Below are 113,927 nucleotides of genomic sequence, written 5' to 3'. Positions count from 1 at the left end.
GGGACTTTTTCAGTGCCCTCGCTTGACGCAGGCTTCTTTTTTTTACTTTTTCTTTTGCTTTTGCTTTGTAGCCGGCTGTTGTTTACCGCTCTCCTTTTGTTGAATAAGCGACCGAACTCTTTTGCTTAAAACCACACGCAGATAGATCAATACGACCAAAAAGGCGATAGACAATCCTGTTACCAGCATGTTGCCGGCCTTATACCCTTCAAAACCACTGTAGATTAAAAATACAATGGCTAAACTTAAAACTATATTTAGAAAAAAATACTTTAACATATTATTTTTTTATTACTCCTAATACCCGTTCTCTCCATCCACCAAAGAAATAGAATGCCCCACCAACAACATTCAATAAAACAATCGTCAAAGCCATAACCATCCTTTCAGTATTGGAGATCGTTCTTGAAAGCATGATTTCCCGTAGAACCAAAATTACCCATAACAGCGATAATAAGATCGAAAGGCTCCCTAGCATAGGGAAAATACCAAGGTTAAATATTCGCGCCAACATAGCGACGATATAAAAAGCAAGACTAAACAGGAAAGCTTGTTTAGTCTGATGCTCTAAATTCTTCATCTTAATAAACGTCTAACTCGGGATCGATCTCTTCTTTCCAAGCCAGTATACCGCCTTTTAGATTTGCCAGGTTGTCAAAACCCTGTTGTTCCAATAACATGATTGCCTGCGCAGAACGTTTTCCTGAACGGCATTGTACGATAACTGGCTTATCCTTTGCGATCTTATCCGCCTCGATCAATATGCCCGAAAGGGGTATATTCAATCCATTGAGATTTGATACTTCATATTCAAACGGTTCGCGAACATCAATCAATTGAAAATCCTCGTTGTTATCGATTTTATTCTTTAATTCTTCTACAGATACTTCTTTCATTTTCAAACAATTTAATAGTCAAATATACTACATTTTTTCCGCCCTCTGTCCACTTATAGAATTTTCCTTATCTTCATGCAGATATTACTAAGCTTTATATGAATTCAATACCTAAAATTATTTTGTCCTTATCTTTGCTGGCAATTTCGGCAATTACCTATGGCCAACAGGTTATTTCCAACCAGGAACGCCAAGATGTTAGCCGTATACTCACTACCTTGGCTGCTGACGACATGCGTGGTAGGTCTGCGCTCACCAAAGACATTGAAAAAGCAGCAGATTTTATTGCCGGCGAGATGAAAAGAATAGGTCTCACACCCTATGCGGAACAAAGCTATAGACAATCTTTTGAACTAGATAAAATCTCTCCAGTGAGCAAATCTGCAACGGTAAATAACCAGATTATTCCTGTAGATCATATTATTTCACTTGGCCACCAGATGGATTTGGAATGGGATAATAAAAGCGATATAACTATTGTGAAAATAAAATCGGGTGATGATTTTTCGAAAGTATTTAGAGAACATTCTTTGTCCAAAGAAAATACACTTGTATTGGTAGATCCCTCTTTTGAAAACTATTTTGTCCGTTTTGGTCAAATGCTTAACACTCCTAAATTTCTCGAAGATCCTACTGTACAGAAACCTTCAATTGTATATCTCCTGACAAAGGAAATCCCGACAACCTATAAAATTCAAATTAAAAGGGCACTTCAAAAATTTCCACTGTTCAACGTGGCGGGCATTATTCCTGGAAAAAGTAAGCCCAACGAATACGTCATCTTTTCGGGGCATTACGACCATATTGGTATTCTTCCGGCTGTTGGTCAAGATTCGATTGCCAATGGAGCAGATGATGATGCCTCCGGCGTGACAGCAATGCTGACCCTAGCAGATTATTACAAAAAGCAGAATAAGAATGAAAGAACTCTTATTTTCGTTGCCTTTACCGCAGAAGAACTGGGCATGTATGGCTCAAAATATTTTTCCAACCACATTGATGCCGATCAAGTAGTTGCCATGATCAATATGGAAATGATTGGAAAAGATTCGAAATTCGGTCCTAATACAGTGTACATTACCGGATACGATCAGTCCAATCTGGGCGAATTGATGCAGGAGAATCTGAAAAATACGACCTTTAAATTCTACCCCGATCCTTATACTAAACAGAATCTGTTTTACCGAAGTGACAATGCAGTGCTAGCGGCCAAAGGGGTCCCGGCACATTCGTTCTCAACCTCCCAAATGGACAAGGATGAATACTATCACACCGTAAAAGATGAAGTATCTACGCTAAATGTTCAAAATATCATTTCCAGTATAGAGGCTATCGCGATAGGTGCCTCAGGAATTGTAGAAGGCAGGCAAACTCCTTCCCGAGTCGAAAAACTAAAGGATTAAGAAACAGCCGTCGCTTTGACTTCCTTTTGCATAACATAGTCGTTTAGTACATAGTCATAATAAGGAATATCGACAGTTTGAACCACTTTAAAGCCCTGCTTCAAATAAAAATGATAAGCAGGGTTATTCCTGTTGACATTCAGTTCAAGAATACCTCTGCCTTTTAAGACTGTTTTTTCTGAAGCGAAGTCTATCAGTGCTTTTCCGAACCCTTTACCCTGTACAGCGGGCATCAAGTAGAGTTTTTCGATACGGACGCGATCTTCGTGCGTCCTCAACGCAATAAATCCTTGCCCAATACCATCTTCCTTCAATACATAAAAAAACTGACCAACGACCATACTTTCCGCAAGTGCTTCTACCGTATAATTTTTTTCCAGCATAAAGTCTATTTGATCTTGCGAAAGTACTTCACCATAAGTAAGCGGCCAAATGATAAAAGCCATATTGGAAATGCTTCTGATATCACTTTGCTCCGCCAGTTCGATTGTTATCATGTGATCTTCTCTCCTATTAAAATGTATTTTACATGGGAAAATTCAAGAATAAATAAGCCATCATTTTCCATTTCGTATTCCTTTTCGTTTATCTTAGTTAATCCCGTGCGCTTAATATCTTCGTCCTTATCAGCGCTAACTATCAAAATTCGCTCGCCTTCTGCCTTCCATTTGGTAAACCCTGTTTTCACAAAATAATAACGAAAGCCTTTGGAAAAAAGGACAATATTTATCTGCTCAAGATAGGCCCGATAATAACCTAAATCCAACTGATCCGAAACGATATTTACCGCTTTATATTGATGTGCTATAAGGTGTTCGATCGCAGCTTTTAGAAAAGCAACATCATAAGAAATCACCTTCAGGTTTTCCTGAGACGCGTTAATGGCATTTTGTGTAAAAACAATATCGAACTTATACCCTCGTGCATCCAGTAAATCCATTGTCCCTTCTTCGATTATAATGGTTGGGCTCCATTCCAACAGCTGGCCCAGATCCTCTCCATCAATAAGGAAAAGATCTTCGATCAGCAATGCCGGTTCCTGATTTTCTCTGACAATATGGTGCGATGACATGGGATGAATTTAATATCCGAGCCGACGCAAGGTGATGTAAGCCATCAATCCGGTACTAATCTCCAAAGAAGCCTCATCCACGTCAAAGGTCGGCGTATGTACAGCAGAGGATATCCCTCGTGCCGCATTACCTGTACCCAAACGATAAAAACAAGCATTGATTTCCTGCGAATAATAAGAAAAATCTTCCGCTGCCGGCCATAGATCTAAGTCAACAACGTTTTCTTTTCCAAGATATTCTTCTGCAAAAGCACGCGCACTTTTAGTGAGTTCAGGCTCATTGATTAGAAAGGGATATCCTTTACGAACTTCAAATTCACAAGTCGCCCCCATGCTTTCGGCGATTCCAACAGCAATTTTCACCATTCTTTCGTGGGCTTCAGCCCGCCATTTCTCGTCAAATGTGCGAAATGTACCTTCCAAATAAACCTGATCGGGGATAATATTTGTAGCCCCATTAGCCATTATCTTTCCAAAAGATAATACCGTTGGTGTACGCGGGTCTGCAAAGCGACTGGCTACCTGTTGCAAAGCGGTAATAATCTGGGCAGTGATCACAATAGGATCGATATTCTGATGTGGGTGAGCGCCGTGTCCGCCTCTTCCTTTTACAGTCATAAATAGTTCGTCGCATGAAGCCATATATTTACCTTCACGGAATCCAACTTTTCCCACTTCTATAAAAGGCATTACATGCTGTCCTATAATTGCCGATGGAGCAGGGTGTTGTAATGCCCCTTCTTTTATCATCAAAGATGCACCCCCTGGTAAGCGCTCCTCGCCGGGTTGGAAGATCAATTTGATTGTTCCTCCAAATTCAGCTTTCAGGCTATGCAATATTTTAGCTGTCCCCAAAAGAGAAGAAGTATGTACATCATGGCCACAGGCATGCATCACTCCTGGGTTCTTGGATCCATATGAACGCCCCTCCACTTCTTGAATGGGTAAAGCATCCATATCTGCACGCAATGCAATTACTTCATTGGAAGATAGGTCACCCGTGATTAAAGCGACAATTCCTGTATCTGCTTTAGTCTCATAAGGAATTCCCAATTGATCCAGTTGCGATTTTACAAAGGCCGAGGTATTGTATTCTTCGAAGGAAAGTTCAGGATTCTGATGAAGATGTCTACGATTGGAAACCGTATCTTCAAAATATTGATGAGCTAAGGCCAGGACTTTTTCTTTCGTACTTGCCATAAGGTTGATTGATTTATTGATAGACAAAAACGTTCTCCGAAAATACAAAGACGTTGCTAAAATACTGACGTAATTCGCGCATGAAGGCGTTTGCCTCCGATCGACTTCTAAAATCGCCTACCTTGACGCGATAATTGGGTTCATCATAGGTGATATAAGTATCAATATCTTTATACATGTTTCGGAAACGTGTCTGCTCCGAAAACGCTTGATTCCTGCTCGATCCAGCAAATATCTGGACGCGGAAGCCTCTTACTTTGACCCGCGATGCCGCAGATCGGACAATGGGCTTAGAAGGCACTGCTGTCGCTTTGCTTTCGACAGGATTGATTCCCATAGCTGCCCTGAAATTTTGAAGCTGTGTAATCAACGTATCTTTGGTTACAATTACTCCACCTTTTTCCTGCGCGTTCACTTGAACAACAGAAAACAACACAAGTACATGTACGAAAATCAATCCTCTCTTCAGCATAGTTTAACCTTTCTTATCGATTAGTTATTTGCGCCGTGGCAATTTTTATATTTTTTTCCCGAACCACAAGGACATTCGTCATTGCGTCCAACCGTATTTTCATTGCGAACAGGTTCTTTTGGTCCATCGTTCACATCTTCTTCACTGACACCTGTAGGTGAAGTCAACTCCGCTTTTGTTTCAATAGTTTTCACTGGAGCCTGCTGTACCTGTCTCGCTTGCATTGAAGTCGGCTCTTGACCCGGAATCTCCCCTTTGAAAATAAAGCTTACCACATCTTTATTCATGGAAGCCAACATTGCTTTAAACAAATCAAATGCCTCCATTTTATAAATGATAATCGGATCTTTCTGTTCGTAAACAGCGTTCTGAACGGATTGTTTCAAATCATCCATTTCACGCAAGTGCTCTTTCCAAGCCTCGTCGATTAAGGCCAAAACAATCCCTTTTTCAAAAGACTTAAAAACTTCTTTACCGTTGCTTTCGATCGCTTTTTTCAAATTGGCCGAAACCTGAATGCCACGGATACCATCGGTAAATGGAATGACAACGTTTTCGACAATTTGACCTCTTTCTGCATATACATTATTCAGAACAGGCACTGTCAAAGCACCAACGGCTTCAATCTTATGATGATAAGCATCGAGTGCATGCTCGAAAAGACGTTCGGTCAAGGCTTCAATTTTACCTTGAGCAAATTCTTCTGCGGTAATTTCTGGTGTGATTGCAAAAATACGGATTACTTCAATTTGAAAATCTTCGTAGTTACCCTGCTCTTTCGCTTCAACGACAATTTCTTCAGCAACGTCAAAAATCATATTATTCAAATCCACATCTAAACGCTCTCCAAACAGGGCGTTTTTCCGTTTTGAATAGATGACGGTACGTTGTGAATTCATGACATCGTCATACTCCAATAGGCGTTTACGGATCCCGAAGTTATTCTCTTCCACTTTACGTTGCGCACGCTCGATGGATTTGGTCAACATACTATGTTGCATCACTTCGCCCTCTTCGACGCCCATTTTCACCATGATGTTAGAAATCCGCTCGGAAGCAAACAAACGCATCAAGTTGTCTTCAAGTGAAACAAAGAATTGCGATGAACCCGGATCTCCTTGACGACCCGCACGACCACGTAACTGACGGTCAACACGACGAGATTCGTGTCTTTCAGTACCGATAATCGCAAGACCACCAGCCTTTTTAACTTCCTCTGTTAATTTAATATCCGTACCACGACCAGCCATATTTGTAGCGATAGTCACCTGTCCAGGACGTCCTGCTTCAGCAACGATATCAGCTTCTTTTTGGTGTAACTTCGCATTCAAAACATTATGTTTGATCTTACGCAGTTGTAGCATACGACTTAACAACTCCGAAATCTCCACAGATGTCGTACCGACCAATACTGGACGTCCTGCATCTGTCAATCGTTGAATTTCTTCGGCTACTGCATTGTATTTTTCACGTGCTGTACGATAAATCAAATCTTGACGGTCATCGCGTTGAGCCACACGATTGGTTGGAATTTCTACTACATCAAGTTTGTAAATTTCCCAAAGCTCACCGGCCTCCGTTGATGCCGTACCAGTCATACCCGAAAGCTTGTGGTACATGCGGAAATAGTTTTGCAATGTAATCGTAGCGTAAGTTTGTGTAGCATCTTCTACTTTCACATTTTCCTTCGCTTCGATCGCCTGGTGCAAACCATCCGAGTAACGACGGCCATCCATAATACGACCTGTTTGCTCATCAACAATTTTTACTTTACCTTCATCAACGATATATTCAACGTCATTTTCAAACAAGGTATATGCCTTTAACAGCTGGTTGATCGAGTGAATACGCTCTGCTTTAATTGAATAATCGCGCAGCATGTCTTCTTTCTGAGCTGCCTTTTCTTCCAAAGTCAAAGCAGACTTTTCAATTTCGGCAATCTCAGTACCAACATCTGGTAAAATAAAGAATGAAGGATCTTCACCTGTTGCTGTAATCAACTCGATACCTTTTTCTGTCAATTCTACTTGATTATTCTTTTCATCAATCACAAAATAAAGTTCTGCATCTACCTTAGGCATATTTTTATTTTGCTCTTGCATATAGTAGTTTTCTACCTTTTGCAAGATAGAACGATTAGCACCTTCACTTAAAAATTTGATTAATGCTTTATTTTTAGGTAAACCTCTATAAGCTCTTAACAAGGCCAAACCACCACCTTCAACATCAGAATCTCCCGCCGCTAAAGCTTTTTTAGCATCATTTAAAACGGTATTGATGTAAGCTTTCTGTACATGTACCAAACGCTCAATACGTGGTTTCAATTGGTAAAATTCATGTTGATCGCCACGAGGAATTGGACCTGAGATAATCAATGGTGTCCGCGCATCATCAATCAAAACAGAGTCAACCTCATCGACCATGGCAAAATGTAATTTTCCTTGTACCAGTGCATCTGGCGTCTGCACCATATTATCACGCAGATAATCAAAACCAAACTCGTTATTCGTACCGTATACGATATCCGATTGGTAAGCTTTACGGCGTTGTGGCGAATTTGGCTGATGTTTATCAATACAGTCAACAGATAACCCGTGGAATTCAAATAATGGTGCATTCCATTCAGAGTCACGTCGAGCAAGGTAATCGTTCACCGTTACGATGTGCACTCCTTGACCAGAAAGAGCATTTAGATAAGTTGGTAATGTTCCTACCAAAGTTTTACCCTCTCCCGTAGCCATCTCAGCGATTTTTCCGCTATGTAACACAATACCACCAATCAATTGGACATCGTAATGAACCATGTTCCAAGTGACTTCAGTACCAGCTGCCATCCATTTATTTTTCCAAATCGCTTTATCACCATTGATGATAACATTTGGTTTGTAAACAGCCAGTTCTCTATCAAAATCGTTGGCAGTAACTTCTAATTCTTCGTTTTCCGTCAAACGTCTGGAAGTTTCTTTAACCACGGCAAATGCCTCTGGCAAAATATCCTTCAATACCTCTTCCAACTTCTTATCACGGTCTTTGGACAGCTTGTCCACCTGCTCGTAAATAGAAGTTTTCTTTGCCATATCGTCCTCATCTTGTTCCGCTTCCTTCTTTAGCGAATCAATTTCTTGGTCAATATCTGCTAGGTAATTCTTAATTCTTTCTTTGAAATCAACGGTCTTGGCACGTAACTCGTCATTGGTTAGATTTGAAAGCTTCTCATATTCAGCTTTGATTTGGTCTACCACAGGCTGAATTCCCTTGATATCTCTCTCGGATTTACTTCCAAATAATTTACTTAAAAACTTTAACATAATTTTTTTTCTATCTCAACTTAAGATTTTGTACAATAATGACTCCAAAGTAAAATTGCAGACAATTTGACACTAATCGGGCAAATTTAGTTATTAGATATGATATCTAACAGCTTAGACCCATTTTTTTTACGTTATTTTTATTGAAAATGTCAGTTCCCTAAATCTAACAGTAGTCCAACATATATTTGTGTTCGTTTCGTGCTTTTTACATGCTTTTTTGAACACAATATACCTACCATTGGTAGCAGCTAACTTATGACAAAAATAATTTCTTCTCCGAATGCGGTATAAAACCGAGCTCCTGAGCCTTTTCAAACATTTTCGTAATAGCGTTACGTCCTTCAATACCTAACGCTACTGAATATTTATTGACATAAAGTTCGATATGCTTGTACATCACCTCTTCACTCATTTCCTGTGCATGCGCGCGAATAAACTCAAGACCAGACTTCGGGTTGGCAAATGCAAACTCCACACTTTCTTTCAAGATTGCATTCAATGTATCTTTTACTTCTTCCGGTAGACTACGTTTGACGACGATTCCGCCAAGAGGAATCGGAAATTTTGTCGTTTTCTCCCAATAGTCCCCGAGATCGACAACTTTATGCAATCCTCTTTCCGCATAGGTGAATCTATTTTCGTGAATAATCAATCCTAAATCAATAGAACCATCCAATAAGGCGCCTTCAATATCAGAAAAAACCAGTTCTACTTTATTTTTCAACTCGGGGAAAGCCAAGCTCAATAAAAAATTAGCCGTTGTATATTTTCCTGGATAGCCAACTTTCAATTGATCGAATGCTTCCATGCTTTCTGCCCGTTCCAATTTTTGTTGAAGTGATTTCGCCATCATTGGATCTTTCGTAATTAGCATCGGCCCCACACCAAAGCCCAGAGCACTCCCTGCATCGAGCAATTCATAGTCCTCAACAGCATAGGCAAAAGCATGATAACTTAGTTTGGTAATATCAAGCTCGCCTTGAAAAGCTTTTAAGTTTAAGGTCTCCACATCGTGATATTCCACTTCAAAATCCAATCCCTTAGTATCTATCTTATGATGAATCAATGCATCAAAAATAAATGTATCATTGGGGCATGGAGAAAATCCTAATGTTAATTTCATGTTGTACAAATTTTTCCCATCAATCCGATGAGTTTTACAAATTTAATCAAACCGTTATTTTATGCGTTATCAGATAGATAATCATCGCCAAGAAAGTACTTGCAATAATTCCCTTTCCAAGATGATCGCTTCCCGACCGATAAGCAAAACGTAATAGCACTAAATTTATCAGTACGGCTATGGTATAGATAGCCATAGGCTTCTCGGGTAAAAAGTGAAGTGCAAGATCCGTGAAACGTACCGATATATGAGCCAATACTGGAAATACAGCACCGATACCCAAACCTATCCAGAAATTATTTTTCACGTTTCCGACTGCTACTCTTTTCTTCAAGATGGTCAAAACTCCACGAATTCAATTCAGGAATGGCATGATGCGCCGTCATATCAAACTGTGTAGGAACAACAGATACATAGCCATTGGCTAAAGCAAAACAATCGGTATCTTCTCCCCTGTCCTGCAACACAAATTTACCCGTTGTCCAGTAATAATCGCGATTATGTGGATCAATACGTTCATCAAACTCCTCGACCCAATGCCCTCCAGCCTGCCTACAAATTTTAATACCTTTAAAACTTGAAGTTTGTGGAAAATTGACATTCAACAGGGTATTTTTAGGAAGGCCGTTTGCCAGTACCTGTTCAGTAATAGATATCACATAAGGCCTACAAGGGCTAAAATCAGCATCACGGGAAAAATTATCCAGCGAGAAGCCAATGGAAGGAATCCCTTCGATCGCTCCTTCTACCGCAGCAGACATGGTGCCGGAATATAAAACATTAATGGAATTATTGAGACCATGATTAATGCCCGATACACAGATATCCGGCTTTTGACCTTTGAAAACTTTATTGACAGCCAGCTTAACACAATCTACCGGCGTCCCTGAACACTGATACATTTCAACCCCTTCATATAAATTGATTTTATCTAAACGTAACGGCCTGCCAAGTGTGATGGCGTGCCCCATACCAGATTGTGCAGAATCTGGAGCAACGACGACAACATTTCCTATTTTCTGCATTTCCTCCAACAACACCTTGATACCTGGGGCTGTGATACCATCGTCATTAACAACTAAAATATTGGGCTTCATATGTAAATTATTTTTATTCTTCTGTTCATAGCGCATATCGACATTATTCCGATAGTTCTTCTTTCCCATTTACGAAGTTAGTAAATCTGAAACCGAGATGTAAATAATATTCATACAACCATCAATTATTCTTTTTAACTATACGATTACGACCAACATCCTATCAAATTAACACCAAATTCGATATTAACACCCCTATGACATCCACATTACAGGGTTTTAGCAGGGGGTTAACAGGGGTATACCCCTACTAACCCCCTGTTAACCCCCTGTAATCCCCCTGTTATTTCCTTGTTAGTATAGGAATTGGTATTAAGTTGCTAGACAGACATCCGGTAGTTAAATAGGAACATGCTGAGCAAAATTGAAACCTAACGGTGCTACGACATCGTTTGCGTAACATTGTATCGTTATTGATAAATATTAGCCTTAAATTTAGCATTCAAACAAAGAAAATAATTCAGTTATGAGCGTTAATTTTGAATCCCGCTATGCAATAGGGCCCAAAGAATACAAAACTTTAGACACACAAGGATTAAGAGAAAATTTTCTAATTGAAAAAGTTTTTGAAGCAGATAAAATTAATTTTGTCTATACCCACTATGACCGCTATATGGCTGGGGGAGCGATGCCTGTCAGTTCAAAAATCAAATTAGAGACCATCTCGGCATTATTAAAAGAACCTTACTTCCTTTCGAGAAGAGAATTGGGCATTATCAATGTCGGAGGAAACGGCCAGGTCGAAGTTGACGGCGTTACCTACGATCTGAATACCAAAGAAGCACTCTATGTTGGTCAGGGAGCTCAGGAAGTATATTTTTCAAGCAAAGATGCGGCGCAGCCCGCAAAGTTCTATTTAAACTCGACACCTGCACATTGCAGTTACCCCACTAAAAAAGTAACGAAAGAAGATGCAAATAAAATAGAATTGGGATCATTAGAAACATCCAACCACCGTACAATTAATCAGATGTTATTAAACAAAGTGGTACAAACTTGTCAGTTGCAGATGGGGATGACCGAGTTGAAGCCTGGGTCCGTATGGAATACCATGCCATCGCATACACATGATCGTCGTATGGAAGTTTATTTCTATTTTGAATTACCCGAAGGACAAGCTGTATCGCATTTCATGGGGCCTATTGATGAAACAAGACATATTTGGATGCAAAACGATCAAGCTGTCATTTCACCGCCATGGTCTATTCACTCAGGAGCGGGCACTTCAAATTACACCTTCATATGGGGCATGGCCGGCGAAAATCTAGATTATGATGATATGGACAAATGTGCTATTACAGAATTGAAGTGATATGAAAAAATTATTCGTATTAAGTTTAGCGCTTGGGCTTTCAACGGTTGCCTTATCGCAGAATAACAAAACAATTACTGTAAGCAACCCCAGTGCTAGCACTAGAACGGAGCTGATCAGTATTCCCTATACAACCTTCGAAAAACATTTCGATCTAAAAGGTGGTGTGTTTACAATTGTCGATAAGGATCAAAAAGAATTCGCTTATCAGCTTGAAAAATTAGGAAAGACCACTGTACAAAACGTCTTGATCCAGGTGGTCATCGCACCCAAAAGTTCCTTGACATTTGGCGTGAATGGCAGAAAGCCCACAGCATTCGCCTCCAAAACCTACGCGAGATATATCCCCGAGCGGAAGGATGATTTTGCTTGGGAAAATGACATTGCAGCATTCAGAGCCTATGGAAAGGCACTAGAGGGTACCTCCGAAGATGCACAAGGTTTTGACTTTTGGGCAAAACGGACCAATGATCTTGTTATTGATGAATGGTATAAAACCGGCGATTATCATGCTGATCACGGAAAAGGCCTAGACTATTATTCCGTCGGACAAACTTTAGGAGTTGGCGACGCAACGCCATTCTTTGGCGAAGAGGTCGTGTACCATAAACATTATCGCCAGTACGAGGTATTAGATAATGGTCCATTACGCACTACATTCAAACTTATTCATGAGCCTGAGCGTGTAAAAGGCCAGCAATTACAAGTTGAAAAAACGATTTCTTTAGATGCTGGCAGCCAGTTGAATAAAATAAGCTATTCGGTCAAAAACACAACGTCGGGTTCGACTCCAGTTGTTGTGGGAATCGCTAAAAGAAAAGAGGAAAAACCTCAGGTTTTAAACGATGAAAAAAATGGCATTTTAGCCTATTGGGAACCTGCCGAAGGAGACAAGATTACAGGCACTGCAGTTATTCTTCCAGGTGTAAAGTATGTTTTTAAGGATAGCCCAAAACAATTTTTACTAGCGACAACGGTCAAAAACAATAAACCTCTTATTTATTTTGCAGGTGCTGCCTTCAACAAAGCTGGTAAAATAACAAGTTTTGACCAGTGGCAGTCCTATGTCAAAACATTCAGAAATAATTTAGATCAACCCTTAACAATAAAATATTCAAAATAATGTCCATACTGCAATCTTTTGACTTGAGTGGAAAAGTAGCCTTGGTGACTGGCTGCAAAAGAGGAATTGGCAAGGCAATCGCCGAGGCATTGGCTGAAGCCGGAGCAGATATTATTGGGGTCTCAGCGACCTTAGAAATTGAAGGCTCTGCAGTAGAAAAATCCGTAAAAGCATTGGGAAAAAATTTCTATGCCTATCAGTGCGATTTTTCTAAGCGGACAGCCCTTTACAGCTTTATTGAAAAAGTAAAATCAGACCATCCAACGATCGATATTCTGTGTAACAATGCTGGAAATATACTCCGAAAACCAGCCGCTGAACATCCGGATGAATACTGGGATGAAATCATCGAAATCAATCAAAATGCGCAATTTATATTGACCCGTGAAATTGGAAAGGATATGATTTCACGTGGAACTGGAAAGATCATATTTACAGCGTCTTTATTAACTTTCCAAGGGGGCATCAATGTTCCAGGATATGCTGCCTCGAAAGGAGCCATAGGATCTATGGTCAAGGCTTTTGCTAATGAGTGGGCATCCAAAGGTGTCAATGTAAACGGATTCGCCCCAGGCTATATTGCTACGGACAATACCGAGGCCCTTAGAGAAGATCCCGAACGTTCGAAGTCCATTTTGAGTCGTATCCCTGCTGGCCGCTGGGGAACACCGGAAGATTTCAAAGGACCGGCGGTATTCCTTGCTTCCAGAGCTTCAGACTATGTTCATGGAACCATTCTTACCGTAGATGGTGGCTGGATGGGGAGATAAATGATCAATCGATATTAGATTAGTTTGTTTTAAAAGTCTTTATCTCTCGGGATAAAGGCTTTTTTTCTGAAAGTGTCTGTATTTAAAGGCCATCACGAACTTTCATGCCCGTTTTTGATCCAAAGGAATCATGAAAGTTTTTAACGGTTCTAAATCCCAGGTTGCTAAAAGATGCATTTGGATTTACAGAACCTATATAAACGGTATTGAAAGCTGCACAGCTATTTTTACTACACCACCAAGAGCCTCCACGGGCGTGGGAAACAGAACGGTCACCATCTCTTTCAAGTCTTCCAGTGCAAAACTCAAAGACATTTCCGAAGATATCATAAAGTCCCAACGGATTGGGTTTGAATTTTCCAACAGGTGAAGTATAGAGATAACCATCGGAATAATCGGCCTTCAAATGATCTTTTCCATGCCAAACATTTGCATAATCGCCCATATTTTCCTTAGTGAAACCGTCGAAATAGCGTCCTTCGCTTCCTGCCCTAGCCGCCACCTCCCATTCGTCAAACGAGGGCAATCTGCAATCTGCCCATGTACAATAGGCCAGCACATCTTTATAGGAGATACAGGTAACAGGGTGATCCATTTTGGTTTCGATTCCGCCGCGACTTATACCGTTAGGAAAGCGCCAATAAGCCGTACTATCCTGTAGCCAACGAAACTCCCCTAAGCCAGGCTCAAAGACCATGGCATTGTGATAACGTTCTGCTAAGGTCTTATAGCCTGTAGCCAGAATAAATTTCTCAAATTCGGCGTTTGTCAGCTCAAACTTCGAGATCCAAAACGATTCAATATGTACAACCCTTTTGGGATTCTCTATACTGCTTACTTCACCCAAATGATAATTTCCTGCTGGAATTTGGATATATTTTCCAGCTTGAGCAACACAGTGGAGATATAAAAACATCAAACCGATCACATAGAACAGCTTTTTCATACTCCTTAGCATTTGTTATAACATACTTTCACGGCTTCTATACTATATCTCTTATTTGACCCTATTAATCTTACTGCGGTTCTTAAAACCGAATTGCTTATTTACCTTTTCTATCTTTGTAATAATTCAGGGCCCGTTTAAAGATCAAAGCCTCATTCTCTTTATTATAGTTTAGATAAGCGTAATAATTACTATTATCACCATATAGCTTTTTAAAAGAGGTAGACGTTGTAAATTCCTGATATTCGCCACGCTTCATGAGTAACATCAGCAACGTCAATGCATCTTTATCTTTTGGTGTTTTCTTGGCATAATCAATAATAAAAGGAATCATTTCCCAAGCATTGATCTCCACTAGTGCATGTTTGTAATTTACTCCCATTCTTTTGCTCCGGAGCACAGATTCCTGGATAAGCTTCATTACAGAATCCCTATTTTCATTTAAAAAATCGATCTGCCTTTGTGACCAGGAAGTTTCATTAAAACCGTCCAATAATGTTCCAAATATTTTTTTGTCAACTTGAGTCTGATATTCAGGTATAGCACAATTCTGCGCATATAGCTCTGCATGAATCATGGTATAGGTAAACTTTTCGCGCAGTGATAACCTGCTGAAATCCGTTGCTGGAATTGCATTTATACTGGCATCGGTTGTTTCGTTATCTTCCTCAGGGATAATCTTGGCAATTAATGCCTTTACTTTGGTCAGACCATAGGGTGGTATGGTCATTTTACTACGCATCTCAATCGCAGCAGGATCCATATAAAGGCCATTTTCATCCTCTTGAGCCGTTTGCGCAGAAACATTCATCCAACACAGGAAAGAAATAAAAAATAAAAGTCCCCTTCTCATAACGTATGATTTCTTATACTTTAAAAATAAAGAAATTATTGCTACAAAAACTATTCCTTTTATATGCTATTATTCGTTAGGTTCTGATTCTGCCTACCGTTTTTACAATGATCACATTCCGGATGAAAAAAGCCCCGGATTTCATGAAACCCGGGGACAGTATATTTTATGTATACCTTTCTATATTAAGAATATAAACCTTTTTTATCGATAAACTCAATCACCTTTTGAGGTGTAAAAAATTGAATATTTTTATTTTCTTTAATGGCTCTTCGCAAAAAAGTAGATGACAACTCCATTAATGGCGTGTCTGTCAGTGTGATAGCGGGGTGGTCTCTAAATTTTTCAGTGTCGTACCCAGGCCTTGGGTAAACATAAATCTGATAATCACGCAAGATAATATCTGCATTTTTCCACTTCGCTAAAGAATCCAAATTATCTTGTCCCATGAGCAGTACAAATTCCCTGTTTGGATATTTTTCTTTAAGATGTGTTAATGTATCAATTGTATAGGACGGTATTGGTAAATGGAACTCAACATCACAGACCCGCAGATGATCACAGTCTTCCAATGCTAGATTTAACATTTCTAATCGGTCGTAGGGATCTGCCAAGGTGGATTTCTTTTTAAATGGATTCTGTGGAGAGACCACAAACCAAACTTCATCCAACCCAGTAAAATTGGCCATATAATTGGCTATAATCAAATGCCCTATGTGCACTGGATTAAAAGATCCGAAGAACAAACCAATCTTTCGCATGAATTTATTTATTGATAAATTCCATTACAATATCTTCAGCTTCGGCACAGGCTGTAGCTAAATCAAAATTCTTCAAGATAACATCAAATTTATTGGCATAGGTAAGTTCCAATTCGGCCTTAGCAAAGCGTTCTTTTAATTTATCCTCAGAATCCGTTCCTCGTCCTGTTAAACGTTCTTTAAGAACCTCCAGTGACGGCGGTTGGACAAAAATAGAAATCGCCTGTTCAGGAAATTTTGATTTTAAACGTAAACCACCGACAACATCGATATCAAAAATAACATGTTTACCTTCTTTCCAGATACGTTCTATTTCCGAACGCAAAGTTCCATAAAATGTTCCTGAATATACTTCTTCAAATTCTATGAATTCTTGTTTCGCTACTTTATGTAAAAATTCTTCTTTGGACATAAAATAGTAATCTTTTCCATTCACTTCCTGTCCTCTTGGGTCACGTGTACTTGCTGAAATGGAAAATTCAATCTTATCACCATGTTTACTTAAAAGATCTCTTACTATTGTTGTTTTTCCAGCTCCCGATGGTGCTGAGAAAATAATTAATTTACCGCTCATTCTTACAATACGTTGAGCAATTGCTCTTTTATTTTTTCCAATTCTTCTTTCATTCTGACCACAATCTGCTGAATGCCGGCATGATTGGCTTTAGAACCAAGGGTATTGATTTCCCGACCCATTTCTTGTGAAATAAAACCTAATTTTTTTCCGTTTGAATCGGCTGAATCAAACGCTTTTAAAAAGTAGTTGCAATGGGAACGTAGTCTAACTTTTTCTTCGGTCACATCCAATTTGTCGATGTAGTACACCAGTTCCTGTTCGAATCTATTTTGATCAACATTTTCTTTGCCAATGGTATCATTCAAAAATTGCTCGATACGCTGTCTGATCAAAGGTATACGCTCAACTTCTAACAATTCTACTTCTTCAAGATAAGTTAAGATTAGTTCTGCGCGCTTTTTTAGGTCTCCGGCTAGTACATTTCCCTCATCCTCACGGAAGGTATTGAAACGTTTGACGGCGTCATAAAAAGCATCCATCAATACTTTAGCCTCTTCATCATCGACCGAATCATCATTGTTGGTAATTACCTCCGGCATATTTAATGCAAGTTCAAACAGATTGACATTCGTATCATTGAGTTCTACAGCAATTTGCTGCAACTGACTATAGTATTTTTTGAGTAAATCAGCATTAATGGAAGAAGCTTTAGCGGTTTGATCCGTGTATTCAACCATCACAGTCAGGTTCACTTTACCACGCTCAATAAGTTTACTACATTCAGTACGCAGGGTCAATTCCTTGTCCGAAACGATTTTGGGCAAGCGAAGATTTAATTCAAGAAATTTTGAATTTAAGGACTTTATTTCGACACTATATTTGACTTTACCGTTATCGGCAGACGCAGTGCCATATCCTGTCATGGATTTTATCATATGCAAAGGTATGACTTTTCAGTAAAAATTGAATACCCTACAGGGATTAATTGCTGATACTCCTTAAATTAGGGCTCGTCTTATTTACCAATCGTGTTTAGCAATGATAACGACTAAGTAACTTTCATAGGGCTTTGCCCCTTTGCATTCGACATAACCAATTCCAATATCATATAAAGAAGCATTCCACTGATCCATACCCAATAAATGGGTACGGTGGTGATAGCCCGGAGATTCTTTCCCTATAATCAAAGCTTTAACGGCAGCTATAGCGCTCGCTCGATTGGCAGCAATCGATTCAAAATTGTTTGCGCTTCGTTTTGACAACCATTCGGGATTAAGTTTATAACCGGCCTCTTCTATGAAATAATTAGGTCCGTAGCCCTCCGGTGATACGTGGTCAAAATAGGAGCGCTTGGCCATATCTTTTGCGCGATAAACGGCAACCTCTGCCAACTGTTTATTCCAATTGAGCTTAGTTCGTTTTATCTTCTGCAAATTAAAAAGGTTCAGTTCTTTCGTATACTTCTCTGGATTTGTACGAATATTGTTCAATAGTTCATAGGCCTCCCGGGCTTGACGATGATCGACAACGACACGCTGTGCTAAAGCGAACTGTGTAAAAAACAAGGTAAATGCGAAAACCAAATAATTCATGCCTAAATAGTTATTTTCATAAGTGCGTGATGCACAACTTTCTTGTATAAAGCAAGATCTAGGTCGTTCACATCGCCCTATTTAGATGCGAACATGGACCAACCATACCGAAAAAAGTGCCCTTTCAATGGTAGATACGAATATACTGGCAATTTTATTTGCTTCGTTTACTTGAAAGCTTTTTAGAACAATGGCTCGTCCATCAACCTGAGTACTTCTCAAGTAAGAATAATTCGTCCTTACCCTTTAACCTTAAAAGACGATATTTAGTATCCAACGTTTAATCTTTTTTTGAATTTTTAGCCGATAAAAACTGTACAAGCATGGGTATTAAGCTCATAAAAATAACGACCAAAATAACTAGCGAAAAATTATGCTTAAAAAATGGGATCTGACCAAAATAATAACCTGAAAGCGTAAAAACTAAAACCCATAATGCGCCGCCTAAAATATTGTATTTACCAAAGGTTTTGTAGGACATTCTGCCAATACCTGCTACAAATGGTGCAAAAGTCCTGACAACGGGAACAAATCGCGCATAAATAATGGTCCTCGTTCCGTGCTTCGCATAGAAATTTTGTGTTTTTTGAAGATAAGAAGGTCTGAATATCTTCGATCCTGATTTAAAGACCCTCATTCCAACATATTTACCAATTTCATAATTTACGAAATCTCCGGAAATAGCCGCAAGAATTAGGATCAAAACAATCAACAACAAAGAGATATGACAATCCGGACGAGCGACTATAGCTCCCAGAGCAAATAAAACAGAATCTCCGGGTAGAAATGGGGTAACCACCAATCCTGTCTCTGCAAAGACGATTAAAAATAAAATCAGGTAGGTCCAGTTTTCATAACTATTAATCAGCTGCAAAAGATGCTGATCAATATGCAATATGAAATCAATGAATTGTGAAACGATTTCCATTTTCCATGTATAAAAAAAGGAGTCTTATAAGACTCCTTTTTTTGATTTGATTTTTTCTTTTATTAGCTCAAAGATTATGGGCAATACAGATAAAAAAATAATGATCAACACCACCTTCGAGAAGTTTTCGCGGATAATGGGAATATTCCCCAAGAAATATCCAGCAAGGGTTATACCACCTACCCACAATACAGCTCCTACAACATTATAGGTGATGAAGGTACCATAATTCATCTTTCCAATACCACCAACGAAAGGAGCCAGCGTGCGAACAATTGGTACAAAGCGCGCTATAACGATAGTTTTACTACCGTATTTCTCATAAAAAGAGTGCGTTTTGGCAATCTGCTCGTCTTTGACAACTTGCTTCCCGAAGAGTTTAAATTTTGTTAGGCGCATACCAAAATGCTTTCCGATAGAATAATTCAGGGAATCACCTGAAACTGCAGCTACTAACAAGATAAAAATCATCAGCCATACGTTGAGATCATTTGGCTGTGCGGCTAGCATACCCGCTGCAAATAATAAAGAATCTCCTGGCAAAAAAGGCATCACAACCACACCCGTTTCCACGAAAATAATAAGAAACAGAATAAGGTAGGTCCACGTCTGATAATCATTGACTATTTCCACCAAATGTTTGTCAATATGGAGAATAAAATCAATGAGATGTGTAATTAGTTCCAAACCGTGATAAAGATTAAGCGTTGTTTAACATAACGGGCATCACCAACATCAAAATATCTTCATGATCTTCTGATACTGCTGGAATCAATAAACCGGCACGATTTGGCGTACTCATTTCCAAAACAACTTCTTCACTCTCCAGGTTATTTAACATCTCGACGAGGAACTTGGCATTAAAACCAATTTCCATATCATCACCTTCAAATTGACACGACAAACGTTCATGCGCTTCGTTAGAAAAATCTAAATCTTCTGCTGAGATATGCAATTCACTTCCCGAGATCTTTAAGCGCACCTGATGTGTGGTTTTATTAGCGAAAATCACCACGCGTCTCAAGGTATTTAAAAACAATAATCGATCTACGGTCAATTTGTTAGGATTGACTTGAGGAATCACAGCGGCATAATCTGGATAACGTTCATCAATTAAACGACAGATCAAATTAATATTGCCAAAGCTAAAGAACGCGTTAGTTTGATTATATTCTATAGATACTGTAACATCGTCAGATGGTAGCGACGATTTAAGCAATGAGAGTGCCTTTTTCGGTAAGATAAGGGATGCTGGCTTTTCTGCACCAATATCAGTTCTCGAATAGCGCACCAATTTATGCGCATCAGTAGAAACAAAAGTCACATTTTTTTCTGCTAATTGCACCAATACACCAGACATAGCCGGTCTTAATTCATCGTTACTGACGGCAAAGATTGTTTTACTGATAGCTTCTGACAAGATAGGTGCTGGCATCTGAATAACCGAACCATTATCGATGGAAGGAATTTTAGGAAAATCGTCAGCATTTTCTCCACTCAATTTATATTTTCCATCCCCCGCACTGATTTCAATAGCCAAGGTATTCATGTCTACTGAAAATGCCACAGGTTGGTCCGGCAAGGTTTTTAATGTCTCAATCAATATCTTCGAAGGCATGGCTACTCTTCCTTCTTCTTTTGCTTCGATCTGTAAAGAAGTAACCATACTTGTTTGCAGATCTGTAGCAGAAATAGTCAAGTTATTGTCTTTTATTTCAAAAAGAAAGTTTTCCAAGATAGGCAAAACAGTACTTGTACTGGATGCGCCATTGATAGCTTGTAACTGCTTTAATAAAATTGATGTTGATACAATGAATCTCATTTCCTGAATACTAATTATTATGTGCAATAATACACAAATTAATCAATATTTTTCAGTTTTATAGGCTGCTTTCTTTCCACATAAACAGATTTCAGTGGCTCAAATAAGCATTTGTATTTCAATCAATAAGCACAGCGCCACAAGTATAGAAAGCAAATTCGGCCGGATAAATCACAATATTTATTACATTTGTATAATAGCGGTATTGTATGCAGTTTAAAGAGATCATTGGGCATAAAGACATCAAAGAACATTTAGTTCGCACGGTTCAGGAAAATCGTGTGAGTCATGCGCAATTATTTCTTGGTCCTGAAGGTTCGGGCAGTCTTGCTTTAGCCTATGCGTATGCGCAGTTTTTAAATTGCGAAAATCGACAGGAAACCGATAGTTGTGGCGAGTGCCCCTCCTGTAGAAAATATAATAAGCTGATCCATCCAGATCTACACATGTCGTACCCTTTTATAGCCAAACATAAGGAAGATACAGCAACAGATTATGCAGACAATTGGAGAAAATCCTTTTTATCCAATCCATACATGGGATTGGAGTATTGGCGCAGCCGATTGGATGCAGACAATAAACAAGTCAATATCAATATTGCCGAAGCCCATGCTATCATCAAGAAGCTAAGTCTCAAATCTTTCGAAGCTGATTATAAGGTTCTAATTATGTGGCTTCCTGAATACCTCGATACACAAGGCAATGCCTTATTGAAGTTGATAGAAGAACCACCTGAAAAGACGCTCTTTATCCTCGTTGCAGAAAATCAGGACAAAATATTAAATACAATCATATCGCGTACGCAATTAGTCAAAATTAAAAAATTAGATCATAGTGAGGTCACGCTGCATCTAAAGAAAGCACATCAGCTTTCAGATCAAGAGGCAGCAGAAATTGCTTTTATTGCAGATGGAAATCTTCAGGAAGCAATGAATCTATTGCACGCGCAGACTAATAATCATTTTGGGATTTTGGTAAACTGGCTTCGTTTTATCGTCTCGGATGCTGGCACTAATATGATTTCCTTGGTAGAAGAAGAGCTATCAAAAATTGGTAGAGAAAACCAAAAAAGCTTTCTTTTTTATGCAATCAATATGATGCGTCAAATCATATTGATCAAAGAGGGACTTTCCAATCTCGTATTCTTACCGGCAAAAGAACTGGATTTTGTTCAGAAATTTGCAGTACATTATACCCTTGAACAAATTGAAGCAACCATAAATCTATTGGAGGAAACACATTATTTTGTAGAAAGAAATGCAAATCCCAAAATATTATTTTTAGATTTATCTTTGCAGTTAACATTAATATACAAGTACAAAACGTTTCCGAAAGGAACTCAATATATAATATAGAAAACTATGGGATGTGGCAGTTGCTCATCCGGCGGAGGTTGCGGTACTACCACGGCAAATGGTACACCGGCAGGATGTCAGAACAATGGCTCTTGCATGACTAGCGGATGTAATAAATTAGATGTATATGACTGGCTTTCCGATATGGATATGCCATCAAACTATAAACCATTTAATATCGTCGAAGTACGATTTAAGGGATCGCGAAAAGATTTCTTTATTAATGTAGACAATATCTACCTTGAAATGGGTGAGATGGTTGTTGTTGAGCCCTCTACAGGGGGCTATGATGTCGGCCATGTATCCCTAACAGGTGAATTGGTTAGACTACAACTCAAAAAGAATAATGTTACCCCTGAGATGGTGACAAAAAAAATCTATCGGAAGCCTAATGAGGTTGATGTCGAGAAGTATAACGCAGCAAAAGATCTCGAATGGGAAACAATGCACAAGGCGCGCAAACTCGCCCTGGATTTGGGTTTATCGATGAAAATCTCCGATGTCGATTACCAGGGGGATAAAACGAAGGCTACCTTCTATTATACCGCTGAGGGTCGTGTCGATTTCCGGGAGCTCATTAAAAAAATGGCTGAAGCGTTTAGAATACGCATTGAAATGCGCCAGATCGGTATGCGACAAGAAGCCAGTCGTCTTGGTGGGATTGGTTCATGCGGACGTGAACTCTGCTGTTCAACCTGGCTAACAGATTTCAAAACGGTATCCACATCGGCTGCACGTTATCAAAACCTATCCCTGAATACATTGAAGCTAGCAGGACAATGCGGAAAATTAAAATGTTGCCTCAATTATGAATTGGATAGCTATATGGATGCACTTAAGGATATTCCTAATAACATAGACCGCATCGAAACGCTAAAAGGAGTCGCCTATCTTCAAAAAACTGATATCTTCAAAAAACTGATGTGGTTCTCTTTTCCTGGAGCAGAAAATTGGATTGCATTACCCGTTCAACAAGTCAGAGAATTTGTAGAAATGAATAAGCAGGGCATTAAACCGGAAGCAATTTCAAGTGTAATGGATACTGATGAAATCAAAGAAGAAAAAAATATCAAGCACGATTACGAGAATGTAGTCGGACAGGATAGCTTAACTCGACTTGATGACCGCAATAAAAGAAAGAAAAAGAGAAAATCCAAAAGCAATACTGGTAAACCTGAAAATAAGACTGGACAAAAAGCTGAAAAACCTGAACAGAGTACATCAAAACAAAGTGGTAAACCTCAGCTAGCGACCGATGCCGTTAGCCCAATCGCGAATAAAGACAGCAAAGAAGGATCTAATAATAGGCCAAAAAAGCGTTTCAATCGTCATCGGAATAAAAACAAAGGCAGTAATAACAATAATACACCGAAAGCAGAATAAAAGAATATGCCTAATTTTAACCCATTAGGCATATTCTTTTATATAAATAGACATGAAACTCAAACGCTCTCCTCTTCTCCTTGGTTTGTTATGTATTGGCATAGGGTATTCTTGTGACCAACCGTTTGTTATAAATGAAAATAAACCTATTGGTAATAAAGCTTGGCTAAATACATCATTGCCCAGTTTTCAATTTCATATCGCCGACAAAAACAAACGATATGATGTATTGATGGATGTCCGTCATACGCCAGAATATGCTTTTTCCAACCTTTTTGTACTTATTTATCAACTCGGTCCAGATAAAAAGCAATACACTTTTCGTAAAGAAATAAAAATGGCCAGAGCTGATGGAAAATGGATAGGAAAATCTTCCGGCAGCTTGTACAATAATCAATCCGTAATCCATAAAGATTACCTATTTCCGGATACAGGAACTTATACTATTGCTATCGAACAGCACATGAAAGAAAATCCGTTGAAAGAAATTACAGACGTAGGGCTAACCGTTGTTCCAAAATGATAGCCTTGTTACGATATCTATTATTTCCTTTTACTATGATCTATACCGTGGTAGTCTGGATAAGAAATAGATTATATGATCATAAGCTGCTTGCGTCGCGCTCTTTCAATATTCCAACCGTTGTTATAGGAAATCTCGCCGTAGGGGGAACGGGGAAAAGCCCAATGACTGAATTTGTGGTTTCTATCCTTAAGAGTCGCTATAAAACAGCTATACTCAGCCGAGGGTATGGACGCCGTACAAAAGGTTTTTATCTAGTAGAGACGGATTCAGTGGCCATGGATGTCGGCGATGAGCCCTTACAATTCAAAAATAAATTTCCAGATGTCACAGTTGCGGTTTGTGAAGATCGTTGCACTGGAATTGAAAAACTTGAGTCCGCTCATCAACTCATTATTTTGGACGATGCTTATCAACATCGAAAATTATCACCGCTTTTCAATATATTATTATTTGATTTTCTATCGTTTTCACATCCCATGCTCGTATTTCCTACAGGAAATTTTAGAGATCTCCTTATTGAGGCTAAGCGTGCTCAGATCATAGCCATTACGAAATGTCCAATTGAACTTCCAACCGAAGACAAAAGACAAATAGAAAACAAAATCAGGTATTATAACAAAGAAGCATTAATCGTATTTAGTTATATTGACTATCTCGAACCCATTGATAGTAAGGGAAGTGTAGTTGATATCAAAGGCAAAGACATTATTTTGGTCACTGGTATTGCGAAACCTGAACCGATGGTAGATTATCTCCAAGACAAAACGAATTCAATTACACATATCTCCTTTGGAGATCACCATTCTTTTAATGAATCTGATATTAATCATATTGTAAAATCTTACCACAGTTCGACGAGTAGCAACAAAATAGTATTGACAACTGAAAAAGACTTTCAACGTTTAAAACCTTTTAGAAAATACTTTGCTGCTATCAATTTGGTATACTTACCGATCGGACTTCGATTTCACGATGCGCTCCAGCAGGACTTATTCTGTAAAAGAATGCATGATACAGTGAATCAAAGTGTTAATCAACCTTAAATTTTGTTAAGAGCAGATGCTATACTAAACCTTTTCATCAAATTTATATTCTATATGAAAGCGGAGAAGCTCAAAAGTTCTTCTCGGTCTTTAATGAACAAATGATTGTGCCACAACAAGCACTCATGATATAAACTATACAAACGATGAAAAAGAAAATTTTAATGGCAGTAGCGTGTTTATTTTTAAGCGCTACAGGTGTTGTTTCCGCTCAACAGCGTCAGCAACGTAGTCCGGAAGAACAAGCTAAAATGCGTGTAGAGCATTTAGACAAATTATTAAGCCTCAATCAAACACAAAAAGATTCAATCTATAATCTTACGCTAAGTCAGGCTCAACAACGGGCTGCACTAAGAAATGATGGTGGGGATCGAAAAGCGAACATGGAGAAATTTAAGCAACTTCAAGAGATGCAATCTGCCAAAATCAAATCGTGGCTAACTCCTGAACAAGTTAAGTTATTTGATGAACAACAAGAAAAAATGAAAGAGAGAATGTCTAAACGCTAGCGTTTTTAATGTAATAGAGAGCTTTTAGGTAAAAAAGCAGAAAGGGCTATCCTAAATGGATAGCCCTTTCTGCTTTCTACTTAAAGTAATCGACATTAAGATTTTAACTTTTTCATAATGTCACTCACGTAAGTTTTAAATTTCTTGTCAGTTTCAATTAAATCCTCTACGGTTTGACAGGCATAAATAACAGTTGAGTGATCTCTTCCTCCGAAGAATGCTCCGATCGATTTGAGTGAAGATTTGGTATGTGCCTTTGCTAAATACATCGAAATTTGCCTGGCCTGCACGATTTCTCGCTTTCTAACTTTCGACTTTACCATATCCACAGGAACTTCGAAATACTCACAAACTAATTTTTGAATAAAATCCATTGAAATTTCTTTGTGTGTATTCTTTACAAAATTCTTCAACATCGATTTTGCTAACCCCAAATCGATCTCTTTCTTGTTCAATGTAGACTGAGCCAAAAGTGAAACCATTGCCCCCTCTAATTCACGAACACTGTTATCGATCTGTGTTGCGACGTATTCAACGACATTTTCTGGTAAGTCAATACCATCGGAATACATCTTCTTCTTCAAAATTGCCATCCTTGTCTCAAGATCCGGAATCTGAATATCTGCAGACAATCCCCATTTAAAACGACTAAGCAGACGCTCCTCCAAACCAGCTAAATCTTTAGGTGCTTTGTCTGAAGTCAAAATAATCTGCTTACCAGATTGATGCAAATGATTAAAAATATGGAAAAAGATATCCTGTGTTTTTTCTTTACCAGCAAAGTTGTGTACGTCATCCATAATAATGACATCCATTGCCTGATAAAAGTTAACGAAATCATTGATCGTATTATTTTTCAATGAATCCACAAACTGTTGACAGAATTTCTCACACGACACATAAATGACCAGTTTATCGGGAAGATTTCTTTTGATCTCATTTCCGATTGCTTGGGCAAGGTGTGTCTTTCCCAAACCAACATCTCCATAAATCATCAACGGATTGAATGAAGTGCCGCCAGGCTTATTAGCGACAGCATATCCTGCTGATCGAGCAAGACGGTTACATTCACCTTCGATAAAATTTTCGAATGTATAGTTTTGATTCAATTGCGGATCAACCTGCAATTTTTTCAATCCAGGAATAACAAATGGATTTTTGATATCTCTATTTAAAGATACCGGTACAGGGATCGATTGCCTTTTCCCCTCCGCTCCATTGCCATTCGATGGAAGATTAGTCGTATAAGGATGAGAAGCTGAAGACTTCTCTACTACAATATTGTATTCCAATCTACCTTGTTCTCCTAAAAATTTCTTTACGGTCTTGCGAAGAATTCCCACATAGTGTTCTTCTAGCCACTCATAAAAAAATAAGCTAGGCACTTGAATAGTCAAAACGTCACCCTCCAAACGGACTGCTTTCACAGGTTCAAACCAGGTCTTGAAACTTTGTGCTGGTATATTATCTTTGATAATCGAAAGACAATTATTCCAGACACTTGAATACGTTTTTTCCATTCTAAAATTGTTAATAAGTTGATTTACAATACGCGACAAAAAATATGTTGATAACTTTCTCTGAGAACGAAGATGACAAAAAAATATCAGCTAAAAAACTAAAATATAAAATAATTAATAAACTATTATATGTCAGCAATTTACAGTGTAAAATTGTGGAAAACTAGCGCTAAAATTGATCTCTAAAAATAATTATTAACATTCCAAATTTATTTAAAAAAAAGAACCAAAAGACGTGTAAACTTACTACTTCTCGCTTCCTAAGGTGCTGATCTAAATTAACCAAAATAATAGCTATTTACAATCTTTGGTTCATATATTTTTAATAATAAATTCATAAGAATTTAAAGCCAACTTAACATCATTGCTAATGTACATTTCACCAAATTAATACATACTTGTAAAATAAAAATCCGTATAAATTACCTGAATGAAAAAACACATTGTAACATGTGATGTTCCTGATGAACTTAAAACTTGAAAAATAAAAAAAGGAGATCCATCTGGATCTCCTTTTTATTTTTCAAGTGCATAGGTTTTATCCGACCATTGAACTGGTCAATTTTCCGTCGCAAAGTTTCTTAGCTTCTACGATGATTGCAGTTGCATCATAGCGTGCGTTCTTCCACTGAGCATTTTGTTCAGCATGTTCAATGATCTTATCTGGAATACCTAAACGAACTACTTGGCTGTGATAACCATGATCAGCCATAAATTCTAATATAGCCGAGCCTATGCCCCCCTGTAAACTTCCGTCTTCCACTGTAATAATCTTATTAAACTTCTTAAAGACTTGATGGAGTAAGGATTCATCTAATGGTTTGGCAAACCGAAGATCATAATGTGCTGGATGTATACCTAATTCATTCAAATGCTGTACAGCTTTAACAGCTTCGTTTCCTATAGCTCCAAAACTTAAGATAGCAAGTTCTTCTCCCTCCGTTATAAGACGTCCTTTTCCAATTTCGATTTCCATAAATGGGCGGCGCCAATCTGGCATAACACCATTTCCTCTAGGATATCTGATGACAAAGGGTCCTTTGTCCGGCAATTGAGCTGTGTACATCAAATTACGTAATTCTTCCTCGTTCATCGGAGCAGAGACAGTCATATTAGGCACACAGCGCATAAATGCGATGTCATAAGCCCCATGGTGTGTGGCACCATCTGCGCCTACAACGCCCGCACGGTCCAAACAGAAAACGACGTTCAGATTCTGCAATGCAACATCATGGATCACCTGATCATATGCTCGTTGCATAAACGACGAATAGATATTACAGAATGGCAATAGTCCCTGAGTTGCGAGTCCCGCACTGAATGTGACAGCGTGCTGTTCAGCAATACCCACATCAAAAGCACGTTCGGGCATGGCTTTCATCATGATATTCATAGAAGATCCTGATGGCATTGCCGGCGTTATCCCCACGATCTTATCATTTTGTTCTGCGAGCTCCACCAAGGTATGTCCAAAGACATCCTGAAACTTGGGAGCTACAGGTTTATCACTGAGCGATTTTTTGATCTCACCTGTAATTTTATCAAATAAACCAGGAGCATGCCACTTTGTCTGATCTTTTTCAGCCAGCGCAAAGCCCTTTCCTTTAACAGTAACAGCATGTAATAATTTGGGGCCTGGTATATGCTTAAGGTCTTCAAGCGTTTTTGCTAATTTCTTAACATCGTGCCCATCAACTGGGCCAAAATATCTAAAATTTAGAGATTCAAAGAGATTAGCATTCTTCAGTAAAGTTCCTTTTATACTTTTTTCCAATTTCTTGGCAATCCCCAAAGCATTAGGACCAACTTCGGAAATCTTAGTTAATACTGCTGCTATATCGTCTCTAAATCTATTGTATCGTTTTGAGGTGGTAATACTTGTCAAATACTCCTTTAAGGCACCAACATTGGGATCTATCGACATGCAATTATCATTCAAAATTACTAAAAGATTGGATTTAGAAATTCCTGCATGATTCAATGCTTCAAATGCCATTCCTCCTGTTAACGCGCCATCACCGATCACGGCGATATGCTGGCGGTCTTTTTCACCTTTTATCTGAGATGCAACTGCCATACCCAACGCAGCGGAAATAGAAGTCGATGAGTGACCAACTCCGAATGCATCGTACTGGGATTCAAAACGGTTGGGAAAACCCGAGATTCCGTTCTCAATTCGATTGGTATGAAATATATCGCGACGACCCGTTAGAATTTTATGCCCATAAGCCTGATGACCGACATCCCAAATTAATTGATCATAGGGGGTATTCATTACGTAATGTAATGCTACCGTTAATTCGACAACTCCTAAACTTGCTGCAAAGTGACCACCATTAACCGAAACTTGATCAATAATAAATTGACGTAATTCCTGACTTAATTGTTCTAATTGGTCTTCCTTTAGCTTTTTAAGATCAGAGGGATCGTTTATTTTACTTAATAGTTCTCCAGTCTCAAACTGCATAGTATGCTATTTACATGATGTATACTCACAAAGTAACGACAAATTTATTTAATCTTTAAAATAAATCGCATTTACATATTGAGGTACAACAAATAAAATAACGAATAGTTTGCATAAGCGTTACTGCAAAAGATTTTATATGTAAATTTGTATAAGATATGCAAGTAGAAGAAGGCTACGAAATCAAGCTTCCTCAATTTGAGGGACCTTTTGATTTACTATTATTTTTTATCGAACGGGATGAACTAAACATCCACGATATACCAATTTCAAAGATTACAGATGATTTTTTGTCTTATGTGAGCCAAATGCAAGCGCTCAATATGGAAATGGCAAGTGAATTTATCTTCGTTGCCTCAACGCTGATGCGTATTAAAGCTAAAATGCTATTGCCTCGTCCAGATTTGGACGATAATGAGAATGAAATTGATCTTAGGGAAGATCTTGTTCAAAAACTTATTCTCTATAAACAATTTAAAGAAACCTGCGAAGATCTTAGAATATTGGAAGAGAATCGTCTAAAATGCTATAGCCGAGGCAATATACGTTTCGATATCCAGCAAAGACTTAAGCTAGATTCTAGCGGCGAAAATTTGGATAACTTCGACCTTTATGGCCTAATGATGATCTACGAGCAAATGATGTATCAATTCCGTAATCGTCCGCCAGAAGTAACCCATACGGTTGTCAAATACCCTTACACAATTGAACAACAAAAGAAAGCAATAGCCGAACTTATTGAGATTAACAAAAAATTGGATTTTCAGGAAATTCTTAAAAACTCAGAAAATAAAATTCAGTTCGTCTATAACTTTTTGGCCATTCTTGAAATGCTTCAGCAGCGATTGTTACAGATTGAAGTAGGCTTGGGCTACAACAATTTCAACGTTGGTGGAAGAGATCCAAATGAAGAGGAAGAATTTATCTTAGAAACTGAAGAAGCATAAAAAAGACCCGTCTAAGACAGGTCTTTTTTTTTTTAATCTTTCTTCTTAAAAGCATTCCATCCTTGCGCTGTAATCGGATAAAGATTTCCAGATTTAGAAATCATCTCGCAACCTTCGGATCTGGGAGTCATATAACCAATAATACTGATGTCTGGCAGATTCTTAATTTTATCGTGATCGGCTTGCGCGATTGTAAACAATAATTCGTAGTCTTCACCGCCATTCAACGCCGCTACAGTCGGATCAATTCCAAATTCCCGTCCAGTATCGTAAGTCATCTGATCAAGCGGAATTTTTTCTTCATATAGACGACAGCCTTTGTCCGATTGTCGGCAGATGTGAAGAATCTCTGAAGCAAGCCCATCTGAAACATCCATCATCGCTGTAGGCTTAATTCCCAGATCAGCAAATAAAGCTATAATATCTTTACGGGCTTCAGGTTTTAATTGCCGCTCAACGATGTAATCTTTTCCTTCCAGATCAGGTTGTACATTTGGATTTTCTAGATAAATATCCTTCTCACGCTCAAGCAGCTGTAAGCCCATGTAAGCTGCCCCCAGGTCGCCAGAGACACATAATAAATCGCCTTCCTGAGCGCCACTACGATAAACGATTTGATCTGCATCAGCGTAACCTATACTCGTGACAGAAATTACTAATCCTTGTGCTGAAGCAGACGTGTCTCCTCCTATTAAATCAACGTTATATTTCTTGCACGCAATTAAAGCTCCCTGATAAATCTCCTCGACGGCTTCCAATGGAAATTTTGAGGACAAGCCTATTGAAAAGGTAATCTGAGACGCTATTCCATTCATTGCGTAGATATCGCTCAAATTGACCTGAACAGCTTTGTAACCTAGATGCTTTAAAGGAACATAACGAAGATCAAAATGAATTCCCTCCAAAAGTAAGTCAGTAGAAATCAAAGTTTTCTTACCCTCAAAATCCAAAACGGCGGCGTCATCACCTATACCTTTAATGGTAGACTTCTCTGTTAATTCCACAGCTTTGCTTATATAATCAATCAGTCCGAACTCACCCATTTCTTCTAAATTGGTTCGCTCGGTATTGTCAAAATCAAACATGTTAAAAAGTTTAAAAGTTTATTATCGATAATGCCAAACAATCATCTCAAAGATTGATCGTACTGACATTACAAAACAGTTTTCGCAATAAAATCCAACAGTTTTCCGCACTTGTCGAGTCGTAATTCTCGTTTCTGCTATGAAAAAAAGAAAAGCTCATGCTCGCTATCGAAAACCAGTCTTTTCTTCTATCGCTAATACCCAAATTATGCTAATCGCTATAGTCCCAAGCTCGCCGATATTTCCAGCATGCGTTCAATCGGACGCTGGGCGCGAAAAATAACATCTTCAGGAAGAAGAATTTCAGGCGATTCAAACTTAAGGCAATTGTAGAGCTTCTCAAGCGTATTCAGCTTCATGTGTGGACAATCATTACATGCACAAGCATTGTTGGGTGGCGCTGGTATAAAAGTCTTATGAGGACTCGCTTTCTGCATCTGATGGAGAATGCCTGATTCTGTAGCAACGATATAGGAATGAGCTGCATCATTTTGAGTAAATTTCAGCATTCCAGCTGTAGATCCGACATAATCTGCGTTCGCTAGAATATGATCTTCACACTCTGGATGGGCAATAAATTTCGCATCCGGATATTCGGCTCTCAAACGTTCAATTTTTTCCTGGGAAAAAATCTCATGCACCATACAAGCGCCGTTCCAAAGGACTAGATCCCGGCCAGTTTTCTTTTTAACGTATGTCCCTAGATTACGATCGGGACCAAAGATGATTTTTTGGTCCTCAGGCAAGCTCTCCACTATTTGAACAGCATTACTTGATGTACATACAATATCTGAAAGCGCTTTCAATTCAGCGGTACAGTTCACATAAGTGATGACCAGATGATCTGGATATTGTTCTTTAAACTTCGCAAAAAGATGTGGTGGACAGGAATCCGACAACGAACAACCAGCTTTGGCATCAGGTAAAATAACCTTTTTTGTAGGCGAAAGTATCTTGGCTGTTTCCGCCATGAAATGCACGCCAGCAAAAACAATTAAATCCGCATCCGTCTTGGCTGCCTCTTGTGATAGTCCTAGGCTATCTCCAATATAATCGGCTATATCCTGAATTTCAGACTCTTGATAATAATGAGCCAATATTACAGCATTTTTTTCTTTCTTCAATCGTTGGATTTCTTCAACCAAATCCAATGAAGGATCGATCGGAGCATCGATATAACCTTTGGCCTGAAGCTCATAATTTACAATTTCCATGCGGGTAGTTTCAACTTTTGTGAATGACAAAAATAAGCATTGTTGCATATATAAAAGTCAATTAAAAGCAAATTAATCTAATGATCGCAATTTACCCTTCACATCAACAGGAAATAGTATCTAGCATTCGGATATTAATGGTTGATAATGAAAATATCAATTATTCTTTCGGCTACAACTGATTTGTATTAATTATCCGGGTTACTGGATGGTACCAATTCCGAAATCTGATCCGATAATCGCTCCCAGTTATGATCTGGATTAGCAAACAAGAAAGAAAACCGAATGTTTCTTCAACTATAAAGCTTTTATATTTAAAATTAATAGTTAAATTATTATCTCTAAAAAACAATAAAAAAAGATCATTTCAAACTAAACCCTTCTAGAATCGAATATAAAGCATGTAATTAAGACATATATCCTTTATCAAAAGCTCAGCGGGTTTATTGTAAACTATTTCTATGTTAGAAAATCAGTTTCGCTAATATTCCTCTTTCGGAGCCTAAGGAACGTTCTTCGCCACATTACAAAACAATGAAAAATATGCCACAAAACGAAGCTTTATTTATTAACATTTAATACACTTGCGGATTTAAAGTCATTATAAAACTGATTTATGGTCTAGGACTTGATCAATAAATTTTTATTGAATTCTCAGGGGGTTAAATCAGCCAATACGCTATGAATTTGAAACGGTGAAAAGAAAGAATACTGAATATGTGTAGCAAAATGGAGAATAAAGCGCTTGACAATCGTCTGTAGCTCTATTTTTCATTCTAACTTCCATTTACCGCAAGCTGCCTATTAAGCGCTGCAGATTTATTAGTGCTTTGTAATTCGAACTAATTCCAGATAATATTAAACACAGCGCTAACAACTGTTGAACTGCAAATACACATTCAACTAGCTGCATACTATACAATCAAAATTTACGCAATAAAGTAAGGTCGCTAGAAGAGCATATTTTGAAAAAAAACTCGAGGTGTGGTAAATAGTATAATCTTATAAGGACAAATCAATTGCAACCAGTTAGGAACTGGATCTAGGAAATGTATATTTATAATAAACTCGATAAGAATTGAATATTTCTATATATATAAAACGAATTCAATTATAAACTAATCTCAAAGCCTATTTATCAAAAATAATAGTCTACTATCGAATTCTACCCAAAATCGATCTTGTGTGTTTTCTAAACAAACCCTCTGAGAATCGAATATTAACGATATAATCCAATAAATGGGTATTTACTCAATTGTAAAGAGGTTTAATATAAAAATGAGCTAAATCAATCCAAAATCTGTAGATCAATGGCTTATTTTGGCACTCGAATTACAAAATCATACTAAAAGGCGCAGCCTGTTATTTCTAAAACTGTTAGACATAAATATAAAATCGCTATTAAAAGGAATTAAATATTATAGTGCACCAATTACTTACCAAAATCTATAAATAAACCAGCTTTAAAATAATAACCTAAAAAAATAATATACAGTTAAATACATAAATTTTAGATTTAAAATAAATAGCAATTCGAAAACACTTTTTTAAATTCTAAAATACACTTAATCGCTTAGGATTGAATAGGGGATAAAATTATCATTTAACATTAATCTATTCGATCTGTAAAGCGTTTATTTAAAAAATAAACCCCTTTAGAATTCTTTATAATAAAACTTCTAAATCATCATTCAGAATACTCAAATCTCACAAGCCAACATCCACTAATTCCAAATACAAATTGACGTCGGGCAACAAATATAACAAGATTGTTTGTACTACAATACATTATTCGAACAAATTATTTTATCTAAAAAATCTCAATCCCTTTAATTATCTACTTCAGCGTTTAAAATCAAATTTTCAAATAAAGTCGTCTACAATCTTACAGAAAGTATTTGAATCTGATTATAATTGAATACTCAATTGTAAAAGCGTTTATATTAAAATTTGACGCCTATAGATTTGAATATAAAATCTACATCGTAGAAAACAGTTAAATATCTTAACTAAAAAGTGCTTAAAGCTGAAAAATTTATATCAATACACCTCAAATCTATCAATCTGGAAGAATTTCAATGATTTGATTGCTTGAATAATCAATGCCAAAAAATCCAATAGCTCAGAATGAGTTATTAAATTTCCATTTTTATAAAAACACAAATAGACAAATCTAAAGCACACTAAAATTAGTTTTCTAAAGCAAAAAGTCAACAGATAAACTATTTGGAACAGGTCCAGGCACTTTACAATCCAATAAAATGCACTATTTTCTTTAAAATAGCGAATATTGAAACCTCACAGCATCTAAGCTAAATTTACAAATAGCATTTTTTAACAATTTGAGCAGCTTAGAATTCCATAAAATCCATAATAAAAATTAAAAACTTAAAATATCGAACTATATAAGCTTTCGATTGCAAAAAGTGCAACAGATTTTGAAATTAAGCCTCTTAAAATCACATTAAATCCATATCAAAAAAAAATTAAATAAATATTGCTTTCTAAACCACTTTAGAAAGCGAATAGAATGAATAAAAACTAAACAAACTCAATCAGATTCGAATATTTCGATGGGATCTTTTACAAGTTCCAAATATCGAAACGTAGAAGCGTCTGATTGAACTTTACAAAACTAAACAAAGATTTTCGAACGTATTCCACAATCTTTTTTTTCAATAAATACTAATTATTTTAAATAGAAGATCTCTTATTGTTTATTATGGTGTGGAAAAGTGGTATAAATAGCTTTGCTTTCATTTTGATTTTAGGTTTTTATAGAGTTTTCAACAATTTTTCAACAGTATTTTTAGATTAAATAGCTGATTTTTAAAATGCTAATTTTATTCATTTTTTATTTTCCATATTTTTTTGTTGAATAGTTTGTGTTTAAAAATTGTGGAAATCTCAAGAGTTTTATGCGGAAAAGTTTCAAAAATTTAGCTGGAAAGTAGGGGACTTGGAAATTGTTAAATACTTTTCATTTTTATTTAACCTTTTATTTACACGTTTTCCACATTTTTCGTTAATTTGAATCGTCACTTTTGGGGATAGTTTGTGAATTTAAAATATATGGCAGATAGAAAGGTCGATTTTTTGGTCATTGGATCAGGTATAGCTGGATTAAGCTTCGCATTAAAAGCTTCTAAATTCGGTAAAGTGTTGATAGTCACGAAGTCTAATGAGGATGAGTCAAATACAAAATATGCGCAAGGGGGGGTAGCTGCTGTTGTGGATAAGTCCGATAGCTTTGAAAAGCATATTGTTGATACTCAGATAGCTGGGGACGGATTATGTGATGTTGAAATTGTGGAAAACGTCGTTCGCGAGGCTCCTGATCGTATTGCAGAGCTGATTTCCTACGGAACATCCTTTGATAAGGAAGAATCTGGACTTTATGACTTAGCAAAGGAGGGGGGGCATTCGGCGCATCGCATATTACATTACAAGGATATCACCGGTTACGAAATAGAACGGGCACTATTAGAGCAGGCACATGTCGATCCAAATATTGAAATTGTAACACATTACTTTGCCATTGATTTAATCACACAACACCATTTGGGTGAATATGTAGATAAGAATAAAACGGATATCACGTGTTATGGTATCTATGCTTTCAACACATTTTCTCATCACGTAGATAAAATTTTGAGTAAGGTTACGGTAATGGCTTCCGGTGGAGCTGGGCATGTATATTCAAGCACAACTAATCCGACCATTGCCACTGGCGATGGTATTGCGATGGTGTATAGAGCCAAAGGGAAGGTGCGTAATATGGAGTTTATGCAATTTCATCCCACGTCACTATATAACCCTAAGGACTCACCTGCGTTTCTCGTATCCGAAGCAGTGAGAGGATTTGGAGGTATTTTAAGAAGAGTCAATGGAGAGTCTTTTATGGAGGACTATGATGAGCGAGCTTCGTTGGCTCCGAGAGATATCGTGGCTAGAGCTATTGATGCGGAGATGAAGAAATCTGGTATTGATTATGTATATCTCGATATCACGCATAGGGATAAGGACGATATTATCAAACACTTTCCGAATATATATGAGAAATGTCTTTCTATTGGACTTGACATGTCCAAAGACTTTATACCGGTGACACCTGCAGCGCATTATCTTTGCGGTGGAATTTATGTGGATGATTTTGGGCGTAGCAGTATTCTCAATCTTTATGCCTGCGGAGAGTGTTCTTCTACAGGCTTGCATGGCGCAAATAGACTGGCTTCCAACTCGCTGCTTGAAGCACTTGTATATGCCCATCGTATATTCTTAGATGCGACGCAATTGGTTGAAACAATCAGTCATATAAGTGATGTTCCTGAATGGGATGATTCTGAGACCTCGCGTTCTAATGAAGATATTTTGGTGACTCACAATTTGCGCGAATGCCAAAAGATCATGAGCGATTATGTTGGTATCGTCCGTTCTGATTTTAGGCTTGAAAGAGCGCTTAAGCGGCTCCATCTATTATATGAGGAGACAGAGGAGTTTTATAGAAATACCAGGCTTTCTGTCAAACTTTGTGAATTACGAAATGTGATTCAAGTAGCTTACATTGTTACGAAATCGGCGATGTTGCGAAAGGAAAGTCGAGGATTGCATTATACAACTGACCATCCCGAGCATTCCGAAATATTACAGGATACAATTTTCTAAGAGATATGGCACTTATTTTACCCGTTTTGGATAAGTCACCGCTAATTGCTGAAGAGTGCTTCTTAGCGCCCAATTCGACGATTGTAGGTGATGTTGAGATTGGACATCATTGTTCGGTCTGGTTTAATGCTGTCATACGTGGCGACGTCAATTATATTCGAATAGGGAACTATACAAATATCCAAGATGGAGCTGTTGTACATTGCACTTATAAGAAATGTGGTACTTCAATTGGCAGTTATGTAAACATAGGACACCAAGCTATGGTACATGGTTGCGTTGTTGAAGATCACGTACTTATCGGTATGGGCGCTATTGTAATGGATAATGCTGTGATCGAATCGAATGTAATTATTGCTGCTGGGGCTGTCGTTTTAGAAAATACGCGCTGTGAGTCCGGATTCCTATATGCCGGTGTGCCAGCAAAAAAAATAAAAGCGCTAACTGAAGAACAGAAAGATTTGTTACTACAGTTACCGCATAATTATGTTCTATACAGTTCTTGGTTTTAGCTTAAACGACTTAGGAATGTGTAAAAGGCTTTTTTAGTGGCCTCGATTATTCTTTCTTGAGGCCACTTAATGAAAAACTGTCTTTTTGCTCCCAGTTTGCTCGTATCGTGAATACTTTGTTTAAGTATACAACGGGTTCTGGAAAAGTCTTTTTTTCTACATCTCCGGTATCCCAGATACCGTTATCATTATCGTCTCGGATTACACGCAAACTGTATTTACCGCCTGGATATTGTTTATACACTACTGCCGGTTTATCTATGCTTATTTTGTCTAAGCGATAGACTTTGTCTTTTTTCTCATTGATCAATTCGACTAAGTATGTTGTATTGCTATCGAGGTCCGTGAAATCAAAGGTAAGATCCCCATAGTTTTCACTATCATCATAAGTAAGATCCAGTTTTTTTTCTTTGTTTTGTTCTCCAAAATAGCCCGTAATAGCGCCTTCTGCAAATTCAATTTGGTACTTTTTATCCTTCCTCCAATTATATCGAATGTGGTAGATGTTTGAATTCGCTGTATCCACAGCCAGCTGATAATTGGTCCGCACCAAAGAATCTTCCTTGAATTTTAATTTTGTCTTGTCTATATTTTTTATTGGTGTGAAAGCGGACACTTGAAGGTGAGTGATGCGATCGACCCTCCCGTTATTTGGTGTAAAAATAGGGTCTATTGTTTGTTCTATTTTTACGTTTCCTTTTCTAACCAGGATGGTATCCAGTGGCTTCTCATTTTCCGTTAAGGCCAACTTTAAAGAGTCTATTTTTAAATTTGGAATAAACAAGGTCGCAGAATCAGAAGTTTTTGCAAAGCGTATGATTTTATCTTTATTATTTACTTCATCATCAAGAATATTTAAGTTGGGTTTTTCTACTCTTCTATTAAAAATAAGGAGTACACTTCCATTTTTTTCAAATTTCTTTTCTAACGTTCTAAACTTCTTTGGAGTGGCCTTGAATATTTCAAGATTAATGTTGCTCAGATCTCGCTCTAGTACGATAGAATCTTTTAAGAAACCTATTTCTTCGTCGGCACCGTTATAGATTCTGTCATTATTTTTTTCCTGGAGTGCGTAAATGCGGTATGTTCCCTCCCTTAGATTATTTAGTTTGTAATTGCCTGCAGTATCTGTTGTCGTAAATATATTTGCCTTCTTTTTACCAAAAATAGAATCTTGGCTAATGGGGATCAATAAGACTTTAACTTCTTTCTGTACCTCTTTAGTTATTGCACTTTTTACATTACCAGATATGCTGAGCGAGTCGATTTTGTCTCCGGTAGCAAACACGTAAGCATAATTGACCAATGCATTTCCTGCATTATAATCGACAAGTCCTTTACCAAAGTAGATGCTATATGTGGTATTCTTTTCAAGAGAATCTGGAAGGGTGATTTCAAGATTTTTTTTCTTGACTTTAAATTCGGGATTGCTCCCCATATCGGGCGTCACACTAAATTCTTTTTGTTGATTGGCGAGTTTAATGTATTCATCAAAAGTGATGACTATTTTTTTTTCTGTAAAATTCTTCGAGAAATTCGGCGGATTTTCCAATAGAATCTTAGGCGGAATAGAATCTTTTGGCCCTCCAGTTGGTTGCTGTATACTCGCACACTGTATTGATAAGGCAATAAGCATGATAAACAAGCTTAAAATAAGTAATCTTGGCGTAAAGCTATTTTTTAGCCTTTCTGAGCTACTTTTATTTTCTTTTGAAGAAGTTGTCATAAAAAATAGAATATTGTCTTAAATCGCTTATTTTAAGCTTATATATGTATTTAGATTAAAAATCTGTAAATCAGTTATTTAACTCATGTGAACCATCAATACGCTGATATCCGAAGGTGAAACGCCCGAGATTCGTGAAGCTTGACCAAGTGTACGTGGTTTAACCTTCGATAATTTTTGCCTTGCTTCGATGGACAGTGAATTTAACAAACTATAATCGAAGTCCGGATTTATTTCTCTATCTTCCATCTTTTTCATGCGATTTACAATCTCTATTTCTTTTTCGAAATAGCTTTCATATTTAAGATTGATCTCTGCTTGTTCTATGGTATCGTTATCGAATTGTGCTACAAATTGCGCAAAACTTTCATCCCCTTTGATGATATCTTTAATACTAACCTGAGGTCTTGCCAATACATTACTTAATCTGGTTTTTTGAGCAAGTGCACTTGAACCTACATCAGCCAGTACGGTATTCATCTTTTCAAGATTAGTGGAATTTTGTTTTAAGTAGGCGATTATATTTGTAGAGTTATCTATTTTATCCTGTACTTTCTTTACTCTTTTTTCACCTACCAGTCCCAATTTATAAGCTAATGGAGTAAGGCGAATATCCGCGTTATCCTGGCGGAGTAACAATCGATGTTCTGCTCTTGATGTAAACATCCGGTAAGGTTCTTCTGTTCCCTTTGTTACGAGGTCATCAACCAATACACCTATATATGATTCGGATCTTTTTAAGATAAGTTCTTTATCATCATTGATACGTTGATGTGCATTAATACCCGCTAGGAAACCTTGAGCAGCCGCCTCTTCATATCCTGTTGTACCATTGATTTGGCCGGCAAAGAATAGATGTTTTACCAATTGCGTTTCGAGTGTAAGATCCAATTGCATTGGCGGAAAATAGTCATATTCTATGGCGTAACCTGGGCGGTACATCTTAGCATTTTCAAAGCCCGGGATGAATTGTAGTGCTTTTAGTTGAACATCTTCTGGTAGTGATGTGGAAAATCCATTTACATAAATCTCTACTGTTTTGAAACCTTCAGGTTCTACAAATATCTGGTGGCGGTCACGTTCTGCAAAACGGTTAATTTTGTCTTCTATCGAAGGACAATAGCGAGGCCCCAAACCTTTAATACGTCCGGTAAACATGGGTGATTTTTCGAAACCAGTCCGTAGCATTTCATGTACTTTATCGTTGGTATAGGTGATCCAACAGCAACGTTGTTCTGTGGGTATATCTACATCTGTATAAGAAAATCTACCTCTTTTTTCGTCACCCCATTGTTCTTCCATCAGCGCATAGTTGAGGCTTCTTCCATCTATCCTTGGTGGAGTTCCGGTCTTCATTCTACCTGATTCGAAGCCGAGTGAAACAAGCTGTTCGGTCAAACCTGTGGCGGCCTTCTCTCCTGTTCTACCGCCTCCAAATTTCTTATCGCCGATATGGATAACGCCATTTAAAAATGTTCCGTTGGTTAATACGACAGCATCGGATTCTATTTCAATTCCCATTGAAGTGATGACGCCACAGGCTCTACCATTTTTTACGATGACCTCTTTGACCGTGTCTTGCCACATATCTAAATTAGGTAGAGACTCTAATTGTAACCTCCATTCTTCTGCGAATCGCATCCGGTCATTTTGCGTACGTGGGCTCCACATAGCTGGTCCTTTAGATAGATTAAGCATGCGGAACTGGATTGTTGATTTATCCGCAATGATACCTGTGTATCCACCCATCGCATCAATCTCCCGTACAATTTGACCTTTCGCAACTCCACCTATAGCGGGATTACAGCTCATTTGGGCTATTACCCCCATATTCATTGTGATGAGTAATGTTGACGAACCTAAGTTCGCAGCAGCGGCTGCAGCTTCACAGCCAGCATGACCTGCACCAACTACTATTACATTATATTTTTTAAACATATTTCTATTCTTGTTCCACGTGAAACGTGGTTTTTATTTGTTTACAAATTTAAGCTTTATCTTCGTTCCACGTGAAACGCTTTATGAAATTTTACATAAAATCAGCAAGATATAACCACCTCTCTGATTTCTCATCTATCTTCTTTTGTATCGATTCAATTTCCTCCGCAAGTGTCGAAAGCTTTAGATGATCTGTTAATTGATTAAGCTCTTCCGTTTTCAATTTTATATTTTGCTCGAGATTTTCTATCTCTTGTTCGAGTTTATTATACTCCAGCTGCTCTTTGTAAGAAAGCTTTTTCTTCTCTTCCTTTGCAACTGGCTTTACCTGTTCTTGAATATTTTTTTTCTGTCTTTCTTTCTCTGCCTTTTGGATCTCATCTTGTTCGAGTTTGAAGTCAGCATAGTTTCCATTGTAGATTTGGACTCTCCCCCTTCCTTCGAAAATAAAAAGTTGATCCGTTAGTTTATCTAATAAATATCTATCATGTGATACCAGGATGAGTACACCCTTGTAGTTATCGAGAAAATCTTCCAATACATTTAAGGTGTCGATATCTAAGTCATTTGAAGGCTCATCGAGTATAAGAAAATTTGGATTCCGCATTAACACACGCATGAGCTGTAGCCGTTTTCTTTCTCCTCCACTCAACTTGTTTACAAAACCAAACTGTTTTTCAGGAGGAAATAGAAAGTGAGTTAATAACTGGGAAGCTGTAATTACCTCTCCGTTTGCCATCTCAATATAATCTGCTACATTCTTCACAACATCCAATACACGGTCATTTTCATTTGCTTCCAATCCGCCTTGTTTATAATATCCGTATACTGTTGTTTCTCCAACAGCGATAACTCCAGCGTCAGGATATTCTTCACCAGTGATCAAGTTTAAAAAGGTAGATTTTCCCGTTCCATTTTTTCCAGCTAGACCAATACGATCTAGTTTTTTGAACGTATAGGAAAAATCCTGTATGATTTCTTTTGTGCCATAACGTTTAGAAACTTTATCTAGTTCCAATATTTTCGATCCCTGTCGACTCACTTTTACACTAAGTTGTACCGAGTCGTTTCCTTTAATAGCTTTAGATTTTTCTTCCAATTCATAATATGCATCGATACGCGATTTGGATTTTGTACCGCGTGCTTGAGGTTGACGCCGCATCCATTCCAATTCGCGACGAAGAAGATTTCTGCTCTTCTCTACCATCACTGCATCGATCGCTTCTCTTTCAGATTTTTTCTCTAGAAAATAGGAATAGTTTCCTTTATAATTATAGAGATTACCCCTATCCAGTTCGCGTATCTCCGTACAGATATTGTCTAAAAAATAACGATCGTGAGTGACCAAAAGAACGGTTTTGCTTCCTGTCGTTAACAGCTTTTCTAGCCACTCAATGGTTTCTATATCCAAGTGGTTGGTAGGCTCATCGAGGATATAGATATCAGGTTCATCGATTAAAAGTTTGGCTAATGCCAGCCGTTTTCGTTGACCTCCTGAAAGACTTTTAATATCCTGATGAAAATCCATAATATTTAGCCGATTGAGAATCGTCTTTATATTATGTTCATATTCCCACGCATTCAAAGAGCTTATTCTCTCTGTCAGATCTTCTAGCTTCTTTTCATCGATATTACTTTCCGAAAGAAGTTCTTCGTATTCGCGGATAAGACGTTGCTGGTCATTGTCTGCACTATAAATAAAATCATTGATAGATTTTAATCCTGTGAAATCAGGATCCTGTTCTAAGAAGCCAATTTTTATGCCTTTTTCTTTTACAACCTTTCCAGAAGTCGGTAGAATTCGTTCTGCTAAAATGGCAAGTAAGGTTGACTTACCTGTTCCATTGATTCCGACCAAGGCTACTCGATCTCCTTTTTGGAGTCCGAAATGTAAATCTTTAAAAAGCCATCGATCGTGGAAAGAATGGCTGACTTGTTCTGTAGCTAAAATACTCACGTTATATCACCCTAAATTATATTCATTAAATTACACAACACGGTACCTTCCAGGAGATCTCTATCCCCGGTAGTAGGTATTATGTTGATAATCATTTTTTTTTATTAAATTTCTGATTATCAGTTATTTATATATTAAATCAATAATCTTTTTGATTGCTGACTAATTTAATGCATTGGGTGGCGTTCTGTATTCGGTTTACCTTTTCCATCACATGAAGCGTGAATTCAAAAGGAATAGGTATAACCCGCTAATTTGGAACGCTCGCAAAAATAAAGAAATAGTTTCTTATTCGATGCGAAAAAAGCTTCGTTGGATGATTAATTGGCAATAATGATACTGCCTTGATAAAATTAATTCAACGCGTAATCTGCAATCAGATTGAACCGTGGTATTTCAACATGAAAGCTGCTGTTGTCTAGTGTTCGGATCATATTATAATATCCTTCCATAAATCCGAATTCGCTATTGAGATTGCAACCTGAAGTATATTGATGGGTTTGTCCAGGCTCAATAACGGGTTGTTCTCCTACTACACCATCACCTGATACTTCTCTATAGTCTCCTTTTGCATCAAAAATTTTCCAATAGCGGCTTATCAATTGAACAGTGTAATCGCTGAGATTTTCTATGCTAATATGATAAGCAAACATAAAATGTTCACGGTCCGGATTCGAATACTCAGATTGATAGATGGTTTCAACCGAGATTTTTACGCCTTCTGTAATTTGTGTGATCATTTGAATGATGTTTATTGTTGCACTAAATATTTATGCTAAAATACTAATAATGAGTTTAAAATTCGAAATTTTAATGATTTAAAAAGGTTAAATAATGCTAAGTTTAAAATTAGTATAGTCAAATCGAGCTTAATTAGTACGTTTGTATTATGGCAAATGGCATATTATATTTAATTCCTGTTCCTTTGAGTGAAGATGCAGCTTTCCAGTCGTTTACTCCTTATTTGGTGGAAACGATAAATTCATTGGACGAGTATATTGTGGAAAACGAAAAGACAGCACGTAAATTTCTAAAACTTGCGGGTTTAAAGATTCCGCAGAGCGCGCTCAAAATTCATGACTATGGGAAACATGCGCGCGATAAAGGAAATATGAATGATTTTTTTGATGGCCTAACGCAGGGTAAGAATGTGGGTTTGATGTCGGAAGCAGGATGCCCCGGTGTGGCTGACCCGGGCGCTTCAATTGTTGCCCGTGCTCATCAGCTGGGAATCAAAGTTGTTCCACTTGTTGGTCCAAGCTCAATTCTGCTTGCTCTTATGGCATCGGGGTTCAGTGGTCAGAAATTTGCTTTTCATGGATATCTGCCAATCGATAAAATAGAACGAGCCAAAGAAATTAAAAGTCTGGAGCTCCAGTCAGGACGTGAAAAACAAACGCAGATTTTTATTGAAACCCCGTTTAGGAATAATCAGCTTTTAGCAGAATTGTTGAAAACCTGTAAACCGTCGACCTTACTCTGTATAGCATCCAATATGACAGCCCCAGATGAATCCATACAGAGCTTTACAATTGCTGAATGGCGAAAACGAAAGGATGATTTTCATAAAAGACCGACTATATTCCTTTTGTATGTTTGATGGTTCTCCCCTACCCTATTTATTTGGTACTATATAATAAAGCTGTAAAATTGCTAGAAATAGATTTTAAGTTGTCTTTACGAGTTGAGTGAGTGCTTACATTTTGTCTTTTATCCTTCAATTTTATGTGAGAATAAGATGAATAGAATAATTCGCTGTAAAACAAAAATAAATTGATATAAATTACTCAAAAATATAACGATATGAAATACTGTAGATTATTTGGTTTAATGTTCTGTTTTTCATTAACTATTTTAGGCAAATGTCTTTATGCACAGTCTTCTACCTATGTAATAGTTCATGGGGCATGGGGCGGTGCCTGGCAGTTTAAAAATACGGCTACCGAATTGGAGAAAAAAGGAAATAAAATTTACCGTCCCACACTAACTGGTTTAGGAGAGCGTTATCATCTAGCAGATTCATCTATTGGACTGCAAACTCATGTAAATGATGTGGTGAATACAATTTTGTTTGAGGATCTTCATGATATCATTTTGGTTGGACATAGTTATGGTGGTATGGTTATAACGGCTGTAGCAGACAGCCTTCCGGATCGAATCAAAAAAATGGTTTATTTGGATGCTATCCTTCCTTCAGACCAGGAGTCAGTGATAAATTTGATGCAGAAGCCGGGTAAGGATAATGGACTCTTGAAATTTGAAAAGGATGGCTATATTCTTCCTTTTTGGGTAAAAGATGATACTAAGTTTCCGAGAGACGTCCCCCACCCTATAAAAACACTTACAGATAGAATTCATTTGATAAATCCGAAACGAAATGGGATTCCAACAACCTACATCTTAACGTATGAAGATGGGACCGCGTGGGAGAAGGATGATTTTTATCCATTTTATAAAAAAGCTAAAAGTCTTGGTTTTAAAACAATCGAATTTGTTGCTGATCACAATCCGCAAATAAAAAAGCTGAAAGAATTAGTAGATTTGTTAGAAAGGGAAAATAAATAAGCAATAGATATTTCAATGACGCAAGAGGAACTAGTAAGAGAATTGAGTAAGCCGGAGGTAATTTATACAGCCTTGGCTATCGTCGCTATACGTATTATCGTGTGGCTTTTATTTGCAAATACGATCCGGAAAACTTTAAAATTGGTTGCCCCAGAAAATCGATTAATGACACTTAACCAATCGTGGTTGGTCGCAATCCCTTTGGTGAATATTTATTGGAATTTTCAGGTTGCTGCACGTTTGCGGGATTCTTTGATTAACGAATTCTATGATCGGAAAATCGCCGTTGAGGAAAATCCTACCTTTAGAAAAGGATCCTTATATGCCTGGATTTATTTAGCAACAAATATTCCATTACCATTATCTATTTCAGGCGTGCTAATTGTTATGCATTTTGTGACTTTAGCAAATTACTGGTTTGAAATTAATGCAAATAAGCGGATTTTAGAAGAACATAATAAATTTAGAGAAAAGGAGGTAATTGTAAACCATGAGAATTAAAGATGTCATTGACTATTTGGAGCGGCTTGCTCCTTTAGATTTACAAGAATCTTATGATAATGCTGGACTTATTGTGGGAGATGCGAATAAGGAGGTTACAAAAGTGCTCATTTCGTTGGATTGTACAGAATCGGTCGTCCAGGAAGCTATTGATAAAGGCTGTAATTTAATTATTTCACATCATCCAATTGTATTTAAAGGATTGAAGAAATTCAATGGAAAGAATTATGTGGAGCGTACGGTTATTAAGGCAATCGAACATAAAATAGCATTGTATGCGATTCATACGAACCTGGATAATGTTACGGGTGGCGTGAATACAAAGATTGCGACCAAGCTAGGTTTGGAGAATCAGGCGATTTTGGAATCTAAAACAAATATTTTACGAAAAATGGTTGTTTTTGTTCCGAGAAGTCACGTTGAAGATGTTCGGCAGGCCTTATTCGATGCGGGAGCCGGAAAAGTCGGAAAGTATTACGATCAATGTAGCTTTAATACGGCTGGTTATGGTAGTTTTAGGCCGTTGGCTGGTGCGGACCCTGCAATTGGAGAGGTTGGCATGCAAGAACGTGTTGAAGAAACCCGGATAGAAGTGATTTATCAGAAAGGCATAGAACGTAAGCTGCTTTTGGCACTTTATGACGCCCATCCCTATGAGGAGGTAGCTTACGATCTGATTGATATTGCTAATAATGTCAGTGAGATTGGGGCTGGAATGATCGGAAATTTAGCAGAACCAATGGATGAACTGGATTTTTTAGCTTATCTTAAAGAAAAACTTGGACTTAATGTTATTCGTCATACAGCACTTTTGGGTAAAAAGGTTGGACGAGTAGCTGTCTGTGGTGGCTCAGGTGGATTTTTACTCGGAGCTGCTAAACGTTCGGGTGCTGATTTTTTTGTGACGGCCGATTACAAATATCATGAATTCTTTGATGCTGAAGGTGAAATCGTCATTGCTGATACAGGACATTTTGAGAGCGAACAATTTACGCAAGAATTATTGTACGACATTATTACGAAAAAATTTCCTAACTTTGCAACCTTAACAACAGAAATAGATACAAACCCTATAAAATACTACAGTTGATGGAACAAACCGTAGAACAAAAATTGAAAGCATTATGGCTTTTGCAAGCCATTCATACTAAAATAGATAAAATTCGCCAAGTTCGTGGTGAGTTACCTATGGAAGTTGCAGATCTTGAAGATGAGATTGCGGGTTTAGAAACTCGTATTGAGAAGATCAGAATAGACTTAGACGATTTAGAAGATTCGATCGTTAAGCGTAAGAACATGATTAAGGATGCCCAAGCCGCTATCAAGAAATATGAGTCGCAGCTAAATGAGGTAAAGAATAATCGCGAGTATGACGCTATTTCAAAAGAAATTGAAATTCAAGGTCTTGAGATTCAGGTTTGTGAAAAGAGAATTAAAGAAGCAGAATTCGAGATTCGCAATAAAACAGAAAACTACGATACTACTGTAGGGAATCTTGAGTATAGCAAAGGCGAACTTGAAGGAAAAAAGAAAGAATTGGAAACCATTACTTCTGAAACTCAAAAGGAAGAAGATGGATTGTTGGCGAAAGCTACTGAAGCTGAGGCTAATATAGAAGATCGGTTGAACAAAGTATACTACCGTCTTCGTAATTCATTCAAAAATGGACTTGCTGTGGTTTCAATTGACCGCGATAGCTGTTCAGGATGTCACAATAAAATTCCTGCTCAGATGCAGTCGGAAATCCGCCAGCGCAAAAAAATTATTATTTGCGAACACTGTGGACGTGTTTTGGTTGACGAAGGTATTGTATTGGAAATCGAACAAGAGTACGGTTTTTAATCGTTGATAAAGAAAAGCCCTGCTAAAAATAGCAGGGCTTTTTTTTTAATCATTTTTTTATGCAACTTTGTTGATATACTAACTAGGTCCACTATGCAAAATCGTAGTTTTGTATGTGGTAAATTTTAACCTTAACATGTTTATGAATAGAACTCACTTCAAGCTAATTGCAGCATTTTTGGTCGGAACAACTTTTCTGTCAGCAAAAGCGCAAGAAACCTTATTGCTTCGAAATCCAAGTATAAGCGCTAATAATATCGCTTTTGTGTATGGTGGAGATATTTGGATTGCTGACAAAAATGGCAGTAATCCGAGACGACTAACAACCAATCCTGGTGTAGAACAGAATCCGATGTTTTCTCCTGATGGTAAGAAAGTGGCATTTACAGGCAACTATGACGGAAATACCGACGTCTATGTAATACCTGTAGCAGGAGGTGAACCCAAGCGTATCACTTATCATCCCTCTTCGGATGTATTACGTGGATGGCTCAACAATGATGAAGTATACTATACAACATCGCGAGATTTTACCTATGCTTTAAGTCCGCGATTATATAGTTCCAATATACAAATGTCAGGAATGGACAAGGCATTGATGATGCCTGAAGCCACGCAAGGCAGCCCTTCTGCAGATGGTCGTTATTGGGCCTATATCAAGAATACCGATCCTACAGAAAGAGACCGGGTAGCCTTTAAACGTTATCGGGGTGGCGGTATGCCGACTATTTGGATCTTCGATACGAAAACCAAAGAAATAGAAGCAATTCCACAAGTTAAAAGCAATGACGTTAAGCCATTATGGTTGGGTACTAAGGTTTATTTCCTATCTGACCGCGATAAAATCGTTAATATCTTCAGTTATGATACCAAGACCAAGAAGGTAGATAAATTAACAGATTTCAAAGACTATGATGTGCGTTCGCTGAATGGGAATGGCACAGATTTGATTTTTGAATATGCTGGAGCACTAAATACGTTGAGTTTAAGCAATAATAAAGTAACTCCGCTGCATATTAGTGTAAACACGGATGTGATGTATAAAAGGCCGTATTATAAAGATATCAAGGATGATATACGCTATGCTACACTATCACCAACCGGTCAGCGCGCACTATTTGAGGCGAGAGGAGAAATATTTACAGTGCCTAAAGAAAAGGGCGAGGCTAGAAATTTATCAAATTCACCGGGTTCTCATGAGCGTTTTCCAGATTGGTCTCCAAACGGTAAATGGGTATCTTATATTTCAGACAAAAATGGATCTTATCAGTTGGTGCTGACAGATCAGTTCGGAAAAGATAAACCATTATATTTTAATTTGGGTGAAACTAATTTCTATTTTGAGCCGACTTGGTCGCCCGATTCAAAGAAATTATTTTACAATGATTCGCATCTCAATCTGTATTATATTGATATCGCTTCTAAAGCAGTTGTCAAAGTTGCTGATGATAAATTGAGTGGCCAAACAGGGCGGGTATCCAATCATTTCCAGCCAAGCTGGTCTCCAGATTCTAAATGGATATCCTTTATTCGTACGCTGGAAAATGGCGTACCTGCTGTATTCATGTACAATTTGGACACAAAGAAAACCCAGCAGATCACCGATGGTATGAGCTCTGCTCGTAGTACGGCATTCTCTCAAGACGGTAAATATTTATTTTTTACGGCAAGTACCAATACAGGTTTAACGAATTCTGGTTTACATATGTCCGCTGTACAGCGAAATGTAGACTATGCAGTTTATGCTTTTATTCTTTCGAGCAAAACGCCATCTTTCTTTAAAAATGATAGTGATGAGGAGCAAATCCGTGAAGAAAACGCAGATAAAAAGGAAGAAGGAGAAACTAATAAAAAGGAGCGCTTAAAAGAGAACGATAAGAAATCTCCTAAAAAAGATAAAAAGGAAGCCGCAATGACAAGCAAGCCAATCGACAAATCTATTCAGGTTGATTTCGATCGTATAGAAAATAGAATTGTTGCGCTTCCTCTACCGGCAGGACCTTATTGGAACTTGAATGGTTTAGTACCTAATCAATTGACCTATCAACGCGGTGGAACGATTGGTGCCTATGATTTTAAGGAACTTGAAAACAAAACCTTAGTGGAAAATGCACGTAGTTATGTTATTAGTGCTGATGGTAAGAAAATGTTGTTCCAAACGGGAAATGGATTTAATATCGTAAATGCTGGACAAAAAGTTGCCTCACCTACTGCTGGAGAAATTAAATTAGCTGGAATCCAGCAACTGGTGGATCCTGCAGCGGAATGGAAGCAAGTGTTCAATGAAGTTTGGTCAATGCAAAAGGATTATTTTTACGTGGAAAATATGCATGGCGCCGACTGGAAAGCAATGAAAGCTAAATATGAAAAATTCCTACCTTTTGTCAACCATCGTTCTGATCTCGGTTATTTATTGAATGAAATGATGGGAGAAATGGTCGTAGGACATAATTATATTTATCCCGGAGATCAGCCTTCTACACCTTCAGTTTCTGTAGGTGTGCTTGGAGCTGATTATACGCTAAAGAATGGATACTATCAGATCGCTAAATTATTTACGCGTCTAGAATGGAATCCGTCTTTCAAAGCACCATTGGCTGAACCTGGATTGAACATCAAGGAAGGAGATTATATTGTTGCTGTGAATGGTACAGAATTGACTGAAGATAAAGATATCTATAGCCTATTTGACAATACTGTCGGGAAGCAAGTGATGCTCAAAATCAATTCAAAACCTTCATTGGTTGGCGCACGTGAAGTCATCGTTAAACCGATTTCTTTTGGTGATGAAATGAACTTGCGTAGCATGGAATGGGTAGAGCGAAACCGTAAGAGGGTGAATGATTTGAGTAATGGCCAAATAGCTTACGTGTACATGCCGAACACCGGTCCTGAGGGGTATACTTATTTCAATCGTTATTACTTCGCTCAGATGGATAAAAAGGCTCTTCTGATGGACGAAAGGAACAATGGTGGTGGATGGGTTGCTGATTATGTGATCGACCTCTTGTCCCGCGAGTTAATTGCCGGCTGGGGCATTCGTGATGGAAAAGGATTCACGACACCCGGTAACGGTATTTATGGACCGAAGGCTATGATCATCAATGAAAATGCCGGTTCTGGCGGTGATATGATGCCTTATATGTTCCGTTTTAAAGGCTTGGGCAAATTGGTGGGGCGCACCACAATGGGAATCTTAGTGGGTATCAGTGGTTATCCTCCATTGCTGGATGGAGGGCGGATAACATCTCCAAACTTCGGTGTGTATGACCTCAAAGGAAATTGGATCATCGAAAATGAAGGCGTTGCTCCGGATGTTTTTATCGAACAATTGCCGAAAGATCTTTTGGAAGGTCGTGATCCTCAACTGGAGAAAACAGTGAAAATACTGTTGGATGAAATGAAAACTTATCCATACAAAAATCTTCAGAAGCCAGCAGACCCAGTTCGGGTAAATTAATGAGATACGCATCAAAAAGGGCTTTGAAAATTTTCAAAGCCCTTTTTGATGCGATTAGATCATATACAATAGCAACTTTTGATGATTTTGAATGGATCAGCATTCGGCTATTTATTGGCTTTACCTGCTTTTATTGTTATCTTTAGCGTATATTTAATACATATGTTTCCAGCGCAAACTACCCACCCTTTTCAATCGTTGTTGCGGTTGATTTTAATGGTTATCGGTTTTACTTTCATATCACAAGTAGTCTATTTTATCGCGTTGTTTTTTTATTATAAAATGACGGGACAGGTTTTTTCATTAGCGGCGGTCATGAATGGATCGGCCAATGAAATGCGCCTTTTATTGTTAATGAGTAGTTTAGGATCATTTGTGATCCCTGCTTATTTGATGGATACTCGGGAGGGCTATGGAATTAAGTATTTCCGTCTTGATGATAAACCTAACGCAATACAGTTTGCCTATATCTTTCTGGCTATGCTTGCTTTTATGCCGGTGATGAATTTGATCGGTCACTGGAATGAGTCGTTAAAACTTCCAGAGAATATGAAATCGGTACAGCTTTGGATGGAACAGAGTGAAAAGGATTCGGGAGATCTTATTCGGGGTATTATTATGGAATCGAGCATTCTTGGTTTTCTGTTCAATATCATTGTGTTGGCGCTGATACCTGCCATCGGAGAGGAATTGTTATTTCGAGGTGTTTTACAAAATATAGTGGGAAGATGGTTGCATAATCCCCAGGTTGTTATCTGGATTGTAGCGGTTATTTTTAGTGCAATACATCTGCAGTTTTTTGGTTTTGTACCCCGCTTGCTCTTGGGTGCTTTTTTTGGTTATCTCTATCTATGGAGCAAAAACATCCTATTGCCCATCTTCGGGCATTTTGTTAACAATGCGGGAGCTACGGTTATCTCATTCTATTATGCTAGGCAAGGAAAAAGCTATGATGAGCTCAATGCATTTGAGTTACAATCTTGGTGGATATATCTTGTAGCCTTCATTTTTACTCTTATTTTTGTACTCTTATTTTATCGAACCACCCAAAAAGAAAACGATGGAGAACGATTGGAAAAAAATTAAAACATATACAAATGCTATTCAGGCAGAGATAGTCAAACAAATGTTGGAAGAGCATGGAATTCCTGCTGTTGTTTTGAATAAGCAAGATTCTTCTTATCTATTTGGAAAAATTGAACTTTATGTCAACGAAGGATCTATCGAAATGGCTGAACGACTAATTGAAGAAGCAGAAGGGGATATTAATTTATGAAAACAAGAGCAATAACAGGAGTAATTTTTGTAGCTGTCATGATAGCAGCCACTCTTTTTGGGGCATACGTTTACTCCATCTTTTTTACATTGCTCAGTACATGGTGCCTTTATGAATTTTATGGGATCGTTTCGTCGGATGAACGCGCTCCAAATAAATGGTTAGGCATACTATTGGCTTTGCTGCTATTTATTTTAGGTTCATTGATTTCATTGGACCTATTAAATGTTAAGTTTTTGGCGCTGATGATTCCTATTGTAAGCGTGACTTATATTGTTTCACTTTTTCAGAAACGAAAGTTCCCTTTTAACGACATCGCCTATACTTTTTTGGGTATAGCTTATGTTACACTGCCTTTTTTCCTATTTTCCAAACTAGGGTTTATGCAGGGTAGTTTTAATTATGTGCTTCCCTTAGGTTTTTTAATTTTATTGTGGACAAATGATACTGGCGCATATTTGGCTGGACGAAGCTTTGGAAAGCGTAAATTATTTGAAAGAATTTCCCCTAAAAAGACATGGGAAGGTTTTTTCGGGGGATTGATTTTGGCTATTGTTGCCGCGGTGAATCTGGAAAAGTATTTCAGTTATTTACCGCTTTGGCAATGGATAACTGTTGCGGTAATTATTAGCGTTGTGGGTACTTTGGGGGATTTGGTCGAGTCTATGTTAAAGCGTAGCCTACAGGTCAAAGACTCGGGTAATATATTACCTGGGCATGGAGGGTTTTTGGATAGATTTGACGGATTGTTATTGGCTGCGCCAATGGTCTATGTTTTCTTAATTTTAATTAATTGATCGTAATATGAGTCACATTCAAAAATCTACTTTTGATTTTTTGACGGAATTGAAAGCTAATAATTCTCGGGAATGGTTTGCTGATAACAGGGCAAAGTATGAAGCCGCATTAGTTGATGTAAGAAGCTTTTTAACGGATTTAATTGCGGCTTTAAGTGAGTTTGATCCTAAAATTAATACCACCATACAGGCCAGCAAATGTCTATTTCGGATTTACCGCGATACGCGTTTTTCAACGGATAAAACACCTTACAAAAGCTGGTTTGGTGCAGGGATATCTGTAGATGGGAGAAAGCTACAAGGACCAGAGTACTATATCCATATCGGTGCAGAAAATTCATTTATAGCATGTGGCTACTGGCGACCTGAAAAGCAACATTTAGAAGCAATTAGGCAAGAAATCGATTATAATGGTGGTAAGCTAGATGATATTTTGAAAGAGGTGTTGTCCGAAAATAAAATTGCGCTATTTAAAGAGGATCTGTTAAAACGTGCTCCTGCGGGTTATAACGAAGATAATCCTTTTATTGACCTGATCAAATTAAAGAGCTTTGTGTTGGACAGATCGTTAACTGTAAAAGAGCTATCTGCGAAAAATGCACTGGATAATATCGTGGCGTCTTATAAAAGTATGCTTCCTTTCAAGGAGTTTTTACAAGAAGCCATCGATACAGAATAACTATTCGGGTAAGCTAATTTTACCCATACATACAGCGGGAGAATCTTTGATATACGCTACATTGGATTTGTTGCCCGCTAGGGTTTCGTTTGCCAATAGCGCAAAGAGAACGGCTTCTTTTGCATCAGGATCTATACCTAATGTTGCAAAACTTTGCACCTTACACGCTGGTAAACTTGTTTTGATATAATCAAACAGCAAAGGATTATGTAGCCCTCCGCCGCTGATATAAACGGCTATATCGGTTAGACCTTCAGTCTGGCTGCGAATTCCATTAACCATCGCTTGAGCAGCGAAACGATTAAGGGTAGCCATGACATCTTTGTGAGGCAGATCCGTTGTCTTAGAGCTATGCTGTGCTCGTTGGAGATAGGTCAGATTAAATAGTTCTGGGCCAGTAGTTTTTGGAAAGGGTAGTGTTAGAAACTCTTCCGCCAAAAGCTGATTCAATAAATCTTCATTTACACAGCCAGTTTTTGCCATCTGAGCATCCTTGTCCATTTCTGTATCAAAGTGCGTCTTCATGTATTGATTCATCATGGTATTTCCCGGGCCTAGGTCAGTAGCATATGCTTTCAACTTGGTTTGGTGGCTTGGGATAAATGTGAAATTAGAAATCCCTCCAATATTCAGTAAGAAACGATTTTCTGTCGGATGTGAAAAAAGTAGGTAGTCGCCATAAGCTGCTAAAGGTGCCCCCTCTCCCCCTGCAGCGATATGCTTCTGTCTAAAGTCTGATAGGGTTATGATACCTGTATGCACTGCAATATGATCCCCATCTCCGATCTGTAAGGTACTATTTGGCCAATTTTGATCTTTTGTCAACGATTTGGGAGCATGGTAAACTGTCTGTCCATGACTGGCTATACAATCAATCTCACTGTTCGCAATATTCCATTGTTTTAAGGCTGCATTGATTAAATTTGCATGGGTTATTCCAATGTAGGCATTGAGTCCGGAAAAGAGCTGCTGATCGATATGGCGTTTTGCAAAAACTTCTCGAACTCGTGTCCTAAATTCGTCGTCGTACTCCATGGTAGAAAATTTCTCCAGCTGTATTTTTGTTATTTTTCCTGCATGCTCTATGCGGCATAGTGCAATGTCTAACCCATCTAGTGAAGTGCCGGACATCAGGCCAATAATGAGTCGCGCTTTCTTTCGTGAAATTTGGTAAAGTCTTTCGATTTGAAGATTCATAGCTTAAAATTAAGCACAAAAATGTTATGATGAATATCATTTTTGACAATTGAAGATATTTTGTAACTTCACGGCATTAAAAATCAAAAAATTAAATACAATGAATTTTCCAGCAGAATTGAAATACACCAAAGATCACGAATGGATTCGTGTTGAAGGTGATGAAGCAGTTGTAGGGATTACTGATTTCGCTCAACGTGAATTGGGAGACATCGTTTTTGTTGACATTAACACTGTAGGTGATGAAATTGCCGCAAATGAAGTTTTCGGAACAATTGAAGCGGTAAAAACTGTTTCTGATTTGTTTTTGCCTGTATCAGCTACAATTTTATCTGTTAATGAGGCTATTGATGCATCTCCTGAGTTGGTCAATTCTGATCCGTATGGAGAAGGTTGGATTGTTCGTATTAAATTGAACAACGCTGCTGATGTAGACGCTTTGTTAACCGCTGAGCAATACAAAGAAGAGATTAACGCGTAGTTTTAAAACTATCTATATGAAATAGGGACCAACAGGTCCCTATTTTTTTGTTCTAATCGATGGTTTATTGACTTTTTAATGTGGTCTTTATTTTGGCTTCCGGCATATCTACATCACTTATCATTTCGGTTGCCTTGGTAAGACAGGTTTTTTTATCCAAAACATAAAAACCTTGGAGATTGCCGACCTGGTTTGCATCAGGACCAAACATCTTTCCTTCCACATTTACTTTGTAACCAAGCTCATTTGCCTCGATTAATGTCATTTTGCTTTCTACCATTATTCCTGAATCATCAGATTCTGTTTTTGATGTCCATGAATCTCCGATGGTAACCGGTTGCTCAGGTAATACAGTGCTGATATTTTCGAACATACTTTTGTCAAACGGCATATTGATGCCTTCAGGTAATTTGATATCCGACGACTTACCAAGTTGGTTTACATTGAAGGTTATATTATTTTCTAGCAGCTTGCCTAACGTAGCATGCATCTGCTTAGAAAAATCATTAGCTTCTGGATTTTTTGAGTCATATGCCATGTCCATTCCTGCCATATTCATTTTCATATTGATTCCTGTGTATTTTAAATCAAATGCGAATGAATTATCTTTTGTTGCTGTATTGGTTATATCAAACCCCATGTTGAGATCTGTAGTCATTTTTTGACCAGCGGCATCGATGTCCATGGTCATACTCAGGTTTTGTGAAATCTTTTTTCCTGCATCCGGATTTACGCGCAGTGTATATTTCTTTTGTGCGGAAGCCGCGAGAACAAAGAAAGCAAATACCGCGATCAATGAGGTTATTCTTAATTTTTTCATATCTATAATTTTTATGTTTTTATCAGTAATAATTGGGCAATTTAAATATATAAAAAAATCCCTTCTACGTGGTAAAAGGGATTTGGGTTTTTTATAATTAACAAAAATTACTTTTTGATATAAGATACTTCTTTAACAGCTTTTACAACTTTTTCGACGCTAGGCAGAGCCGCTTCGATTAATGTTGGTGCGTAAGGAAGTGGTACATCGGCACAATTTACGCGTATTACAGGCGCATCTAGGTAGTCAAATGCATTGCGTTGAACATTGAATGCTAAATCTGTAGAAATAGATGCCAATGGCCATGCTTCTTCTACAATCACTAAGCGATTCGTTTTCTTAACAGATGCGATGATTGTTGGGTAATCAATTGGACGTACGGAACGCAAATCGATTAATTCAACGCTGATACCTTCTTTTTTCAATTCTTCAACTGCAGGAATGACAACGCGAGGAAGCATTTTACCAAAAGATACAACAGTTACATCTGTACCTTCTTGGATGATATTAGCTTTTCCGATTTCCAAGTAATATTCTTCTTCAGGAACTTGTCCTTTATCGCCGTACATTACTTCAGACTCCATAAAGATGACAGGATCTGGATCTATAATCGATGATTTTAATAGACCTTTAGCTTCATATGGGTTAGAAGGTACCACGACTTTTAAACCTGGTGTATTTGCAAACCAGTTCTCGAAGTTTTGAGAGTGTTGAGCTGCAAGTTGGCCAGCATTTCCTGTAGGACCACGAAAGACCATTGGAATAGAGAACTGTCCACCACTCATTGAGTGGATTTTTGCAGCTGCATTGATCACTTGGTCGATAGCAACAAGTGAAAAGTTGAATGTCATGAATTCCACAATAGGTTTTAAACCATTCATTGCCGCTCCAACAGCAATACCCGCAAAACCAAGTTCAGCAATAGGTGTATCAATGATACGTTTTGCGCCGAATTCATCAAGCATACCCTGACTCACTTTGTAAGCTCCGTTATACTCAGCAACTTCTTCTCCTAATAAAAATATTTTGTCGTCTTTACGCATTTCTTCGTTCATTGCTTCACGAAGTGCTTCTCTGAATTGTATTTCTCTCATCAGTTGTAAAATAGTGTCAATTTTTTGATTACAAATCTACTATTTAAAATTGATATTTTGAAGATTTGAACACGCTAATTGTATAGTTTTATGTCATTTTTTAAGATGTAAATGACTTTCATATTAAATTTTTAAATATAAGTTGCTCAGATATTCCAATGTTTTTATAAGTGCCTTATTACTATTCATGATAGCTAACGGAATGTTCCACGTGGCACGGTTCCTTTTTTCTACGTAATTCGAAATACCGCGAATCTCTATAACGGGAACAGTCATTTTGTCCGCAGCATAGAAAACAGCAGCTCCCTCCATACTTTCTACGAGACTATTGGGATGGAGCTTTTGAATTTTTTCGATGCTTTCTGTATGACCATGTACTTTGTTTACGGTAATGCCCTCCCCCTGTTTTAGAAATGGGAGACGAAGCTCTTTGTCAGCTAATAAGCAGGAGGAAAATTTAGACTTTCCGTAGCCCAATTGGTCTATTGGAATAAAGTTATGACCGTCTTCCGCGCCAAGCTCAACGAATGACTCTGAAACCACTTGGATGACTGAACCTATTTCAACATGCCGATCCAGACATCCCCCTATTCCTATATTAATAAGAAGATCATATTTTTTTTCATGAAGTGCTCTTCCTAGCGCAAAGGCTGTGGCCACCATGCCAACACCAGTGATGAGGGTATCGCATCGATCGTATGTTGATGCCACTTCCAGGAACGGCTGCAATTCAAATGAAGTAGCCGCAATAACTAATATTTGCATGACGAACTCTTTTTTGAGGGAAAAATACAAATTATCTTGCGCGCAAAAGTATTTTAAAACAAAATATAGTACTTGGTATTCGTCCAACTGACAGATCTGACTTTGATTTTATACATAGGATGATTTGGCTTTTGCTAACAATATCATTACTGATAAGCGCGGTGAAACGGCATTCTTTTTGGCATTTATAAGTTAGAAGTAGCCACTGCTTTATTATACATTAATAGCGGTTTAATAGCTATTTAGTTTAGCTTTTAAATAGGGATAATATAGGTTGAACCTAAACTAACCCTAAGCTAACCCTAACTTAACCCTAAACTAAACCTAACTAAAAACGCAATCAAATAATAAGAAAAATTACGTAAAAGAGCCAATAATATATAAACACTGGTATTCTCATAAAGAGTAAGCAACGTTCGGTTTCAAATTTAGCCATGCGTTCTCTAATAGTTAAGACTTAGACTACGGAACTTTTATCGGTTTTGAATGAAGAATGGTATAAGCATTTCATTATATTACGGTATTCTGACGGCATTCCTCAAATTGAAATGTTAAAATTGCGCCTAAAGCCTTATCTTTGTATTATTATGGTATTTATAACTCGTCGTGAACGTTTCTGTGCTGCACACAAGCTCTATCGTGAAGACTGGAGTGAGGAGCAGAATGAACAGGTTTTTGGTCTTTGTGCCAATCCGAATTGGCATGGACATAATTATGATCTTTATGTCACAGTTAAAGGAAATGTTAATCCAGAAACTGGTTTTTTGATTGACCTAAAGATGATGAAGGAAATTATCAATCGTAGCATCATCGATAAGGTAGACCACCGTAATTTTAATTTAGATGTTGATTTTATGCAGGGTGTGATGGCTTCAACTGAAAATATCGCAATCGAGATATTTAAGATTCTAAAACCCTTGTTTGATGAACAGGGAGTAATTTTACATAGTGTCCGTTTGCACGAAACAGAAAATAATTACGTCGAATATTTTGGCGATTAAACTTTAATACATTTAAATAGTAGAAACTATGAGTCAGCACTCATTTGACAACGAAGAGTTGGATGGATATATTAAGATCGACAAATACAATACTGAAAAGGTAGAACGAATCGCTTCTCATTATACCGATATATTGGCATGTCTTGGGGAAGATCCCAAACGTGAAGGTTTAGTAAAGACGCCAGAGCGTGTTGCGAAAGCGTTGCAATTTTTGACACATGGCTATGATATTGATGCTGGAGAGGTATTACGTGGAGCGATGTTTGAAGAAGACTATAGTCAAATGGTTGTCGTCAAAGATATTGAAGTCTATTCTCTTTGTGAACACCACATGTTGCCTTTTTTCGGTAAAGCCCATATAGCTTATATTCCTAACGGACATATTGTTGGATTGAGTAAAATACCGCGTGTCGTTGATATTTTTGCACGTCGTCTTCAGGTTCAGGAGAGGCTCACTAATGAAATCAGGGACTGTATCCAAGAAACTTTGGGGGCGCTGGGCGTAGCTGTAGTCATGGAATGTAAACACATGTGCATGGCAATGCGTGGCGTACAGAAACAAAATTCTGTGACAACAACTTCTGCATTTACAGGAGCTTTTCAAAATGATGTAACGCGATCCGAATTCTTACGCTTGATCACAGCTGATCTTGCGTAATACCGGTATGGTGCAATAATAAAAAAGCCTTCTAAAATATCATATTTTAGAAGGCTTTTTCTTTGGGGAAATTGTGATCTGAAATAAAATTTTAAAATTGACGATGTTGGGTTTTTATGCATTTGAGGCAATTTTAAAAAAACGTCCTTTACAAAAGGTTTATTGTATTTGATTGATAATCAGGTTTTAATAAAAAAAAGTTTTTATACTAAATATGTTTTTTGGTACCTTTGCGGTTATGGAAATTGTTGACAGCGATTTAGAGTCCTATTTGGAACATACTACAGACGAAGAAAATTCGTTACTGAAAATGGTAAATCGGGACACTTATTTGAAGGAAACAATGCCCCATATGTTATCTGGACATTACCAGGGAAGAGTTCTTTCTTTATTGAGTAAATTGGTTGCTCCCAAGCGTATTTTAGAGATTGGGACTTTTACGGGATACGCAACTTTATGTCTCGCTGAAGGGCTGAAGGAAGATGGTCTATTACATACCATTGATATCAATGCAGAGCAGCAAGAAAGGGTTCAAGGTTATTTTGATGAATCGCCATTTGCTGACAAAATCAGGTATCACATTGGCGATGCGGCGGTGATACTACCTACATTGAATGAAACATTCGATCTAGTATTTATCGACGCAGACAAGAAGAGAAATTTATTTTATTTCGAAACGATAATAAATCAAGTTCCGTCTGGGGGACTTATTTTGATTGACAATGTCTTATGGAAAGGTAAGATATTGGATTCAAAACCAGACAACCAAACAAAGCAGATCATTGATTTGAATGCACGTTTAGCTCAGGACAAGCGCGTAGAAAAGGTGATATTACCAATTCGAGACGGACTTTTTGTATTACGCAAGAAGTAATTTGTGAACTAAAACATTCTTCATGAATTTAAAACAATTAAAAAGCTTTGTACTGATACTAGCTTTGGGAACTTTTGGATTAACAAAGGTTTCGGCTCAAAGTAATGCGGCATATGTCGATAAGTACAGTCCAATAGCAAAAGAAATGATGGAGGAACATGGTGTTCCGGCATCGGTTATCTTAGCCATCGCCATGCATGAAAGCGGAAATGGTGGTAGCAGGGTAGCAAAGAATTTGAATAACCATTTTGGTGTCAAAGGAAAGAACAATAGTACCGTTATTCGGTCAGCTTACAAAGGTTATCGGTCAGTATTGGACTCGTACGATGATTTTGTAGGAATAGTGAAAAGAAAAAAGACTACTCAAAGTCTTTTTGATAAACATCCGGGTGAAAAATACGAGGCTTGGGTAAAAGCGATAGCTCGTTCGGGGTACTCGACGAGTAAAGGTTGGACTGCAAAAGTACTCGCTACAATTAGACAATATCATTTGGATATGTTTGATCATGATGCTAAGCAAAACAAATTCTCGTCAACAAAAAAATAAGCACTAAGCACAACATTACTGCATGAAGAAGTTTTTTTATGGCATGTTTGTACTCATGATGTTGGTTACATCATGTTCAAGTCGGAGGGGCACGTTATCGTCCCCTAAATCTGGCTCCAATTCAAAAACTTCTTCATCTCCTTCTGTTGGGCGGCCCACCATGGCAGGGAACGATTACATCAGTCATTACAAACAGGTGGCCATTGCAGAAATGAACAGATACGGTATCCCCGCCAGCATTAAACTTGCTCAGGCACTGCTTGAATCAGGCAATGGGAATAGTTACCTAGCGCGCGAGGCGAATAATCATTTTGGTATTAAATGTGGCGGAGTGTGGAAAGGAAAATCCGTAACCCGCCCTGATGATAATATTAATGATTGCTTTCGTGTTTATGACAGTCCCGAACAATCGTTTCGAGATCATTCTGAATTTCTGTTGAGGCCTCGGTATGCAGCGCTCTTTAAATTGGATAAGAATGATTATAAAGGTTGGGCTAAAGGCTTGGAAGCAGCCGGGTACGCCACCAATCCACGTTATCCTGAATTGCTCATCGAAATGATCGAAAGATATCATCTTGATCAATACGACCGCGGTGAATCGCCGCGTGAAAAAGTTGTTCGAGAGGAAACGGTGCAGGTAGAAATCGTTCAGAATGTACAAGAAGCCCCCCCCTCGGTTGTAAAAACAGAAGCCATCAAGAGCCCCGTAGCCATGCGTATTCATGAGGTTAAAGCTCAAGATACGTTGTATTCGCTCAGTAAGCTATATAATGTATCTGTCGATCAGATTAAGGCTTTGAATGGTCTTACCGATGATGCGCTATCGTTGGGGCAGCTTTTGGTTATATCTAAATAGTTACGTTTTAAAAGATGTTAAATATTTCACTTTTGTATCCCTATATAGTAGTTTTACGATAGTGATATTAATACGATATATTTTTCTACTTATTGCCATTGGGGCTTCCACTTCTGCACTTTTTTGTCAAGATAAAAAAGTGGAGGGGATTGTCTTTGATAAAAATACCAAACAGCGTATTGGCAATGTCAAGCTTGCCAACTTGCGAACAGGAGAGGTGAATTATAATACAATCAAAGGTGAATTTGTCTTTAATGCACAGTTAGGAGATCATATCGTCGCGATGAGTAAGGGGTACTTTTCAGATACGCTTCTTGTAGATGAACGGGGATTATTACTTTTTCATTTGGTACGCGAAACTTTTTATATAGAGGAGGTTCAGGTTTACGCACGCAAAAGTCCCGAAGAAATTTTGGAGAAAGCAAAAGTGGATTATGAAAAGGCATATCGTTTGGCAGGTTATGGTGATGTATTTTCTGTAGGCCCAAATGGCGCTGGTTTAAGCATCAATTCAATCTACAGTTTATTTAGCAAAGAGGCCAAACGGGCACGCCGATTGACTAAAACCATTGAAAACGATTATAAGGAAAATGTGATCGATTATAAATTTTCGAAGGAACTTATTAGTAAAGTAACTGGACTCAATAGTGAAGAATCGGAGCGATTTAGAAGGATATTCAGACCCTCCTATTTCTTTATTCTTGCAGCAAGCGATTATGAACTGGCAAATTACATTAAGAATTGCTATTCACGGTATCAATTGAATCCTTCACAATATTTTATTGAGCCTTTTCCAACAATTAATTATAAATTAGTACCGTAAACAAAAATAGACGTTTTCAGAATGAAGTTATTTAATTTTGTCGGCATGGCTATGCTCTGCCTTTCTATTACTGGCATACAGGCACAGGATCTGAAAGATCTTAGGGCAAAACCAGATACCGTAATTTCCGTACAGAAAGAGCAACCTTTAAATATTAAAACCATTCGTCCTGTCGTTCCCAAACTGAACCTAGAAGTAGACTATTGGAAACATTGGACAAAATTTGGGATCAATTTAAATCAGGCATCATTTAATGATAATTGGAAAGGGGGCGGTGTCGGTTCTATTGCTGTTGGGTTGAATGCCAATCATAAATCGGATTATACCAGAGATAATTTCAATTTCGTGACTGAAGTTGATTTACGTTATGGAAAAATAAAGAACACCAATAATATTGCGAAGAAAAATAATGACCGTATATTTTGGGATAATAAGCTTTCTTATAAATTGTCTGCCAATTGGGCTTTGTTTACATCGGTGACCTTTGAGTCTCAGTTTGACGCAGGGTATAAGTATAAAACGATCAATGGTAGGGATACCATTGATTATATCGAGAATGCTTTTATGGCGCCAGCCTATCTGACGGAGTCTTTCGGTCTTGAGTACAAGCCCAGCAATGAATTCTCGTTACGTTTTGGTACAGGTACTGCTCGTCAGACCTTTATTTTGGATGATCGCGTTAGACCTCGCTCTGGGGAGGGTTTCTTCGCAAAGTATGGATATTATAGAGATCCAAACAATCCAAGTGTAGGTACCGGCGAAAGATTCGGTGTAAAGGAAGATCGAACTTTTGCAAATGCACTGGCATTCCAGCTAACGGGTAATTTGGACAAAAACTTCACAGATAAATTGAATGTAAAGGCGCGTTATAATCTTTTTGCGGATTATGAGAAACTTTCCGATCCAACGCACCGTTTAGATGTAACCGTAACAGCGAAAGTTACCCGTGTAATCAATGTGAACTTGAATGGTATTATGATTTATGATCCAGATGTTATTTCCAAGGTGCAATTGAGTCAGTCCTTGGCAATGGGAATTGTATATAGTTTACCAAAATAATGATTAGACCTGTGTCAGTAGGAATATTACTGTGCTCATTGCTTTCTTTGGCAAGTTGTAAGTCGAAGGTACAGCCGGCGATTTTGAAACCGTTGGTAACATCTTTTGCTTCTCCGGTGGTTTTGGAGCCGCAGATTGTGACTAAGCCGGATACCAGTTTATTGACACCAGAGGAAAGAAAGATCATCTTTTTACAGAAATCGGGAAGCCATTCTTATTGGCGTCAAGAAGAGGCTATTCATTATGATGTACGCAAGCCAAACTTTGTTGTTATCCACCACACTGCGCAAGATAGCATCGGTCAGACAATTAAAACTTTTCAGATCCCGAGAACTAAGGTGAGTTCACATTATGTTATTGGCCGAAATGGGGAGATTATACAAATGTTAAACGATTATGTCCGCTCTTGGCATGCTGGGGTTGCTAAATGGGGTTCTATCGTAGATATGAACTCATGTTCTATCGGTATTGAGCTAGATAATAATGGTAGAGAACCTTTTCCTGATGCACAAATTAATTCATTGATGACGGTGCTGGATACCTTGAAGTCTCGCTATTTAATACCGACAAATAATTTTATTGGGCATGCCGATATCGCTCCAGCAAGGAAGAACGATCCAAGCGTGTTTTTCCCCTGGAAAAAGCTGGCGGACCGGGGTTTTGGAATTTGGTATGATGAAGGGCAACTTGTTGCCCCCCCAGATGGTTTTAATGCGATAGATGCGCTTAAAATTATCGGTTACGATACGTCTAACCTTAAAGCTGCGATTGTTGCCTTTAAAAGAAAGTTTGTTGTAAGGGATACAACACCCGAACTGACCATATACGATAAGAGCGTGTTGTACAACATTTATAAAAAATATTAAACCTGTACAATCGTACTTTTCGTTTTATTAGGATTGAATTTTATCATCTACCAATGCGCTTTTTTTTACGCCCAGCTGTAGGAGATAAGCGATCAGCATGACGGCGAGACAGCCAATAAGATTTAACCATAGAAACGGTATTTTATCCATTAACCAAATACCAATCACGATCACTTCTGAAAGTATGGCGGCAATAAAAACTGCTTTTCCCCTGATTTTTCTCATATAGAAGGCTACAATAAAAATACCTAGGATCGTCCCATAGAATAAGGAACCTAAGATATTGACTGCTTCGAGAAGATTACCCAACCTATTTGCATATAAGGCTACCAGGATAGTAAATATGCCCCAAATCAGGGTAAATAGACGAGACCACAGCAGATCTTGTCTTTCAGATGATCTACGGTTAATGAATCTTTTGTAGATATCAATTGTCGTTGTGGAAGCTAATGAATTAATAGCGCTTGCGGTTGATCCCATTGATGCAAGAAAGATAACTGCTATTAGCAGCCCGATTAACCCTTTGGGAAATACAGTCGTTACGAAAGACAGAAACACATAATTATTGTCGTTCGTTTCCGCACTGGGATTGTTTTTTTTAATCAAGTCTATGGTTCGGTCTTTAACCTGCTGCATTTCCGCATTTAGTTGGCCCAATGCTGTGCGAGCATGAACAATACTTTTTTTGTCATCTTGCTCTAAGGCTGTATTAAGCTGCTGAACAGCAGACTCACGCGCTTTAAACAGTTCGTTATGTTTCTGTTCGAAGATTTGATACTCAGGAGCGTATTTGCTTTCCTTGAGGTTTTTGACTTCAACTTGATTAAAAAAGATAGGCGGTTGATGGAACTGATAATAGGCAAATACAAGGATTCCGATCAGGAGAATTGCAAATTGCATAGGTATCTTTAATAAACCATTCATAATTAATCCCATCCGGCTTTCTCTGATGGATAATCCAGTTAAATACCTTCCGACTTGGCTCTGATCTGTTCCGAAATAAGAAAGCTGTAGAAAAAATCCTCCAATTAACCCTGTCCAAATTGTATAGTTATTGTTCAGATCAAAAGTAAAGTCCAACGCATTTGTTTTCCCTGATTTTCCTGCTATATGCAGTGCTTTTGAGAGGCCAATATCCTGTGGTAGCAGATGAATGACCAATATCCCGGCAATAAGTAAAGACGCAAAAATAATGCTCATTTGGAGCAATTGCGTATGAGATACAGCTTTGGTTCCGCCATAAGTTGTATAGATAACAACAAAACTTCCTATGGCCAAGGTCGTCCAAGTAAGGTCAATATGTAGTATGGTCGATATAATCAACGCCGGAGCAAATATGGTAATACCCGTTGAAATACCGCGTTGAATGAGGAAAAGAATAGCGGTGAGGCCTCTAGTCCTTACATCAAAGCGTTTTTCTAGAAATTCGTAAGCTGTAAATACTTTCAGCTTATGAAAAATGGGGATAAATGTTATGCAGAGGACAATCATGGCCAGCGGTAGGCCGAAATAGAATTGAACGAAACTCATTCCTGAAGAATAAGCTAGTCCGGGTGCAGAAAGGAAAGTAATGGCGCTTGCTTGAGTCGCCATTACTGACAATCCGACGTGATACCAGGGTAAAGAACGATTACCCAGAAGGTATCCATCAATATTTTTTATGCCTCTACTCTTGTAAACGCCATACACGACAATAACTAAGAGTGTCAGAAATAAAACGATCCAATCTGCTGTACTCATGAATAGTGGTTCGTGAAAATGTACAGAAACAGGATGAATACAAATAGCCAGATAACGACCAACCAGTAGAAACGTTTCCAGCTATTCATCGTTGTTATCTATCGGAAGGCTTCTGAGGATAGATGACGCTATTAAAAATAGCGGCAATAATCAATCCGACAGCGGCACCTCCAAAGATGCTTAAAAATGTCTCGTTTGCAGTGAATCCAATTAATGCACCAAATACTACAGCAACTAAAAGAATGATTCCTTTTGCTTTGCCAGCATCAATTGTCGTGCAGCTGTTGTCAATCTGATTTTCCATTATTCTATTATTTTGATTTTGATAACAAATTTACAAATAATCTGTAAGCTCCGGGAATTCCTGCAGGTAATTGTCTGAAAAAAGACAAAGATGTATAAACAAATTTACCTTTTCCATAGTGTGCAACTAGTAATGATCCATTATGTAGCGCCTCACCCGGGTCTTGCATGGTAATAGGCGTACGATATCTTTTATCAATATCTTCGGCAAAATATAGTCCCCGTTCCTGTACCCAGTGTTGAAAGTCAGCTTCGCTGATTTTGTTTGGGTAATTGAAAATAGGATCGTTTTTATCAAAATGCACTGTTGCTTTTTCGTCCGTTACCCGGCTTCTGCCAATACTAAAAGGAAAGGGACCAAAGTTTTTTGCTATCATTCCGTTATTTACATTGTATTGTTCTAGAACTGTACCCCCCATTTTCACATACGCAAGTACTTTGTTTTGAAGCTGCGCAATCTGTTTATTGACGTTGAATATCCGTACACCAAAAATTACAGCGTCATAGGTGGAAAGATCTGCTTTTAACGCCTGTTCGTTACTTAGCACATCAACTTTTATACCAATGGCAACAAGCGATTCAGGAATTAGATCCCCTGCCCCATGAATGTATGCGACGTTCTTTACGTCGTTGATCAGGTTGATGTTGCTCATTTTTATAGCCGCATCTGGGAAATAAACGATATCAGGTATATGGTTGTACTCAATGGACTTTATCTCTTTCAAGCGTTCTTTATTATTCAAAAGAAACCCAAGGGTATCTATGGAAGATTGGGTAGCATCGGATGGTTTTATGTTGATTTCCCTAGAGATTATACGTTCACTTTCTTTAAAAGATAAATCAAAAGATGCTGGTAAAACTTCCCAGCCTTTTGGTATGTTGGGTTTTACATGAAATGTAGTAGCGACTATTTGTCCGTTTTTCTGAAAAGTCAGATTCACTTTGACCGTTCGGGCATTTTGGGTAAGCGCCAGAGAACTCGAACTTTTAGCCGTTAATGGTGGTAGGATTACGATCGGGTTGTAGATTTCACCACGGACAGGGTCGGTGTATTTATACTTTATAAGCTGATTGATTATGATGGGCTGGCCATTGATCCGAATTTCAATAGATACACTTGGAGCATCAGGATTTTCGGGATATCCGGTAAGATTGAAATCACTGATATTAAATTTACCTTTTCCATGCGGTTCCATCAGCCAGTAGGGTTGTGTTGTCCTATCGGCGATGACAAGCATAGTGTCTTTTTGCAACCTATTTGTTTTCAGTGTGTCATGAATGCTATTTCCGTTTAGCTGAGTCAGCTCAACTGTTATATTTGGACGGCGGACAATAATAGAATGATCCACTTTTATCTCATCTCCCAAGGCATAGGATGAATTTCTGGCAACACTTTCGAACCAAATTCCACCACAAGCAAGAATCAGTTTTTCAACTTCCTTTTTCTTCTCCGTTTTCCAGTATTCATCATCAATTTCATCCAGTATTTTGTATAGTTTGATCAGTTCTGTGATGATCAATTCCGGTTTATCAATTTGATATATCTGATTAATGTGGTCAATTAAGGGTTGGACTTTATTGCCGTTTTTCACTCTTTTCCAGGAAGTGTCTACATTATCCAGCAGTGTCTTTTCTGCAGGTACACCGTCGACGAATTCGAAATATTCAATTGATGAGCCGCGTTGGCTTGCCGACCCGAAGCCTTGACTTTTGTGTGAAGAGCGGCTGTGGGCAGCAATCTCGCCATAGGAGGCTCCTAATAGGGAATTATAATCTCCAATATCTATTTTTAACTGATCTTCACGGGTATTGTTTTGACCGCCAAAATTAGCCGTATTCCAAAGGAGACGTTTCGCCTGCCAAGGACTTACAAATTGAAGTTGTTCTGAAAATTGATTAGGATCTGCAGCGGCTTTAAAAGCTTCTTGCGCTAGAATAGCGGAAGCTTGATGATGGCCATGGCCCCCCCTTGAATCGGGAGGAAAACGTGTAATAATTACATCGGGCCTAAATTTTCGGATGATCCATACGGCCTCTCCAAGAACACGTTTTTTATCCCAAAATTCGAAAGTTTCTTCTGGTGTTTTCGAGAATCCGAAGTCATAGGCGGAAGAAAAAAATTGCTCACCTTTATCAATTTTTCGAGCAGCCAGTAATTCTTGCGTTCGAATCAAGCCAAGCTCAATACCCTGTTCTGTTCCGATCAGATTTTGTCCCCCATCGCCTCTAGTTAACGATAAGTAAGCTGTCTTATATTTCTTTTCCTGGGCTAACCATGCAATCAATCGGGTATTCTCGTCATCGGGGTGTGCCGCAAAATAGAGTACCGATCCCAATGTGTTAAGTTTTTCCAGATTAAGTTTTATTTCAGCAGCATCCCACTGTGGATTTTGTGCTTTAACGCTTGAAGTTGACAAGATACCCGCCAAAATTATGATAACAGAGATAAAAGGTCTTCGCATTTTTAAAGATAAAGATTTTGCTTAACAACGGATTGTTGATTATTGTAATTTTATTGAAAGTCTTTAAAGTTTGATTGATCCCTATGTATACCATTGCGCAAAGGTTATCATGCTGATTAGGCTTAGGCCAATACAAAGTGTAGGTTTCAGTTATACGTAAAAGCGCTGTAAAATCATATTCGTCGATGCTTAAACGGATAATATAAGCACAGAATAAAAAAAACGGAAATCCCAATCAAGTTGGAATTTCCGTTTAACAATTAAAATATTTTTTCCTGAAACGAATTTTTAGAGAATAGTTATTTTGTCGCTTCGCTCCAAGTGGCAACCTTTAACATAGTAAATATATGTAGAAAATATTGAGTTCTGTCAGATTACTTTAATTAGTTTTCCACATCGCTAAATTTTGTCAACATTTTAGCTTTTGGGAAATGTATAATATATCGTTACCATACCTTAAGCGACTATATTACCGCGACACTTATTGTTTAATAGACAGACTGCTATCTTCATACGATCTAAACAACGTCGTAAGATTTGCTTCATAGTTTGGGCAAATTGGAATTGATATTCATCGCTATACTTCAAACGTTCAAAAAAGATTTAGACACATTAAAGAAAGTTTCAAAATCATACTTTTAAGCAAAAGCTATTTATCAATGGCACCAAGAACACGTTTCATAAATAAATTTAACGCGTCTTTTTTGGAATGACCTTCTTTAATTAATTTATCAACCTCTACCGCTCCATAAAGGTTTGAAATCAATTCACCAAGAACGTCTAGTTCCTCATCTTTCAAAGGAGCCTCTGTTAATGCTTCCAGTGTCTCTATGGTCTCTAGGACGTAGTCTACATCATTTTGCTCGATGAATTCTGTTAAATGCTTAATGACTGGAAGTTTCATTGAATAATTCTACTAATGCGTCCAACTTATTTGTTTGTACTTGATTAACCAATTTACCGTTCTTAAAGGCAGCAAAAGTTGGTAAATTATTCACGTTTGCTAATTTGCGAGATTCAGGAAATTTTTCTGCATCAGCGATTACAAAAGGCACACTTTCATTTTCGCCTGCTAACTTTTTGAATTTTGGTTTCATTATTTTGCAATTACCACACCAGGTAGCGGAATATTGAACCATAACAATATCGTTGCTATTTACAATTTCTTGTAAATTATCGTTTTCTAATTCTTGTAACATGATTTTATTATTAAGGTGATTGATGGAAGTCAACAGGAATCAGGAGCGACTCCTGTTGACGAGACTTGTCGTCTTCGTATTTTGTTAGTGTTTCGCTAAATAGTCAGCTACACCTTTTCTATCTGCGTTCATGGCATCTTTACCTTCTTCCCAATTTGCAGGACATACTTCACCGAATTTTTGTACGTGTGCATAGGCATCGATCAGACGTAAATATTCTTTAACGTTACGACCTAAAGGCATATCGTTTACCGACTCGTGGAATACGCGACCAGTTTCGTCGATCAAATAGGTTGCTCTGTAAGTGACAGCAGAACCTTGTGCTAATGTGCCGTATTCAGGGTGTTCAACTTCTTGAACATCTAATATTCCCAATATACTTGATAAGTTACGGTTTGTATCTGCTAAGATCGGGTATTCAACACCTTCAATACCGCCGTTATCTTTTGCTGTGTTTAACCAGGCGAAGTGCACTTCATTTGTGTCACAAGAAGCTCCGATTAAGATTGTATTGCGTTTTTCAAACTCGGCAGCTGCCTCTTGGAAAGCGTGTAACTCAGTAGGACATACGAAAGTGAAGTCTTTTGGATACCAAAATAAAAGCACTTTTTTACCTTCTTTGACTGCTTTTTCAAAAATGTTAATTTGTAAATTATCGCCTAAATAATCGATTGCATCTACTGTAATGCTTGGGAAACTTTTACCTGTAAAACTCATAATATATCTTTCTTTTTTTGTTGCTACAAAGATACGGCAACTTCGGCCAAAAAGCGAATTGATTTTGCCAATACACTATCGTCAAAATCTATTATGACTAGATTATAACAATAAATTTTTATTATAATAATGATGCGTTAATCCAATGATCAGGCGATCGATTGAATACCTTATAAAAAATAAATAGATTAATAATGCGGTAGTTACAAAATTATGAACTTAAATAATTGCAGTTTTGCAAATCAAAACCTACTTTTGCGCTGTTCAATTTGAGAACAACACAATGCTGGAGGGGTTCCAGAGCGGTCAAATGGGACGGACTGTAAATCCGTTGCTTCGGCTTCGAAGGTTCGAATCCTTCTCCCTCCACATTTTTCTTTTTTACCAAATTCCATTTCAACGTATAAGTTTTAAGTTTGTTTGCGTGTTAATTATTGCAGATTACATGAAATTCTTTGATGAGGTTTTTGGGAATAGCCAACGTCAATGGCTTGAGTAAAGCTAGTCCATTTAGGTCAAGACCTTCCTCAGGAAAAAAATATATCCCGATTTGAGACTTACTATTGACTTATTTATAAAATAAGATTAAGTTTGGCTTCTGAAATGGCCCCGTAGTTCAACGGATAGAATAGATGTTTCCTAAACATTTGATAGCAGTTCGATTCTGCTCGGGGCTACAACAAATAAAGCGATGGATTACCATCGCTTTATTTGTTTAATATGGTTTTTATTTTGGTATCAAAATTTAATCGTAATAGAATTGTCAATTTTTAATAATATTTCTATATTAGAATAATCAAATGATAATACAACAATTTTATCATTGTCTTTAATATAGATTGAATGGGAAAATTTTTAGTATACCAATTTAGAAGGGTATATGCAGCTAATCCTGCTTTTTTTGTTTTCTTTTCCATTTGGGTGTTTCTATTGACCTTTTTGGTGGCTTTTGTTCCCAAGGTTGATTCGTTTCATTTTATAAACTCACACCACGCTTTTTGGGCAGATATTCTCTTTACTATTTACACCTATTTTGGGGATGGTCTCTTTGTTATCACTGTTTTTATTGCTTACTGCTGTATGCAGCAATGGAATTGTGCTCGAGCTATACTCGGTACATATATCTTTTCGGGCGTCATCTGCTGTATGCTTAAAAATCTTTTCCATGTGGATAGGCCGGCCAGCGTATTTCATGGAGATCCAACATTCCATGTCGTCTCTTGGCTGCCTGTAGCCTACTTCAATTCGTTTCCTTCAGGCCATACAACTTCAGCCTTTGCGATGTCAGCCACGATAGCAATTGTCTCAAAAAATAGATCTTTTGGGATTCTTACCTTTGTTTTTGCGGCATTAACTGCATACTCGCGTGTGTATTTGGGGCAGCATTTTGTGATAGATGTATGGTTTGGCTCGATGTTGGGCACGGTTACGGCTTGCATTTATCTGCTGGCAATGCCCTATATTTTAAAAAGTAAACGCATGTCATTTAGCCTACGATTTCTTCAGGTCAAGTTTTAAATCGAAATTTCGATCAGCTGCTTCTTCGAAAAATTAGGCGGGGCTTGTTTGTTTAAATAAAGAGAGTCGCCCTACCATAAAAAACATTAAAAGGCCGAAGCATGCAAAAATACCGTAGGAATAGCGCAGGCTAAACGCTTCGGCAATATAGCCAATTAAAGGTGGCCCCATTAAAAATCCTAGGTAACTGATGCTTGAAACCATGGCTAAAGCTACGCCTGAAGGTACATTTTTGTTTTGTCCGGCAAGGCTATAGATCGAAGGAACGTTGCAGGCTACGCCTATACCTACCAACATAAATGCTAAGGTACAGATGATAAATTCAGGGTAAATAACCGAGGTCATCATTCCGATGAACATTAACAGTCCACTGTATTGCAGCGTTCTTTTTCGACCTAATTTACGGATGACCGCATCGCCAACAAAACGACCTGTGGCCATCATGATCATAAAAGAAGCGTATCCAACGACAACAAATTTTTCGGGCGCTTGTACGATTTCTTTAAAATATACCCCACTCCAGTCAAACATTGCTCCCTCTGTTGCCATACTGAAAAAGCCAATAATACCGAGTTGAAGTAGTCCGCCTTCTGGTTTAGCGAAGAAACTGCGTTTTTCCTTTTGGGGAGATTTTCCTGGCACCAGATACTTGTGATTGATTAGCGTATTCCCGATGACAATTATTAATATGAGTAAGAAATGGGAGAACGTATTCAGTCCGAAGTTCATCGTCAATAAACCGACTAAAGCTCCAGTAAAGCCTGCGATACTCCAAGCGCCGTGAAAAGAGGTCATAATTGATTTTTTGAAGATCTGTTCGGTGGCTACTCCTTGCGTATTAACCGAAATATTACACATATTACCGCTTACCCCGAATAGAAGCAATATAGCCCCCAATTGCCAAGCATTCTGTGCAAAAGGTATGGAACATAACACCAGCGCATAGGCAATGGGTACAATGCGTAAAACACTGGCGCTACCATATTTTGTGACCAGCTTTCCTGAGAGTGCCATCGTAGCGAGTTGCCCAACAGGGAGCATTAATAATATGGTACCTAATTGCCCTTCACTTAAGTTAAGATGTGCTTTAATAATTGGAATGCGACTTGCCCAGGATGCAAACGCAATTCCTTGGCAAAAAAAGAAAAGTGAAACCGCGATTCTTATACGATTTCGCTTCTTATAAAGATCTTCTTCTGAGTGAGTTAACGTTGCGTCCATAGTTTCTGATTTGAGGGTGCAAAGTTAAGGATAAGTATTTCATTAAAGAATATATTGAGTCAAAAAATACGTAAACTTTTGGATTTCGAGATAGGCGGGTTATTATGCCCCTATTTTATTGTTGGTCTAAGCATAAGATAATTATATACGGCACAGTTGTTTTTGCTTATTTCAAACACGATCGGATAAAAATCTTCTTTATTTCATGGTGGTTTGTTCGCTACCAATTTTACCTTTGTATTGGCAAACAATTATTAGCCTCCTAGATAACATGATAAAAAAACTATTTTTAAGTATACTACTGGCCTATGTTGGAACAACCTGTGTTATTGCCCAGCAACCCACATTTCTGTCCCATCCGACACTAAGTCCCGATGGTAAAGAAATGGTATTTAGCTACGAAGGCGACCTTTGGAAAGTGGGGAGTCAAGGCGGTGTTGCAGTTCGGTTGACCGGAATGGAAGGAAACGAGATCAATCCACGCATTTCTCCGGATGGAAAATGGCTGGCATTCTCGGCCAATCAAAATGGTAATATGGACATCTATGTGATGCCGCTGGCAGGTGGAGATATTCGTCAGCTTACTTACCACGATGCTTCGGATGAAGTGGACAGCTGGAGCTGGGATAGTAAATCACTTTATTTTACCTCATCCCGTTACAATAGAATGAGTGCCTTTCAGGTTGCTTTGAATGGTGGAACGGCAACAAGATTGTTTCCCCATATCTTTAATTATATCAGCAATGTGGTGCCAACACCCTCAGGCGAATTATTATTCAATGACAGCTGGGAAGGTTATAGTTCAGCCAACCGCAAACGCTATAAAGGAGCTTTCAATCCAGATATTAAGAGTTATAATCCCAAAACAAAAGTTTTTCACCAGTATACCGATTATATTGGTAAAGATTTTTGGCCAACAGTCGACCAAAAAGGAAACATATTCTATGTGTCCGATGAAAGTAATGGTGAGTATAATCTCTATCAAATAGCAGGATCGTCGAAGATCCAATTGACGGCTTTCTCAGAATCAATCAAACGCCCGTTTGTCGCAGCAGACGGTAGTAAAATCGCATTTGAAAAGGGTTACCAACTTTATATTTACGATGTCAATGCAAAGAAAACGATGCAACCTAGCATCGCTCTTAACCGCAACCAGGTCTTAGGAAAGCTGAAGGAGTTTAACATTTCAGGTAACATCAGTAATTTCGACGTTTCTCCGGACGGAAAAAAAATGGCGTTTGTATCCCGCGGGGAATTGTTTGTGTCGGATATCGAAGGAAAGTTTGTTCGTCAGATGCCAAGTCAGGGCGAACGTATTATGGAAGTTAAGTGGCTTAAAGACAGTAAAACATTGCTCTATAACCAAACGTATCTCGGGTATCAAAATTGGTTTTCACGCGCAGCAGACGGCAAAGGAGAGGTAAAGCAATTGACAAAAGATCTGCGTAACAACCGTGACATTACGTTTAATGCAGATAAAACAAAAGCTGTATACTTGAGCGGGCGTGATGAAGTTCGTATACTGGATTTGACAAGTTTGAAGAGTGAAATAGTGGTTAGAGACGAAATCTGGGCATTTCAAAATTCTTCACCTTCATTTTCCCCTGATGGAAACTATCTTTTATTTACAGCTATACGTAATTTTGAACAAGATATTTTTGTGTATAACCTGAAAAATGAGCAAACCACTAATTTGACAAATACAGGTGTTACAGAGGCAGCACCATATTGGTCTCCAGATGGTAAATATATTTATTTTGCGAGTAACAGAACCAAACCATCCTACCCCACCGGTATGCAAAACTCAAGTATTTTTCGGATGGCTTTGACCAATTTTGATCAGCCTTATCGTAGCACAAAGTTTGATGAACTATTTGTTACACCCGAAAAAAGAGATACAACATTAAAACCTAAATCAGTCGCGAGTCCAGCCAGCGATGCAAAGAAAACTGTTTTGGTTCAATTGGATTTAGAAGGTTTGCGTGACCGTATTGAACAAGTTAGCCCTGCATTTGGAACGCAATTTAATCCTTTGGTTGTACAAAAGGGCGATAAATCTTATTTGTTCTATTCCTCCAACCACGAAGGAAAATATAGTGCTTATCGGACCGTTTATGAATTATTTGTGCCAGCTAAAACAGAAAAAGTCACTGATGGAGGCTTTGGCCAATTTGTAGCGTCTTCAGGGAAGTACTTCGTTTTGAACAGAGGAACAATTCAGAAATATAACCTGGATCTGAATAAACTTGATGCGGTGACAATGAGTTTTAAATTCAATCGGGATCTCGAGAAGGAGTTCAGTCAAATGTTTTATGAAACATGGGCCAATCTGGAGGAAAATTACTACGATAGTCACTTTCATGGGGTAGATTGGGTAGCTGTCAAGAAGAAGTATGAACAGTATCTTCCAGGGATAAACGATCGGACAGATTTGCGTATCCTATTAAATGATATGTTGGGTGAACTGAATTCGTCGCATTTGGGTTTTAGTTCAATTGGGCAGGAAGAACGTAAACCGTTTGGTTTTGTAACGAATGAAATCGGTGTACTTTATGATGCCACTAACCCTTACAAGGTTAGCTATATTGTTGCAAATGGCCCGGCTGCAAAAAAGGAAGTTGATATTCAAGAGGGGGATGTCCTCCTTGCTATCAACGGAACAAAATTAAATACGCAGGCCGACCGCGATAATTATTTCACCTGGCCTTCTTTGGAGGAAGAGATCCAATTGACCTTCGATCGCAAGGGAAAGGAAGTTCAGACAAACATTCGTCCGGTTTCCAGCACAACGTTTAAAGATTTGCTCTACGACCAATGGATTAGAGATAACCGAAGCCGTGTAGACCAGTTGAGCGGTAGCAAGATTGCCTATTCCCATATGAAGAACATGTCTGATGCTGAATTGCAACGCTTTTTGATTGACATGGCCGAGCAGGAGAACAATAAACAGGGGATAATTTTAGACTTAAGGTATAATACAGGAGGAAATGTCCATGATGAAGTTTTAAGGTTCTTGTCTCAGCGTCCTTACCTGCAATGGCAATATCGTGGGGGTAAGCGTGCACCACAAAGTAATTTTGCACCGGCAGCCAAACCGATTGTCCTGTTAATTAATGAGCAATCTTTGAGCGATGCAGAAATGACCGCAGCGGGCTTTAAGGCATTAAAACTGGGTAAAATCATTGGTAACGAGACCTATCGTTGGATTATTTTTACGTCAGCAAAAGGTTTAGTTGACGGATCAAACTATCGACTTCCTTCTTGGGGATGTTACACCCTTGATGGTCAGGACCTCGAGCAAACTGGAGTTGCACCGGATATACTTGTGAAAAATACAGTCCAGGACCGGATGGAAAATAAAGACCCGCAATTGGAAAGAGCAATAAAGGAGATCCTAGGTGCCATAAAATAATTCTATTATCCACTAGAATTATTTCATGAAAATGGGCTGTCTAACAAAGTTGGACAGCCTATTCTTTTGCAGCGCTTTTTTTTCTTTGAATATATTCTTTCGCACCTTGTTATTTGTCGCTTTTGCTATTCTTCGCTTTGCATTCTATGATTTCCTCATCTAGTTCTGACGGCTGTCCTGTGGAAATTAGTAGCTGATTTTAAATGGTTTTTATTTTTAAGTTGTTGCTTATTAGGTGTTAATGGTTTTATGTTGCGTTTCATTGTGAAATTGCTGATTGTGTTGCATCCCTTCCAAAAAACTAAACAGGAGATAATATGAAAAAGATTTTTTTAGAGGTAAAAGAGGCTTGCTCGGCAGATTGGGATAAGATGACTCCACAGGAGCAAGGCCGTTTCTGTGGTCAATGTAAGAAGATCGTTGTTGATTTTTCTCAGATGGATGATCAGGAGATTGTAAATGAAATAAAGAACTCTAATAGAAGGTTATGTGGGAGATTTTATGAAGACCAATTAATGCGCGAATTAGATGCGCATGTTTCCTTTGCTAAAAACCCTATTTGGCGCGGTGGGTGGACAGGAATCGCAGCGGGATTCATGTTGGTCGGATCGTTGAGTCTTTATACGGCTCAGGCACAAAACAAATTGACGGGGGAAGTAGTCGTTGTACAGTCTGCGATGGGAATCAATAAGGTTAAAGAGCAAGGCCACATCGACGTGTTAACAAACGATAGCAAAGTATCAAAGGACAGCGCCTATAGTGCTAAGGTTAGCATAAAAGGTCGTGTGGTTTGTGCGGGAAGTGATGTGAGTATGGCGGGAACAACGGTCTCTTTAGGAAATTATGGTACTGAAGTGGATGATAAAGGGAATTTTCAGCTTTGGGTACCACGATCGCTACTTGGGGTAAATCAAGAGCTCCGTGCACAAATGTTAGGGTATAAAACGGTGGTGGTTCCATTGAAAAATGGGAATCAAATGCATTTGGATAAACCAATAGAAATGGAAGTTAGGCCAATGATCATGGGAAAGATAACTGTTCCAAAGACGAAGCACAATATGGAGCGGAAGACGAATTAAGGTATAGAGACTCTTTATACGGCTCGCTTGATTATTACAAATGCATTAACAATCTCCCTTGAATGTCATAAAAGTCAAAAAAATATTCTTTTTCACTTGACTTTTTCTGCGTTGAACCTTACATTTGGTCTATCGAATGACTTCGTAGCTCAGTTGGTAGAGCAACAGACTCTTAATCTGTGGGTCCTGAGTTCGAGCCTCAGCGGGGTCACTTCCAAAAAAGCCGTTTTACGTACGTAGGATGGCTTTTTTTATTGCTAAACAACCTTGATAATTTACTTATTTCAGTTATTAACTTCATGTTATTAGTAGCGTGGGGAGGTTATAAAATTTGGCTATGAGATCCGCTTATCGTATTGGTCATCGAATATTTTCTGCTCGGAAAACATAAAACTCTTTAATCTGTTATTAATTCAGGAAATTAATTGCGTAAATTTGTATTTCAGAAGATAAGCTTATGGAAGACAAGAAGATTTCGATATTGTACGTTGATGATGAAGAAAACAATTTGTTTTCTTTTAAAGCGACATTTCGGCTAAAGTATACCGTATTTACCGCCATTAGTGGCGCTGATGCAATCGATATTGTCAAAAACAATCAAATACACATTATTATTACGGATCAACGTATGCCAGAAATGACTGGTGTAGAGTTTTTGGAGCAGATTATTAAAATTAATGCCGCCCCTATGCGTATTCTTTTGACAGGATATACGGATATGGCTGCTGTTGTTGACGCCGTTAATAAAGGAAAAATCTTTCATTATCTCAATAAGCCTTGGAGCGAAGAGGAACTCGATCAGACGATTCAGCGCGCTTATGATGTATATGCAGAACGTCAAAAGATTGTGGAGACAAATTCTCAGCTAGAGACTTCTAACGACCAATTGGAATTTTTGTTACGCCAAAAGCTACTTTCGTAAAAATAAGATAAGTTTAGGAAAGTAATCTTTTAAGCTTGTTGATGTTTTCTCGTAGTTTGATAAGCTTTCCATCGTCTATGATGGTCAACTGTAAAAGGCTTATTTGCTCGGTATGACGACAGTAAAGGTCGTACCTTGATTGAGTTGTGATTGCACTTCAATTTTTCCCTGGAGCTTCAAGAGTGCATTTTGAACATTATAGAGTCCAAACCCCATCCCTTTAGCTTGATCACTAGCTCTGAAGAATAGTTTGAATATATCGTCAACATACTCTGGCGATATCCCTATTCCATTGTCGCTCACAACTATTTTCGCTTTACGTTCTGATACCAAAACAGAAAGCTTGACAAACTGATTCTCTTGCCCCTTACTTTGGTATTTAAAAGCATTAGAAAGAAGATTATGTAAAATGAGTTCAAGAAGCGCCTTGTCTCCATTAAAATTCTCCTTTTGATCCACTAAAATTTCAAAAGCGACCTCTTTATTTTGCGTATACATACTATAAAATTGACGTATATTGCCAAAGAGTTCTTCAAAATTTATCTCGGACAGCAGGAGCTCGCCTCGTCTTAGTAAATAATAGTCGCGTAGGCTGTCAATGTAAGCGTCCAAACTAACTAATGAACTATCCATTAGCGCGAGCAACTCATGAATTCGATCTACGCTGTCAAACTCCAGTCCAAGTTTCACAGCGGAAAGAACTCCGGTCAACGGATCACGAAGGTCGTGGCTAACGCTATAAGCAAACTTATCTAATTCATCATAAGCTTTTTGTAGCTCGCGATTTTTTACCTCAAGCATGGAGTTTGCAACATAAAATTTATTTGCCTCTTCTATAGCCGAAACAATCTCTTCATTCATCCAGGGTTTGCGGACAAATCTAAATATATGTCCTTTATTGACTGCTTCAATTACAGTTTCCATATTGGCGTAAGCTGTTAGAAGAATACGGATTGGCTTTGGAAAGTCTTTTTTTATGCGGTGTAAAAAATCGATGCCCATCTCATCAGGCATACGCTGATCGCAGAAGATAATACGGATATCCGGATGAGTATGAAGTATCTTTTCAGCTTCAGTTGTGTTCGATGCTGTATAGATCGTATAATCGTATCTAAAGTTCGCTTTAAAGCTAACTAAATTGTTGGCTTCGTCATCGATATATAGTATTTCAAACTCACTCTGCATAATTTTATTATATGGTTTTATTCCCTTACAAAAGATATGAAAAAATAATAGTTAATTGACTATTTTAAGTTTATAGTTACACTAATCATTTTGTTGAATGGGAATGATTAGTGTAAAACTTGTACCCTGTCCCACTTCTGAATCTACAACAATCCGACCATGATGTTTTGCAATAGTATTGTAGGCAATGGACATTCCCAGACCAGTGCCCTCGCCGACGTCTTTCGTTGTAAAAAATGGTTCAAAGATGCGTTCATGAATTTCTTTTGGAATACCAATACCATTATCGGCGATTTTAATAAAAACCGAACTGTCATCGCTATAAACTCCGGTCTCAAGACTTATTTTTCCACCAACTTCATGATTGAATTTTTTATTTACAGCATAAATAGCATTTGTAACAATATTTAGAAATACTTGATTAAGTTTACCTGCATGACATTCTACTTTTGGCATATTTCCATAGATCTTATCAACCTCTATTGTGTTATTCAATAGACTATTGAGAATAACCATCGTTGATTCAAGTCCCTCATTTAGATCGGCAAATTTTAATGTATCCTCATCCACACGAGAAAAAATCCGTAAACTTTTGACTATTTCCGCGGTACGGTGAGCTCCATCGTGCATACCTTTTAATAGAAAATCCACTTCTGTTTTTAAATAATCAATATCTAGATCGTCTTTAAATTTTTTGATCTGAATTTGTTTTTCTGTATCCGATATACCTTCTTTAAAGGCGATACGTTCCACTTCCTCCAGTGTTTCCCAGATCATCTTTATGTCACGTTTTAATGGGGCAACATTCGATGTAACAAAATTGATAGGGTTATTGATTTCATGAGCAACCCCAGCTGTCAACTGACCAAGGGACGCCATCTTTTCTGCCTCAACAAGCTGAGATTGTGTTTCCTTCAGGTGCGTAAGCGTGGTTTGTAGAGACTCGTTAGATTGTGTCAATTCACGTGTACGCTCATCCACTTTCTGTTCCAACACTATGTTTTGCTCGCGTATCAATCTTTCGTTTTCTAATGAAATCGCTAATTCCCTGACTTGCGAGGCTTCTTTCTCTTCTTTTAAGATATTGATACTATAAGCTAGACCGAATGATAATAGAGCCATTTCAACAACGGAAGCAATTTGTACAGCGTTGCTTGTAAAATCGTTGTACTGTAGGATGCCATAGTCCTTTAGTAAGAATACTACTGAGCCCAACAGTAAAACCGTCCAACCATAAACAAAATATTTAGCGGGCTTATAACCATTTATCATCACGCGGTAGGATAAGTAAAGGACGAATAAAGACCCCGCTCCCGTTGTTAATTGCATCACTGTAAATGCCAGTTGGGTAAGGTTTAGCAGTGTTAGAATTGCGCCAATGACAAAGAGGACGATGAAAAATGTGATCACACGGCGTGATCTAGGGGCATTTTTGGATAATTGGAGGAATGAATCTGCAAAAAGTAAGGCACATAATCCTGATAGACATCCAAAAATAATCGGCCCTTTTGTTGCGAAATAAGTCCAATTTGGCCATAAATATTGAAAACTGTAACCTTTAATTCCCATTTGTGTTATTCCTGCACAAAGAACATATAGTACATAATATAGATATCCCCTCTCCCGAACAGAGAAAAATAAAAATAAATTATATATTGCCATAATGCAGACAATTCCGATATAAATACCGCTTAATAAGCTATCATCATTCATTTCTTTTAAGAAACTTCGTTCGTTACTTAAATAGATTGGTAGAATAATCTGTTCGGTACTCTTAACTCGAATAAAAAATATGGTTTTCTTATTCCCTGTTAATTGAATGTCAAATGCGTAATTGGGTACCTTATACTTTCTAGCCGAAAAAGGGCGATGTTCTCCCAACTTGATCGATTTATAACTCCCATCTGATGATGGAATAAATAATTCGACCTCGTCAAGAAGAGGATAGGCGATCTCGAGGAGTAGCTCAAGTTTATCTTTGCCCTTATTTATCATCGGCAACCGGAGCCAGATATCAGACGATGACGTACCTAAATTGGGGACTTTGCTTCCCAAAGGTCGGAAGGATGAATCCGAAGTATCTGAAAAGTCAGGCCGTCCATTGCCTTCGTAGCGCTCTAGGCCATATCCGATCAATAAACGCTGCGTTGGGTGTTCTATAATAACCTCACCAAAGCTATATGTGCAGATCAATAGGAAAATTAGGTTAAGCCAGCATCTCATCACAATATGCTATTTTTTTGCTTCGGCGATAACTAAATTCATAGAGACAAGGAAGCAGCCAGCTTCGTCAGCTTGATCCAATGTTTTTTGAAATTCCTCCATCTCGGCGGTGCTCAATTGCTCTTTTTCGACCATTTCTAAAAGGATTTTATCTAAAAATAGATAACGATTAGCTTCCTCTTTCGAGCGGGCCACCATACAAAATGTTTGCAATTCTACATGTTTAAAACCTTCTATTAATAGATCTGAGGTTAATTTATTTCCGGCCCAGCCATTATTAACTTTTTCATCGGTCAAATAATGGCATATTTTTGCCTCAATACTCACGTGTTTGCTATAGAATGTCAGACTATTCCAGATGGTCTCAACGATAACCAGAGGTTTGCCCTCAATCAAAACACGGTGAACCTCGGCAAACATTTTTTGTGCTTCCGATAGATGTTGTACAACGCGTTCCATTCTAATACCGGAGATGGAATTGTCTGCAAAGCTAAGGTTGTAAACCTCACCTTGAACGAAGTCCACATTTTTTATGTTTGCAGCGCTTGATTTCGCATGCTCTATTAGGTTGTTATCATGATCTAAACCAACGACTAGTACATTATCACCCAGCATGTTCGCCAAGTTGATGGCATCCATTCCAGTGCCACAACCAAGATCGACAACCACACCCTCTTTAATCGAATTAAAAGGAGTGTATGAATGTATTTTCAATTGTTTAAGAAAATCACCGGTATCCATCAAGTATCCGGCATTATAATGCTTATTGTCCATCACAAAATATTTAAATTACGATCATCTGGCCTATGGTCTAATGATGTATGTTTCAGGTTTTTAATAATCTCATTTAGATCCCATTGATTCAAATTCGGAATATCAATTTGATAATGGATTTCAATTTCTTTATTCCGCAAAGTTTCTATGCGGACAATATTGGAATTATTACGAAGGGAAAGAATTGCATCTTTGTTTTCTTGATCGGCTTCTGTTAGGGTTTCTAGGTTTCGCATAATCATCACCGTTGCAAGCAGGTCCAGCTTAGGGTAATAAAATGTACCATTATTTCCAACACTGGTGTCGATCCTGTAGCCAACACTTTCTGCCAATTTCACTGTATAAGGAGCGCATAAAGCAAATAGCGATTTAATGCCGACCTGTGTACTGATTGCAGCTCCAGCCCGTGTTAGAAATATGCTACCAATTCCGTATCCAGCAATCTCTCGCGAGTTCCATAGCCCACAACCTTCACCTGTTCCCTGTTGCGCGTGCTCATAAACAAGATCTAAAATTTTAGCATCCATCGATCCGGTTGCTTGTTCAATCGGAAGAGGTTCGCTACCACCAGATACGTGTATGCGTACTCCTCCATAGACTTTGTCGCCATCAAGGGATTCTACGATCAGCACGAATGATGCTGGATTATACATCCAGTCATTTTTGGAGGAAGTCACCTTTTTTACGCCTATAGCAGTTAATACATGCGCGTGTCCTTCTATGAAACGTTCACAGGTTTGGGGATCGTCGATAGCCCGAAATGCTCTTAGTCTTACTACTGGACGTCCTTCGTTGAATAATAATGCCACCGAATGCTTGATTTATCGTTTAAACGCAAATCTAATCAATTAAATGCAAAGCTGTTTATTCTTCAAATAATTTATATCTTAAAGAAATTATCTGTACTTCTCCATGATGAAATTGTTCGATTTTTTTCATCTACATAGGCAAAAATTACCTATTTTAACTGATTTCATCGAAAATATTTTATTGTCTTATTAAATTATATTTTTGACATCATAATGTCCACCTCACAGCATTAATGTTTCTGCAGGGTATTTTTATAAATCTGACCATCTTTCATAATTACCAAAAAGTTTTTATCTGGATCTGCCAACAATTTTAGATCCTTGAGCGGGTCACCATCAACAAGGATGAGATCTGCCAGCGCGCCTTCCTCAACACTTCCTAGTTTGCCCGGATATGGACTTCTTAATCCTGAAAGCTGTAGAAGTTCACCATTATCGTGTGTAACCATTTTAATGATTTCGACATTTGTAAACCACTTTTGAAGTCGCAATATAAAAGCATTCTGCAATTTATTCAGATCAGGTTCAAAAAGGAAATCTGTACCCCAAGCTAGTTTTACGCCATATTTTTTAGCCATAGGCCACACTTTTTCCTGACCTTCTATGACAGGCTTACGCTTAATTCTTCGTTGCGGATCCATATCCGGCGTATCTTCCACAAGATTTTGTAAACTTAGCCATATATTGTTTTTTGCGATTAGCTGCAACGTTTCTTCGTCAAGCAATTGTCCATGTTCGATACATCTTACGCCAGCTTCGATCGCTCTTTGAATCGCTCTTGGTGTATAAGCATGTACGGTGACATAAGTTCCCCAATCTTCTGCCGCTTCCACTGCCGCCTTCATCTCGTCAAGAGTATATTGGGTTACATCTACTGGATCGTATGCAGAAGAAGTGCCCCCGCCTGCCATGAGTTTAATTTGACTCGCTCCAAATCTCAAATTTTCTCTCACTGCAGTCAATACCTCGGCACGCCCGTCGGCGATAAATGTGGCACCATATCGTTCTGCACGAGAGACTACTCCAAAAAAGCGGCGTGATTTTTCCTCAGGAGTACGAAAGTCCCCATGCCCTGCCGTCTGGCTTATCGTAGCCCCAGATGGCCATATCCTAGGTCCCAAAAGTTTGCCCTTATCAATGGCAGCTTTTAATGGGAATATTGGACCACCGACATCTCGTACGCTTGTAAAACCACGCATTAACATCTGTTGAGCCGAACCGCCTACTGTATTGAACAAAAATTCTTCCGATAAGTCATTTGTCATCATCTGTGGCATTGTCAAAGCGCCAAATACCAAATGTACATGGGCGTCAATCAAACCCGGCATGAGGGTTTTGCCTTTACCGTCAATTCGAATGACATCCTTATCTTTCGCCTTAATTGGAGACGCGCTTATGTGCTGAATGGTGCTTCCTTCTATTAAAACATACCTTGGAGAGGTTAGCATTTGACTCGTAAAGTCAATCAGTTTGACATTTTCTATTAAAACCTGCTTCTCCTGACCTTGGATAGCCTGTAGAAAAACTATACAAAGAAATAGAGTTAGTAGTTGACCTAGACGCATAGTATGAAGAATTACGGTGATATATAATATGAAAAATAAATTTTGATTTCAACGAACTGATGTCAGCTTGAAAAGTATCTTCTAAGTTAAACTATAAATTTAATATATTTTAGATGTTTCGGCACAAATTTTCTCTCGACTCCTCTTTTTAGGTAAATAGGAGTCAATAATGCTAGCAATCATTTGAAAAGAGTTAATTTTATTCCATTATGATGTATAAAAAAATCATTCGAAGTTATTTAAGTGGTGTAATTCCTAAGATCAGTACTAATAAAGAACTGTTCACCTTGTCTTTCTTGCTCGGTTTATCAGCCTATCTCTTCCTGATCGTTTTTCAACCATTTGGAACGTACAATTTTGATCATATCCATAAATTTGTTTTGTTATCCGGATATGGGGCAATATTATCTGCAGCATATATACTAGTTTCTCTTGTCTTACGTACAAAAATCGAAACGATTGCTATGGAGTTGTTCCGCATTACCCTTGTACTACTAGTGACAAGTTTTTGTAATTTCATCTATCATGGTTGGATTATTAATGGTACGCCTCTACAGTGGGGCAACCTCCCTTATATTGGATTTTATACACTGTCACTCTATAGTCCAATTGGAACGATTTATTTTTTGCTTCGAATAAACAGGTATAGTCCACATCCTATACAAAATAATCCGCTTAATGTTGTAATTCCGATAAACTCAGATGCGATATCAAATCAAGGTAATGATTGTCATTTTTTGACATTAGTCAGTATTCCAAATGGAAGCCAAACATTAACATTACAGCCGGATGATTTTATTTTCGCAAAATCGATGGACAATTATTGCATGATCTATTTCAGAAAAGATGATACACTGAAGAAGCAAATGATACGAATAACATTAACGCACTTGTCTCAGCTTCTACATACGGGGGCTATCCACCGGTGTCACCGATCATATCTAGTCAACTTTGAAAAGGTATTGGTAAAGCAAAGAAATGCACAAGGTTTTTTGTTGCGTTTTGCAGATATTGACGATTTCGCCATCGTTTCAAGGTCTGCAATTGAATCCGTTCGACCCTATTTATAACCAACGGCCAGTTACGCTGTTGTCAATCATCCCTAAAACTTGACGTATACCACATAATTTTGTGTATTCCTAAAGTGGAGCATAATTTCACTTAAAAAAAAGATGAAAACTAAAAATTTAAACCTGCTCTTACTATTTCTTTTTTTCGGAATATATTTTATTCTTGATTATTCGTTCTTTTCCGCACTGCAATCTACTCTAATTAACTATATTCCTAGCCGATTTTTAGGGCATGTGTTCGCTTATTCTATAAGCCTTTTACCACTATTTTTGGGAGCAATGCTGCTTAAGCCAAAAGAATCAGATAAAATCTTCACAAAATTCGGGTTAAATGGTTCTTTTCTACAAGGGATTTCTTTTGGGCTAATGACAACCTTGCCGATGTTCTTGGGTTACGCCTGTATTTTTACCATAAATCGCAAAATAGATCCAAACACGCTATTAATAAATAGTGTATCTTCAGGATTCTTTGAAGAGATCATCTTTCGTGCCTATTTTTTTGGTTTAGTTTTTCGCTATACCCGACTTGGGTTCATTCCATCCATTTTTGCGACGTCATTCCTATTTGCCTTACTGCACCTTTATCAGAGTCAGGATTTGGTAGAATTGGTTTTGATATTTGGCGTTACGTTCTTCGGCGGTATTCTTTTTTCGTGGTTGTATGTCGAATGGAAGTTCAATCTATGGATCCCGATCGCACTTCATATTTTTATGAATTTAGCCTGGATGATTTTTGATGTTGCTGACAATGCCGCTGGAAATGTATGGAGCAATTTCTTTCGTTTTTTTACTGTTTTTATGGCGATTGTATGGACGATCTTGCATGCGCGGAAAACGAATGCTGGTCTACAGGTCAAGTTGAGAAATTTATGGATGAACAGTTAATTGTATATCTCATTTCAAAGGGCGTTTGTGGCTGTACATGTGTTGTTGCAAAATGACCCTCTTGAAGATCATATGAGCAATAGTTTATGGCTAAAATAGATGCTTTGGTGATCACTAACTCTTAGATAATCCCTGAAAACCAGTATTTTTTTTGGCATAAGATTGGCTAACTTGATGTTTATGAATAGACTGTTATTTTTACCACTATTGCTCTTGATCGGATCAGCTTTAGCCATTGGAACATTGAGTTGTGATCGCAACACAAAGGATAAAGGCACAGGTGCAAAAGATTCATCTATAGTTAAAATAGTAGCTGTAAAGGATACGATCACCCCTACGCAATTCCCTCCTTTGCCAATTGATTATGAAAAGACGAAGGTTTTAAAAAACAGCTATGTGGTTGATCGGTCAGGCGTTGAACTTCGTCAGGGGCCTGATCAGTCTGCGCCGGTATTGGGGAAATATCCCTATGGTACCAAACTCGATGTTATTGCTGAAGAAGGGGATTGGGTTGCCGTCATGGATCGCATTCAACGGGATTATAAAGGAGGACAAGGTGAAAAGGGTGATGTAACGCGATGGGAAAAGGTATATGTCGCAAATTCGAAGCTGGGAAAACAAGACCAAATTACAATATCACCAAAAGATTTAAACTTAATCATTTCTATTACGATAAATGGTCGAGAAACCTATTATGAAAAGGGACATTCTTTAGATAAATATCTCCGGTTAGAATTGATCGATGAGCAAACTTTTTCTGCAGCTCGTAAAACTTCGAAAGACTACTTGATAAAGGATACCATGTCTTATTTTAAAAATGGGAAGGTATTGGAACTGCCTTTGAAAAATGGGGAAAAACTAATATTTACGGATAAGGTATCGATAGTGAATTGGAAGAGCGGTATTCGTACAAGGGGCATTATGATTTTCTAAATGCTTATGCAGTGGAAGGGAATTATTGGTAAAGTTCTGATGTACGCCTTTTTGACAAACAAGACGGTCATTTAATTGTGGAGTGTGGTGCCTCCCCCTTCTTTTCATCGGATAAAAATTACCTAATGACTCTGCTGGCTGATCCTTATGAATCCACGGGCGACTTACAGCTCTTCCACGTGAAACAAGGGAAGGTTTCACCAATGCTTTTTGTCAGGTTTAAGGAGTGGATGCCAACTTGGAAGGAGGAACTGATATTCTGGGGGAACGATGGTTGCATCTATACCGCTGCTAACCATATCAATGGCTATTGGGGGGATGAGGGTGCTTTAAATGAAAAAGCACAGTTTATTAGAATTAGCATATTACCAAAGTAGAAAACAGCTAAGCCCTACTTTTAGTGATCGGAATACTTAGATTGTATTATTTTTCTGTTCACTAAAACTATTCTAACCTGTACCTGTTGTATTCATAAAATTAGATTATAGTTTGTAATTTAGCTGGATGAAATTAAGAATATTATCGTTATTTACAATCATTTTTATGTTTACTATGTCTTCCATGGCACAAGAGCAACCATGGAAGGAGCATAATAAATGGATTTGGGGACCTTCCGTAGGTTATCAGTATCAAAGTGGTAATTTTCTGAAAGTTTCAGGCTGGGGATTGTTTGCCCCTAATGATTTTCAATATATGAAAATTGATGCCGGCGCTAATTTCAGCTGGATGGGAGGTAAAACAACTGTCATTCCAGAATTGGGGTTCACCTATTACCTAAATGATTTTGTTCTGTTCCCTTTTGTGAAAGCTGAACTCACACCTTACACAATAACACCTAAAGTCGGAGCTAGTCTCTTTTCTATTGTCGATCTCGGTATAGGTTATGGATTTGACTATAACACGAAGAAAAACTTTAAGCCAATTGAAGGGTTTACTGTGTCGGTCGGTATCAATATTCCGCTTAATTTTCATATTTATTAATAGAAGCATGCAAAGTAAGATTTCCTATCTTTTTCTCGTTGTATTTATCTTATTGGCACTTATTGGACGTGTTAGAGCACAAGATTACTTAATCGGCCCGACCTTGAGCTACCAATTTCAAAAGGGAAGTATAGTAAAAAGTGGCGCTTATTTTGCTTTTCCCGTTGTTGGTGATCATATTTTGCGAGCCGATGCTACAGCCAACTTTACCTGGACTCAAAAGAAATTTGCCATCATCCCTGAGGCTGCGGTAACTTATTATCCTCAAACATATGTTCTGACTCCGTTTTTTCGTACAGAACTTAGTCCTTATACTATAACACCGAAAGTTGGGTTGAGCTTAGCGACTTTATTGGATATTGACTTGGGATATGGATTTTCAATCAACGACAAAAAAGATTATAATCCTATAAAGGGATTCGCAGTATCTCTACGATTCAGTATTCCGCTAAATTATCGAATCAATATGTAGTTTGATTTTCTTTGTGTCTCATTAGCCTAATTAAATACTCCAAAATCCTAGTTTGCCAAGATCATTTTTGATTATGGTCTGTTTCTTTTTTTTAATTTCTTGTGCTACAGTGTTTTTAATCTCTTTTGGACTAGTTGTCAAGCCACTTCTTGAATGCGGTGACTCTTTCCCGTGAAACAATGAGCTCATCCGATGTATAGTGCTTAAGGTATATTTTCAACCGGGCATTGGAATGTACAGCAATACTTTTGATGGCGTCAAATTGAACGATAGTGCTTCTGTTGATCCTGAAAAAATCTTTAGGGGACAATTGCGGTACCAAACCGTCCAATGTCTGATCCAAAAGATAATTTTCATTTTCATTTGTATAAAGATAAGTGCCTTTGTTCTCACTATAAATACATTCAATATTCTGGGTTGTCACTAGTTTTATGTTTTGGCCAAGTTTTATTGTAAAGCGTTCCTTGTAGGTTGGTAAAGCGTTGCTAAACAAAGTTTCTAACGATGTTAGGTCGAAATGGGTATTGGGTCGCCTAAAATGAAGGAATTTTTCAACTGCATTTTTCAATTCTTCATCATCAATCGGCTTAAGTAAGTAATCAATGCTGTTTTGTTTAAACGCACGTAACATATATTCATCGTATGCAGTGGTAAAAATAATAGTCGCACTTGGCTTAACCTGTTCGAGAATATCAAATGAAATCCCATCAGCCAGTTGGACATCCAAAAAAAGTAGATCAGGTTCAGTATTTGACATAAACCATTCTACAGATTCCTCGACAGTTTGCAGTACCGCAGATACTGTGTAACCCATGTTCTCCAATTTTCTTTGGAGTAGTCTCGCTGATGGAAGTTCGTCTTCTATGATTAATATTTTCATGGCTTGTATAGGGTGCTTATTTGTCGTCGGATCCTTGTGTTTTTAATTTAGTGCCCGTTACAGCGCAAGAGTTTGGGGGCGGGGCGCAATTTCTTTGATAATCGGTAGCCCAACTGAAAACAGGATATCACTTTCCTCAATATACACGGGTAAATCGGAGAGTATTGCATACCGCTCCTGAATATTTTTTAGGCCAATTCCCGAGTGGCCATGGAGCACCTTCTTCTTTTGAAGATTATTATCAACATAGAGGTAATCATTTTTTCGATAAATCTTTAATAAAAGAGGTTTTCTAAGTGAAATAACATTGTGTTTGATCACGTTTTCGATCAGTAGTTGAAGTGAAAGAGGTAGAATAAATCCCTTACGCTGCTCATCATTGATCTCTAAATCGATCTGAATTCCCGCTTCGAATCGAAGACTTAACAGATTCAGATAGGCTGTTGAAAAAGTGAGCTCATCCTGCAGTGAGACGAAACTTTTATCTTTATGCTCCAAAACATAGCGATAGATTTTAGAAAGATCAGTGGTAAACATGCTGGCCTTTTTGGGACTCTCCTCAATTAAACCATTTAATACATTCAGACTGTTGAACAGAAAATGCGGATCGAGTTGATTCTTGAGCGATTCAAATTGTGCTGCTATTAGTTCCTTTTCTTGTTGAGATTCCTTGATTTGATAGTCTTTGAACCTTTTATAAAAGTAGAGACCAAAGAAAATCATTGAAATGCACCATGATATCATCGCCGTTTGAAAGTAGTATGCAACACGCTGCTGATGAGTGAAATGGTGAAAGCGCTGAGCGAAGCTTTTAGTAACGCCCGGGTAGAATAGGCCGGAGAAAAAAGCATTCACAATAAAAACGACTACTATGGTCAAGAAGAAACTGACACTATAGAAGATAAGCATCTTTTTCCCAAAATCTTTACTGTTAGGGTATTTATTCCCTACCCATTTCGACAGATAGTTATGGCCTAGGAAAAGAAAAAATCCGTATAAAAGACCTCTGGCCATATTAGGGTGAAAAATAATGGATGTCCAAGGGACATCGTTATGGTCAAGCTTGGCCATAACCACAAAATAAGTGCTTACGACGAAGCTTGCCAATAACGCTTGTATAATTGCTTTAAACGGTGCTTTTTTCACAAAGTATTAATTGCATTCTTTTAACAGTTGTTCTGCCCGATCTTTGCCCCATGATGGCGCAAAGGGAATGGAGACTTTTTGTTCATTGAATAAAGATAGTGCTTTCTTGACATCCTCACATTCTTTACGGGTATCTTGATTGAAATATTTTTTTGCGTTCATTTGGAATTCTGCGAGGCCCAATACTGCTCGTGGATTATTGGGGGCTAATGCAAGTGCTTTCTTATAAAGGCCTATGATGATAGGCGACAGTTCCTTACCTTTTGTCATGGGATCGGTTATCATTAATGCTGTCTTGTTCATTGCCCGTAAAATAAGCCATTCAGGATTATTGTCTTGTGCAGTGCTGTTCAAAATATCTTCCGCAGATTGTATATATTTCGCTTGCGTTTCTTTATTTCTCTCTTTAAAGGAAGCAGTTGTGAACACCATTGCTTGATAATACGCTGGTATCCAGTTGTTTTTTTCTACCTGTGAAATACGTTCGAGAAGAGCTGCCGCCTTTTGTGTCTCTCCTGACTGCCATAAACCCATGGCCTGGCCCATGCTTTTTTCATAATTGCTCTGTGCAAATGTTGTACTGCTTATTAAACAGATAATGGCGATAATAATCGATTTCATAATTTTTAGTTTAGTAGTAAGTATTTTTTTGTTATTGTCTTTTCGAGTTTACAGGGGTGAAGTTGCGTATCGTTGCTCTCAATTAAAAACAAATTTGGATGAACCGACGTATTTCCCTGATGAGCTGTTGCTTCCTATAGATTGTCCAGTTGATTGTCTTTGTCGTTTTTACTGATCGTCCAGAAATACCCAAGAAAAACAAATCGTTTGGCTGTAGGGACAATCGGTCTACGGTTATAAATTCCCTGTGCATTTGGTTGATCTGCGTACTGATAACCGTAGATCGGTGAAGCGCCGAGAACGTTACTGACGGAGAAATGGATAATTTTTTGTTGGCTATAGAGAAAAGACCAGCTCATGGATAGATTATTATAACCCCTGATGTGGCCATCCATAAAGGAGCTTTGGTTAGGATCATTATAATTTCTGCCCGATACGTAAGCGTTAGTCAAACTGAGTTGTGAACGAAGGCTTGAAAACCAATATTTTCCAACGATATTAAAACTATGTTTATAAACATAAGGCGGAGTAACAGTAGATGGATAGTTCGCTTCATTTCTCTTGCTGTCTGTGTAGGAATAGGATATCCAGTACTGTAGGTTTTTTACACTGCTGCTGTTTTTGTAAAATAGGTCAAAGCCTTTGACATCTCCGCTTCCATTATTGTCATATTGGCTATTATATTGAGGTGTTACACTATTGTATTTAACCAAGTTGTTATAAGTTTTGCGGTATGCCTCTAAACGAAGTAGATGTCCTCCACGCGCATAGAAATAATTTGCGATATAATGTTTGGCCGCTAACCAGTCGAGCTGAGGAGCATATTTTAATACTGGTGTAGGTGCCTGCTGATGGAAGTTCCCGAAAGCAACAGAGAGCTGGGTATATTTATTTAACGCGTAGCCCAGCGAAGCCCTCGGTTCTAACGTTTTCTTGTTTTGCAAATTGGAAGAGGTTTCTCGCAGGCCGATCTTCCCAATCAAGTTTGGTAAGAAACCAAAGGTCGTTTCAGTATATAGAGCAGTCATTTTGCTCTGGAATCCATACATATAGTCAAGGTCTTGCCGGTGGTATTCTTCTTGATAATTCGTGTCAAAGTATTCTATTCCCCCAATGCTTTTAATCTTGTTGTTCCAGATTTTACTTAGTGTTGCTTTTAAGTGAAGACTCTTTTCATCATTAGGTAGGTAGACCTCTCCGTAATGAACCTTATCCGTCAGATAGCCTAGGCCTATGCCCGATTCGAGCGTCCAGCGGTTTCCTAAATTCTGGCGGTAGCTGATATTGGTATAGGCGTTGTTGGATTTCTTTTTCACCGGGACAGGGTTTGGGTAATTGATGTCTGCTTGGTAAAGCCCCATATTTTCGAAAGTGTAAGCCCCATAAATATTTAGAAAGCCTTCTTTAAATTGATGGCGATAAATCATTTCTCCAGCGGCATTTTCATAGGGCTTCGTCCAGTTAATATCTGGTGTAATAATTTTTGAATAGGGGCTTAGGTTTGTATAATTGCTGTTGAAGGTTAGCGAATTTTTGCCCCATTGTAAAGTATGCCCTAAACCTAATCCAACGGAAGATAGCGAAAGTTCTGTTTTGGGTTGTTCTATCGTGTTTTCGGTATTCAGGGCTAGAATGCTTGACAGTGCATTTCCAAATTCTGCAGAATAGCCCCCAGTAGAAAAATTCACGCCCTTAAACAAAATGGGCGAAAACCTGCCCCTGACAGGAATTTCATTAGGCGTTGCGGTATAAGGTTGGGCGACTCTGATACCATTAATGTAAGTCTGTGTTTCGGAAGCATCTCCACCGTGGACCATAAGACGTCCATTTTCTCCTCCGACCTGTGCTCCAGGCAATGTGGCCAGCGCGCTGATGATATTGCCCATACTTCCTGCGGTAGTAACGATATCTAAAGGGCTCATTACGGTGTTTTTACCGGAACTATTTGCTTGCAGAATACCTGCTTGAATGGTGACTTCTTGTAAACGATTTTCGCTTTCTAGCATTTGTATAGTCAGAAATTCTTTTTGTGGCAGTTGGATAGACTTGCTGTATAGGGGAAAGCCAACTACGGAGGCTTTGATGATTTTAACTCCTTGCTCATTCGTTTCAAAAGCAAAGTTGCCAAGTGAATCTGTGGTGCCGCCATCATAGCTACCATCGATATAAATATTGGCCAAATAAATAGGTTTACCATTTTTGCCGACTACTTTTCCTTTTAGAATAGACTGTGCAAATAGGATGTTAATGGAAATAAATAGTAAGGTTAATAACAGCTTCATTTTCTTTATATTTGCTCAAATATGGCTGATAGTACCATTTACTGCTAAAAAGAGTGGATGGAATGTCAAAATATCGTGATGAATTGAGGTATCCCAATTTTATGCTGTAAATTGATGCCGAAAAATACGGTTTGATAACAGAAGTGTGCGCTGTAATTTAAGTCAAGAAAAAGCGAATAACTATTTTAAATGACTGTTAGTATGCTGTGCGAATGTTGACTGTGTTAAAATTCTTGACGGCTATGATGTACCAATAGTGAAACATTTCCACGCAGTTACCAAGTGATTGGCTAAGTGGAAAATAGCTACAAGCAATCATTTAGACTAGCTTTCGAAAATATTATAGCTTTTTTCGATTCATTCACAATATATAGCAAGTCCCGAAGCGTAGGGGCGCAGGGCAAAAGAATCGGTAACACCAACATGAATAATTTTACGCGTTTAGAACAACCAAAAGGCCGGCTTATTACAGTCGATGACAAAGAATATCTTTTTTTTGGAGGAACCTCGTATTTAGGTTTGGCAACTGATCACACGTATGCATCTATTTTTATAGAAGGTATACAACGCTATGGCATAAATAACGGGACTTCGCGAAATAATAATGTGCAACAGGCGATCTATGACCAAGCGGAAAGATATGCGGCGAGGCGTTTTGATTTTGAAGCGAGTTTATTGCTTTCCAGTGGATATCTAGCTACTCAATTTTTGATTAAGACATTGGCCGGCGAAGGAGAATTGCTATATGCCCCCTCCTGTCACCCCTCGTTGTGGCTAGACGAAAAACCTGTCGTAGCGGGAAGTTTTATTGACTGGGCCAATTCAACTGTTGCATATATTAACCAATCGGTTCAAAAATCCTTTATTATTGTCAGCAACAGTCTCGATAATATGAAGCCGGAGATTTATGACTTTACTGTCTTTGCACAGATTAATCCAAGCAAGCGGGTTTTGTTGCTGCTGGACGATTCTCATGGAATTGGTGTTATGCGAAAAAATAGTATTTCGTTCGATAAGAGCCGTTTTAATTCGGCTAATATTGAACTGATTGTCGTGGCTTCATTAGCGAAAGGGCTGGCAACAGATGCGGGTTTGATTCTGGCAGATGAGCAGCGGATCCAAAAGCTAAAAAAATCCAATTTTTATACCGGTGCATCTCCGAGTTCGCCTGCGAGCTTATATGCATTTGTACATGGAGAGGAGATCTATTTACAGCAATTCAAAAAACTGCAGTACAACAGCAGTTATTTCAAAGCACGTATAATGTCCAGATTAAATGCTGTGCCTAATTTTCCTGTCTTTTCATCAACAGACATCAACCTTTATGAAAGACTGATGGCGTCAGGTATATTGGTTTCGAGCTTTCCCTATCCGCTTGCTACAGACCCGCTATTGAACCGTATTGTGGTGAATGCACATCATAGCGAAGCGGATTTGGATCGGTTAAGTCATGCTATTGGCATATATTGATTTTTATCGCGCAACTAATGAGTCAACATCTTGTAAATTAGATAATTGTTTTTATTTTTGGACTTTATTTTAATGGTTGGATAAAACTAGGATCTCGTTAAATGATTGTAAATGTTTGGCTTTTGGAAGCTTATTTATCAAAAAAGTATTTAAATAATTTCCATTACTCATTTTAAAACAATACTTTTGCATCCCCAAACATTAGTTGGCTTAAGGGTTGAAAAATAAATAATTACAGTAAAATAGATATGACTAAAGCAGAAATTATTGCAGAGATCTCTACCAAAACTGGCTTAGAGAAGGTAGATGTTCAAGAAACCGTAGAGGCGTTCTTTAAAGTTGTCAAAAACGCAATGATCGGAGGAGAAAATGTATATGTAAGAGGTTTTGGGAGCTTCGTAGTCAAAAAAAGAGCTGAGAAGACTGCAAGAAACATTTCAAAAAATACAGCAATCATTATCCCTGAACACTTTGTTCCTAGTTTCAAGCCAGCTAAAATTTTCGTAGAGAAAGTAAAGAATGGCAATAAATAATCTTTAAAATAGATTAACATGGCAAAAACCAAACAGATAATAGTAATAGGATCAGTAGTAGCCTTGGTTGCTGTGCTTTTGGCGCAGCCTATTAAAGGTTTGGTGAACAAAGAAAAACAAACTGCTGCAGCATCTGGATCGAAGCCTTCCAATGAAATAAATTTGGAAAATATATCTTCGATGACAAAACAAGGTTTAGATGCTAGTTTAGTCAAAGAAATTTCCGATATTGAGGGCCAAGTTGCAAAAGCTTCTGGAGAGGATAAGATAAAGCTGTTGCAACAGTTGGCAGATAAGTGGGATGATGTCGCTAAACCAGCCCCTCAGGCTTTCGTCTATGAGGAAATGGCAAAGGTTTCACCCAAATTTGAGTATTGGTTGAAAGCAGGTAACGCGTATCGTGCTGCTTATACAAATTTGCAAGATTCTACTTTAGCGCAGGCGTTGAATCAAAATGCTATTCATGCCTATGAGGCGGCGTTAAAAGCGAATACAAGTAGTTTGGACGCAAAAACAGGATTAGGTGCCGCAATGGTATCAGGAACGAATAATCCCATGGCAGGTATTGCCTTATTGCGGGAAGTCGTTGCTGCAGATCCTAAAAATTTAGAGGCAAATAAAACTTTGGGATTGTTTTCATTACAGTCCCGTCAGTTTGACAAAGCCATCGAGCGTTTTAAGACCGTTATCGATCAAAAACCCGATGCTGAGTCATACTTTTACTTAGCCACGGGCTACGAAAATATTGGGATGAAAAAGGAAGCTGTGACTGCTTTTCAAAAAAGTAAGGAACTGGCAGCCGATCCTTCCCTATCACAATTCATTGATCGAAAGATTGCTGAATTGAGCAAGTAATTAATTTATTATTTTATAATCATTAAAAAATTTAGCTATGCCAAGCGGAAAAAAAAGAAAAAGACACAAGATGGCTACTCACAAACGTAAAAAACGTTTAAGAAAAAATAGACACAAGAAAAAATAGTCTTGTGATGAGCTTTTAAACATCTTGGCCCATTTTGCTGAGATAGCTTTACGAAACGATCTACATGTCTGTGAAGGGTATGTAGATTGTTTTTTTCGTAACAACGTTCTTTAAATGTTTAATCGGATACCAAAGATTGCGATAGGATATTGCATAGGTATCAAAAATGAGTAGCTTTTGGTAAAGGAATTAATTATCGATTCAACTCCTGATAAAGGGGTAACTATTGCTTTACTTCAAGATAAGCAGCTTGTTGAACTTAACCGCGAGCCCGCAAATAATAACTTCGCCGTTGGAGATATCTATCTCGGACGTATTAAGCGAATTATGCCAGGGCTTAATGCAGCATTCGTAGATGTGGGCTACGAAAAGGATGCTTTTCTACATTATTTAGATTTGGGTCCGCAAGTTCAATCTTTGCTAAAGCTTACCCGTATAGTCAAGAATGGCAGTTATCAAGAGAAACTGCTCAATAGTTTAAAACTTGAAAAGGATATCGATAAAGCTGGTAAGATCTCTGATGTCTTGAGCAAAAATATGCTCGTGCCAGTACAAATCGCCAAAGAACCCATTTCAACAAAAGGACCGCGTCTGAGTTCAGACCTTTCAATAGCAGGTCGTTTTGTCGTTCTGGTACCTTTCTCAAGTACTGTTTCCATTTCCAAGCGTATCAAAGGTAGTAACGAACGCAACCGTCTCAAGAAGATTGTCGAAGGAATTAAGCCTGCAAATTTTGGCGTGATTATCCGTACAGTCTCTGAAGGTAAGGGGGTCGAAGAACTACAACGTGACTTATTGGACCTGATCTCAAAATGGGAGCTATTTACCAAACGTCTTCGTAATGCTGAACCGCCGCAAAAGGTTCTTGGAGAAATGGATCGTGCATCCACTATTCTACGGGATATTTTGACCGACGAGTTTTCGCATATTTATGTTAATGATCCTTCGATCTTCGAAGAAACAAAATCATATATACACGATATATCTCCAGATTTGGAGAAAATTGTCAAGCTTTATAAACATAAAGAGCCAATTTTTGATCATTTTGGAGTTGAAAAGCAAATCAAGGCAGCTTTTGGCAAAACGGTAACATTACCAGGTGGTGCGTATCTCGTTATTGAGCATACCGAAGCCTTACATGTTATTGATGTCAACAGTGGTAACCGCTCTGCGAATAAGGAGAATCAGGAAGACAATGCATTGCTGGTCAACATGGAAGCAGCAAAAGAAATTGCGCGACAGCTGCGTTTGCGTGATATGGGTGGAATTGTAGTCATCGATTTTATCGATATGCATAAACCCAATCATCGAAAAGAGCTGTATACATTCTTAAAAGAATGTATGGCATCGGATAGAGCAAGACATACGATTTTACCACCAAGTAAATTTGGATTGGTGCAAATTACACGTCAGCGCGTCAGACCTGAAATGAATATTGTCACAAACGAAAAATGTCCGGCTTGTGATGGTACAGGTGAGATCCGATCAAGTATTGTCGTGATGGATGATATTGAAAATAATTTGAAATTTATTCTTCAAGAACAAAACGAAAAAAAGGTGACCTTATGTGTTCACCCTTATATAGACGCCTACATTAAGTCTGGTTTGATTTCGAAAAGAATGAAATGGTTCATCAAGTACGGAAAATGGATTAAAGTAAATCCAATGACGTCATATTATCTAACTGAATTCCATTTCTTCAATGCGAAGGATGAAGAAATCAAGTTATAATAGAAAGAGATTAACGAAAAGGGTTAGTAGGAATACTAGCCCTTTTTTGTTTTTATTCCGTTTATTGTTTAAACCCAGTGGATAAATATGCCGTCCTTTTCCATTTTTCGGAAATAAGTCATTTGCCGTTTAGCGTAGCGGTGTATTTCAGTTTCTAATTTAGTAACGAAAGCTGGATAATCGAGCTGTCCAAGAAGGTGGAGTGAGCCATATTTATATTCCAGTCCATAATATTGAAGCTGCTCGTGCGTGATACCTTCACTCAGAAGTTTTCCAACTTCTTCTAAAAAACCTTCTTTTAAACGTTGTTTTAACCTTTGGCTAATGTGCGAACGTCTGGATTCCACTGGCGGATTTAATCCGATCACTATACTGTCAACCATCCGTTGCTGAGCGAGATGATTTGGATTTATCTTTAAAAAAGACAATATTTCTATCGCTCGGATGATTCGCTTTTTAGTAGAAAAATCGATTTGGAAATCTGCCGGTAGTATATATTCCTGGAGACGTTTTAGCAATTCAGCTTCTGAGTACTCAAGCAATGACTCCTTTAGGCCTGCTATCGATGGGATCAAAGCGTATGGGTTTTGTTGGATAACACTTTGAATATATAGGCCTGTACCACCACAAAGAATTGTATGATTTCCTTTTTCTAAAATAGATTGTTGCGCATGGTGAAAGTCCTCGATAAAGTTTCCGAGATGATAGCGTTCTCCCGGTTCGAGAATATCAATAAGATGGTAGGGAATGTTTTGATATTCGGATAGGTCTTTTCCCGTGCCGATATCCATTCTCCGATAAATCTGGCGGGAGTCTGCGCTGATGATTTCAGCGCCGATATGCTGGGCCAGTTGTACCGCCAATTTGGTTTTACCGGAGGCAGTTGGGCCTAAAATAACGATAACTTTCTCCTTTGAAACAGCCTGCTGCTCCAAAAGAGAAAGTATAGGATTTAATCTGTCTATCACAGAACAAATTTAGTCCATTTTTCTGTTCCTTCGTTATTTTTTACGACAGTATCGATAAAAGCCATACCTCTTACGCCATCATATACTGTTGGAAAATCTTGTTGTTCTGCAGTAGGAGTTTTTCCTTCACGTATTGCAGTCACAGTTGCAGCAAAATTACGATAGATATTCGCAAATGATTCCAATAAACCTTCTGGGTGACCAGCCGGGACACGGGTGTTGTGTGTTGCAAATGAGCTTAAGGTATAGGGAGCACCATAAGCATTTCCTGTACGATAAAGCTGACGCGGTTGATCAAGCATTTTAATGATTAAATTGTTAGGATCCTCGTTAGCCCATTCCAATCCACCTTTTTCACCATAGATACGGATGCGAACAGCATTTTCTTCACCTGCTGAAATTTGGGAGGCCATTAATACACCTTTTGCTCCATTTTCAAAACGTAAAAGTACCGAACCATCGTCATCCAATAGACGGCCTTCAACGAATGTTGTTAGATCTGCACATAATTCTTCGATTTTTAAACCAGATACATATTCTGCTAAATGTGCAGCATGTGTACCAATATCACCCATAACCAAAGATTTACCAGAACGTTTTGGATCTGCACGCCAGGCGGCCCCAGCATTGCCTTCTCGTTCTGTTAACCGGCTTAACCAACCTTGAGGGTACTCAACAACAATTTTTCTGATCTTTCCGAAGTGACCTTCCTTGACCATCGCTTTTGCTTGTTTAACCATCGGATAGCCAGAATAAGTATGTGTAAGACACAGTGTGCGGCCTGTACGCTCTACAGTTTCTTGTAATTCTTTTGCCTCTTCAACAGATACAGTCATTGGTTTTTCAACCACGACATCAAAGCCTTTTTCCATGGCTAATTTAGCTGGAGCGAAATGCAGAAAGTTAGGTGTTACGATCGTTACAAAATCCATGCGCTCTCCTTCAGGAAGCAAAGATTCTTTCTCGATCATCTCTTCATAGTTTAAATAGACACGCTCAGGTGCTACAAATAGGTCTTCTCCAGATTGTTTTGAAATTTGTGGATCGATACTAAAAGCACCACAAACTAACTCAATCTTGCCATCCATAAAAGCGGCAATACGGTGTACAGCTCCGATAAAGGCATCATTACCGCCTCCAACCATACCCATGCGAAGTTTTCTCTTCATAACGTTATTATTTTTTGATTATTTATTTTTCAAACCCTTACAGTGTACAATATACACAATTTAGCTTATTTTAGGTATAAAATCATCTTTATGCTACCCATATTTTCCTTTGGAAGGCCATGCGGATATTGTTTAATTAATGCATTTAACTCTTCTTTATTACGATAAACATGTCTTTTTGTGTCTGCTACCCAAAAGTTGATCGGAGCTGTTATTTCTTTCACAACAAAGCCGATTTTTTCCAAAGAGGAGTGCTGGCTCCAATCGCGATCGGTGAAGGTCATAATATCTCCAGGTGAAAAATCTTTGCAGAAAGCTTTGATCAATTTGCTTAACCCACCGATTACATTGAATCCCGCTTTGTTACAAAAGCGTATCAGCTCGAAAGAACGATAGTCATCCTCCTTGTCCATCATGCGGCGCCCCCCAGAGAATATAGCGACAGCAACAAGCTCGCCCTTCTCAAAGAGTCCATAACGATATTTACCTGGCAGAGCACCCTGTAAATGATGTTCCACGAGGAACTGTAAGCTTGTCTTTTTATCGATCCGTGCCACCACAGTCTTGCGTGCGAAGATAGATTTGTTGTTTTTAGTTCGCGAAACAATACGCTTGACGATGAGTTCAAACTTGGTTGTTAATAGGTCTTCATCAATATGAATACAAGTTTCGGAAGTTTGGCTCCTAATAGGTTTATTGTTAGGGTATAATAATATGGTTGTTGTTAATTCAAGGGAGGATATTTGTATAAATCCATCAACTTCAAAGAGTTGTAATGAGACTTCAAGCGCTTGCTCAAGTCTAAGCTTAAACTGTGTTGACAGCTGTATAAACGATGGATCCATAAAACAAAAGTAACTTTTGTGGAAGTCTTCACGAAATATTCGATTTTAATAATTATCCGTACCTTTGTAAGCGAGCGTATAATGGTGCTATAGCGTATCTTTGGTTTAAAAGCAGAGCGAATCAGGTTCAGAAATTAGTCGAACATGAATCAAAATTTAATTGTGCAAAATTTCAATAGGTACGAAATGACCTTTAAGAACAAACGACGTGTCGTGTACTCCTACGATTAGGAGTATCTGCACTTATATAAATAATTATTTACATATGAAACTTCCGATAGTGGCGTATGGCGATCCTGTATTAAGAAAGGTCGCTGAAGAAATAGATGAAGACTATCCTGATTTAAAGAAATTGATTGATGATATGTTCGATACCATGTATGCGGCGCATGGTGTTGGCTTGGCGGCACCGCAGGTAGGCTTGCCTATACGTATGTTCGTTATCGATGCAACTCCTTTTGCAGAAGATGACGAAGAAAACAAAGAAATGCTTCAATCGTTCAAAAAGGTTTTTATCAACCCGATCATGGTAGAAGAGTCTGGTGAAAAATGGACCTTCGGAGAAGGATGCTTAAGTATCCCAGATATTAACGAGGATGTATTACGTCATCGGAATATCCGTATCAATTACCTGGATGAAAACTTCGAGGAACACGAAATGGATCTCACTGGTTTAGCTGCCCGCGTGGTTCAGCACGAATATGATCATATTGAAGGAAAGTTGTTTACCGATAAATTGAGTACGTTGAAAAAAACGATGTTGAAAAGTCGGCTGGATGCCATTTCGAAAGGAAATATCCGCGTTGGTTATAAAATGCGATTCCCACAGCAAAAGAAAAAGCGTTAGTCTGTACTAACGCTTTTTCTTTTATCTCTCCTCCTTGTTTAGCGATTGGAGTTTCGAAGCACAAGGTTCGATCGTTCCAGTCCTCTTTACAATTTACTGTTGAAACCCAATAAATAGTCCATCAAAACCTCTGACAGTGAATTTAATCGGGGTAAGGGATTCCACTCAATCCAGGCGAGGTAAGTATAAACGATATTTAACGGCAGTCATTCGTATAAAAAATACAACTGCAGCTCCGATAAAGGCTGCCCACGAAACATCAAGATCAAGGTGCACCAATAAAATATACATGAGACCACCACCTAAACAGGCTGTAGCATATACTTCTTTCTTAAAGATGAGCGGTGTTTCATTCAACAGGACATCGCGTGTCATGCCTCCACATACGGCAGTAAACATTCCAAAGATAATGGCAGCATAGGTATTACTTTCATAATTCAGTGACTTTTGCACCCCTAAGATGGTAAAAAAGCTAATTCCGATGGCATCAAAAAGTGTCAATGTACGATAATAACCATACAATTGTCTATTGAAGATAATGGCAATTAAAATTCCGATGAAAATAGCGATGAGATAATTGCTGTCATTTACCCAGACTGGGCGCAGATTTAAAAAAATGTCCCGCATTGATCCCCCGCCAATGGCGGTAACAAAACCTAAAAAGGCCGCTCCAAAAATATCAATATCCTTACGTTTTGCTGAAAGGGTACCTGATATTGCAAAAAATAAAGTGCCAAGCAAATCGCTTAGATAAAAATAGTTGGCATCTGTAATCATGGTAATCCTTTTAAGTAATTTTCATTATAATCTCCAGTTGGCGCCGCATTGTATAAAGGCATTTCCAATTGGAAAAACTTCCCTTCCCTGGACAAATTTAAGAGAAATCCTGATAGTTTAAATTCACCTATAGCAAATTGCTTTTAGGCTAGCAGGGCATTGTACATCCTCCAATCTTAAGTGTTCGATGATCCGCGCAATGATGTCCGTATCATGGATGGCATGTATATATAACATTAAGATCTTCCAGAATTTCCTCTGATCAATATATTTGCAAAAAAAAATGCCATTGATATGCTGTTTTTTTGGTTCGTTCCAATGAAGAGCGGAATGATGGATTTAAAATTTTAGAAGCGGAAACCTGTACTGAAATAAGGGTACCAGCCTTCATCCGATCTTGTCATCACAAAATGTAAGGGAAGTGCATCTGCGACGATGTAATATATGCCCCCGCCCACACCTTGATGAAACTTACCACTATTGTAGCCTTTTGCCCATACCTTACCAATATCGTACATGCCCATGAGTCCAAATTCACCCGGGAGAACATAGCTCCTGACATCCTTTATTTTAAGACGTGCCTCTAAATTATTATAAAGCATCTGCTGTCCTGCAAATCGATATTGGCGAAATCCTCTAAGGTTTTCGTGACCGCCTAGAAATAAATATTGATAGAATGTAGGATTTCCGACAACTGCTCCCCCGCCCGTTCTGTTGGCGAATATAATGCCTTCATTGAGTACACTAAAATATCCAGTTATCGCAGCATTTAACTGCGCCGAATTTTTTGAATACTGATTGAGTCCAAAATAAGAATTCAAATCGGCTTTGATATACATTCCTTTACTTGGATTAATCTTTCGATTACGTGAGTCTTGTGTTAAAAAAGCATTGATACCTGCAAAAGCTTTGTCTTTGGTAATCGACAAGCTATCGTAAGAATGTAAAGCCTGAGGATTTAAAATAAATCGATCTTCATTCTCATTAGGATCTAAATGATAAAATTGGATATGTGGACCTACGGCAACGTTTAACGTGGATGAAGGTTTCCATCTTAACTGTGGATTGATATTGAAGATATTAAATCTGCTTCGGTAATATTTTGCACCATACTGTTCCTCTAAAAATGGTGAGTTATTTCCTACACCGAAGAAATTCTGTGTGTTGTCGGGAGCTTTCGCTAAGGCATCGATAACAATATCAGCATCGCCGGCAGCAGCAGTCCATTCGCCTCTATAGTGAATTTTATATGCTCCAGTCCGAAAGGCGGTTGCTACGGTGAGCTGTTGTCTATAGGTAAAGGGGCTTTTTCTAAAGCCACGCTGATGTGTGTAAGCTGATCCGAGTCCGAGGGAAATACCGTCGTCTGCATTATAGCCGGCAGTAACCAAGGGAAGCCAGGTGTTGTACAGGTTTACCGGAACAAATTGCGTGTTGATGCTATCTTGAGCATAATGAAGCTTTATTTTGTTCTTTTCACCGAGCATAACGGAATTTTTAGTGTTTTCGTAAAGCTGTATCCTTGATTTGCTTTGATTGATAACATAAGTCTTTGGTGTGCTATCGCCTATAATTCTTAGTTTGATGGGAGATTGCGCATTATCGATTAAAACAGAATCTTTTCCGTCACCTAAATAGAGGCGAATCTCTTTTGTAAGGGTATTTTTGTAGGTTTTGTCCATCAAAGTTTTGGTGACTTTGCCTACTTTGTTGATCTTCGAAACTTTGACTTTTAAGTTTTTACTTCCAGTGCTGCATATTTCTACCTTTTCGTTTTTGTCGCTGAGGTGAATATCGACAATGTTATTGATAAAATTGTAATACTCTTCCATCGCAGTTGGCAGTGCATCACGGCGGCTCTGAAGTGTTTTGAAGATTTGTTCTCCACGAATAGTAATGGACGACTGCGGGAGGCTTTGTACGGATTGCCATAACACGGAATCTGTGAGGCGTGTTACAAATTGCTTAACCTCTTTGGCCCATTCCCTGTGGGAGAGCTGATTGCTCGGATGAGCATTTAAGAAGCGCGATTTGAAAAGAGAATAGCGAATGTCGGGGATGCCCGTGGTGAATCCCTGCATGACCGGATTGACGAATTGCTGATAGATGTCTTTCATCAGGAAACCTTGCGTGACACGCAGTGCCTGGTCGCGATCGCGGGGAATAGGAATATAGTCTTTATCCTGATCTGTGCTATCCTGATTCTCATCGTACCATCGCCATTGATCCTCATGTCGGTCCCAATCACTAACCAGGACATCCAACATTCTTGCGCGTAGGTACGCTTTGGCTTTAAAATTGTCGTCATTATCTTCCTGCAACTTTCGCACAGTTTTAGGACTATTGTCTGAATCTCCGAGCGGTTCACGCTCCTCCAGTAGAGCTACTGTATGTTCAAAAAGTGGAGCATATTCGCCTAATAGGCTATCTTGTGCTACAACGCCAATGATTGGATGAGCGTGTGCGACGTTTACGGCATTGGCCAAGGCGGGTATCATCAGCGCGGAATAGGGATGCTGGGCACTGGTGGCATCATCCAATACATCCTGCACAAAGGTACCATGCAATTCTTCTGGTATAAGGGATTCAGTCCTTTTATTGACCGATCGCAACGCCCATTCCCTTCCCATAGAATCTGTTAGTCTTAAAGAAACCGATTGCATTCCACCGCCTTGTTTAACAGGACGCAGACCACCATATAATGTGGAAAGTTGAAGCAGCGGCAAAGTGGTTTCCGCAGCCCATTCTTTGCGGTAGTTTTCGCCAAGGAAGAACTTTTTAAATTTACTGGCTTCACCATATTTTGCGTTTGCTATGACACTTATACTGTCCTTAATAATGGTTTGAGCAAAGGGTGTGCCCTGAATCGTACGCAACCCTGTATGCTTTTGCTGGGAATAAGAATGACTAGCAAGAAAAATAAGAAAGAATGGTACGACCTTTTGCATGCCTATTGTTTTTCAAATTTATAAATGATCCCTTTATCCTGATTGCCGGCTTCGCTGCTGATATAAAGATTGAGTTTTGAATCAAAGTTAATACCTTCGGGTTGAGGAAAGATCTTCGGATCTAATGGAGAGAGCGATTTTACATGAAAATTCTCATCCGTCACAACAAGAGCTTTGTCTACAGAAGATAAGATGTACCACTCCTTGCTATCTGCTTTTTTTGCTAGGGCTGATGGTTTAAAAGTCTTTTTGATTTTAGTATCAAAAGCACGAAGTTCATCAAGCTGAATAGAAAATTCTCCTTTCGGATGGAATTGACTGTTTTCGTCAATTGAAAAGATATATCCAGAGGTTTGTGACTGCTTTCTATCGACCTTGCATTCTTTACATAATACATATGCCTGGTTAGTTTCGCGATCAACAAAAAGCCCTTCATATTCTCCTTTTGGAAGTAAATTCTTCTGTTCGACAACGTTTTTTATATCATCCTTTTCTGAAATGGGAAAAGAATAGATGCTGCCGTTGCTCTTTAAGATAAAGAAGTGTGTATCGCTTATCGAGATATCTTCATAGTCGCCATCTTTCCCAAAAGGGCTGAAGGTGACTTTTTGTGTGGGTTGGTTAAACTTATACAGAAAGCCTTGTTCATCCTGAATGGCATAAATATCATCATCCTGCCCCGGAAGAAAGGTGATCCCGGATATTTCCAGTAATTCGTTAGGTAAACTCATCTTGCTGCCCGAAGATAATGTGTAGGGAATGCTTTGTGATTTTTCAGCTTGAATATGAGCTGGCTTGTTGCTGTTTTCTTTGGTTGTATTATTGGGGTTGCAGGCAAGTAAAATAGCCGAGACTAGACTTAAGATAGCAGTTATATGTAGGTTGGGGTTTTTCATATTATTATATTTTCAATTGATGTGGTCGTGGCGTTTCAGAACGAGCTTAGATGCCATGTTTTTAGTATCGTACTTTCAAGTTAATTATGTTGTGATGAATTACTTAATTGAATAGGTATACTGTTCCATTTAGCTTTTAAATAATCAAGGATTTGCTGTTGCGAAACATTTTTATGCTGCGTTTCTATCGCTTGGTTTTGCCCCTTGTCATTCAGTAATGTAGCTTCGGTGTCGTCCGAAAACTGGATATCGAACATCTCCTGTATTTGATGTGCCAGTGTCGGATTCAGCAGCGGAAAGCAAGTTTCTATACGTCGGTAAATGTTGCGGTTCATCCAGTCTGATGAGCCGAGATAAACGAGCGTTTGGGTCTGATATTGAAAAATAAATATTCTTCCGTGTTCTAAATATCTTCCTACAATCCTTTTCACGGTGATGTTTTCACTTAGTCCCGGTACCTGCGGTTTTAGTCTGCAGATCCCCCTGATCAACAACTCTAGCCTCACCCCTGCCCGGCTCGCTTCATACAATTTGTTGATTAACGATTCTTCTTCCAGATTGTTTAATTTAATTTTTATCGTTGCTGGAGCTCCATCTTGAGCTGCATGGATGGCTCGGTCAATCAGCTCAAAAAACGTAAGCTTGAGGTTGAACTGTGCTACTAGTAGATGTTCAAATGATAGTTCATTTGAGTTGTGGGGTTTCCTTCGGGCTGGAAGAAACTTAAATAGCAAATTTAATTCGTTGGTCAGCAGCTTATTAGAAGTAATAAGGAAGTAGTCCGTATAAACCTTAGCCGTTTTTTCATTTAGATTTCCCGTACCCAGTAAAGCACTTTGTCGACCTGCCTGACGTTTGACCAGTGCTATTTTTGCGTGAACTTTTAAGTTTGGGATACTGTAGGTGATTTTTACGCCGTTCTCTTTCATCAGCCGAGCCCAATGTATATTATTAGCTTCATCAAAGCGCGCTTTTAATTCTACAAATACATTGACCTGTTTTCCATTTTTCGCAGCGGTAGCCAATGCTTGTGCAATATGAGAATCGCCTGCTATACGGTATAAAGTCGTATAAATCTCTTCTACGGATGGATCTAATGCGGCCTCATTAAAAAAGCGTAATATAGGATCGAAGGATTCATAGGGAGTACAGACCAACAGATCTTCCCGGTCAATTTGATCAAAGATAGATTCTTCGAAATTTTTATCGGTATTGATTTGTAGTTGTTTTGGATACGAAAGGTTCTCTATTTTAATCGGGAATGAGAAGAGATCTTTCAAGTTGTGGTAGTTTCCGCCTTCAACAATGCTACTTTTCCGTAGGTCGAATAAGGTTGCCAGTCTTTCAATTAGCGGCTCTGGTAGATTAGGTTGATAGAGAAATCGCGTCGCATAGCCAAGGTCACGTTTGTTGACTTCCGCTTCGATTTTCTGTGCAATATCTCCCTCAAATTCGTCTTGAAGATTTAACTCGGCATCTCTTGTGATTTTAAAGGAATAGAAACTTAATGATAAATTTCGTATAGCCATGGGTAGAAATGCTTTGATAATATCATCTATAAGGACGACATATTTGCCGCTATTGGTCTCGCAGGTGAAAAATCGACCGATATAGTTTGATGGGATGTTTAGGAATGATACTGCTTCTGTATTTTCATCCTTAATGGCGAAGTACAGCTGATTGTTGTCTGGAAAAAATGACGTATCATCTATGGAGATAATTTGCAGATAGGAAGCAACTGTATTAAAAAAATAGTGTGCAGTTAGCCCTTTTATTTCTGCTGGGATAGCTTGGTTGTAAATGAAAAATATACTTTCTTTCGCTAATTCTTGAATAATATCAGTGAGTAGGAACCCGAATTTTTCCTGTTGTTTGTGGATGAATTTTGACGCTTTTTTATATGTAGCGATGTCTATGTTGGGGATAAGCTGTTGCGGGTTTTGTTTTATTATTTTTTTTCCAGCCATCAATACAGGCATTCTAACCCGATAAAATTCATCCAGATTGGAAGAAAAAATAGCAAGAAACTGCAGTTTTTCCAATAGCGGGACCTCTTGACGACCGGCTTGGTCAAGGACCCTATCGTTAAACGACAACCAGCTAATGTCTCTGTTGATATAAAGATCTTTCTTCATCATCCGTATATGTTTTTTGCTGTGGCAGTCTATTTGTGAAAGCATCGATACTTTGATGTCCGCCTATTGTAAGCTAACGATTGAATTCTTCGAACTTTTTTGGATAAAATAAAAGGAAGTACATGCATTTGATTATGAAGTATTTAGATGGCATTTATAGGGGATTAAAATAGGGTTGCTCCGATAAAAGAAACGACTGATATTACAAGTCCAAACATAAAAACTCCATATGCGTATCGTAGAAGTTTGTATTTCCTTCCTAATACCACCCCTTGTGAATAAACATCCTTCGTGAGCATGCCATATAGAAACTCAGAATCGACCATTACCTTTTGCATACCCTCGTTGTAGTCATCGAGTTTCATTTTGTAGAAATTACCAAAAAAGAGCAGATTGACTGATTTTTGTTCGATTTCGTCTTTTGAAAATTTACCGGATGGAATTTTAGGAATTGTAGAGAGTATAGCCATGACCATGGTGGCTACCACGGCAGTTGTTAAGATAATTGTTGGGATAATAAGGTGTTCGTTCGCATCTAGTTTTCGAAATAAAACAGCAATGACGACGGAAAGGATAATAGAATTAACGGTTAATAAAATATTAGCCTTATTGTCTGCCATATCACTTAATCGCTGATTGTTTGAAGAAGTAATCCGGAACATGGTCTCTATTCCGCGTTCAGGCTTGCTACTTTTCTCTTTTTCTTTCTTGTCTTCTTTTTTATTTTCTTTGCTTTTCTTGATTGATTTCTCTTGTTTTTTTTCCAGTTCCTTTAAATTCATCTCCTTTTTGGCATTAAGCTTTTGTTGTGCATATTCAGTATGGTAATGATGGCTCATTAGGAGTTTGATCGTACCGGCTCGCCATACATCTTTGTCAATCTCTTTTCCTAACACCGCTTCCGCTTCTGCTTTCATAAGTTTATTTCTAGTAACAAAATCATCACTTCCAAAATGAAATAAGTCAGCATCGCAGAGAATTTGCTCGAGCAGGTTTGTTGGATCCTGAGGCATTCGAGTTGCTAAAATACAACCTTTAATTTTTTCCTGTATGCCCTGTGGTATGCCTTTTTCTCTCAAAAATTCCAAAGCAATTTCGACACTTCTCTTTTCATGGCCAATCGCATTGTCGGAGTGAACGTACCCAAGATCATGAAAGTAGGCCGCGCTAATAACAATAAAGTGATCCTCCTCTCCCAATTGATAATACAATAAAATTTCCTCCGCCGAACTTACGACGGAACGCGTGTGTATCGTATTATGGAAGCAGTGGCAGATTGAAATATTTTCTGTAATATAATTTTCAGCATATTCTTCTACCTGTTTTAAAAGCTGAGCATAATCTATCATGGATCAATATGATTTTATTTCGAATAAAAGTATTTAATATCTTTAATTTCTTAAAAATAAGGCGTTCTTTTTGTGTACTAGCCTACATCAAATTTACAGAAAAAAGAGCTATTACAATAGCGATTAATTCTCTGCGCTATAATAAATATATTATTGGTATAACCAGATGGCTAATCCACTAATATTTCCATATAATACATTTGCTTGATGGGGTTTTGCCTAGATAAAGATGAAGTGAATACGATGTTTCATGCTAATAATGTATCAATTTTACTCTTCTTATCCCTTAATTTAGTTTTTGTTTACCTATAGCTTAGCCTTAAGTTAGGTTTAGTTTTGCTTTTACCTAAACTAACCCTAACCAAACCCTAACTAAACCCTAAACTAACCTATAACTTGATGCAAGTTTAAATGCCCTCCATTGGCCGCCCGATGCGACCATGTTTGCGGCCGTTTACGTCCAGCTCGGTGCTGCCTGCTGCATGCAAACTGGGCAAGATACCGGTCATGAGCCCCGGCGGCGTGCGTTCCACATACTTCGACTTCTCCGGCCATTCCGTCATAGCGCAGCTGCTGGCCGCCCGCCTCCCCGCCCGGAGAACCTTTCACCGTCCATCTGCCCCTGCAGTTCCGCTCCGGGAGGGGCCATTCGAAAAAGAATCTCCCATCTTT

The 113,927-nt window shown here is 38.2% G+C and carries 103 protein-coding genes and 3 tRNA genes; 49 read left to right on the top strand and 57 right to left on the bottom strand.

The genetic code is table 11. The features are described from left to right. Window positions 1-42: 42 nt before the first annotated feature. Genes B2W36_RS04140 through B2W36_RS04130 form a run of 3 tightly spaced genes read right to left on the bottom strand, consistent with a single transcriptional unit; the run spans window position 43 to window position 896 of the window. Complete coding sequence (locus B2W36_RS04140) at window positions 43-279, bottom strand: DUF6358 family protein (RefSeq protein ID WP_209577009.1); 237 nt, start codon at window positions 277-279, stop codon at window positions 43-45. Window position 280: 1 nt separating this feature from the next. Then, window positions 281-580, bottom strand: a complete 300-nt coding sequence (locus B2W36_RS04135) for a hypothetical protein (protein ID WP_293886514.1) — start codon at window positions 578-580, stop codon at window positions 281-283. Between the two features lies 1 nt (window position 581). Then, window positions 582-896 carry a rhodanese-like domain-containing protein gene (locus B2W36_RS04130; protein ID WP_209577005.1) on the bottom strand — a complete coding sequence of 105 codons (315 nt, stop codon included), beginning with the start codon at window positions 894-896 and terminating at the stop codon, window positions 582-584. Window positions 897-994: 98 nt separating this feature from the next. Here B2W36_RS04130 and B2W36_RS04125 point away from each other — a divergent pair, with 98 nt between their 5' ends. After that, window positions 995-2,299 (top strand): M20/M25/M40 family metallo-hydrolase, encoded by a 1,305-nt coding sequence (locus tag B2W36_RS04125; protein WP_293886513.1) that lies wholly within the window; start codon window positions 995-997, stop codon window positions 2,297-2,299. On the opposite strand, the gene B2W36_RS04120 is transcribed toward B2W36_RS04125, so the two are convergent. The 8 genes from B2W36_RS04120 to surE form a co-directional block, all read right to left on the bottom strand. Beyond that, window positions 2,296-2,796, bottom strand: coding sequence for a GNAT family N-acetyltransferase (locus B2W36_RS04120; protein WP_293886512.1), 501 nt, complete (start codon window positions 2,794-2,796; stop codon window positions 2,296-2,298). The two genes, B2W36_RS04125 and B2W36_RS04120, sit on opposite strands and share 4 nt — an antisense overlap. After that, the gene (locus B2W36_RS04115) at window positions 2,793-3,371 is read right to left on the bottom strand and encodes a hypothetical protein (protein WP_293886511.1); all 579 of its coding nucleotides are present in this window, start codon (window positions 3,369-3,371) and stop codon (window positions 2,793-2,795) included. The genes B2W36_RS04120 and B2W36_RS04115 overlap by 4 nt, the downstream gene beginning before the upstream one ends. A gap of 9 nt (window positions 3,372-3,380) precedes the next feature. Beyond that, entirely contained in the window at window positions 3,381-4,571 is a 1,191-nt protein-coding gene (locus B2W36_RS04110) for a M20 metallopeptidase family protein (RefSeq protein ID WP_293886510.1), read from the bottom strand. A gap of 13 nt (window positions 4,572-4,584) precedes the next feature. Then, complete coding sequence (locus tag B2W36_RS04105; protein WP_293880207.1) at window positions 4,585-5,043, bottom strand: SPOR domain-containing protein; 459 nt, start codon at window positions 5,041-5,043, stop codon at window positions 4,585-4,587. A gap of 20 nt (window positions 5,044-5,063) precedes the next feature. Further along, a complete protein-coding gene (secA, locus tag B2W36_RS04100; protein ID WP_293886509.1) occupies window positions 5,064-8,351 on the bottom strand; it encodes a preprotein translocase subunit SecA in 3,288 nt (1,095 codons plus the stop codon). Between the two features lie 256 nt (window positions 8,352-8,607). Further along, window positions 8,608-9,477, bottom strand: a complete 870-nt coding sequence (locus B2W36_RS04095; protein WP_293886508.1) for a 1,4-dihydroxy-6-naphthoate synthase — start codon at window positions 9,475-9,477, stop codon at window positions 8,608-8,610. A gap of 46 nt (window positions 9,478-9,523) precedes the next feature. After that, window positions 9,524-9,784 (bottom strand): hypothetical protein, encoded by a 261-nt coding sequence (locus B2W36_RS04090; RefSeq protein ID WP_293886507.1) that lies wholly within the window; start codon window positions 9,782-9,784, stop codon window positions 9,524-9,526. Then, a complete protein-coding gene (gene surE, locus B2W36_RS04085; RefSeq protein WP_293880363.1) occupies window positions 9,774-10,574 on the bottom strand; it encodes a 5'/3'-nucleotidase SurE in 801 nt (266 codons plus the stop codon). The genes B2W36_RS04090 and surE overlap by 11 nt, the downstream gene beginning before the upstream one ends. A gap of 466 nt (window positions 10,575-11,040) precedes the next feature. On the opposite strand from surE, the gene kduI reads away from it, so the two are divergent. The 3 genes from kduI to B2W36_RS04070 are packed head-to-tail and all read left to right on the top strand — an operon-like array spanning window position 11,041 to window position 13,779. Next, on the top strand, window positions 11,041-11,886 hold the full coding sequence (gene kduI / locus B2W36_RS04080; protein WP_293880215.1) for a 5-dehydro-4-deoxy-D-glucuronate isomerase: 846 nt from the start codon (window positions 11,041-11,043) through the stop codon (window positions 11,884-11,886). 1 nt (window position 11,887) lies between these two features. After that, window positions 11,888-13,009 (top strand): DUF4861 family protein, encoded by a 1,122-nt coding sequence (locus B2W36_RS04075; RefSeq protein ID WP_293886506.1) that lies wholly within the window; start codon window positions 11,888-11,890, stop codon window positions 13,007-13,009. A gap of 5 nt (window positions 13,010-13,014) precedes the next feature. Further along, window positions 13,015-13,779: an SDR family oxidoreductase gene (locus B2W36_RS04070; RefSeq protein WP_293886515.1), complete on the top strand. Its 765-nt coding sequence runs from the start codon at window positions 13,015-13,017 to the stop codon at window positions 13,777-13,779. Window positions 13,780-13,861: 82 nt separating this feature from the next. Here B2W36_RS04070 and B2W36_RS04065 read toward each other — a convergent pair whose 3' ends face one another. From B2W36_RS04065 to dnaN, 9 genes are all read right to left on the bottom strand, one after another. Then, window positions 13,862-14,725, bottom strand: coding sequence for an SUMF1/EgtB/PvdO family nonheme iron enzyme (locus B2W36_RS04065; RefSeq protein ID WP_293886505.1), 864 nt, complete (start codon window positions 14,723-14,725; stop codon window positions 13,862-13,864). A 97-nt stretch (window positions 14,726-14,822) separates the two neighbouring features. After that, entirely contained in the window at window positions 14,823-15,578 is a 756-nt protein-coding gene (locus tag B2W36_RS04060) for a hypothetical protein (RefSeq protein WP_293880221.1), read from the bottom strand. A 185-nt stretch (window positions 15,579-15,763) separates the two neighbouring features. Further along, the gene (gene nadD, locus B2W36_RS04055) at window positions 15,764-16,339 is read right to left on the bottom strand and encodes a nicotinate (nicotinamide) nucleotide adenylyltransferase (protein WP_293880223.1); all 576 of its coding nucleotides are present in this window, start codon (window positions 16,337-16,339) and stop codon (window positions 15,764-15,766) included. A gap of 4 nt (window positions 16,340-16,343) precedes the next feature. Next, a complete protein-coding gene (gene gmk / locus B2W36_RS04050) occupies window positions 16,344-16,913 on the bottom strand; it encodes a guanylate kinase (protein ID WP_209576974.1) in 570 nt (189 codons plus the stop codon). A gap of 2 nt (window positions 16,914-16,915) precedes the next feature. Then, complete coding sequence (locus tag B2W36_RS04045; protein WP_293880227.1) at window positions 16,916-17,791, bottom strand: YicC/YloC family endoribonuclease; 876 nt, start codon at window positions 17,789-17,791, stop codon at window positions 16,916-16,918. A gap of 84 nt (window positions 17,792-17,875) precedes the next feature. Then, window positions 17,876-18,448 carry a CAP domain-containing protein gene (locus B2W36_RS04040; protein WP_293880229.1) on the bottom strand — a complete coding sequence of 191 codons (573 nt, stop codon included), beginning with the start codon at window positions 18,446-18,448 and terminating at the stop codon, window positions 17,876-17,878. Window positions 18,449-18,728: 280 nt separating this feature from the next. Continuing rightward, a complete protein-coding gene (locus B2W36_RS04035; protein ID WP_293886504.1) occupies window positions 18,729-19,376 on the bottom strand; it encodes a DedA family protein in 648 nt (215 codons plus the stop codon). Window positions 19,377-19,400: 24 nt separating this feature from the next. Beyond that, on the bottom strand, window positions 19,401-20,063 hold the full coding sequence (locus B2W36_RS04030; RefSeq protein WP_209576968.1) for a DedA family protein: 663 nt from the start codon (window positions 20,061-20,063) through the stop codon (window positions 19,401-19,403). 13 nt (window positions 20,064-20,076) lie between these two features. Then, on the bottom strand, window positions 20,077-21,198 hold the full coding sequence (gene dnaN / locus B2W36_RS04025) for a DNA polymerase III subunit beta (protein WP_088159749.1): 1,122 nt from the start codon (window positions 21,196-21,198) through the stop codon (window positions 20,077-20,079). Window positions 21,199-21,407: 209 nt separating this feature from the next. Between dnaN and B2W36_RS04020 the strand changes: the two genes are divergently transcribed. The 5 genes from B2W36_RS04020 (at window position 21,408) to B2W36_RS04000 (ending at window position 26,014) form a co-directional block, all read left to right on the top strand. Next, window positions 21,408-22,553, top strand: a complete 1,146-nt coding sequence (locus tag B2W36_RS04020; protein WP_293880233.1) for an ATP-binding protein — start codon at window positions 21,408-21,410, stop codon at window positions 22,551-22,553. A gap of 6 nt (window positions 22,554-22,559) precedes the next feature. Next, window positions 22,560-23,936, top strand: a complete 1,377-nt coding sequence (locus B2W36_RS04015; protein WP_293886503.1) for a PSP1 domain-containing protein — start codon at window positions 22,560-22,562, stop codon at window positions 23,934-23,936. Window positions 23,937-23,988: 52 nt separating this feature from the next. Beyond that, the gene (locus tag B2W36_RS04010; protein ID WP_293886502.1) at window positions 23,989-24,459 is read left to right on the top strand and encodes a gliding motility lipoprotein GldH; all 471 of its coding nucleotides are present in this window, start codon (window positions 23,989-23,991) and stop codon (window positions 24,457-24,459) included. After that, a complete protein-coding gene (gene lpxK, locus B2W36_RS04005) occupies window positions 24,456-25,505 on the top strand; it encodes a tetraacyldisaccharide 4'-kinase (protein WP_293886501.1) in 1,050 nt (349 codons plus the stop codon). The genes B2W36_RS04010 and lpxK overlap by 4 nt, the downstream gene beginning before the upstream one ends. 146 nt (window positions 25,506-25,651) lie before the next feature. After that, the gene (locus B2W36_RS04000; protein WP_293880241.1) at window positions 25,652-26,014 is read left to right on the top strand and encodes a hypothetical protein; all 363 of its coding nucleotides are present in this window, start codon (window positions 25,652-25,654) and stop codon (window positions 26,012-26,014) included. A gap of 95 nt (window positions 26,015-26,109) precedes the next feature. Here the strand turns inward: B2W36_RS04000 and dnaA are convergent, their stop codons facing one another. Then, window positions 26,110-27,534 (bottom strand): chromosomal replication initiator protein DnaA, encoded by a 1,425-nt coding sequence (gene dnaA, locus B2W36_RS03995; RefSeq protein WP_046672557.1) that lies wholly within the window; start codon window positions 27,532-27,534, stop codon window positions 26,110-26,112. A gap of 538 nt (window positions 27,535-28,072) precedes the next feature. Next, window positions 28,073-30,001 carry a 1-deoxy-D-xylulose-5-phosphate synthase gene (gene dxs, locus B2W36_RS03990; protein ID WP_209576963.1) on the bottom strand — a complete coding sequence of 643 codons (1,929 nt, stop codon included), beginning with the start codon at window positions 29,999-30,001 and terminating at the stop codon, window positions 28,073-28,075. A 158-nt stretch (window positions 30,002-30,159) separates the two neighbouring features. Between dxs and B2W36_RS03985 the strand changes: the two genes are divergently transcribed. Next, window positions 30,160-30,948, top strand: a complete 789-nt coding sequence (locus tag B2W36_RS03985; protein WP_293886500.1) for a segregation and condensation protein A — start codon at window positions 30,160-30,162, stop codon at window positions 30,946-30,948. Window positions 30,949-30,980: 32 nt separating this feature from the next. Here the strand turns inward: B2W36_RS03985 and thiL are convergent, their stop codons facing one another. Further along, on the bottom strand, window positions 30,981-32,033 hold the full coding sequence (thiL, locus tag B2W36_RS03980) for a thiamine-phosphate kinase (protein WP_293880247.1): 1,053 nt from the start codon (window positions 32,031-32,033) through the stop codon (window positions 30,981-30,983). 218 nt (window positions 32,034-32,251) lie between these two features. Beyond that, window positions 32,252-33,247, bottom strand: coding sequence for a quinolinate synthase NadA (gene nadA, locus B2W36_RS03975; RefSeq protein WP_209577375.1), 996 nt, complete (start codon window positions 33,245-33,247; stop codon window positions 32,252-32,254). Between the two features lie 3,072 nt (window positions 33,248-36,319). Here nadA and nadB point away from each other — a divergent pair. After that, window positions 36,320-37,912 carry an L-aspartate oxidase gene (nadB, locus tag B2W36_RS03970; RefSeq protein ID WP_209576960.1) on the top strand — a complete coding sequence of 531 codons (1,593 nt, stop codon included), beginning with the start codon at window positions 36,320-36,322 and terminating at the stop codon, window positions 37,910-37,912. A gap of 5 nt (window positions 37,913-37,917) precedes the next feature. Beyond that, window positions 37,918-38,424, top strand: coding sequence for a gamma carbonic anhydrase family protein (locus B2W36_RS03965; protein ID WP_293880252.1), 507 nt, complete (start codon window positions 37,918-37,920; stop codon window positions 38,422-38,424). Between the two features lie 46 nt (window positions 38,425-38,470). On the opposite strand, the gene B2W36_RS03960 is transcribed toward B2W36_RS03965, so the two are convergent. From B2W36_RS03960 to apaG, 4 genes are all read right to left on the bottom strand, one after another. Continuing rightward, window positions 38,471-40,060 (bottom strand): Ig-like domain-containing protein, encoded by a 1,590-nt coding sequence (locus B2W36_RS03960; RefSeq protein WP_293886499.1) that lies wholly within the window; start codon window positions 40,058-40,060, stop codon window positions 38,471-38,473. A gap of 168 nt (window positions 40,061-40,228) precedes the next feature. Next, entirely contained in the window at window positions 40,229-42,088 is a 1,860-nt protein-coding gene (gene mnmG, locus B2W36_RS03955; protein WP_293886498.1) for a tRNA uridine-5-carboxymethylaminomethyl(34) synthesis enzyme MnmG, read from the bottom strand. 91 nt (window positions 42,089-42,179) lie between these two features. After that, window positions 42,180-44,045, bottom strand: a complete 1,866-nt coding sequence (locus B2W36_RS03950; RefSeq protein ID WP_293886497.1) for an ABC-F family ATP-binding cassette domain-containing protein — start codon at window positions 44,043-44,045, stop codon at window positions 42,180-42,182. Window positions 44,046-44,398: 353 nt separating this feature from the next. Continuing rightward, the gene (gene apaG, locus B2W36_RS03945; protein ID WP_209576955.1) at window positions 44,399-44,785 is read right to left on the bottom strand and encodes a Co2+/Mg2+ efflux protein ApaG; all 387 of its coding nucleotides are present in this window, start codon (window positions 44,783-44,785) and stop codon (window positions 44,399-44,401) included. A gap of 149 nt (window positions 44,786-44,934) precedes the next feature. Between apaG and B2W36_RS03940 the strand changes: the two genes are divergently transcribed. The 10 genes from B2W36_RS03940 (at window position 44,935) to B2W36_RS03895 (ending at window position 55,165) form a co-directional block, all read left to right on the top strand. After that, the gene (locus B2W36_RS03940; protein WP_293886496.1) at window positions 44,935-45,645 is read left to right on the top strand and encodes an SAM-dependent methyltransferase; all 711 of its coding nucleotides are present in this window, start codon (window positions 44,935-44,937) and stop codon (window positions 45,643-45,645) included. 203 nt (window positions 45,646-45,848) lie between these two features. Continuing rightward, on the top strand, window positions 45,849-46,610 hold the full coding sequence (locus B2W36_RS03935; protein WP_293886495.1) for an alpha/beta fold hydrolase: 762 nt from the start codon (window positions 45,849-45,851) through the stop codon (window positions 46,608-46,610). Window positions 46,611-46,625: 15 nt separating this feature from the next. Beyond that, complete coding sequence (locus tag B2W36_RS03930; protein WP_209576952.1) at window positions 46,626-47,111, top strand: hypothetical protein; 486 nt, start codon at window positions 46,626-46,628, stop codon at window positions 47,109-47,111. Continuing rightward, window positions 47,101-48,201, top strand: coding sequence for a Nif3-like dinuclear metal center hexameric protein (locus tag B2W36_RS03925; protein WP_293886494.1), 1,101 nt, complete (start codon window positions 47,101-47,103; stop codon window positions 48,199-48,201). The genes B2W36_RS03930 and B2W36_RS03925 overlap by 11 nt, the downstream gene beginning before the upstream one ends. After that, window positions 48,201-48,953 (top strand): zinc ribbon domain-containing protein, encoded by a 753-nt coding sequence (locus tag B2W36_RS03920; protein ID WP_209576949.1) that lies wholly within the window; start codon window positions 48,201-48,203, stop codon window positions 48,951-48,953. The genes B2W36_RS03925 and B2W36_RS03920 overlap by 1 nt, the downstream gene beginning before the upstream one ends. A gap of 142 nt (window positions 48,954-49,095) precedes the next feature. Continuing rightward, on the top strand, window positions 49,096-52,413 hold the full coding sequence (locus B2W36_RS03915) for a S41 family peptidase (RefSeq protein ID WP_293886493.1): 3,318 nt from the start codon (window positions 49,096-49,098) through the stop codon (window positions 52,411-52,413). A 162-nt stretch (window positions 52,414-52,575) separates the two neighbouring features. Further along, window positions 52,576-53,499, top strand: a complete 924-nt coding sequence (locus B2W36_RS03910) for a CPBP family intramembrane glutamic endopeptidase (protein WP_293880267.1) — start codon at window positions 52,576-52,578, stop codon at window positions 53,497-53,499. Then, window positions 53,474-53,689 carry a DUF2007 domain-containing protein gene (locus tag B2W36_RS03905; protein ID WP_209576943.1) on the top strand — a complete coding sequence of 72 codons (216 nt, stop codon included), beginning with the start codon at window positions 53,474-53,476 and terminating at the stop codon, window positions 53,687-53,689. The genes B2W36_RS03910 and B2W36_RS03905 overlap by 26 nt, the downstream gene beginning before the upstream one ends. Further along, window positions 53,686-54,486 (top strand): phosphatidate cytidylyltransferase, encoded by an 801-nt coding sequence (locus B2W36_RS03900; protein ID WP_209576942.1) that lies wholly within the window; start codon window positions 53,686-53,688, stop codon window positions 54,484-54,486. Before B2W36_RS03905 ends, B2W36_RS03900 begins: the two co-directional genes overlap by 4 nt. Before the next feature lie 7 nt (window positions 54,487-54,493). After that, window positions 54,494-55,165, top strand: a complete 672-nt coding sequence (locus B2W36_RS03895; protein ID WP_209576940.1) for a DUF2461 domain-containing protein — start codon at window positions 54,494-54,496, stop codon at window positions 55,163-55,165. Here the strand turns inward: B2W36_RS03895 and B2W36_RS03890 are convergent, their stop codons facing one another. Next, window positions 55,166-56,362 carry an anhydro-N-acetylmuramic acid kinase gene (locus B2W36_RS03890; RefSeq protein WP_293886492.1) on the bottom strand — a complete coding sequence of 399 codons (1,197 nt, stop codon included), beginning with the start codon at window positions 56,360-56,362 and terminating at the stop codon, window positions 55,166-55,168. 100 nt (window positions 56,363-56,462) lie between these two features. Between B2W36_RS03890 and gcvH the strand changes: the two genes are divergently transcribed. Next, on the top strand, window positions 56,463-56,843 hold the full coding sequence (gene gcvH / locus B2W36_RS03885) for a glycine cleavage system protein GcvH (protein WP_293886491.1): 381 nt from the start codon (window positions 56,463-56,465) through the stop codon (window positions 56,841-56,843). A gap of 64 nt (window positions 56,844-56,907) precedes the next feature. Here gcvH and B2W36_RS03880 read toward each other — a convergent pair whose 3' ends face one another. From B2W36_RS03880 to mqnB, 3 genes are all read right to left on the bottom strand, one after another. Next, on the bottom strand, window positions 56,908-57,663 hold the full coding sequence (locus B2W36_RS03880) for a DUF6263 family protein (protein WP_209576934.1): 756 nt from the start codon (window positions 57,661-57,663) through the stop codon (window positions 56,908-56,910). Window positions 57,664-57,770: 107 nt separating this feature from the next. Continuing rightward, window positions 57,771-58,757 carry a pyruvate dehydrogenase complex E1 component subunit beta gene (locus B2W36_RS03875; RefSeq protein ID WP_293880276.1) on the bottom strand — a complete coding sequence of 329 codons (987 nt, stop codon included), beginning with the start codon at window positions 58,755-58,757 and terminating at the stop codon, window positions 57,771-57,773. A gap of 123 nt (window positions 58,758-58,880) precedes the next feature. Beyond that, the gene (gene mqnB / locus B2W36_RS03870) at window positions 58,881-59,522 is read right to left on the bottom strand and encodes a futalosine hydrolase (protein WP_293886490.1); all 642 of its coding nucleotides are present in this window, start codon (window positions 59,520-59,522) and stop codon (window positions 58,881-58,883) included. Window positions 59,523-60,109: 587 nt separating this feature from the next. On the opposite strand from mqnB, the gene B2W36_RS03865 reads away from it, so the two are divergent. From B2W36_RS03865 to B2W36_RS03830, 8 genes are all read left to right on the top strand, one after another. Beyond that, window positions 60,110-60,523, top strand: a complete 414-nt coding sequence (locus tag B2W36_RS03865; RefSeq protein WP_209576927.1) for a 6-pyruvoyl trahydropterin synthase family protein — start codon at window positions 60,110-60,112, stop codon at window positions 60,521-60,523. A 28-nt stretch (window positions 60,524-60,551) separates the two neighbouring features. Further along, complete coding sequence (folE, locus tag B2W36_RS03860; RefSeq protein WP_209576925.1) at window positions 60,552-61,181, top strand: GTP cyclohydrolase I FolE; 630 nt, start codon at window positions 60,552-60,554, stop codon at window positions 61,179-61,181. 238 nt (window positions 61,182-61,419) lie between these two features. After that, on the top strand, window positions 61,420-62,055 hold the full coding sequence (locus B2W36_RS03855) for an O-methyltransferase (protein ID WP_293886489.1): 636 nt from the start codon (window positions 61,420-61,422) through the stop codon (window positions 62,053-62,055). Window positions 62,056-62,077: 22 nt separating this feature from the next. Then, the gene (locus B2W36_RS03850) at window positions 62,078-62,602 is read left to right on the top strand and encodes a glucosaminidase domain-containing protein (RefSeq protein ID WP_293886488.1); all 525 of its coding nucleotides are present in this window, start codon (window positions 62,078-62,080) and stop codon (window positions 62,600-62,602) included. Window positions 62,603-62,624: 22 nt separating this feature from the next. Beyond that, the gene (locus B2W36_RS03845) at window positions 62,625-63,458 is read left to right on the top strand and encodes a glucosaminidase domain-containing protein (protein WP_293886487.1); all 834 of its coding nucleotides are present in this window, start codon (window positions 62,625-62,627) and stop codon (window positions 63,456-63,458) included. A 61-nt stretch (window positions 63,459-63,519) separates the two neighbouring features. Beyond that, entirely contained in the window at window positions 63,520-64,281 is a 762-nt protein-coding gene (locus tag B2W36_RS03840) for a hypothetical protein (RefSeq protein WP_209576920.1), read from the top strand. Window positions 64,282-64,302: 21 nt separating this feature from the next. Beyond that, on the top strand, window positions 64,303-65,340 hold the full coding sequence (locus B2W36_RS03835) for a DUF3078 domain-containing protein (RefSeq protein ID WP_293886486.1): 1,038 nt from the start codon (window positions 64,303-64,305) through the stop codon (window positions 65,338-65,340). Next, window positions 65,340-66,206: an N-acetylmuramoyl-L-alanine amidase gene (locus B2W36_RS03830; protein ID WP_293886485.1), complete on the top strand. Its 867-nt coding sequence runs from the start codon at window positions 65,340-65,342 to the stop codon at window positions 66,204-66,206. The genes B2W36_RS03835 and B2W36_RS03830 overlap by 1 nt, the downstream gene beginning before the upstream one ends. Before the next feature lie 27 nt (window positions 66,207-66,233). On the opposite strand, the gene B2W36_RS03825 is transcribed toward B2W36_RS03830, so the two are convergent. The 6 genes from B2W36_RS03825 to B2W36_RS03800 form a co-directional block, all read right to left on the bottom strand. Continuing rightward, complete coding sequence (locus tag B2W36_RS03825; protein ID WP_293886484.1) at window positions 66,234-67,946, bottom strand: sodium:solute symporter; 1,713 nt, start codon at window positions 67,944-67,946, stop codon at window positions 66,234-66,236. A gap of 94 nt (window positions 67,947-68,040) precedes the next feature. Next, a complete protein-coding gene (locus B2W36_RS03820) occupies window positions 68,041-68,250 on the bottom strand; it encodes a hypothetical protein (protein ID WP_075990403.1) in 210 nt (69 codons plus the stop codon). Window positions 68,251-68,257: 7 nt separating this feature from the next. Continuing rightward, window positions 68,258-70,711, bottom strand: a complete 2,454-nt coding sequence (locus B2W36_RS03815) for a PIG-L family deacetylase (protein WP_293886483.1) — start codon at window positions 70,709-70,711, stop codon at window positions 68,258-68,260. 649 nt (window positions 70,712-71,360) lie between these two features. Next, entirely contained in the window at window positions 71,361-71,615 is a 255-nt protein-coding gene (locus B2W36_RS03810; RefSeq protein WP_209576910.1) for a DUF6952 family protein, read from the bottom strand. After that, window positions 71,596-71,910 (bottom strand): thioredoxin family protein, encoded by a 315-nt coding sequence (locus B2W36_RS03805; RefSeq protein ID WP_293886482.1) that lies wholly within the window; start codon window positions 71,908-71,910, stop codon window positions 71,596-71,598. The genes B2W36_RS03810 and B2W36_RS03805 overlap by 20 nt, the downstream gene beginning before the upstream one ends. An 84-nt stretch (window positions 71,911-71,994) precedes the next feature. After that, complete coding sequence (locus tag B2W36_RS03800) at window positions 71,995-72,627, bottom strand: peroxiredoxin (RefSeq protein ID WP_293880298.1); 633 nt, start codon at window positions 72,625-72,627, stop codon at window positions 71,995-71,997. A gap of 288 nt (window positions 72,628-72,915) precedes the next feature. Between B2W36_RS03800 and B2W36_RS03795 the strand changes: the two genes are divergently transcribed. The 3 genes from B2W36_RS03795 (at window position 72,916) to B2W36_RS03785 (ending at window position 74,145) form a co-directional block, all read left to right on the top strand. Continuing rightward, a tRNA-Tyr gene (locus tag B2W36_RS03795) sits at window positions 72,916-72,996 on the top strand. Window positions 72,997-73,232: 236 nt separating this feature from the next. Continuing rightward, window positions 73,233-73,304: transfer RNA gene (locus B2W36_RS03790), tRNA-Arg, on the top strand. Between the two features lie 166 nt (window positions 73,305-73,470). Next, window positions 73,471-74,145 carry a phosphatase PAP2 family protein gene (locus tag B2W36_RS03785; protein WP_293886481.1) on the top strand — a complete coding sequence of 225 codons (675 nt, stop codon included), beginning with the start codon at window positions 73,471-73,473 and terminating at the stop codon, window positions 74,143-74,145. 33 nt (window positions 74,146-74,178) lie between these two features. On the opposite strand, the gene B2W36_RS03780 is transcribed toward B2W36_RS03785, so the two are convergent. Then, window positions 74,179-75,366 carry an MFS transporter gene (locus tag B2W36_RS03780; RefSeq protein WP_293880302.1) on the bottom strand — a complete coding sequence of 396 codons (1,188 nt, stop codon included), beginning with the start codon at window positions 75,364-75,366 and terminating at the stop codon, window positions 74,179-74,181. A 271-nt stretch (window positions 75,367-75,637) separates the two neighbouring features. On the opposite strand from B2W36_RS03780, the gene B2W36_RS03775 reads away from it, so the two are divergent. The 4 genes from B2W36_RS03775 to B2W36_RS03760 all read left to right on the top strand — a co-directional run bounded on the left by B2W36_RS03775 (window position 75,638) and on the right by B2W36_RS03760 (window position 80,779). Further along, a complete protein-coding gene (locus B2W36_RS03775) occupies window positions 75,638-78,778 on the top strand; it encodes a S41 family peptidase (protein ID WP_293886480.1) in 3,141 nt (1,046 codons plus the stop codon). Between the two features lie 317 nt (window positions 78,779-79,095). Then, a complete protein-coding gene (locus B2W36_RS03770) occupies window positions 79,096-79,857 on the top strand; it encodes a hypothetical protein (RefSeq protein WP_293886479.1) in 762 nt (253 codons plus the stop codon). A gap of 138 nt (window positions 79,858-79,995) precedes the next feature. After that, window positions 79,996-80,068 (top strand) — tRNA-Lys (locus B2W36_RS03765). Between the two features lie 246 nt (window positions 80,069-80,314). Continuing rightward, window positions 80,315-80,779 (top strand): response regulator, encoded by a 465-nt coding sequence (locus B2W36_RS03760; protein WP_209576897.1) that lies wholly within the window; start codon window positions 80,315-80,317, stop codon window positions 80,777-80,779. Between the two features lie 99 nt (window positions 80,780-80,878). On the opposite strand, the gene B2W36_RS03755 is transcribed toward B2W36_RS03760, so the two are convergent. The 5 genes from B2W36_RS03755 to B2W36_RS03735 form a co-directional block, all read right to left on the bottom strand. Beyond that, a complete protein-coding gene (locus B2W36_RS03755) occupies window positions 80,879-81,964 on the bottom strand; it encodes a hybrid sensor histidine kinase/response regulator (RefSeq protein ID WP_293886478.1) in 1,086 nt (361 codons plus the stop codon). Window positions 81,965-82,045: 81 nt separating this feature from the next. Further along, complete coding sequence (locus B2W36_RS03750) at window positions 82,046-84,187, bottom strand: sensor histidine kinase (RefSeq protein ID WP_293886477.1); 2,142 nt, start codon at window positions 84,185-84,187, stop codon at window positions 82,046-82,048. Between the two features lie 9 nt (window positions 84,188-84,196). Continuing rightward, complete coding sequence (locus tag B2W36_RS03745) at window positions 84,197-84,961, bottom strand: methyltransferase domain-containing protein (RefSeq protein WP_293886476.1); 765 nt, start codon at window positions 84,959-84,961, stop codon at window positions 84,197-84,199. After that, entirely contained in the window at window positions 84,961-85,770 is an 810-nt protein-coding gene (locus B2W36_RS03740) for a hypothetical protein (protein ID WP_293886475.1), read from the bottom strand. The genes B2W36_RS03745 and B2W36_RS03740 overlap by 1 nt, the downstream gene beginning before the upstream one ends. A 230-nt stretch (window positions 85,771-86,000) precedes the next feature. Further along, window positions 86,001-87,335: a metal-dependent hydrolase family protein gene (locus tag B2W36_RS03735; protein WP_293886474.1), complete on the bottom strand. Its 1,335-nt coding sequence runs from the start codon at window positions 87,333-87,335 to the stop codon at window positions 86,001-86,003. 209 nt (window positions 87,336-87,544) lie between these two features. Here B2W36_RS03735 and B2W36_RS03730 point away from each other — a divergent pair, with 209 nt between their 5' ends. The 6 genes from B2W36_RS03730 (at window position 87,545) to B2W36_RS03705 (ending at window position 91,676) form a co-directional block, all read left to right on the top strand. Beyond that, window positions 87,545-88,405 (top strand): LytTR family DNA-binding domain-containing protein, encoded by an 861-nt coding sequence (locus B2W36_RS03730; RefSeq protein WP_293886473.1) that lies wholly within the window; start codon window positions 87,545-87,547, stop codon window positions 88,403-88,405. Between the two features lie 102 nt (window positions 88,406-88,507). Further along, complete coding sequence (locus B2W36_RS03725) at window positions 88,508-89,290, top strand: CPBP family intramembrane glutamic endopeptidase (RefSeq protein WP_293886472.1); 783 nt, start codon at window positions 88,508-88,510, stop codon at window positions 89,288-89,290. Between the two features lie 180 nt (window positions 89,291-89,470). After that, on the top strand, window positions 89,471-90,223 hold the full coding sequence (locus B2W36_RS03720; protein ID WP_293886471.1) for an SH3 domain-containing protein: 753 nt from the start codon (window positions 89,471-89,473) through the stop codon (window positions 90,221-90,223). Between the two features lie 125 nt (window positions 90,224-90,348). Beyond that, window positions 90,349-90,600 (top strand): hypothetical protein, encoded by a 252-nt coding sequence (locus tag B2W36_RS03715; protein ID WP_293886470.1) that lies wholly within the window; start codon window positions 90,349-90,351, stop codon window positions 90,598-90,600. 184 nt (window positions 90,601-90,784) lie between these two features. After that, a complete protein-coding gene (locus tag B2W36_RS03710; RefSeq protein ID WP_293886469.1) occupies window positions 90,785-91,204 on the top strand; it encodes a hypothetical protein in 420 nt (139 codons plus the stop codon). Window positions 91,205-91,211: 7 nt separating this feature from the next. Further along, window positions 91,212-91,676 (top strand): hypothetical protein, encoded by a 465-nt coding sequence (locus B2W36_RS03705; RefSeq protein WP_293886468.1) that lies wholly within the window; start codon window positions 91,212-91,214, stop codon window positions 91,674-91,676. Window positions 91,677-91,806: 130 nt separating this feature from the next. On the opposite strand, the gene B2W36_RS03700 is transcribed toward B2W36_RS03705, so the two are convergent. From B2W36_RS03700 to B2W36_RS03685, 4 genes are all read right to left on the bottom strand, one after another. Further along, a complete protein-coding gene (locus tag B2W36_RS03700; protein ID WP_293886467.1) occupies window positions 91,807-92,556 on the bottom strand; it encodes a LytR/AlgR family response regulator transcription factor in 750 nt (249 codons plus the stop codon). A 57-nt stretch (window positions 92,557-92,613) separates the two neighbouring features. Then, window positions 92,614-93,702, bottom strand: a complete 1,089-nt coding sequence (locus B2W36_RS03695; RefSeq protein WP_293886466.1) for a sensor histidine kinase — start codon at window positions 93,700-93,702, stop codon at window positions 92,614-92,616. 6 nt (window positions 93,703-93,708) lie between these two features. Then, complete coding sequence (locus tag B2W36_RS03690; RefSeq protein ID WP_293886465.1) at window positions 93,709-94,323, bottom strand: tetratricopeptide repeat protein; 615 nt, start codon at window positions 94,321-94,323, stop codon at window positions 93,709-93,711. A 134-nt stretch (window positions 94,324-94,457) separates the two neighbouring features. Further along, window positions 94,458-96,605 carry a TonB-dependent receptor gene (locus B2W36_RS03685; RefSeq protein WP_293886464.1) on the bottom strand — a complete coding sequence of 716 codons (2,148 nt, stop codon included), beginning with the start codon at window positions 96,603-96,605 and terminating at the stop codon, window positions 94,458-94,460. A gap of 423 nt (window positions 96,606-97,028) precedes the next feature. Here B2W36_RS03685 and B2W36_RS03680 point away from each other — a divergent pair, with 423 nt between their 5' ends. The 4 genes from B2W36_RS03680 to B2W36_RS03665 all read left to right on the top strand — a co-directional run bounded on the left by B2W36_RS03680 (window position 97,029) and on the right by B2W36_RS03665 (window position 101,321). Then, the gene (locus tag B2W36_RS03680) at window positions 97,029-98,075 is read left to right on the top strand and encodes an 8-amino-7-oxononanoate synthase (protein WP_293886463.1); all 1,047 of its coding nucleotides are present in this window, start codon (window positions 97,029-97,031) and stop codon (window positions 98,073-98,075) included. A 248-nt stretch (window positions 98,076-98,323) separates the two neighbouring features. Further along, window positions 98,324-98,608 carry an HU family DNA-binding protein gene (locus B2W36_RS03675; RefSeq protein WP_046673299.1) on the top strand — a complete coding sequence of 95 codons (285 nt, stop codon included), beginning with the start codon at window positions 98,324-98,326 and terminating at the stop codon, window positions 98,606-98,608. Window positions 98,609-98,626: 18 nt separating this feature from the next. Beyond that, entirely contained in the window at window positions 98,627-99,463 is an 837-nt protein-coding gene (locus tag B2W36_RS03670) for a tetratricopeptide repeat protein (RefSeq protein ID WP_293880334.1), read from the top strand. Between the two features lie 304 nt (window positions 99,464-99,767). Continuing rightward, complete coding sequence (locus tag B2W36_RS03665) at window positions 99,768-101,321, top strand: Rne/Rng family ribonuclease (RefSeq protein ID WP_209576864.1); 1,554 nt, start codon at window positions 99,768-99,770, stop codon at window positions 101,319-101,321. 68 nt (window positions 101,322-101,389) lie between these two features. Here B2W36_RS03665 and miaA read toward each other — a convergent pair whose 3' ends face one another. The 3 genes from miaA to B2W36_RS03650 all read right to left on the bottom strand — a co-directional run bounded on the left by miaA (window position 101,390) and on the right by B2W36_RS03650 (window position 104,303). Continuing rightward, entirely contained in the window at window positions 101,390-102,289 is a 900-nt protein-coding gene (gene miaA, locus B2W36_RS03660) for a tRNA (adenosine(37)-N6)-dimethylallyltransferase MiaA (RefSeq protein ID WP_293880338.1), read from the bottom strand. Then, a complete protein-coding gene (locus tag B2W36_RS03655; protein WP_293880340.1) occupies window positions 102,286-103,458 on the bottom strand; it encodes a Gfo/Idh/MocA family protein in 1,173 nt (390 codons plus the stop codon). Before B2W36_RS03655 ends, miaA begins: the two co-directional genes overlap by 4 nt. A gap of 65 nt (window positions 103,459-103,523) precedes the next feature. Then, on the bottom strand, window positions 103,524-104,303 hold the full coding sequence (locus B2W36_RS03650; protein WP_293880342.1) for a hypothetical protein: 780 nt from the start codon (window positions 104,301-104,303) through the stop codon (window positions 103,524-103,526). A gap of 265 nt (window positions 104,304-104,568) precedes the next feature. Here B2W36_RS03650 and def point away from each other — a divergent pair, with 265 nt between their 5' ends. Further along, the gene (gene def, locus B2W36_RS03645) at window positions 104,569-105,150 is read left to right on the top strand and encodes a peptide deformylase (RefSeq protein ID WP_293880344.1); all 582 of its coding nucleotides are present in this window, start codon (window positions 104,569-104,571) and stop codon (window positions 105,148-105,150) included. A 165-nt stretch (window positions 105,151-105,315) separates the two neighbouring features. Here the strand turns inward: def and B2W36_RS03640 are convergent, their stop codons facing one another. The 6 genes from B2W36_RS03640 to B2W36_RS03615 form a co-directional block, all read right to left on the bottom strand. Further along, a complete protein-coding gene (locus B2W36_RS03640; protein WP_293880346.1) occupies window positions 105,316-105,927 on the bottom strand; it encodes a trimeric intracellular cation channel family protein in 612 nt (203 codons plus the stop codon). Window positions 105,928-106,274: 347 nt separating this feature from the next. Continuing rightward, window positions 106,275-108,875 carry a BamA/TamA family outer membrane protein gene (locus B2W36_RS03635; RefSeq protein WP_293886462.1) on the bottom strand — a complete coding sequence of 867 codons (2,601 nt, stop codon included), beginning with the start codon at window positions 108,873-108,875 and terminating at the stop codon, window positions 106,275-106,277. Between the two features lie 2 nt (window positions 108,876-108,877). Next, entirely contained in the window at window positions 108,878-109,771 is an 894-nt protein-coding gene (locus B2W36_RS03630) for a hypothetical protein (protein ID WP_293880349.1), read from the bottom strand. A gap of 80 nt (window positions 109,772-109,851) precedes the next feature. Further along, window positions 109,852-111,909 (bottom strand): polyphosphate kinase 1, encoded by a 2,058-nt coding sequence (gene ppk1, locus B2W36_RS03625; protein WP_293886461.1) that lies wholly within the window; start codon window positions 111,907-111,909, stop codon window positions 109,852-109,854. A 161-nt stretch (window positions 111,910-112,070) separates the two neighbouring features. Further along, window positions 112,071-113,255 carry a Pycsar system effector family protein gene (locus tag B2W36_RS03620; RefSeq protein WP_293880353.1) on the bottom strand — a complete coding sequence of 395 codons (1,185 nt, stop codon included), beginning with the start codon at window positions 113,253-113,255 and terminating at the stop codon, window positions 112,071-112,073. 384 nt (window positions 113,256-113,639) lie between these two features. After that, entirely contained in the window at window positions 113,640-113,810 is a 171-nt protein-coding gene (locus B2W36_RS03615) for a hypothetical protein (RefSeq protein WP_293886460.1), read from the bottom strand. Window positions 113,811-113,927 lie beyond the last annotated feature (117 nt).

The organism is Sphingobacterium sp. UBA3549 (assembly GCF_002376635.1).
Taxonomy (GTDB): domain Bacteria; phylum Bacteroidota; class Bacteroidia; order Sphingobacteriales; family Sphingobacteriaceae; genus Sphingobacterium.
Note: the sequence above shows the minus strand (reverse complement) of the source record. Positions and strands in the feature narration are given on the sequence as shown.

Bases quoted from the DNA above. Each gene is read 5' to 3' on its own strand.
- B2W36_RS03965 (WP_293880252.1), top strand. From the start codon at position 37,918: ATGGCACTTATTTTACCCGTTTTGGATAAGTCACCGCTAATTGCTGAA.
- B2W36_RS03780 (WP_293880302.1), bottom strand. From the start codon at position 75,366: ATGGACGCAACGTTAACTCACTCAGAAGAAGATCTTTATAAGAAGCGA.
- B2W36_RS03810 (WP_209576910.1), bottom strand. From the start codon at position 71,615: ATGAAACTTCCAGTCATTAAGCATTTAACAGAATTCATCGAGCAAAAT.
- B2W36_RS04110 (WP_293886510.1), bottom strand. From the start codon at position 4,571: ATGGCAAGTACGAAAGAAAAAGTCCTGGCCTTAGCTCATCAATATTTT.
- B2W36_RS04105 (WP_293880207.1), bottom strand. From the start codon at position 5,043: ATGCTGAAGAGAGGATTGATTTTCGTACATGTACTTGTGTTGTTTTCT.
- dnaN (WP_088159749.1), bottom strand. From the start codon at position 21,198: ATGAGATTCATTGTATCAACATCAATTTTATTAAAGCAGTTACAAGCT.
- B2W36_RS03725 (WP_293886472.1), top strand. From the start codon at position 88,508: ATGAAAACTAAAAATTTAAACCTGCTCTTACTATTTCTTTTTTTCGGA.
- B2W36_RS03960 (WP_293886499.1), bottom strand. From the start codon at position 40,060: ATGCTTATTGCCTTATCAATACAGTGTGCGAGTATACAGCAACCAACT.
- B2W36_RS03800 (WP_293880298.1), bottom strand. From the start codon at position 72,627: ATGAGTTTTACAGGTAAAAGTTTCCCAAGCATTACAGTAGATGCAATC.
- B2W36_RS03920 (WP_209576949.1), top strand. From the start codon at position 48,201: ATGGAACAAACCGTAGAACAAAAATTGAAAGCATTATGGCTTTTGCAA.
- B2W36_RS04140 (WP_209577009.1), bottom strand. From the start codon at position 279: ATGTTAAAGTATTTTTTTCTAAATATAGTTTTAAGTTTAGCCATTGTA.
- B2W36_RS03785 (WP_293886481.1), top strand. From the start codon at position 73,471: ATGGGAAAATTTTTAGTATACCAATTTAGAAGGGTATATGCAGCTAAT.
- def (WP_293880344.1), top strand. From the start codon at position 104,569: ATGAAACTTCCGATAGTGGCGTATGGCGATCCTGTATTAAGAAAGGTC.
- B2W36_RS03835 (WP_293886486.1), top strand. From the start codon at position 64,303: ATGAAGTTATTTAATTTTGTCGGCATGGCTATGCTCTGCCTTTCTATT.
- B2W36_RS03830 (WP_293886485.1), top strand. From the start codon at position 65,340: ATGATTAGACCTGTGTCAGTAGGAATATTACTGTGCTCATTGCTTTCT.
- B2W36_RS03895 (WP_209576940.1), top strand. From the start codon at position 54,494: ATGAGTCACATTCAAAAATCTACTTTTGATTTTTTGACGGAATTGAAA.
- B2W36_RS03620 (WP_293880353.1), bottom strand. From the start codon at position 113,255: ATGATAGATTATGCTCAGCTTTTAAAACAGGTAGAAGAATATGCTGAA.
- thiL (WP_293880247.1), bottom strand. From the start codon at position 32,033: ATGTTTGATTTTGACAATACCGAGCGAACCAATTTAGAAGAAATGGGT.
- B2W36_RS03675 (WP_046673299.1), top strand. From the start codon at position 98,324: ATGACTAAAGCAGAAATTATTGCAGAGATCTCTACCAAAACTGGCTTA.
- B2W36_RS03755 (WP_293886478.1), bottom strand. From the start codon at position 81,964: ATGCAGAGTGAGTTTGAAATACTATATATCGATGACGAAGCCAACAAT.
- B2W36_RS04040 (WP_293880229.1), bottom strand. From the start codon at position 18,448: ATGAATTATTTGGTTTTCGCATTTACCTTGTTTTTTACACAGTTCGCT.
- mqnB (WP_293886490.1), bottom strand. From the start codon at position 59,522: ATGCAAATATTAGTTATTGCGGCTACTTCATTTGAATTGCAGCCGTTC.
- B2W36_RS03720 (WP_293886471.1), top strand. From the start codon at position 89,471: ATGAATAGACTGTTATTTTTACCACTATTGCTCTTGATCGGATCAGCT.
- B2W36_RS04075 (WP_293886506.1), top strand. From the start codon at position 11,888: ATGAAAAAATTATTCGTATTAAGTTTAGCGCTTGGGCTTTCAACGGTT.
- B2W36_RS03850 (WP_293886488.1), top strand. From the start codon at position 62,078: ATGAATTTAAAACAATTAAAAAGCTTTGTACTGATACTAGCTTTGGGA.
- B2W36_RS03630 (WP_293880349.1), bottom strand. From the start codon at position 109,771: ATGAAAAACCCCAACCTACATATAACTGCTATCTTAAGTCTAGTCTCG.
- B2W36_RS03900 (WP_209576942.1), top strand. From the start codon at position 53,686: ATGAAAACAAGAGCAATAACAGGAGTAATTTTTGTAGCTGTCATGATA.
- B2W36_RS03690 (WP_293886465.1), bottom strand. From the start codon at position 94,323: ATGAAATCGATTATTATCGCCATTATCTGTTTAATAAGCAGTACAACA.
- B2W36_RS03825 (WP_293886484.1), bottom strand. From the start codon at position 67,946: ATGAGTACAGCAGATTGGATCGTTTTATTTCTGACACTCTTAGTTATT.
- B2W36_RS04135 (WP_293886514.1), bottom strand. From the start codon at position 580: ATGAAGAATTTAGAGCATCAGACTAAACAAGCTTTCCTGTTTAGTCTT.
- B2W36_RS03655 (WP_293880340.1), bottom strand. From the start codon at position 103,458: ATGAAGAGAAAACTTCGCATGGGTATGGTTGGAGGCGGTAATGATGCC.
- B2W36_RS04095 (WP_293886508.1), bottom strand. From the start codon at position 9,477: ATGAAATTAACATTAGGATTTTCTCCATGCCCCAATGATACATTTATT.
- B2W36_RS03865 (WP_209576927.1), top strand. From the start codon at position 60,110: ATGGTATTTATAACTCGTCGTGAACGTTTCTGTGCTGCACACAAGCTC.
- gmk (WP_209576974.1), bottom strand. From the start codon at position 16,913: ATGAGCGGTAAATTAATTATTTTCTCAGCACCATCGGGAGCTGGAAAA.
- nadA (WP_209577375.1), bottom strand. From the start codon at position 33,247: ATGGAAATTGTAAATTATGAGCTTCAGGCCAAAGGTTATATCGATGCT.
- secA (WP_293886509.1), bottom strand. From the start codon at position 8,351: ATGTTAAAGTTTTTAAGTAAATTATTTGGAAGTAAATCCGAGAGAGAT.
- B2W36_RS03680 (WP_293886463.1), top strand. From the start codon at position 97,029: ATGAATAATTTTACGCGTTTAGAACAACCAAAAGGCCGGCTTATTACA.
- B2W36_RS03650 (WP_293880342.1), bottom strand. From the start codon at position 104,303: ATGGATCCATCGTTTATACAGCTGTCAACACAGTTTAAGCTTAGACTT.
- B2W36_RS04120 (WP_293886512.1), bottom strand. From the start codon at position 2,796: ATGATAACAATCGAACTGGCGGAGCAAAGTGATATCAGAAGCATTTCC.
- B2W36_RS04045 (WP_293880227.1), bottom strand. From the start codon at position 17,791: ATGATAAAATCCATGACAGGATATGGCACTGCGTCTGCCGATAACGGT.
- B2W36_RS03985 (WP_293886500.1), top strand. From the start codon at position 30,160: ATGCAAGTAGAAGAAGGCTACGAAATCAAGCTTCCTCAATTTGAGGGA.
- B2W36_RS03770 (WP_293886479.1), top strand. From the start codon at position 79,096: ATGAAAAAGATTTTTTTAGAGGTAAAAGAGGCTTGCTCGGCAGATTGG.
- B2W36_RS03760 (WP_209576897.1), top strand. From the start codon at position 80,315: ATGGAAGACAAGAAGATTTCGATATTGTACGTTGATGATGAAGAAAAC.
- B2W36_RS03930 (WP_209576952.1), top strand. From the start codon at position 46,626: ATGACGCAAGAGGAACTAGTAAGAGAATTGAGTAAGCCGGAGGTAATT.
- B2W36_RS03700 (WP_293886467.1), bottom strand. From the start codon at position 92,556: ATGAAAATATTAATCATAGAAGACGAACTTCCATCAGCGAGACTACTC.
- B2W36_RS03640 (WP_293880346.1), bottom strand. From the start codon at position 105,927: ATGATTACAGATGCCAACTATTTTTATCTAAGCGATTTGCTTGGCACT.
- B2W36_RS03925 (WP_293886494.1), top strand. From the start codon at position 47,101: ATGAGAATTAAAGATGTCATTGACTATTTGGAGCGGCTTGCTCCTTTA.
- B2W36_RS04000 (WP_293880241.1), top strand. From the start codon at position 25,652: ATGAAAAAGAAAATTTTAATGGCAGTAGCGTGTTTATTTTTAAGCGCT.
- B2W36_RS03730 (WP_293886473.1), top strand. From the start codon at position 87,545: ATGATGTATAAAAAAATCATTCGAAGTTATTTAAGTGGTGTAATTCCT.
- B2W36_RS03875 (WP_293880276.1), bottom strand. From the start codon at position 58,757: ATGAGAGAAATACAATTCAGAGAAGCACTTCGTGAAGCAATGAACGAA.
- B2W36_RS04065 (WP_293886505.1), bottom strand. From the start codon at position 14,725: ATGAAAAAGCTGTTCTATGTGATCGGTTTGATGTTTTTATATCTCCAC.
- surE (WP_293880363.1), bottom strand. From the start codon at position 10,574: ATGAAGCCCAATATTTTAGTTGTTAATGACGATGGTATCACAGCCCCA.
- folE (WP_209576925.1), top strand. From the start codon at position 60,552: ATGAGTCAGCACTCATTTGACAACGAAGAGTTGGATGGATATATTAAG.
- B2W36_RS03685 (WP_293886464.1), bottom strand. From the start codon at position 96,605: ATGAAGCTGTTATTAACCTTACTATTTATTTCCATTAACATCCTATTT.
- B2W36_RS04015 (WP_293886503.1), top strand. From the start codon at position 22,560: ATGGGATGTGGCAGTTGCTCATCCGGCGGAGGTTGCGGTACTACCACG.
- B2W36_RS03855 (WP_293886489.1), top strand. From the start codon at position 61,420: ATGGAAATTGTTGACAGCGATTTAGAGTCCTATTTGGAACATACTACA.
- B2W36_RS03910 (WP_293880267.1), top strand. From the start codon at position 52,576: ATGTTTCCAGCGCAAACTACCCACCCTTTTCAATCGTTGTTGCGGTTG.
- ppk1 (WP_293886461.1), bottom strand. From the start codon at position 111,909: ATGATGAAGAAAGATCTTTATATCAACAGAGACATTAGCTGGTTGTCG.
- B2W36_RS03915 (WP_293886493.1), top strand. From the start codon at position 49,096: ATGAATAGAACTCACTTCAAGCTAATTGCAGCATTTTTGGTCGGAACA.
- B2W36_RS03890 (WP_293886492.1), bottom strand. From the start codon at position 56,362: ATGAATCTTCAAATCGAAAGACTTTACCAAATTTCACGAAAGAAAGCG.
- B2W36_RS03820 (WP_075990403.1), bottom strand. From the start codon at position 68,250: ATGGAAAATCAGATTGACAACAGCTGCACGACAATTGATGCTGGCAAA.
- B2W36_RS03735 (WP_293886474.1), bottom strand. From the start codon at position 87,335: ATGCGTCTAGGTCAACTACTAACTCTATTTCTTTGTATAGTTTTTCTA.
- B2W36_RS04010 (WP_293886502.1), top strand. From the start codon at position 23,989: ATGAAACTCAAACGCTCTCCTCTTCTCCTTGGTTTGTTATGTATTGGC.
- apaG (WP_209576955.1), bottom strand. From the start codon at position 44,785: ATGATCACACAAATTACAGAAGGCGTAAAAATCTCGGTTGAAACCATC.
- B2W36_RS03670 (WP_293880334.1), top strand. From the start codon at position 98,627: ATGGCAAAAACCAAACAGATAATAGTAATAGGATCAGTAGTAGCCTTG.
- B2W36_RS03805 (WP_293886482.1), bottom strand. From the start codon at position 71,910: ATGTTACAAGAATTAGAAAACGATAATTTACAAGAAATTGTAAATAGC.
- B2W36_RS03940 (WP_293886496.1), top strand. From the start codon at position 44,935: ATGGCAAATGGCATATTATATTTAATTCCTGTTCCTTTGAGTGAAGAT.
- B2W36_RS04060 (WP_293880221.1), bottom strand. From the start codon at position 15,578: ATGAGAAGGGGACTTTTATTTTTTATTTCTTTCCTGTGTTGGATGAAT.
- B2W36_RS03710 (WP_293886469.1), top strand. From the start codon at position 90,785: ATGGCACAAGAGCAACCATGGAAGGAGCATAATAAATGGATTTGGGGA.
- mnmG (WP_293886498.1), bottom strand. From the start codon at position 42,088: ATGTTTAAAAAATATAATGTAATAGTAGTTGGTGCAGGTCATGCTGGC.
- B2W36_RS03705 (WP_293886468.1), top strand. From the start codon at position 91,212: ATGCAAAGTAAGATTTCCTATCTTTTTCTCGTTGTATTTATCTTATTG.
- kduI (WP_293880215.1), top strand. From the start codon at position 11,041: ATGAGCGTTAATTTTGAATCCCGCTATGCAATAGGGCCCAAAGAATAC.
- B2W36_RS03935 (WP_293886495.1), top strand. From the start codon at position 45,849: ATGAAATACTGTAGATTATTTGGTTTAATGTTCTGTTTTTCATTAACT.
- B2W36_RS04125 (WP_293886513.1), top strand. From the start codon at position 995: ATGAATTCAATACCTAAAATTATTTTGTCCTTATCTTTGCTGGCAATT.
- B2W36_RS03775 (WP_293886480.1), top strand. From the start codon at position 75,638: ATGATAAAAAAACTATTTTTAAGTATACTACTGGCCTATGTTGGAACA.
- nadD (WP_293880223.1), bottom strand. From the start codon at position 16,339: ATGCGAAAGATTGGTTTGTTCTTCGGATCTTTTAATCCAGTGCACATA.
- B2W36_RS03815 (WP_293886483.1), bottom strand. From the start codon at position 70,711: ATGCGAAGACCTTTTATCTCTGTTATCATAATTTTGGCGGGTATCTTG.
- gcvH (WP_293886491.1), top strand. From the start codon at position 56,463: ATGAATTTTCCAGCAGAATTGAAATACACCAAAGATCACGAATGGATT.
- B2W36_RS03615 (WP_293886460.1), bottom strand. From the start codon at position 113,810: ATGGCCGGAGAAGTCGAAGTATGTGGAACGCACGCCGCCGGGGCTCAT.
- nadB (WP_209576960.1), top strand. From the start codon at position 36,320: ATGGCAGATAGAAAGGTCGATTTTTTGGTCATTGGATCAGGTATAGCT.
- B2W36_RS03750 (WP_293886477.1), bottom strand. From the start codon at position 84,187: ATGAGATGCTGGCTTAACCTAATTTTCCTATTGATCTGCACATATAGC.
- dnaA (WP_046672557.1), bottom strand. From the start codon at position 27,534: ATGGAAAAAACGTATTCAAGTGTCTGGAATAATTGTCTTTCGATTATC.
- B2W36_RS03745 (WP_293886476.1), bottom strand. From the start codon at position 84,961: ATGGACAATAAGCATTATAATGCCGGATACTTGATGGATACCGGTGAT.
- B2W36_RS04035 (WP_293886504.1), bottom strand. From the start codon at position 19,376: ATGGAAATCGTTTCACAATTCATTGATTTCATATTGCATATTGATCAG.
- B2W36_RS03715 (WP_293886470.1), top strand. From the start codon at position 90,349: ATGACTCTGCTGGCTGATCCTTATGAATCCACGGGCGACTTACAGCTC.
- B2W36_RS04020 (WP_293880233.1), top strand. From the start codon at position 21,408: ATGCAGTTTAAAGAGATCATTGGGCATAAAGACATCAAAGAACATTTA.
- B2W36_RS04115 (WP_293886511.1), bottom strand. From the start codon at position 3,371: ATGTCATCGCACCATATTGTCAGAGAAAATCAGGAACCGGCATTGCTG.
- lpxK (WP_293886501.1), top strand. From the start codon at position 24,456: ATGATAGCCTTGTTACGATATCTATTATTTCCTTTTACTATGATCTAT.
- B2W36_RS03845 (WP_293886487.1), top strand. From the start codon at position 62,625: ATGAAGAAGTTTTTTTATGGCATGTTTGTACTCATGATGTTGGTTACA.
- dxs (WP_209576963.1), bottom strand. From the start codon at position 30,001: ATGCAGTTTGAGACTGGAGAACTATTAAGTAAAATAAACGATCCCTCT.
- B2W36_RS03880 (WP_209576934.1), bottom strand. From the start codon at position 57,663: ATGAAAAAATTAAGAATAACCTCATTGATCGCGGTATTTGCTTTCTTT.
- B2W36_RS03635 (WP_293886462.1), bottom strand. From the start codon at position 108,875: ATGCAAAAGGTCGTACCATTCTTTCTTATTTTTCTTGCTAGTCATTCT.
- B2W36_RS04130 (WP_209577005.1), bottom strand. From the start codon at position 896: ATGAAAGAAGTATCTGTAGAAGAATTAAAGAATAAAATCGATAACAAC.
- B2W36_RS03905 (WP_209576943.1), top strand. From the start codon at position 53,474: ATGGAGAACGATTGGAAAAAAATTAAAACATATACAAATGCTATTCAG.